The sequence below is a fragment of the Bradyrhizobium tropiciagri genome (assembly GCF_018130505.1).
GTDB classification, from domain to species: domain Bacteria; phylum Pseudomonadota; class Alphaproteobacteria; order Rhizobiales; family Xanthobacteraceae; genus Bradyrhizobium; species Bradyrhizobium tropiciagri_B.
In genome coordinates this window covers 222,847-310,475 of sequence record NZ_JAFCKH010000011.1, presented here as the reverse complement: position 1 = coordinate 310,475, position 87,629 = coordinate 222,847, and the positions used below count along the sequence as shown (strand labels likewise).

Here is an 87,629-nt window from a genome sequence, read left to right as displayed (position 1 = left end):
GGCAGGTCGCGGCGATCAATTTCGTCGAGACCGAACGCGGCGACTATGCGCTGAAGACGACGCAGGCCTTCGGCGAGGTCGGCTACACCTACGCGTTCGGCGTCAGCGCGATCGAGCCGTTCCTCAACATCGCCTATGTGCGGGTCGATGGCGGCGTCAGCGAGCTCGGCGGCCTTGCGGCGATGGCCGGATCGGTGTCGCTCGATACGACCTACACGACGCTCGGCGTTCGCGGAGCGACGGCGCTGACGCAGACTCTCACCGCACGCGGCACGCTGGGCTGGCGGCATGCGTTGGGCGACGTCACGCCGATCGCGGCGCTGGCGTTCCAGTCCGGTTCGGCGTTTGCGCTGGCCGGCTCGCCGATCGCGCGCGACGCGCTGGTCGCCGAGGCCGGGCTCGACCTCGCGGTCGCGCCGAACGCCTCGGTCGGCGTCTCCTGGGCCGGCCAGTTCGCCGACCAGAGCCACAACAACATGGTCAAGGGCAATTTCAGCTGGAGATTCTGATTCACCGGCAGCGCGGATAGATTGCTGCGAGGTCGCGGCCGCGCAGCAGCAGCAGGCGCGAGCTCAATCCGCCGCGGCGAACGATCCAGCCGCGGACCGGTCCGGGATACGCCTCCAGCACGGCCGCGGTGGCTTCCGGCTCGGCGTAGGTGCGGCCGCGCCGGTCGATCGAGCGCGCGGCGTGGAAGCCGAGCACCGCGCGCCGTGTCACGCAGATGCGGTCATCCGGCACCATCGAGAGCACCAGCGTGCATGCCGAAAAACACGGACCGTCGATCACCACGCGCTCGCCGGAGGCGCGCACCCGCTCGAACAGTTCGAGGAACGGGCCGACCTGCCCGCCGGGGCTCGCGAGGATGCGCACCTCAGCCTGGGCAGAACACACGGCAGCGCAGAGCGCAGCCGCCACCAAGATCGTCCTGATTGCCACCATGTGCATCGGCGGTTCCCCCGGGCTGGCGTCGCCCCAGCTTACGCTATCCCATGCGGCGACAGTTTGTCAGCCCGCGCCGGAGACGCCGGCTTCGGCAAAGGTCGCCATGCCGCCGTGGCAGGCCAGCGCCGCCCGCAACAGCAGGATCGCGATGCCGGCGCCGGAGGCTTCGCCGAGCCGCATCTCCAGATCGAGCAGCGGGGCGAGCGCGAGTTCGCGCAGCAATTCGCGATGGCCGAGCTCGGCCGACACATGCCCGGCGCGGCAGTGCGCGAGGATGTCGGGCGCGAGCTTTGCCAGCGGCAGCACCGCCGCGGTCGCCACGAAGCCGTCGAGCAGCACCGGAATGCACCTGGCGCGTGCCGCCAGCACCGCACCCGCGATCGCCGCAAGCTCGCGCCCGCCGAGCGCAATCGCCGTGGCCAGCGGATCGTCGAGCACCCCGCGATGCAGCTTGAGCGCCGCGTCGATCGCGACGCGCTTGCGCAGGATGCCGGCATCGTCGACGCCGGTGCCGCGGCCGGCCCAGCGCGCGCCGCGGCCGCCCATCAGCGCCGCGCACAGCGTCGCCGCCACCGTGGTGTTGGCGATGCCCATCTCGCCGACCACGAGCAGGTCGCATTGCTCCGGCACCGTGCGCCAGCCGGTGTCGAGCGCGACGAGGAAATCCGCCGGGTCCATCGCCGGCGCCATCGTGAAGTCGCGCGTCGGCCGCGCCAGCTCGAGCGGCTCGACGCGCAGCTCGGCGCCGGCCAATTTCGCGATCTGGTTGATCGCAGCGCCGCCCGCGGCGAAATTCGCCACCATCTGCGCGGTGACCTCGGACGGATAGGCGGAGACGCCGCGCTCCGCGACGCCGTGATTGCCGGCGAACACCGCGATGGTGACCTTGTCGAGCTGCGGCAGCTCGCGACCCTGCCAGCGCGCCAGCCAGATCGCGACATCCTCCAGCCGCCCGAGGCTGCCCGGCGGTTTTGTCAGGTTCTGTTGCCGTTGCGCGGCGGCCTCCGCGGTGGCGTCGTCCCCTCCGGGGAGGTCGCGACAAAAGCCGCGGATGTCGTCTAGAGTACTGAACTGCATGCGATTCCCTCGTCGAGCGGGGCGCAAGCTAAAGCATGATCCGGAAAAGTGTGAAGCGGTTTTCCGCCTGGATCCATGCGCAAGAGTTGAGTTTGAAGGCTGCGACTATGCATGAATGGCTCGACGATCTCAGGACCGCGACCGCCTTCCTGACCCGCCTGCCGATGCCGCATCCGGACGGCGCACGGCCGGAGAATTTTGTGCGGGCGCAGCGGCTGTTCCCGCTGGTCGGAGCGCTGATCGGGGCGGCGATCGGGCTGTTCTGCCTGCTGCTGCGCGCGATCGGCGTGCCGGATCTCGCCGCGGCGGCGCTTGCGCTCGGCGGCGGTGCGCTGCTCACCGGGGCACTGCACGAGGACGGGTTGGCCGATGTCGCCGACGGCTTCGGCGGCGGCCGCGATGTCGCGGCCAAGCTGGAGATCATGCGCGACAGCCGGCTCGGCACCTACGGCGCGCTGGCGCTGCTCGTCGGCTTTGCCGCGAAGCTTTCCGCGCTGGCGGCACTTCCGGATGGTGTCGTGGTGCAGAGCCTGGTCGCGACGCATGCGCTCGGCCGCGGTGTACTGCCGTGGCTGTCGATCAGCCTGCCCAATGCACGCGCCGACGGGCTCGCGGCCAATGCCGGCCGGCCCGACGGCACCATTGCCGCGGTCGCGGCCGGCGTGGCGCTGATCATTGCGTTGCTGGTGCTGCCGTTCGCCAGCGCGCTGCTGGCGGCGATCGCGGCCGGCGCGGCGGCGTTGGTCATGGGGCTGCTGGCCAAGCGGCAGATCGGCGGCCTGACCGGCGACGTGCTCGGCGGTGCCGAGCAGGTCGCCGAGGTCGCGATCCTCGTGCTGCTCGCGGCGCGGCTTGGGTGAGTGACTTGGGTGAGTGCGATGAATGGTGAAACGCATCTCTGGCTGATCCGCCACGCGCCCGTCGACGGGCCGCGCGGTGTGATTCACGCGCCCGATGCGCCCGCCGATCTCGGCGATGTCGCCGCGTTCGCTGCGCTCGAGGCGCGGCTCCCGGCCGCCGCGTTCGCGGTCTGCAGCCCGGCGCGACGCACGCGCGAAACCGCGGCGCGGCTCGGCCTTCGCGCCACCGAGGACGATGCCTTTCGCGAGCAGGATTTCGGCGACTGGACCGGACGGCGTCACAGCGAGATCGAGGCCGAGCTGGGCGCGGCAGCCTATCGCGCGTTCTGGCAATCGCCGGCGACCAACCAGCCGCCCGGCGGCGAGAGCTTTCTCGATCAAATCGCGCGCGCAAGGAGAGGGCTGGCGCGCCTGCCCGCCGGCGATGCCATACTGGTGGTGCATTCCGGCACCATCCGCGCGGTGCTTGCGATTGCACTCGATCTGGCGCCAGAGTTGGCGCTGCGCTTCGTCATCGATCCGCTCTCGCTCACGAGAATTGATCGGTTGGCGGATGCTTGGCGTGTGGTTGCGGTGAATGGGCGATGACCAAGGACGCGAACGCGTGCGTTCGACAAGCGGGAGACTCACGGTGAAATTGGTTGGAGCATTGATGCTGGCGCTGGGCGTTCTTGCGATGGCGAAGCCGGCATCTGCGCAAATGTATGATCCTCGCTACCCGGTCTGCATGCATGTTTACGGTTCGCTGATCGGCGAGCGGATGGACTGCATCTTCACCTCGTGGGGGCAGTGCCAGTTCGCCGCGCAAGGGCTCCCGGCCACTTGCCTGGTCAACCCGTTTTACGCGCCGGGATCGACGCGCCCGCGCGGGTTCGAACGGTGATCGTTGCGCTCGAGCTCGCGAACGAGGGTCGCTGCGAGACCTTGCCTTACCCGTTCCGCCGCTGGCCGCGCAGGGTCGGCAGGCCGATGCCGGCGGCATCAAAACCGCCGTCGACGGCGAGGATCTGGCCGGTGATGTAGCTGGCGCGCTCCGAGCACAGGAAGAAGATGGCGTCCGCCAGTTCCTCCTCGAGCCCGTAGCGGTTGAGCGGAATCGCGTCGTGATAGTCGGCGCGGATCTCCGCCGTGTGCACGGACTTCGCCATCGCGGTCTCGACCGGTCCGGGCGCGACGGCGTTGACGCGGATGCCGAGCGAGGCGAGCTCGACCGCGAGCTGCTTGGTCAGGTGCGCCAGCCCTGCCTTGCTGGTGCCATAGGCCGAACGCAGCGTTGAGGCCCGCACCGCCGAGATCGAGGTGATGTTGACGATCGCGCCGCCGCCATGCTCGCGCATCACAGGCGCCGCGGCCTTCGTGCACAAGAACGGGCCGGTGAGGTTGACCGCCATGATCCGGCTCCAGTCGGCGTCTGAGGTCTCCAGCACCGGCGTGAACACCGCGACGCCGGCGTTGTTGACCAGCGCATCGAGCCGGCCGAAGCGGCGGCTGACGGAGGCGACCGCCGCCGCGACGGCGCCGGCGTCGGCGACGTCGCAGGTCAGCGCCAGCGTGTCGTCCGGCCGGTTCAGCGCCGCCACCGCGCGCGCCTGCAATTCGCCCTCGATATCGAGCAGCGCGACGCGCCAGCCCTCGGCGAGAAAGCGCTTCGCGGCCGCCAGCCCGATCCCGCGCGCGGCGCCGGTGACGAGTGCGACTTTCGGTGCGGAGGAATTCATCTGACGGTCCGAGGTTGGGGCGAGGGGAGCCCGACCGTCTGCGACCTTTGTCAGGCGATGTCAACCTGACGGGAAAGCCTCGAAGGACGGCGGCCCAGCCACGCCGTTCATCCTTCGAGGTACGCGCAGCGGCGCGCGTGCGCCGCCGTGCTTTTATGCCGCGAGCTCAGCGGACGCGCGCTGCATGTTGGTCGACATGTCCTGCGTCACGATGCTCTGCTCCTCGACTGCGGCGGCGGTGGAGGTGATGTACTCGTTGACGCCGGCGATCGCGGCCTTGATCTCGGTGAGCGAGCTCACCACTTCGGCGGCGATCGAGTTCAGCGCCTCGATCTCCGACGAGATCGTGTCGGTCGCCTGCTTGGCCTGGTTGGCGAGGCTCTTCACCTCGGAGGCGACCACCGCGAAGCCGCGGCCGGCTTCGCCCGCACGCGCGGATTCGATCGTGGCGTTGAGCGCCAGCAGGTTGATCTGGCCGGTGATGCTCGAGATCATCTCGACGATGCCGCTCATCGCCTGCGCGGCGGCGTTGAGCTTCTGCGCCTGGGCGTCGGCAGCCTCGACGCGGCCGGTGGCGACCGCGGCGTTCTGCTTCGACTTGGTCATGGTCTCGGAGATCTCGCGGATCGAGGCGCTCATTTCCTCGCTGCCGGCGGCGACCGCCTCGATCAGGCCGCGGGCGCTGTCGGCCTTCTTGCGGCCGATCGCCTGCGCGGTGATGTCGGTGGCGTATTTCACCACCTTGTAGGGCTTGCCGTTGAGATCGAGGATCGGGTTGTAGGAGGCCTGGATCCAGATCTCGCGGCCGCCCTTGGCGATGCGCTTGTACTCGGCGGCCTGGAACTGGCCGCGGTTGAGCGCCTCCCAGAACTCGCGATAGCCGGCCGAGTTGGCCTCGGCCTGTTCGACGAACATGCTGTGATGCTTGCCCTGGATCTCGGCCAGCGAATAGCCCATCGCGCCGAGGAAGTTCGGATTGGCGTTGCGGATGGTGCCGTCCATGTTGAATTCGATCACCGCCTGCGACTTGCCGATCGCGTCGATCTGACCGTCATTGTTGGCCGCCTTCAGCTTCTGCTCCGTCACATCGGTCGCGAACTTGACGACCTTGAACGGCTTGCCCCGATCGTCGAGGATCGGGTTGTAGGAGGCGAGGATCCAGATCTCCTTGGCGCCCTTGCCGAGACGCTTGAATTCGCCGGCCTCGAGCTCGCCGCGGTTCAGCCGCGCCCAGAACTCGCGATAGGCCGCGCTGTCGCGGTCGGCCGGGGTCACGAACATGCTGTGGTGCTTGCCCTGGATCTCGGCCAGCGAGTAGCCCATCGCGCCGAGGAAGTTCTCGTTGGCGTTGACGATGGTGCCGTCCATGTTGAACTCGATGATCGCCTGCGCGCGGCCGATCGCGGCGATCTTGCCGGCGTCCTCCATGCTGTGGATCTTCTGCGTGGTGATGTCGGTGGCGAACTTGATCACGCCGGCCGGCTTGCCGCTTTTGTCCATGATCGGGTTGTAGGAGGCCTGGATCCAGATCTCGCGGCCACCCTTGGCGATGCGCTTGTACTGTGCGGACTGGAACTCGCCGCGGTTCAGGCTGGCCCAGAACTCGCGATAGGCCTGGCTGTCGCGCGTCGCGGGTTCGACGAACATGCTGTGGTGCTTGCCCCTGATCTCGTCGAGGGAGTAGCCCATCGCCTTCAGGAAGTTCTCGTTGGCTTGGACGATGGTGCCGTCGAGCTTGAACTCGATCACGGCCTGCGACTTGCCGATCGCGTCAGCCTGCGCCAGCGCGTTCTGCACCTTTGCGTTGTTGAAAGTGAACATCGGGGCTCCGTGAAGCTTCAATAGGGAAGGGGATGGGAAATGCAGACGAGGCAACTCACGGAAAAATTGCAGGACCCGGTTTAGCTTCGGTAAAGCCTGGTCGACGCGGACTATCGCGGCTGCGCGGCATACCGGCCCGGTCACTGGGGTATGTGGCTCAATTTGCGAGGTATTTTTCTACTGTGCACGTTATCATCCACAGCCGGTCCGCGATGCTTACCGTAATCTTACGGACGCAAATTCGCAGGAAAGTTTCGTCTGCCGGAACTTCGCGATAGTGGTTGTTTTTCCGGGACTTATGGGTCCATCGAGCGCGCTTATGGCGCGGCGTGGTTTGGCGCAGCGTGAGTCGCGCCGGCCCGAGCGCCACGATTGCGCGATCCGGCCGGTCCGGATGGGAACTATTTCCGCGGGCGGGATGTCGGGGCGCGTGCCTTCGGTTCGTCCTCGGCGTACTCGACCATCCATGGAGTTCCGATGTCGCTCACCCTGCATTACCACCCGCTGTCCTCGTTCTGCTGGAAGGCGCTGATCGCGCTGCACGAGAACGGCGTGCCGTTCACCCCGCATCTGGTCAATCTCGGCGACCCCGCCGAGCGCGCCGCGTTGCTCGCACTGTCGCCGATCGGCAAGTTTCCGGTGCTGCGCGACGAAGCGCGCGGCGAGACGGTGCCGGAATCCAGCATCATCATCGAACATCTCGACCGGCACTATCCGTCCGTCACGCGGCTGATCCCCGAGGATGCCGACCTTGCGCTGAAGACCCGGCTGCGCGACCGCTTCCTCGATCTTTACGTCCATCTGCCGATGCAGAAGATCGTCGGCGACCGGCTCCGCCCGGCGGCGGATCGCAAGGACCCGCATGGTGTCGCCGAAGCGCGGGCGCAGCTCCGCACATCCTATGCCGCGCTGGAGCGCGAGATCGCGGCGACCGGGTGGATGATGGGAGAGCACTTCACGCTGGCCGACTGCGCGGCGGCGCCTGCGCTGTACTACGGCAATCTGAACGAGCCGTTCGGCGACGGTCACCCGCGCCTGCACGCCTATCTGGAGCGGCTGATGGCGCGGCCGTCCTTCGCGCGCGTGCTCAAGCAGGCGGAGCCTTATTTCGGCATGCTGCCGAGGGACGGCTAGCGCGTTGGCGGACCGGCGGCAGCGCTAATATTTTCGCCCCGCCTGTCGCATTCGCCGGTTCCCGTTCGTCATCCATCCAAGGTCCGGGATCCGGAGCGATCACCGCTCCGGATCCCGGCAATGCATTGTGGAGACGACATGGCTGCAACTGGCAACAGGGATTCGGAGAAGTGGGACGCGATTTTCCCGCCGGATCATACCCAAACAAGAGCGGAGACCATCCGCGCGCTCTTCGCCGCCTATCTCGCCAATGACCGCGCGGCGGTCGAGCAGGCGTTTTCCGACGATTTCCGCTTCGGCACGCCCTACGGCGAGAACATCGACAAGCCGACCTATTTCGCCGAATGCTGGCGCGAGAGTGACTGGATCGGCCGTCACGAGATCGAGCGTATCATGGTCGACGGCGATGAAGCCTTCGTCACCTATCGCTGCGTCGCCAGGGACGGCAAGAGCTTTCGCAACACCGAGTTCTTCGTGTTCGACGGCGACAAGGTGAAGCGCGTCGACGTCTATTTCGGTCCGTCCTACCGTGACGGCGCACTCGTCAAGCAGGAACGTTGAAACCGAGGCGCGACATCGCGCCGCAATGACTTGCCAGATAATTTTCTCAAGGCGTGTCGGCGCGGCAAGGTGCGCATCGTCTTAAAGGCGAACACCGGGCACAGGACAACGGAGCAGACGATGAAGTTCATGGTGATCGTGAAGGCGAGCAAGGACTCCGAGGCCGGCGTGATGCCGAGCACGGAGCTGCTCACCGCGATGGGCAAGTTCAACGAGGAGATGGTCAAGGCGGGCGTGATGCAGGCCGGCGAAGGCCTGCATCCGACCGACAAGGGCGCACGCGTCCAATATGCCGGCGGGCAGGGCACGGTGACGCGCGGGCCGTTCAGCTTCTCGAACGGTCTGGTCTGCGGCTTCTGGCTGATCGAGACCAAATCGCTCGACGAGGCGATCGACTGGATGAAGCGCGCGCCGTTCGACGGCGGCTCCGAGATCGAGATCCGCCAAGTCTTCGCCGCCGAGGATTTCGGCGAGGCGCTCACCCCCGAGCTGCGCGAGCAGGAGGAGCGCCTGCGCGCCCAGGCCGGCAGGTGATCCACTCACGTCACTCCGCATCGTCCCGGAATGACTTCAAACCAGAGGATACGATTCCATGCGTTTCATGATGCTGATGATCCCGCTCGGCTACGAGAGCGCCCCGGCGGAGCTCGACCTCGACCCCGAACGCGTCGCCGCGATGATGCGGTACAATCAGGCGCTGAAGGACGCCGGCGTGCTGATCACGCTGGAGGGCCTGCATCCGCCGGCGACCGGCGCGCGGGTCTCGTTCGCCACCGGCGAGCCCATCGTCACCGACGGTCCGTTCACCGAGGCCAAGGACGTGATCGGCGGCTTCTGGATGATCGACGTCGCATCGCGCGCCGAAGCGATCGCATGGGCGAAGAAGTGCCCGGCCAGCAACAACGAGACCATCGAGATTCGCCAGGTCCAGGAGATGGGCGACTTCTCCGAGGAGGTGCAGCGGGCCGCTGCCACCTTCGAACATCCGCAGGGCGGCTGGGGCAAGGCGCTGCGCTGATCCACCGACTGATCGTCAATCCACAACCACAAGCACAACGGAGTACACGATGAGCACCACCAAAACTTTCGTCGCGGTCTATCTCGGCAGCGGCGCCACCGGTGGCGGCATGGCAGCCTGGAACGCGATGCCCGAGGCCGAGCGCCGCGCCAAGGAGCAGCAGGGCATGGCGGCCTGGGGCGCCTGGGTCGAGAAGCACAAGGACGTGCTGGTCGAGATGGGCGGACCGCTCGGCAAGACCAAGCGGGTCGGCCCGAACGGCATTTCCGACATCTCCAACCAGATGACCGGCTTCACCATCGTGCGTGCGGACTCGCACGAGGCCGCTGCAAAACTGTTCGAGGACCACCCGCACTTCACGATCTTCCCCGGCGATGCCGTCGAGATCATGCCGGTGCTGCCGATCCCGGGGCAGTAGGGCAGGAGCCTGCACCTTCAGTAGCCCGGATGCAGCGAAGCGAAATCCGGGGCAGCGTTACCGCGGATCGTCTGTCCCGGATTGCGCTGCGCTCCATCCGGGCTACGGGCCACGACAGCCGTCCGTTAATCTTGATCGGCGCCGCGGTCCGCCGCTAGTGACCTTTACCGCCGCCTCATGTAAAAGCCGTTCACATGAGCTGGCGGAAGGACCAAGGCCGCAGTGAGCGCGGCTATCATCACGGCAATCTCAAAGAGGCGTTGCTGCAGGCCGCGCTCGACCTGATCTCGAAGAAGGGGCCGGCCGGCTTCACCTTCGCGGATGCCGCGCGCATGGCCGGCGTCAGCCCGGCGGCGCCGTACCGGCATTTCCGCGACCGCGATGAGCTGATCGCCAGCATCGCGCAGCGCGGCTTCGAGCAGTTCGAATCTGCGTTGACGCAGGCCTGGGACGACGGCCGGCCCGACACTGTCACCGCCTTCGAGCGGGTCGGGCGGGCCTATCTCGCCTTTGCGCGCGAGGAGCCGGCGTTCTATTCGGCAATGTTCGAATCCGGGCTGCCGCCCGATGCCAATCCGGCGCTGATGGCCGCAGGCGAGCGCGCTTTTGCGATCATCCGCGCCGCGGCTGAGCGGCTCGCGGCGCTGGCGCCGCCCGGCATGCCACGCCCGCCGGCGATGATGATGGCGCTGCACATCTGGTCGATGTCGCACGGCGTGGCCTCGCTGTTCGGCCGCGGCGACGCCGCGCGCAGGAAGCTGCCGATGTCGCCGGAGGATCTGCTCGAGGCTGAGGTGCTGATCTATCTGCGCGGCCTCGGCTTCCCGACCGACCGCAAGCCGGGTGCAACGCCGCCGCCACTGAACGAAACGCCGGCGGGCGACAAGCCAGGCCCCTGGGGCAAACCGAAATAAAATTACAAAAATAATTGGCCGGGTGCGTCGTCCGCTCCGCTTGACTTTCCCAAGGGCTCGGCTATCTATGTAAATGTTATTTACATTCACAACGGCGTGATGCCGTGATGGAGAAGGGAAATGGCCTACACCGCTGATGTCAATCGCTGGCGCGGCCCCGCTGAAGAGCAGTATCCGCCGCAGATGCACATGCACTGGGCGCCGTGGCATCCCCTGAAGATCGCCCTCATCATCCTCGGCTTCATGATCTGGTGGCCGATCGGTCTCGCTATTCTCTTTTTCACACTCGGGAGCAGAAAGATGGCCTGTTGGAGTCACAACGACATGGATCGCTGGCAGAACAAGATGGAGCGGATGCAGTACCGGATGGACCGCATGCGCGACCGCATGGAGCGCCGCGGCTTCGGCTTTGGCTTCGGCCCGCCCTCGAGCGGCAACCGCGCCTTCGACGAATACCGCACCGAGACGCTGCGCCGGCTCGAAGAGGAGCAGAAGGAGTTCAAGGATTTCCTGAACCGCCTGCGCCACGCCAAGGACAAGGAAGAGTTCGACGCCTTCATGGCCCAGCAGAAGACTCGTCCGACCCCGCCGAACGACCAGCCGCCGCAGGGTTGATCACGCGAGGCAAGCACTAAGCCTTCAGGCGATGTGCCCCCATAGCGCCCGATGGCCACGAGCCGCCCGTTTGCGAACAGCAAGCGGGCGGTTTGCGTTTTGGGATGTATTTGCTTCGCTTGCGTTTCGGCACAGCCATGCGCACTTCTACAGTCTCCGGGCGATGAGGGCGCGTCATGGCATCCGCAGAGTTTCTATCGACCGACGACCTCTGGCAGCGAATCCGCCGCGAAGCGGAGGCCGCTGCTGCTGCCGATCCATTTCTCGGCGCGCAAGCTAACGCCATCCTCGAACATCACGACATCGCCGGCGCACTCGCATCCCTTATCGGCCAGCGCATTGGCAGCGTAACGGCTCACCGCATCCGGTTCACGCGCGCGGCGAGCGAGGCGTTCGCCGCCGAGCCGGCGCTGATCGACGCCGCGAGCCGCGACCTGCAGGCGATCGTGCATCGCGATCCCGCGATGACGGGCCTGCTGCCGCCGCTGCTGAACTTCAAGGGCTATGTCGCGTTGCAGGCCTGGCGCGTGTCGAACTGGCTGTGGCGCATTGACCGCGCCGAGCTCGCGCGGCTGATGCAGAGTGCAGCCTCGGACCAGTTGCAGGTCAGCATCCACCCGTCGGCTGAAATCGGAACGCAGGTGCTGCTCGATCACGGCACCGGCCTCATCGTCGGCGCGCTGGTGAGGATCGGCGACGAGGCGACGATCTTGCAGAACGTCACGATCTCGCGCGATCAGGACGATCCGCGCCGTGCCCCGAAGATCGGCCGCGGCGTCTTCATCAGCGCCGGCGCGACCATCATCGGCGACATCAGCATCGGCGACTTCGCCAAGATCGGCGCCAATGCACTGGTGACAACAGACGTGCCGCCCGGCTGCACCGCCGTCGGCGTCCCGGCCCGGCTGACCAATTGCGCCGAAGCCGCGGTGCCGGTCGCCTGACGGCAACGCTGCAACCCCACCCACCGCCGTCATCGCCCGGCTCGACCGGGCGATCCAGTACGCCGCGGCCCATCGGCTCAAGCACTGCTGCCTCTGGAATACTGGATCACCCGGTCAAGCCGGGTGACGACGCCGCGTTGTGGGGCACCAGCCGCCCTGCAATGCTGGTCGGCAAGCCGGGAAGGGGAACCCCGATGGACTCGCGTTATGTTATAATATAACACTCATCTCATGGCCCACACGCACTCCCACGCCCACGATCATGCCCACCACCACGGCCACGGCCACAGCCACGGCCCGGCCTCGCCGCATCCGGCCCAGATCGCGCCGTGGTCGATCCTGCGCATGACCGTGCCGGCACGGCTGGCGGCAGCGGCCGCTGTCAGTGCCTGCCTGTGGGGCATCGTCTGGCTGGCGATGAGGTGAGCCATGGCTGCGCTCGTTAGCTTCCGCGATGTCACGCTCGGCTATGACCGCCACCCGGCGGTGCATCATCTCAATGGCGCGGTCGAGGCCGGCGCGCTGCTCGCCGTGATCGGTCCGAACGGGGCCGGCAAGTCGACGCTCCTGCGCGGCATTGCCGGTGTGCTGAAGCCACTGTCGGGCGTGATCGATCTCGACGGGCTCGACCACCGCGACATCGCCTATTTGCCGCAGTCGGCCGACATCGACCGCACCTTCCCGATCTCGGTGTTCGACTTCGTCGGCACCGGGCTGTGGCGCGCCACCGGCTTCTTCGGCGGCATCAGCAAGGCCGCGCGCGACAAGATTTTGGCGGCGATCGCCGCGGTCGGGCTCAACGGTTTCGAGAACCGGCCGATCGGCACGCTGTCCGGCGGCCAGATGCAGCGCATGCTGTTCGCGCGCGTGCTGCTGCAGGACGCCCGCCTGATCGTGCTCGACGAACCCTTCAACGCCATCGACACCAAGACCACCGCCGACCTCCTGGCGCTGGTGAGGCGCTGGAACGGCGAGGGCCGCACGGTGCTGGCGGCGCTGCACGATCTCGACATGGTGCGCAACAATTTCCCGGAGACGCTGCTGCTGGCGCGCGGTCCGGTGGAATGGGGCCCGACCGCGCAGGCGCTGACACCTGAGAACCTGACGGTCGCGATGCGGATGTGCGAGGCGTTCGACGATTCGGCGGCCGCCTGCGCCGTCGACCCGCGCTCGAGGGCCGCCTGACGCCGATGCTGATGGACGCGCTGATCACGCCCTTCACCGAATTCGAGTTCATGCGCCGCGCACTCGCGGCCGTGATCGCGCTGTCGCTCGGTGGCGCGCCGATCGGCGTGTTCCTGATGCTGCGACGGATGAGCCTGGTCGGCGACGCCATGGCGCACGCGATCCTGCCCGGCGCCGCGATCGGCTTCCTGATCTCCGGCCTCAATCTGTTTGCGATGACGACCGGCGGCCTGATCGCAGGCTTCACCGTGGCGCTGCTCGCCGGCCTCGTCGCCCGCACCACCGAGCTCAAGGAGGACGCCTCGCTCGCGACCTTCTATTTGGTCTCGCTGGCGCTCGGCGTCACCATCGTCTCGATCAAGGGCACCAATATCGATCTGCTGCACGTCCTGTTCGGCAACATCCTTGCGATGGACGATCAGACGCTGCTGGTGATCGCCTTCAACGCCACCATCACGCTGCTGGTGCTCGCGGTGATCTACCGCCCGCTGGTGATCGAATGCGTCGATCCGGTGTTCCTCCGCACCGTCAGCCGGGCTGGCGCGCCGGCGCATCTCGCCTTCCTTGCGCTGGTCGTGGTCAACCTCGTCAACGGCTTTCATGCGCTCGGCACGCTGCTCGGCGTCGGGCTGATGATCCTGCCCGCCGGCATCGCCCGATTCTGGTCGCGCGACATCACCACCATGATCTGCATCGCAGTCGCCAGCGCGATGCTGTCGGGCTATGCCGGGCTGGTGCTGTCGTTCCAGACGCGGATTCCGTCCGGCCCTGCGATCATCCTGGTCGCGGCCGGGCTGTACATCGTGTCGCTATTGTTCGGCAATGTCAGCGGGCTGGTGCGGCAGCTATTCCCCGGCCGGCATCTCGAGGCGTGATGCGATGAGGCGGCTCGTCGGGCTGATCTGTCTGGTTCTCGCAATGGCGAGCGGTGCAGCGCGGGCAGCCGAACGCGTCAATGTCGTCGCGAGCTTCTCGATCCTCGCCGACCTCATCCGCAATGTCGGCGGCAGCAGCGTCGAGGTAGCAGCGCTGGTCGGTCCCGACGGTGATGCGCATGTCTATGCGCCGACGCCGGCGGACGCCAAGAAGGTCGCGGCCGCGCGTCTGCTCGTGGTCAATGGCCTCGGCTTCGAGGGCTGGATGCCGCGGCTGCTGCAGGCCTCCGGCAGCAAGGCGCCGATCGCGGTGGCGAGCAAGGGGATCACGCCGCTGAAGGTCGGCGGCGAGGCCGATCCGCATGCCTGGCAGTCGGTGGCCAACGCGAAGATCTATGTCGGCAATATCCGCGACGCGTTGATCGCCGCGGCGCCCGATCAGGCCGACGGCTTCAAGGCCGGCGCCGAGGCCTATCTGGTCAAGCTCGACGCCCTCGACCGCGAGGTGCGGGAGGCGATGGCGAAAATACCGGAAGCTCGCCGCAAGGTGATCTCGACCCATGGCGCCTTCGGCTATTTCGCGGCCGCCTACGGCGTCCAGTTCATCGCGCCGATCGGCGTCTCCACCGATTCCGAGCCCAGCGCGCGGGATATCGCCGCCATCATCTCGCAGATCAGGGCCGCGAAAATTCCAGCAGTTTTTCTCGAAAACATCAGCGATCCGCGCCTGATCGAGCGGATCGCGGCCGAGACCGGCGCAAAGGTCGGCGGCACCCTGTATTCGGACAGTTTGACGGGCGAAAAGGGCCAGGCACCCACTTACATTGATATGGTCAGGCACAATATAAAGGCCCTGACCGGCGCGCTCGCCGAGTAGGGCAGGGGCCTCCCTGTCTGGTTGAGCGTTTCCAGGCATGATCCGGAAAAGTGGGTACCGGTTTTCCGATCAGATCATGCTCAAACAAAGAGTTCCTTTGGAGTTGTTATGGTGGAAGCTTCCCAGAAAATTCCTGTGACCGTGCTGACGGGTTATCTCGGCGCCGGCAAGACCACGCTGCTCAACCGCATCCTGTCGGAGAACCACGGCAAGAAATACGCCGTCATCGTCAACGAATTCGGCGAGATCGGCATCGACAACGACCTCATCATCGGCGCCGATGAGGAAGTGTTCGAGATGAACAATGGCTGCGTCTGCTGCACGGTGCGCGGCGACCTCGTCCGCATCATGGACGGCCTGATGAAGCGCAAGGGCAAGTTCGACGCCATCATCGTCGAGACCACCGGCCTCGCCGATCCGGCGCCGGTCGCGCAGACCTTCTTCGTCGACGAGGACGTGCAGAAGAACGCAAGGCTCGATGCCGTCGTCACCGTCGCCGATGCGAAGTGGCTGAGTGACCGCCTCAAGGACGCGCCGGAAGCCAAGAACCAGATCGCGTTCGCCGACGTCATCGTGCTGAACAAGACCGACCTGGTGTCGAAGCCCGAGCTCGCCGAGGTCGAGGCCCGCATCCGCGGCATCAACCCGTATGCAAAACTGCACCGCACCGAGCGCTGCCAGGTCGGCCTGACCGACGTGCTGGAGCGCGGCGCGTTCGATCTCGACCGCATCCTGGAGATCGAGCCTGATTTCCTCGAGGCCGGCGACGACCATGATCATCACCATCATGATCACGGTCATGACCACGATCATCATCACCACCACCACGATCACGGCCATGGCGGGCTCAAGCACTATCACGACGAGGACATGCAATCGCTGTCGCTGCGCTCGGACAAGCCGCTCGACCCGACCAAGTTCATGCCGTGGCTGCAGAACCTGGTCGCCACCGAGGGCCAGAAGATCCTGCGCTCGAAGGGCATCCTCGCCTTCACCGGCGATGACGACCGCTACGTGTTCCAGGGCGTCCACATGATGCTGGAGGGCGACCACCAGCGGAAATGGAAGGACGGCGAGAAGCGCGAGAGCCGGGTCGTGTTCATCGGTCGCGAATTGCCGGAACAGGCGATCCGCGACGGCTTCGAGCAGTGCATCACCACGTGATGAGCGACTTCGACGCCCCCGACGGGCCTTCCATCGTATCGATCACCGATCGCGTCAGGCTGACGCCGCTTGGCGCGGCGGTCGGCTCGGTGCATTTCCTCGGCGACCGCGCCTTCTTCGTCGGCGCCGAGGAGAGCGTCGCGATCGTCACCAGGGATGGCGAGATCAACCGCGTCTCGACGCATTTCGGCGCCATCCTGTGCGCGGCGTCGGACGGCAAGCGGCTCGTCACCGGCGGTGACGACGGCAAGCTGATCGCGATCGACGACAAGGGCGAGAGCTCTGTCGTCGCGACCGACGTCAAGCGGCGCTGGATCGACAACGTCGCGCTGCATGGCGACGGCACGCTGGCGTGGTCGGCGGGCAAGACCGCCTTCGTCCGCAATCCCAAGGGTGAGGAGAAGACGTTCGAGGTGCCGTCGACCGTCGGCGGGCTCGCCTTCGCGCCGAAGGGCCTCCGGCTCGCGATCGCACATTACAACGGTGTGACGCTTTGGTTTCCCAACATGGCGGCCAATCCGGAATTCCTGGAATGGGCCGGCTCGCATCTCGCCGTCACCTTCAGCCCGGACAACAAGTTCCTGGTTACCGCGATGCACGAGCCGGCGATGCACGGCTGGCGGCTGGCCGACAGCAGGCACATGCGGATGAGCGGCTATCCCGGCCGCGTCCGCTCGATGTCGTGGAGCGCCGGCGGCAAGGGCCTTGCGACGTCAGGCGCCGACAGCGTGATCGTCTGGCCGTTTACCTCCAAGGACGGCCCGATGGGCAAGGAGCCGGCGATGCTGGCGCCGATGCCGGCGCGGGTCTCGATGGTGGCCTGCCATCCGAAGAATGACATCATGGCGGTCGGCTACAGCGACGGCACGGTGCTGATGGTCCGCCTCGATGACGGCGCCGAGATCCTGGTGCGGCGGACCGGCGGCTCGCCGGTATCGGGGCTGGCGTGGAATGCCAAGGGCACGCTGCTCGCCTTCGGCGCGGAAGATGGTGACGCGGGCATTCTGGAAATGTAAGAGATCGCGGCGGCATCCCGGGGCACGCCATGCGATTCATCACGACCTTCCAGCTCGCTGATTTCATCGACACGCTGGTCAGCCTGTTTTCCGCCTTCGTGCTCGGCACCCTGATCGGGGCCGAGCGGCAGTATCGGCAGCGCACCGCGGGCCTGCGCACCAACGTGCTGGTTGCGGTCGGTGCCGCCGCCTTCGTCGATCTGGCGATGCATCTGGACGGCGCCGGCGGCGCGGTGCGGGTGATCTCCTACGTGGTGTCGGGCATCGGCTTCCTCGGCGCCGGCGTCATCATGAAACAGGGCATGGATGTCCGCGGCCTCAACACCGCGGCGACGCTGTGGGCTTCGGCCGCGGTCGGCTCCTGCGCCGGCGCGGACATGGTGGCGCAGGCCGCGGTGCTGACCGTGTTCGTGATCGCCGGCAACACGCTGCTGCGTCCGCTCGTCAATGCCATCAACCGCATCCCGCTGAACGAGAAAGCCTCGGAGGCGACCTATTACGTCAAGCTCGCGGTCACCACCGAGGCGCTCGCCGACATGCGCGACCGCCTGGTGGAGAAGCTCGAGGCTGCCAACTACCCGGTCGCCGACGTCGATGTGGTCGAGATCGGCGATGGTCATCTGGAGATCGTGGCCAAGCTGGTCGCCACCGCGGTCGATCCCGCCGAGCTGAATGCGGTGACCACCGAGCTGGAACGACAGCCGGGCGTGCGCCACGCGACCTGGGAGAGCAACACCGCGGATTGAGAGCGTGTTGCTCCGAAGGGAGCTCGGAGTGTGCGAGAACCACCCACGGTGTCGTCCCGGCCTTCGCCGGGACGACGCGTGGAGAGATGCTGCCGCCTCTGAGTTCCCAGCCGGCGAGGCTTCGGAACCATGCCCTCGCCGGATCGTTGACCTCGCGAACAAATCGCGGGTGCACGAGATGGCAGCGGACAACATCAAGCGTATCAGGGGCGACATCCTGATCGCCTCCGTTCTGGTGATGACGGGCGTCGTGTTGATAAGTCTCTCCCTGCGCGAGATCGGCTCGGCGGGGCGGGAGCCGCAGCTGGCGCAGGCGACGCAGCCGATGCAGCCCTCGTCCGAGCCGCAGAAAACGGCGCCGCCGGCCGAGTCGAAGCCCGGCGGCGACCGACCGACTACGCCGGCGCCGGAGCCCGCGCGGCCCGATGCCGATGCGCAGAAGGCCGGCGCCAAGCCGGTGCTGCCTCCGGCCCCGGCCGAGAAGACCGCGCCGCCGATCAAGCAGAAGTAGCCGCATTGTGACGCGCATTTGACGGCGGCTGCCTGTTCTACGCTCTCGCCTCCGTCGCCCGTCCGCTCCATAATCTGCCATCACGCCAACGGCAGATGGGGCTCACATGAAGATCGAGGACGTCAGGCGCAACGCCTATTCGATGCCGCTCACCAACCCGTCGTTCCCGCCGGGGCCATACCGGTTCTACGACCGCGAATATTTCATCGTCACCTACAAGACCGACCGCGAAGCCCTCGAAGCCGTGGTGCCCGAGCCGCTCGAGGTCGCCGAGCCTGTCGTGAAGTACGAGTTCATCCGGATGCCCGACTCCACCGGCTTCGGCGACTACACCGAGACCGGGCAGGTGATCCCGGTTCGCTTCAAGGGCGAGGAGGGCGCCTATACCCATGCGATGTATCTCGACGACGAGGGCCCGATCGCCGGCGGCCGCGAGCTGTGGGGATTTCCGAAGAAGCTGGCGAAACCCAAGATCGCCGTCGAGAGCGACGTGCTGGTCGGCTCGCTGCATTACGGCTCGGTGCTCTGCGCCTCCGCCACCATGGGCTACAAGCACCGCAAGGTCGACCACGACGCGGTGCTGAAGTCGATGAAGGCGCCGAACTTCATCTTGAAGATCATCCCTCATGTCGACGGCAGCCCGCGGATCTGCGAGCTGGTGCGTTTCCATCTCGAGGAAATCACGCTGAAGGAAGCCTGGACCGGCCCCGCCGCGCTCGGACTGTTTCCCCACGCACTCTGCGACGTCGCCCGCCTGCCGGTCCGCGAGGTGGTTTCGGCGCTGCACTACAAGGCGGACCTGACGCTCGGCCTCGGCTCGGTGGCGTTCGATTACATGGCGAAGTGAGAGATTTCGGAATATTGGAAGAATATCCCTGAGTTGCCCGACGTGTCAAGTTGCCTTGTCGGACGCCGGCAGTTGCCGGCTACTTTGCATGGGGTTGTTCTTCGGTATTTGGCCGCTTGCGTGTGAGTGAGCGGCGGCGGACGTGAAAATGCCCGGCGCGAGGCCGGGCATTTCGTTGGCAAGGGTCGGTGCGCCGATCAGCGCACCAGGATGTTCTTGAACTGCCAGGGATCGCTGGTGTCGATGTCCTCCGGGAACAGTCCCGGACGATCCGTCAGCGGGGTCCAGTCGGTGTAGAAGCCCTTCACCGGGCCGAGATACGGCAGCTGGATCTCCAGCAGGCGATCGAAGTCCATCTCGTCGGCTTCGACGATGCCTTCGTTCGGGTTCTCCAGCGCCCACACCATGCCGCCGAGCACGGCGGAGGTCACCTGCAGGCCGGTGGCGTTCTGGTAGGGCGCGAGTGCGCGGGTCTCTTCGATCGAGAGCTGCGAGCCGTACCAGTAGGCATTGTTGTCATGGCCGAACAGCAGCACGCCGAGCTCGTCGATGCCGTCGACGATCTCGTTCTCGTCGAGGATGTGGTGCTTCTCCTGCATCTTCGCGGCGCGGCCGAACATCTCATGCAGCGACAGCACGGCATCGTCGGCCGGATGATAGGCATAGTGGCAGGTCGGCCGGTAGATCGCCGTGCCCGATGCGTCACGCACCGTGAAGTAATCGGAGATCGAGATCGACTCGTTGTGGGTGACGAGGAAGCCGTACTGCGCGCCGCGGGTCGGGCACCAGGTGCGCACGCGCGTGTTGGCGCCGGGCTGCATCAGATAGATGGCAGCGCCGCAGCCGGCTTCGTGGGTGTGCGCATTCTCGGGCATCCATTTCTCATGGGTGCCCCAGCCGAGCTCGGACGGCTGCACGCCTTCCGACAGGAAGCCTTCCACCGACCAGGTGTTGACGAAGACATCCGGCTCCTTCGGCGACTTGGAGCGCTGGGTGTCGCGTTCGGCGATGTGGATGCCCTTGACGCCGGCCTGCCGCATCAGGTCGGCCCATTCGGCCCTGGTCTTCGGCTTCGGCGCGTTGAGCTTCAGGTCGGCGGCGACATTGAGCAGCGCCTGCTTGACGAAGAACGAGACCATGCCGGGATTGGCGCCGCAGCAGGAGACGGCCGTGGTCGAGCCGGCGGGGCGCGCCCGCTTGGCGGCCAGCGTCACTTCGCGCAGCGCGTAGTTGGAGCGCGCTTCCGGGCCCTTCGAGGCATCGAAATAGAAGCCGAGCCAGGGCTCGTTGACGGTGTCGATGTAGAGCGCGCCGACCTCGTTGCAGAGCTCCATGATGTCGGTGGAGCCGGTATCGACCGACAGATTGACGCAAAAGCCCTGGCCGCCGCCTTCGGTGAGCAGCGGGGTCAGCAGTTCGCGATAATTGTCCTTGGTCACCGCCTTCTGGATGAACCTGACATTGTGCTTCTCGCAATGCGCCTTGCGGCCTTCGTCCTTCGGGTCGATCACGGTGACGCGCGACTTGTCGTAGTCGAGATGCCGCTCGATCATCGGCAAGGTGCCTTTGCCGATCGAGCCGAAGCCGACCATGACGATCGGACCGGTGATTTTCGCGAGGATCTGCGAGGAGGGGCTCATCAATTATCTCCAGGAGAGCGCGCCGGGCGGCGGGTCGTTAGAGTGGATCAGGGAGTGCGACGTTTCGCGGTGACTTCGATCTCGACCTTCATCTCGGGCTTGGCGAGGGCGGTGACGACCAGCAACGTCGCAGCCGGCCTGATGTCACCGAGCACCTCACCGCAGACGGCGAAATGGTCATCCACGTAACTGGCGTCGGTGACGTAGTAGGTCGCGCGGACGATGTCGGCCATCGCGAAGCCGCCCTCTTTGAGGGCAGCCTCGATGGTCTTGAAGCAGTTCCGTGACTGGCTCGTGACATCCGGGGGCATCGTCATCGTCGCGTAGTCGTAGCCGGTGGTTCCGGCGACGAAAGCGAAATCGCCATCGATCACCGCGCGGCTGTAGCCAACGGCTTTCTCGAGCGGCGAACCGGTAGAGATCAGGCGACGGGGCATGGTCTGGACCTCGACTGAAACGGGCGTTGCGCGGGGTTTACGGGCATTTTCGACGCCCGTGCAACCCCTTGGATTATGCTCTTGCCGAGCGTTGATGTCAGCGGGAGTGCTGGGTAGTGTCCGGCGGCGACGGCGGCGTGCCGGTCCAGCGCCGGATCAGGATGTCGCGGACGATCATCACCGAGATCAGCACCAGCATCACCGTGGTGACGAGGCCACGCCAACGCGGGCGCGCGCCGTCGATTGCGGGAAGGTTCTCCGACATGGCGGCCGCCTCTACGCCGCGTGCGGCACGGCGAGCGGTGCCTTCCGGGTGCGGGGGCGCGCCGCCTTCGCCTTCAGCGGCGCGCCGGTCGGCACGATTATGCCCCAGGCGCCGTCGAGCGCGCCTTCGACGAGCTCGAGCCCGAGCAGCCGCTCGCGCTCGAACGCGCCCGGCAGCGACAGCTCGCCGGTCTTGGCGGCCGTGAAGCCGTACCTGACGTAATAGGGCCCATCGCCGAGCAGGATCACCGCGCCGTGGCCGCGCGCTTTCGCGACCGCCAGCGCGCGTGCCATGAGCGCGGCGCCGACGCCGAGGCCGCGGCAGTCGTCATCGACAGCCAGCGGCCCCAGCATCAGCGCGCTGCGGCCCCCCGCGCTGACGTGCCACAACCGCACGGTTCCAACCAGCCGGCCGTCCTGGCGCGCGGCCGCAAGGCTCAGGCCTTCGGCGGGCGCGCGTCCGTCGCGCAGGCGCTGGCAGGTGCGCGTATGGCGGTTCGCGCCAAAGCAGGCATCCAGCAGCGCTTCGCGTGCGACGACGTCCGAGGCACGCTCCGCACGGATCGCGAACGCAGCGGCATCTCGGATGAGGGCAACGGGGGTGTTCCGTTTTGCAGTCATGGCACGTCAGTCCCCGCTTGCAACGGCATGGCGTACGCCGCGGCAAGCGTCGTTCAGAAAGTCAAAAATGACAGGGGAGGAGCCGGCGGGGCCGGCTCCCGGTTCAGTTCAGGCCTCGAAAACGAGGCTGGTTAGATGTGGTAGGTCCGCAGCGGCGGAATGCCGTTGAACGCCACCGACGAGTAGGTCGACGTATAGGCGCCGGTGCCTTCGATCAGCAGCTTGTCGCCGATCTCGAGCGTCACCGGGAGCGGATACGGCAGCTTCTCGTACAGCACGTCGGCGCTGTCGCAGGTCGGGCCCGCGAGCACGCACGGCGTCATGTCCGCCCCGTCATGCGGGGTGCGGATAGCGTAGCGGATCGACTCGTCCATCGTCTCGGCGAGACCGCCGAACTTGCCGATGTCGAGATACACCCAGCGCACCTCGTCCTCGTCGCTCTTCTTCGAGATCAGAACGACTTCGGTCTCGATGATGCCGGCATTGCCGACCATGCCGCGGCCCGGCTCGATGATCGTCTCCGGGATCTGGTTGCCGAAATGCTTGCGCAGCGCACGGAAGATCGAGCGGCCGTACTGCAGCACGGGCGGCACGTCCTTCAGGTACTTGGTCGGGAAGCCACCGCCCATGTTGACCATGGTGAGGTTGATCCCGCGCTCGGCGCAGTCACGGAACACGGTCGACGCCATGGCGAGCGCGCGGTCCCACGCCTTCACCTTGCGCTGCTGCGAGCCGACATGGAACGAGATGCCGCACGGCTCCAGCCCGAGGCGCTTGGCGAGGTCGAGCACCTCCACCGCCATCTCCGGGTCGCAGCCGAACTTGCGCGACAGCGGCCACTCGGCGCCGGCGCAGTCATAGAGGATGCGGCAGAACACCTTGGCGCCGGGAGCGGCGCGGGCGATCTTCTCGACCTCGGCGGCGCAGTCGACCGCGAACAGGCGAATGCCGAGCGCGAAGGCGCGCGCGATGTCGCGCTCCTTCTTGATCGTGTTGCCGAAGGAGATGCGATCAGGCGTCGCGCCGGCGGCCAGCGCCATCTCGATCTCCGCGACGGTCGCGGTGTCGAAGCAGGAGCCGAGCGACGCGAGCAGCGACAGCACTTCGGGCGCCGGGTTGGCCTTGACCGCGTAGAACACGCGGCTGTCCGGCAGCGCCTTCGCGAATGTCTGGTAGTTGTCGCGCACGACCTCGAGGTCGACGACGAGGCACGGCTCGATGTCGAGACCTTCGCTGCGGCGGTGACGCAGGAATTCCTGGATACGTTCGGTCATGGCACTCTCCAACGGCCCCAGCGACGGGATCCGCATCAACGTGACGTCGGATATGAGCGCTCTGGCCACACCGCGCGATGGAGGCGCAATGGAGCCATAGACTCAGACCAGACTGTGCTGCCGTGGATTGGTTGGGAGAGTTTCCCGCCCGCTCACCTGGCAATGAAGGACAAGCCTTTTCAGTAGCCCGCGCCGGCGTTGGAATGCCGGTAGAGACCAAAAAAGCCCGCTCCGTCGTTGCTTTAAGTCGCGTCCCCCGTTGAGAGCGGGGTGCGCCGGTTCGCCTCCGGCTGCCAGTCACGGTTGCAAGAAGTGGCGAGACCTTCAACGGCATCCCTGGAGAGAGATGCTGGCCGCTTGGTCCGTCTCAACTGACGGGAGCGACCCTCGGTTCTTCCACCCCTTGGCGGCTGTCCGGCCTCTTGTCCGGATACCTACCGACTGACACACGACCACAGGCACGTGCGAAATTGGGCAAGCGAGGAAATAAGTCTTTTGACTTCGCGGCGCAAGAATTTTTTTGCGATCGCGACAAATTTCCCTAACGCGTGCTTGCGATCTCGCGAGCAGCACGCGTCTTGCGATGCTGAAGATGAACGGCTGTTAAGATTGGCTAACGAAGCGTGTGCGTTTTAGCCCTGTGCCGCAGCGCTTTCTTGAATCGCTGAGCTCACGCGCGACGGGTGAACGGCTCGATGCGCTGCGCGGCGCGGATGAAGGCGATCATGATCAGCACGCCGACGCCGAACAGCACCGCCTGCAGGATGTGGGCGCCGACATCGTCGAGCCCGAACAGGATCGCGAGCGCCCAGCCGCCGGCGAACGCCGCGCCGAACACTTCCGCGCCGATCAGGATCGCCGCCGAGATGACGGTGACGACGCTCGGCCAGACGATGACGCGGTTGCTGGAGGCGGTGGGCTGCGTGCTCATAAAATAGGTCCTGTTCAGGGGGCGCAATCTCTCCGAAAAGCGCCCATCTATCAAGCGCAAAAGGCCCAAAAATGCCGCATGGCGTGATATAGTTCGGGCCGCATTTTCAAGGCGAAAAACGGGATATTCGATGTCGGAAACCAGCGCGCAGGCCGAGATGAACCCCCTTCTGAAGGCGTGGCAGACGCCGTTCGAGACGCCGCCTTTTGCCGAGATCCAGCCGGAGCATTTCCTGCCCGCCTTCGAGCAGGCCTTTGCCGACCATTCCGCTGAAGTGGCTGCGATCACGCACGATCCGTCGCTGCCCGACTTCGACAACACCATCACGGCGCTGGAGCGCTCCGGCAAGCTGCTGTCGAAGGTCGCGGCCGTGTTCTACGACCTCGTCTCGGCGCATTCCAACCCTCAGATCCTGGAGATCGACAAGGAGGTGTCGCTGCGGATGGCGCGGCACTGGAATCCGATCATGATGAACGCTGTGCTGTTTGGCCGCATCGCCATGCTGCACGAGAAGCGCGCCTCGCTCGGCCTGACCGGCGAGCAGCTGCGGCTGCTGGAGCGCAGCTACACCCGCTTCCACCGCGCCGGCGCCGGGCTCGACGACGGCGCCAAGAAGCGGATGGCCGAGATCAACGAGCGCCTCGCCCATCTCGGCACCTCCTTCAGCCATCATTTGCTCGGGGACGAGCAAGACTGGTCGATGGAGCTCGGCGAGGACGACCGCGCCGGCCTGTCCGACACCTTCGTGGCGGCGGCCAAGGCCGCGGCCGCCGAGCGCGGCATGCCCGGCAAGGCGATCGTGACGCTGTCGCGCTCCTCGGTCGAGCCGTTCCTGCAGAGCTCGGAGAACCGCGAGCTGCGCGAGAAGGTCTACAAGGCGTTCACCGCCCGCGGCGACAATGGCAACGGCAACGACAACAACGAGACCATCGTGGAGATCCTCAAGCTCCGCGAGGAGAGCGCCAAGATCCTGGGCTTCCCGACCTACGCCGCCTACCGCCTGGAGGACTCCATGGCCAAGACGCCCGAGGCGGTGCGCGACCTGCTGGAGCGGGTCTGGAAGCCAGCGCGGGCCCGGGCGCTCGCCGACCGCGACGCGCTGCAGGCGCTGATCGCCGAGGAGGGCAGCAATTTCACCCTGGCGCCGTGGGACTGGCGCTTCTACGCCGAGAAGCTCCGCCAGCGGCGGGCCAATTTCGACGACTCCGCGATCAAGCCCTATCTGGTGCTCGACCACATGATCGAGGCCGCCTTCGACTGCGCCACCCGCCTGTTCGGCGTCACCTTCGAGGAGCGCAAGGACGTTCCGGTCTGGCACCCGGACGTGCGGGTCTGGGAGGTCAGGGGCCGCGACGGCAAGCACAAGGCGCTGTTCTACGGCGACTACTTCGCCCGGCCCTCGAAGCGCTCCGGCGCCTGGATGACCTCGCTGCGCGACCAGCAGAAGCTCGACCAGGACGTCGCGCCGCTGGTCATCAACGTCTGCAACTTCGCCAAGGGCGCCGACGGTGCGCCGTCGCTGCTGTCGCCGGACGATGCGCGGACCTTGTTCCACGAGTTCGGCCACGGCCTGCACGGCATGCTCTCCGACGTGACCTATCCCTCGCTGTCGGGCACCAGCGTGTTCACCGACTTCGTCGAGCTGCCCTCGCAGCTCTATGAACACTGGCAGGAGCGGCCGGAGGTGCTGCAGCGCTTCGCCCGACACTACCAGACCGGCGAGCCGTTGCCGGACGACCTGCTCAAGCGCTTCCTCGCCGCCCGCAAGTTCAACCAGGGTTTTGCCACGGTCGAGTTCGTCTCCTCGGCGCTGGTCGACCTCGAGTTCCACACCCAGCCCGCGGCGGCCAGCCGCGACGTCCGGGCGTTCGAGAAGCAGGAGCTGGAGAAGATCGGCATGCCCGCCGAGATCTCGCTGCGGCATCGGCCGACCCAGTTCGGCCACATCTTCTCCGGCGACCACTATGCCTCAGGCTATTACAGCTACATGTGGTCGGAGGTGATGGACGCCGACGCCTTCGGCGCCTTCGAGGAGGCCGGCGACATCTTCGATCCGGCAACCGCCAAGCGGCTGCACGACGACATCTACTCCTCGGGCGGCTCGCGCGATCCGGAGGAGGCCTATGTCGCCTTCCGCGGCCGCGAGCCGGAGCCGGACGCGCTGCTGCGCCGCCGCGGCCTGCTCGAAGCGTCCGAGGCGGCTTGACGGTGCGGTCCGCCTTCAACCGCCTGATCGGTTCGCTGGTGCTGGCGGCCGCCGTCGTGTTCGGCACGGCGGCCGCCCAGGCCCATCCGCATGTCTGGATCACGGCGAAGAGCGAATTGATCTACGCCGCCGACGGCACCATCACCGGCGTCCGCCACGCCTGGACCTTCGACGACATGTTCTCGACCTATGCGCTGCAGGGCATCGAGACCAAGGTGAAGGGCGCCTACAGCCGCGAGGAGCTGGCGCCGCTGGCGCAGACCAATGTCGAATCGCTCAAGGAATACGCCTACTTCACCTTCGCCAAGGCCGACGGCAAGAAGCAGAAGTTCACCGAGCCGGTCGACTATTTCCTCGAATACAAGGATACGACGCTGACGCTGCACTTCACCTTGCCGGCGAAGACGCCGTTCAAGGCGAAGGAGCTCTCGCTCGAAGTGTTCGACCCGAGCTACTTCATCGACTTCCAGTACGCCGACAAGGAGCCGGTCAAGCTGGTCGGCGCCTCGGCCGACTGCAAGATGCAGTTCCAGCGGCCGAATGACGGTTCCACGGCTGCACAGAAGCTCGGCGAGCAGAACTTTCTCGACGGCAGCAACGCCAATTTCGGGATGATGTTCGCCAACAAGATCACGGTGGAGTGCCCATGACGCCGACCGTCTGCCGCGTGATGCGCGGTCTTGCCATGTCCGCCGCCGTGTGGGCGGCGTGCGCGCTGCTCGATGGCGCCGTGCACGGGCTGCTGGCGCAAAATCCGTTCGGCGCGCCGCGCTCCGCGCCCGAGCCGCAGGGCGGCATCGTCGGCTGGCTGCTGGCCAAGCAGTCGGAGTTTTATCGGGAGATGTCGGCGACCATCCGGGCCGCCAAATCCGACGGCTCGGCGGTCTGGACGCTGCTGGCGATCTCCTTTGCCTACGGCATATTCCACGCCGCCGGGCCCGGCCACGGCAAGGCGGTGATCTCGTCCTACATGGTCGCCAACCGCGAGACCGCGCGGCGCGGCATCGTGCTGTCGTTCGCCTCGGCCCTGATGCAGTCGTTGGTCGCCGTGCTGATCGTCGGGATCTGCGCCTGGCTGCTCAACGCCACCGCGAAGACGATGTGCGGGGCGGAGAAGGCGATCGAGATCGCGAGCTATGCCCTGATCGCGCTGTTCGGCGCCCGGCTGGTCTGGCTCAAGGGCGGCGGCTTCTTCCGCGCGCTGCAGGTGCCGCGCCCGGCGCTGGCGATGGCCGGCGCGCATCACCACGACCACAATCACAGCGGTCATGACCATGGCCATGATCACCACCATCGTCACGCCCATGACGATCACGGCCACGACCATGATCATGGGCACGATCATGCTCACGGCCTGGATCATGGTCATGTCCATGACGAGCATTGCGGCCATTCGCACGGGCCGACGCCGGCCGAGCTCGCCGGTCCCGGCGGCTGGCGGCGCGGTCTCAGCGCGATCCTCACCGTCGGCATCCGGCCGTGCTCGGGCGCGATCCTGGTGCTGGTGTTCGCGCTGGCGCAGGGCCTGTTCTGGGCCGGCATCGCCGCGACCTTCGTGATGGGGCTGGGCACCGCGATCACGGTGGCGGCGATCGCCCTCGTCGCGGTGTCGGCGCGCGGCATGGCCGAGCGGCTAAGCGGCGCGCGCGACGGCGGCGGCATGCTGATCATGCGCGGCCTGGAATTCGCCGCCGCGGGGCTCGTGCTGCTGTTCGGGATCGGGCTCTTGTTCGGCTACGTGGCCGCCGAGCGGGCGACGTGTCTTTGAGGTCTTAAGTGATCCTGAACTGCGGCGTTACTCGCGTCTCTCCCCATGCGTCGTCCCGGCGAAGGCCGGGACCCATAACCACAGGGTCAGGTTGTTGAACCGAGCCGTGGCCCCAGCGTTGCGCAAATAATAACCCTCGGTGGTTATGGGTCCCGGCCTTCGCCGGGACGACACCGTGGGTGGTTCTCGCACGTCCCGTTCACCCCGTGACATATCCCCGGAGCGCCGGCAGCAGGAAGATTGCGACGTTGATCGCAAAGCCGATGCTCCAGAGGATCGAGCGCAGGGTCGGGCGGTTGCCGACATAGGTGAAGACGTAGGCGATCCGCACGATCAGGAACAGCACGGACAATTCGTCGATCAGCCGCAGCGGGCCGACGCGGAATTCGGCGAGCAGCACCGCGAAGGCGAAGAACGGAAAGGCTTCCAGCCCGTTCTGGTGGGCGCCGAGCGCGCGCGAGCGGATCGGGTCGTCGTAGAAATCGGGATCGCGCGGCCGGGAATTGTCGAAACGGCCGAAGCCGGCCCATTTCGCCGATCCGATCGTCAGGAGCGACAGCATCAGCGTCCCGAAGACGCACCATTCGGCGACCGTCATGGTTTTCCCTCTTTTCGGCCGGAACGTACCCAACCAGCACTCGGCTTGACAAGGTTGGAGCAACGCGCGAATCCCAAGGTCATCGTGAGAACACCAGCATGAGCACGGTCATTCCCTTCGAGAGTCCGACGCCGGCTGCGGCCATCAAGCCGGAGCGGGTCGGCGTGCTGCTGGTCAACCTCGGCACGCCGGATACCGCCGACGCCGCGGGCGTGCGGGTGTATCTCAAGGAATTCTTGTCCGATCCGCGGGTGATCGAGGATCAGGGCCTGGTCTGGAAGCTGATCCTCAACGGCATCATCCTGCGCCGGCGTCCGCGCAGCAAGGCGCTCGACTACCTGAAGATCTGGAACACCGAGAAGAACGAGTCGCCGCTGAAGACGATCACGCGCTCGCAGGCCGACAAGCTTGCCGAGGCGATCTCAGCGCACGACCATGTCGTGGTCGACTGGGCGATGCGCTACGGCAACCCGTCGATCAAGGCGCGGATCGAGGCGCTCGCCGCGCAGGGCTGTAGTCGCCTGCTGGTGGTGCCGCTCTATCCGCAATATTCCGCCGCGACCTCGGCGACTGTCTGCGACGAGGCGTTTCGCGTGCTGGCCGGCATGCGCGCGCAGCCGACCCTGCGGGTGACGCCGCCTTACTATGATGAGCCGGAGTATATCGAGGCGCTGGCGGTCTCGATCGATGCGCATCTGGCGAGCCTGCCGTTCCAGCCGGAGATGATCCTGGCGTCCTTCCACGGCATGCCGAAGGAGTATGTCGACAAGGGCGATCCGTACCAGGCGCAGTGCATCGCGACCACCGACGCCCTGCGCAGGCGGCTCGGCCTCGCGCCGTCGAAGCTGGTCCTCACCTTCCAGTCGCGCTTCGGAAATGCCGAGTGGCTGCAGCCCTATACCGACAAGACGGTCGAGCGGCTGGCGAAGGAGGGTGTCAAACGGATCGCCGTGGTCACCCCCGGCTTCTCCGCCGACTGCCTGGAGACGCTGGAGGAGATCGCGCAGGAGAACGCCGAGATCTTCCGGCACAATGGCGGCGAGAAGTTCGCCGCGATCCCCTGCCTCAACGACACCGACGGCGGGATGGACGTGATCCGCCAGCTGGTGCTGCGCGAACTGCAAGGCTGGATCTAAGGGGTCTAGTCCGCAAGGAGGCCGGTCCGGATCGTTAACGATCCGTGACACTGGACAGGTAAGGTCGGTTCAGCCTTCATACCATCTGGCAGTCCGCACAACCGCTTCCTACGTCATGGTGAGAAACAACAGCCGGCTGAACCGGCGCCGCGGTCCTGCCGACCAACGTACCGACCGCGCCCGGCGACGGTCTCGCCGGCCCTGGAGGACTTTATGACTGGTTTCGACATTTTCGCGATTGCCTTCGTTCTTCTCGTCATCGTCACGCTGTTCGCCGGGGTCAAGACCGTCCCGCAGGGGTATGACTGGACCATCGAGCGGTTCGGCAAATACACCCGCACGCTGTCGCCCGGCCTTAATTTCATCGTGCCGTACTTCGATCGCATCGGGCGCAAGATCAACATGATGGAGCAGGTCAACAACATCCCCGAGCAGGAGGTGATCACCAAGGACAACGCCACTGTCACGGCAGACGGCGTCGCCTTCTTCCAGGTGTTTGACGCGGCGAAGGCGAGCTACGAGGTCGCCAACCTGACGCAGGCGATCACCGTTCTGACAATGACCAACATCCGCTCGGTGATGGGCTCGATGGATCTCGACCAGGTGCTGTCGCATCGCGACGAGATCAACGAGCGGCTGCTGCGCGTCGTGGACGCCGCGGTGTCGCCCTGGGGCGTCAAGGTCAACCGCATCGAGATCAAGGACATCGTGCCGCCGGCCGACCTCGTCGAGGCGATGGGCCGGCAGATGAAGGCCGAGCGCGTCAAGCGCGCCGACATCCTGCAGGCGGAGGGCCAGCGGCAGTCGGAGATCCTGCGCGCCGAGGGCGCCAAGCAGGCGCAGGTGCTGCAGGCCGAGGGCCGCCGCGAGGCCGCCTTCCGCGACGCCGAGGCACGCGAGCGTCTCGCCGAGGCCGAGGCCAAGGCGACGCAGATGGTGTCGGAATCGATCGCCAAGGGCGACGTCGCCGCGCTGAACTATTTCATCGCCGACAAATACATCAAGGCGTTCGGCCAGTTCGCGGAGTCGCCGAACCAGAAGGTCCTGATGCTGCCGATCGAAACCTCGAGCGTGCTCGGCTCGCTCGCCGGCATCGGCGAGATCGCCCGCGCCACCTTTGGCGAGAGCGCGGCATCCGCGACGGCCGCCGCGCGGCGCGGCGGCTCGGTGCCACCGGCCGGCCCGACGCCGCCGCCGGTGCCGCAGCGGTGAGGGCGTGACCGCATCACGCCCGCAATGAAAGAGGTCATGTCATGACCGAGATGTTTTCGACATTGGGCACCTGGAACTGGCTGATCTTCGGCTTCATCCTGATGGCGCTGGAGCTGGCGGCGCCCGGCGTGTTCCTGTTCTGGCTCGGGCTCGCGGCGCTGCTGGTCGGCCTGCTGTCGTTCGTGTTCACGCCGTCCTGGCAGACGCAGCTGTTGATGTTCGCGGTGTTCGCGGTGGCCGCCGTGCCTGCCTGGCGGCATTTCGCCAAGAGCACGCGGGAGGCGAGCAAGAGCAACCCGTTCCTCAATCGCCGCAACGAAGCCCTGATCGGCCGCGAGTTCACGCTCGAGAAGCCGATCATCGACGGGACAGGCACGGTGCGGATCGACGACACGATCTGGCGCATCGCCGGCCCCGATATGCCGGCCGGCAGCCGGATCAAGGTCGTCGGCGCCGACGGCGCCAACCTGACGGTGGCAACGGCTTAGCTTTTTTACGTCTCCCCGCTTGCGGGGAGAGGTCGCCGCGCACTTGCGCGGCGGGTGAGGGGGGTACAGGTCCCTCGACAAATCACACTCGCGGATAGAGCCCCTCACCCCGACCCTCTCCTCGTAAGAACGGGGAGAGGGAGAAGATCAGCTCCCGCGCCTGCTCCAGCGCTCTGCAAAGCGATGCAGCGGCGCAAAGGTCTGGAACAACTCCTTGCCGAGCCCGGTGAGCCGATAACCGTCATCCGTCAGTTCGACGAACCCTGCCTCGCGCAATTCGGTCAGCCGCGTCTGCAGGATCGTCGGCGAGGCCTCGTCGCAGGCGGTGCGTAGCGCGCGCGAGGTCAACGCGGTCTCGCGCAATTCCCAGAGAATGCGCAAGGTCCAGCGCCGCCCGAGCAGATCGAGCAGCGCCATGATCGGGCGGCCGGCGCGCGAGCCGCGGACGCTGTGCTTGGTGGCCGGCTTCGGCATCGCGAATCCCTCTTGCGGATCGCTACATATATTGTAGCGTATCGCTACAGTAAATGTAGCGAAGGGATCAGGCCATGTCACGCATTGCCCCGCTCGATCCGCCTTATGCCGCGGACGTTCAACAGCAGTTCGACCGCATCATGCGCGGCGCGCCGCCGCTGGTGCTGTTCCGCGTGATGGCCGGCCATCCGCGCGCCTGGGAGAAGTTTCGCGGCGGCAGTCTCCTGGACCGCGGGCCGCTCTCGCTGCGCGAACGGGAGATCGTCATCGACCGTACCTGCGCGCTGAACGCCTGCGAGTATGAATGGGGCGTGCATGTCTCAGCCTTCGGCGCGGCCGCCGGGCTCTCCGCGGAGCAGGTGGAGGCGACCGTGCGCGGCAAGGCCGATGCGACCTGCTGGTCGCCGGCCGAGCAGGCGGTGCTGGCGGCGGTGGACGCGCTGCACACCCGCGCGACGCTTGATGATGCCGAGTTCGCGGCGCTGACGGCGCACTACGACGAGGACCAGATCCTGGAGATCATCCTGCTGTGCGGCTTCTACCGCACGGTGTCGTATCTCGCCAACGCGCTGGCCCTGCCGCTGGAGGTGAATGCGGCGCGCTTTCCGAGATGAGCATTGTAGGGTGGGCAAAGCGAAGCGTGCCCACCTTCACGAGCAGTGCCAGAGTGGTGGGCACGCTGCGCTTTGCCCACCATACCAACTGCCGCCGTCAGGCCACGCCCGCGCGCAGCAGGTCGTGCAAATGGATGATGCCGACCGGCTTCCTGGCGTCGGTCACGATCAGGGTCGTGATCTTCGACGCGTTGAGCAGTTCCAGCACTTCGCCGGCGAGCGTATCGCGGCCGATCGTCTTCGGCGACTTGGTCATGACCTCGTCGACCGTCAGCGTCAGCAGGTCGGGGCGCATCTGGCGGCGCAGGTCGCCGTCGGTGACGATGCCGACCAGATGGCCGGAGCGGTCGACGATGCCGACGCAGCCAAAGCCCTTCGACGTCATCTCGACCAGCGCGTCCGACATGCTGGTGCCGAGCGGCTTCAGCGGCACCGTGTCGCCGGTGTGCATCAGATCGCGGGCATATTTCAGCAGCGCGCCGAGCTTGCCGCCCGGATGCAGCACGCTGAAATCGGTCGAGGTGAAGCCGCGGCCTTCCAGCAGCGCGATCGCCAGCGCGTCGCCGAGCGCCAGCATCATCAGCGAGGACGTGGTCGGCGCCAGATTGTGCGGACAGGCCTCGCGCGCCTTCGGCAGCGTCAGCTGCACGTCGGCGGCCTTGCTGAGCGTGGAGTCCTTGTCCGCGGTCATGGCGATCAGCGGAATGCCGAACCGCGCTGCATAGGCGATCAGGTTGCGCATCTCCGCCTGCTCGCCGGACCATGACAGCGCGAGGATGACGTCGTCGGCGGTGATCATGCCGAGATCGCCGTGGCTCGCTTCGGCGGCGTGCACGAAGAACGCCGGCGTGCCGGTCGAGGCGAAGGTCGCGGCGACCTTGCGGCCGATATGGCCGGACTTGCCGAGGCCGGTGACGATCAGCCGTCCCTTGGCCTTGCGGACCAACTCGGCGGCCGCGGTAAAGGGCGCGGCGAGGTCGGATTTCAGCGCGGCGGTGAGCGCGGCGACGCCGCTGGCTTCGGCATCGAGGGTACGCAGCGCCGACTGAATGGCGCCGTCATCGGGACCGGATGATTTGGTCATCAGCGGTTTCGGTTTGGCCATATGGGATTCCAGGGGGAGGGTTTTGCACCCGGGCGTCTCCCTTAGCACGGTCTATTCCGCGATGCGACGCGCGGTTCGCCGGCCTCAACGGCTCATTAACCATAATTGTTTTAACTCCATTAACGACGTTTTCCACCGCCCGGTGGCGTGCGTTCGTGAAGTGCATGAATTCGTTGGAGTATTTCCATCGTGGTGCGGAGGCCAGCAAGGGGCCGAAACGGGCGCGAATGCCTCGTTCGCGTTGCTTTGCCATGCCTTGTGCTGACCGCATCCTCAGGGCTCGCCGCGGCGCAGACCGTAACGCCCGATCTGTTCAGCCCGACCCGCCAGAGCCAGCTGGTGACCCCGGATTCGCCGCTGCGCCGGACCGCGGCCGAGGCGCTGGATCCCCTCAATGCTCTGAAGCTGCCCGATCCCGGTCGCGACCGGAGCTCGTCGACGTCAACCTCGACGTCGGGCTCGACCACTCGCGTCGGCCAGATCCCGACCTACGGGCTGCCCGCCGCCAACGGTGCCGCGACGTCGGGCTACGACTCGCTCAACCGCAAGCGCGTGAAGCCGAAATACTACCCGGGCCAGGCCAAGCCGAAGCCGCCGCCGGGGCCCGGTTCGCCGGTGCCCACGGCGCCGCCGCGCACCGTCACCGGAGACCTGCGGCTGTCGATCCCGCCGTCGTCGACCGCCAATAAGCCGCCGGTGCCGGCGGCGATGGCCGGCACGATCGTCGGCCAGCCGGTGCGCCGGCGGCTGAAGCTCGATGACGATCCGTTCGGCGCGGTCGGCGATTACGCCGGCTCGTTCCTGATCAAGACCGCGGTCGAAGTGATGGCCGGCTACGACAGCAATCCGGGTCGGCTCTATACGCCGCAGGGCAGGGGGCTCTACGTCGTCGCGCCGGAATTCCTCGCGGTGTCGGACTGGGAGCGCCATGCCCTCGTTGCCGATCTGCGCGGCTCGTTCAGCGGCTACGGCGGCAGCCTGACGCCGAATGCCGACGGCACGCCGCTGTCGGCGCCGCTCGACGTCGACCGCCCGAACTTCACCGGCCATATCGACGGCCGCCTCGACGTCACCAGGGACACGCGCCTGTTGATGCAGGCGCGCGCGCTGATCTCGACCGACAATCCCGGCAGCCCGAACGTGCAGGCCGGCCTCGCCAGGTATCCGCTGTACAGCACGGTGGGCGGCACCTTCGGCATCGACCAGAATTTCAACCGCCTGCAGCTCTCCGCCGGCGCCACCGTCGACCGCACCGACTATCAATGGTCGAAGCTCACCGACGGCACCAGTTCGTCGAACGACGACCGCAACTTCACGCAATATGGCGGCGTCGGCCGCGTCAGCTATGAACTGAACCCCGCGGTCAAGCCGTTCGTCGAAGTGCAGGGTGACAGCCGCGTGCATGACCTCCCGCTCGACCGCAACGGTTACGCGCGCGATTCATCGGGCGGCTACATCAAGGGCGGCACTTCGTTCGAGTTCACGCGGATGCTGTTCGGCGAGATCTCGGTCGGCTACGCCATGCGCAACTATGCCGACAGCAGGCTGAACCGTCTCGAGGGACTGCTCACCACGGCCTCGCTGACCTGGACCGCGACGCCTTTGACCACGGCGAAGTTCTACTCCGACACCCAGATCGGCGAGACCACGCTGCCCGGCACCTCGGGCGTGCTGTCACGCACCTACACCTTCGAGGTCGACCACGACTTCCGCCGCTGGCTGACCGCGATCGGCAAGTTCACCTACGGCACGCTCGAGTACCAGGGCGACAACCGCAACGACACGATCTACTCGGTGTCGACGGATTTGATCTACAAGATGACCCGCAGCCTCTGGATCAAGGGCACCATCCGCCGCGACTGGCTGGACTCGAACCAGCAGGGCAACAACTCGGCATCGACGGTGGTGATGCTGGGCGTGCGGGTGCAGAACTGACGTAGGCAGTGGGTAGACGTCGCGCCGCACTCACGGTGTCATGCCCCGCGAAGGCGGGGCATCCGGTACGCCGCGGCTTCTAGGCTCAAGCGCTGATGTCTCTGGAATACTGGATCGCCCGCTTTCGCGGGCGATGACAGTTGTGTGTGGATGTGGCTCGGCCCAACCGCCGCGGCTTACCGCGGCAGGTCCGTCTTCCCCATCAGGAAAGTGTCGATCGAGCGGGCGCAGAGGCGGCCTTCGCGGATCGCCCAGACGACCAGCGACTGGCCGCGACGCATGTCGCCGGCGGTGAACACCTTGGCCTGCGAGGTCTGGTAGTCCTGCAGATTGGCGCGGACGTTGCCGCGCTGGTCGAGCTCGACGCCGAGCGTCTTGAGCAGGCCCTCGTGCACCGGGTGGACGAAGCCCATCGCCAGCAGCACGAGTTCGGCGTCGAGCGTGAACTCGGTGCCGGGCAACGGCTTGAACTTGTCGTCGACCTTGATGCAGTGGAGCTTGGCGACCTTGCCGCCTGTGCCCTCGAACTTCTGGGTCAGCACGGCGAATTCGCGGGTCGCGCCTTCGGCCTGGCTCGACGACGTGCGCATCTTCAGCGGCCAGTTCGGCCACGTCACGCCCTTGTTCTCGCGCTCGGGCGGTGCCGCCATGATCTCGAGCTGGGTCACCGACTTGGCGCCCTGACGCAGCGAGGTCCCGATGCAGTCCGAACCAGTGTCGCCGCCGCCGATCACGACGACATGCTTGCCCTCGGCGAGGATGTCGGCAGAGCCGGTCGAGGGCTCGCCGGAGACGCGGCGGTTCTGCTGCGGCAGGAAATCCATCGCGAAATGGATGCCGGCGAGGTCGCGGCCGGGGATCGGCAGGTCGCGCGGGGCTTCTGCGCCGCCGGTCAACGCCACGGCGTCGTACTGCTTGACCAGCTCCTGCGGATCGATCGCGTCAGCGGCGCTGCCGCCGACCGGACGGCCGTAATGGAAGGTGACGCCCTCGGCTTCCATCTGCGCCACGCGGCGGTCGATGATGCCCTTCTCCATCTTGAAGTCCGGGATGCCATAGCGGAGCAGGCCGCCGGCCTTGGCGTACTTTTCGTAGAGATGCACGTCGTGGCCGGCGCGCGCCAGCTGCTGCGCGCAGGCCATGCCGGCGGGGCCGGAGCCGATCACGGCGACCTTCTTGCCGGTCTTCTGCTGGGCGATCTCCGGCTTCAGCCAGCCTTCATCCCAGGCGCGGTCGACGATCGCGCATTCGATGGTCTTGATGGTGACCGGGTTGTCGTCGATGTTGAGCGTACAGGACGCCTCGCACGGCGCCGGGCAGATCCGCCCGGTGAACTCCGGGAAATTGTTGGTCGAGTGCAGGTTGCGCGCGGCCTCTTCCCAATTGTCCTGGTAGACGAGGTCGTTGAAGTCGGGGATCTGGTTGTTGACCGGGCAGCCCGGCGTGCCCGGCTCAGCCGAGCCGGTGCCGTGGCAATAGGGGATGCCGCAGTTCATGCAGCGCGCCGCCTGGTCGCGGGCGTCCTTCTCGCTCAGCGGAATCACGAACTCGTTGAAGTTCTTCAGACGCTCTGCGACCGGCTCGTACTTGCGCTCGTTGCGGTCGATCTCGAGGAAACCTGTGATCTTGCCCATTTAAACCCGATGCCCCTGCATCATGTGTTCGTCGTGTTCGTCATTCCGGGATGCGCCGAAAGGCGCAGACCCGGAATCTGGAGGTGTGTCGCGAGATTCCGGGTTCGATGCTGGCGCATCGCCCCCGGAATGACGCGCGGTGATAGTTACGCGCCGATCGCGATCTTCGGCTCGGCGTCGGCGTTTTTGGCCTTCATTTCCTTCAGTGCGCGGCGGTACTCGACCGGCATCACCTTGCGGAATTTCGGCAGCCAGGTCTTCCAGTTGGCGAGGATCTCGGTCGCCTTCTTCGAGCCGGTCAGCTTGGCGTGGCGCGTGATCAAGACGTGCAGCCGCTCGACGTCGGAGTCGAGCAGGTTCTGGAACACGTCGACCCGGCCATGCGCCTCGAGATCGCCGGAGTGGTGATAGGTGTCGGCGTTGATCATCTCCTCCGACAGCACCGGCTCAAGATCGACCATCGAGAGGTTGCACAGCTTGTCGAAGTCGCCAGCCTCGTCCAGCACATAGGCGATGCCGCCGGACATGCCGGCCGCGAAGTTGCGTCCGGTCTTGCCGAGCACGACGACGATGCCGCCGGTCATGTATTCGCAGCAGTGGTCGCCGGCGCCTTCGACGACCGCGACCGCGCCGGAGTTGCGTACCGCGAAGCGCTCGCCGGCGATGCCGCGGAAGTAGCATTCGCCCTCGATCGCGCCGTACATCACGGTGTTGCCGACGATGATCGACTCTTCCGGCACGATGCCGGAGATCTTCGGCGGCTTGACGATGATGCGGCCGCCCGAGAGGCCCTTGCCGACATAGTCGTTGCCTTCACCCTCGAGATCGAAGGTGACGCCCTTGGCGAGCCAGGCGCCGAACGCCTGTCCGGCGGTGCCCTTCAGGCTGACATGGATGGAGTCGAGCGGCAGGCCCTCATGGCCGTAGATCTTGGCCACCGCGCCCGACAGCATCGCGCCGGCGGAACGGTCGGTGTTGTTGATCTCCTCCTCGATCTTCACAGGCGCGCCGCGATCGAGCGCGGCCTGCGCCTTCTCGATCAGCCGGCGGTCGAGCACGGCTTCCAGATGATGGTTCTGGCTCTCGGAGTGGTAGATCGTCTGGCCCTTCTCCTCCTTCTGCCGCACGAACAGCTTGGAGAAGTCGAGGCCCTTGGCCTTCCAGTGCGAGACCAGCGCGGTCTGGTCCAGCATCTGGACCTGGCCGACCATCTCGTCGAACGTCTTGTAGCCGAGCTGCGCCATGATCTCGCGGACTTCCTCGGCGACGAAGAAGAAGTAGTTGATGACGTGTTCGGGCTGACCGGTGAAGCGCTTGCGCAGCACTGGATCCTGGGTGGCGACGCCGACCGGGCAGGTGTTGAGATGGCACTTGCGCATCATGATGCAGCCCGCCGCGATCAGCGGCGCGGTGGCGAAACCGAACTCGTCGGCCCCGAGCAGCGCGCCGATCACGACGTCACGGCCGGTGCGGAAGCCGCCGTCGACCTGAACGGCGATGCGGCTGCGCAGCTGCTGGCGCACCAGCGTCTGGTGGGTTTCGGCAAGCCCGATCTCCCACGGCGAGCCGGCGTGCTTGATCGAGGTCAGCGGCGAAGCACCGGTGCCGCCCTCGAAGCCCGCGATGGTGACATGGTCGGCGCGCGCCTTGGCGACGCCGGCGGCAACGGTGCCGACGCCGACCTCGGAGACCAGCTTGACCGAGACCTGGCCGTCAGGATTGACGTTCTTGAGGTCGTAGATCAGCTGCGCGAGGTCTTCGATCGAGTAGATGTCGTGATGCGGCGGCGGCGAGATCAGGCCGACGCCCGGCGTCGAATGCCGCACGCGCGCGATGGTCGCGTCGACCTTGTGGCCGGGCAGCTGGCCGCCTTCGCCGGGCTTGGCACCCTGCGCCATCTTGATCTGCATCATGTCGGAGTTGACGAGATACTCCGTCGTCACGCCGAAGCGGCCCGAGGCGACCTGCTTGATCGCCGAGCGCATCGAGTCGCCGTTCGGCATCGGCTTGAAGCGGTCGGATTCCTCGCCGCCTTCGCCGGTGTTCGACTTGCCGCCGATCCGGTTCATCGCAATCGCGAGCGTGGTGTGCGCCTCGCGCGAGATCGAGCCGAACGACATCGCTCCGGTGGAGAAGCGCTTGACGATCTCCTTGGCCGGCTCGACCTGGTCGAGCTTGATCGGCTTGCGCTTGTCGTCCTCGGCGCTCTTGATCCGGAATAGGCCGCGCAGCGTCAGCAGACGCTCGGACTGCTCGTTGAGGATTTTTGCAAACGCACGGTAGCGCTCCAGCGAGTTGCCGCGCGCGGCATGCTGCAGCATCGAGACCGACTCGGCAGTCCAGGCGTGGTCCTCGCCGCGGGTCCGGAAGGCGTATTCGCCACCGACGTCGAGTGCACTCTTGTAGACCTGCGCATCGCCGAACGCGTCGTTGTGACGACGTACCGTCTCCTCGGCGATCTCGCCGAGCCCGACGCCCTCGATGCGGGTGTGGGTGCCGGCAAAGTACTTGGCGACGAAGTCCGCCTTGAGGCCGACCGCGTCGAAGATCTGCGCGCCGCAATAGGACTGGTAGGTCGAGATGCCCATCTTGGACATCACCTTGAGCAGGCCCTTGCCGATCGACTTGATGTAGCGCTTGACGATCTCGTAGTCGTCGAGTGCGCCCGGCAGGCGGTCCTTCATCGCGAGGATGGTCTCGAACGCGAGATAGGGATTGATCGCTTCCGCGCCGTAGCCGGCAAGGCAGGCGAAGTGATGCACTTCGCGCGGCTCGCCGGATTCAACGACGAGGCCGACCGAGGTGCGCAGGCCGGTGCGGATCAGATGATGATGCACGGCGGCGCAGGCCAGCAGCGACGGGATCGGGATCCGGTCGGTGCCGGTCATGCGGTCCGACAGGATGATGATGTTAATGCCTTCGCGCACCGCGCCTTCGGCACGCGCGCAGAGCTCGTCGAGCACCTGCTCCATGCCCGCCGCGCCGAAGCCGGCGTGGAAGGTGGTGTCGAGCGTGCGCGACTTGAAATGGGTCTCGGCGACGTCGGAGATCGAGCGGATCTTCTCGAGGTCCGCATCGGTCAGGATCGGCTGCCGCACTTCGAGGCGCTTGGTCGAGGCGACGCCCTGCAGGTCGAACAGGTTCGGCCGCGGCCCGATGATCGAGACGAGGCTCATGACGATTTCCTCGCGGATCGGATCGATCGGCGGGTTCGTCACCTGCGCAAAGTTCTGCTTGAAGTAGGTGAACAGCTGCTTCGGCTTGTCCGACAGCGCCGAGATCGGCGTGTCGTTGCCCATCGAGCCGGCGGCTTCCTCGCCGATCGCCGCCATCGGCGTCATCAGGATGCTGATGTCTTCCTGGCTGTAGCCGAACGCCTGCTGACGATCGAGCAGCGGCAGGTTGGAGCGCACGCCCTTGGCCGGCGCGTCCGGCAGCTCCTCGAGCTGGATCTGGGTGCGATGCAGCCAGTCGCTGTAGGGATGGCTCTTGGCGAGGTCGGCCTTGATCTCGTCGTCCGGAATCAGGCGGCCCTGCTCGAGGTCGACGAGCAGCATCTTGCCGGGCTGCAGCCGCCACTTGGTGACGATCTGCTCCTCCGGAATCTTCAGCACACCCATTTCGGACGCCATCACGATGCGGTCGTCCTTGGTGACGAGATAGCGCGCCGGACGCAGGCCGTTGCGGTCGAGCGTGGCGCCGATCTTGCGGCCGTCGGTGAAGGCGATCGCGGCCGGGCCGTCCCACGGCTCCATCAGCGCGGCATGATATTCGTAGAACGCGCGGCGCTGCTCATCCATCAGCGGATTGCCGGCCCACGCCTCCGGAATCATCATCATCACCGCGTGCGGCAGCGAGTAGCCGCCCTGCACCAGGAATTCGAGCGCGTTGTCGAAACAGGCGGTGTCGCTCTGGCCTTCATAGGAGATCGGCCAGAGGCGGCTGATGTCCTTGCCGTAGAGCTCCGAATGCACCGAGGCCTGCCGCGCCGCCATCCAGTTGACGTTGCCGCGCAGCGTGTTGATCTCGCCGTTGTGGGCAATCATCCGGTACGGATGCGCCAGCGACCAGGTCGGGAAGGTGTTGGTCGAGAAGCGTTGATGCACCAGCGCCAGCGCGCTGTCGAAGTCTGCCTCGTGCAGGTCGGGATAGTACTTGCCGAGCTGGTCGGCGAGGAACATGCCCTTGTAGATCACGGTGCGGCACGACATCGAGACCGGGTAATAGCCGGCCATGCCGCGGTCGCGGCGCTGGTAGATCGCCTGCGAGATCGACTTGCGCAGAATGTAGAGCCGGCGCTCGAAATCGTCCTCGGTCTTGGCGGCGCCGTTGCGGCCGATGAAGACCTGCATGTGGTAGGGCTCGGTCGGCTTCACGGTGACGCCGAGCGAGGAGTTGTCGCTGGGCACGTCGCGCCAGCCGAGCAGCTTGAAGCCCTCGTTCTTGATCTCGTCGGCGATGATGCTCTTGATCACGCCCCGCCAGGCGGCATCGCGCGGCATGAACAGCGCGCCGATGGCGTATTCGCCGGGCTGCGGCAGCTTGAAACCGAGTTCGCCGGCCTTGCGCGCGAAGAAGGCGTGCGGGATCTGCACCAGGATGCCGGCGCCGTCACCAGCGCGCGGGTCGGCGCCGACGGCGCCGCGATGCTCGAGGTTGCACAGGATGCTCAGCGCGTCGGAGACGATCTGATGGGACTTCTTGCCCTTGATGTTGGCGATGAAGCCGACGCCGCAGGAATCCTTTTCCAGGCTGAGGTCGTACAGGCCCTCGGCCTGCGGGCGCCAGGTATGGAGTTCGGGAGTGTGCGGCCCATAGGCGGTATCGGCGGGTTTCGAGTCCGCGGTCGCCGACAGCGTACCTGCCACGATGTTTTCGCGCTCGAATTCCGACCCGCTCATGTGTCCTCTCCCTTCGGTAAGGGGCCTCACTGTGTTGGCGCACCTTGGGCGTTGCGGCACCCACCGGGGCCACCGCTCGTCCGCCGCGAGCCGCATTTTCCTTAATTCAGACGACGGGCGTTCAACGTCCCTGTGGAACAGCCCTGCCTGCAGCATTCTCGGAGCCCGGGGCGCCGAGTTTCGTTGCAATCCCTATGCCGGGATGGCCCCGAAATTGAGACAGCGTTGCTGTCCTAACTCCGACCTTGCCAAATTTTTGTCTAACACACAAGCACGCGAAAGTCCCCGCTCGCATGCTCGAAACGAGCGACTTCGGCGGGCCGCGCCGCCCCTGATTTGAAGCAAACGCGCCCCGATCTGGCCCAAGGACCGGCCAAGGACTGCCGGATTTCAAAATGAAATTTTGCCTCAAGGCAAGCCGGCAAGAGAGCGGAAACGCTCCCGGACGGGGCAGACAGGAGTACGGCGATGAAGTTGTTCACAGGTTGGGTTGCGGCTGCGGCCCTCGGGCTCAGCGCGGCCGCGGCGCAGGCGCAGCTGATCGCGCCTGCCCGGATCGGCAGCCCGTTGCTGGTCAGGGTCTCCGACATCGACGGGCCCTATGCGGCGATGCCCGAGGTTCCGCCGCCGCCGCGCTATGGCCGCCTGCCGAGCCTGCTGCCGCCGGTCGAGGTCTACACCGTGCTGCGCGAGAACGGCTATCTGCCGCTCGGCGCGCCCCGTCAGCACGGCTTCGTCTACACGATCTCGGTGATCGACCGCGGCGGCGACGACGGCCGGCTGGTGATCGACGCCAGGGACGGCCGCGTCCTCCGCTTCGTCCCGGCCTATGCGATGGGCGACAATTTCGACGACGAGCCGACCGCGGCCTATGGGCCGGCCGGGGCCATACCGCCGGCGATCCAGGCCCGGGTGCCGCGGCCGCCGGCCCCGATCCCGCACGTCGCCAAGCGCACCGTGCCGGTGCCCAAGCGCAACCCGATCTCGGCAGCCAGGCCCGCCGAGGCTCCGGCTTCCGCCCAAGCCGCGGCGCCGGCAGCCGCTGCGGCGGCTCAGGCGACAGCGCCCGCGCCGGCCCAGCAAGCGGTCGCCGGCGCGCCGAAGTCGGCCGAGGCCGCCCAGGCGACAGCGCAAGCCGCTCCGGTGGCCGAGGCGCCCACCGTCGGCAAGGCGGCCCCGCCGGCGCCGGCAGCGCCCGCGATCCTGCCGACGCAGGAGATGCCGAAGGTGCAGGGGCTGGAGTAACCCGGAAACAGCTGCGTAGCCCGGATGGAGCGCAGCGCAATCCGGGAAGGCTTTTCCGCCGATACAGCGGCCCCGGATTGCGCTTCGCTTCATCCGGGCTACGAGCCGCCACCAACAAAAAACGCCCCGGTTTCCCGGGGCGTTTTCGCGTGCAGCCAATATCTGCTGACGCTGGCCTTGCTTAGGCCGCGACCTTGGCCGAGCCGTCGACGACCTGCGGGGCCTTCTCGCCGCCGCTAATCGGAATGCTGCGGGGCTTCTTGGCCTCGGGGATCTCGCGGACGAGATCGACGTGGAGCAGGCCGTTCTCGAGCGAGGCGTTCTTCACCTGTACGAAGTCGGCAAGCTGGAAGACGCGTTCGAAGGCGCGCGAGGCGATGCCGCGATAGAGCACCTCGGACTGGCCGCCGGAGTTCTCGTTGGCACCTTTCTCGCCCTTGATCGTCAGCGTGTTCTCCTTCGCGACGATCGAAAGCTCGGGCTGCGAGAAGCCGGAGACCGCAACGCTGATCCGGTAAGCATTCTCGCCGGTGCGCTCGATGTTGTAGGGGGGATAGCCGGGGCTGCCGTCCGAGGTCACCTGGTCGAGCAGGCTGAAGAGGCGGTCGAAGCCGACGGTGGAACGGTAGAAGGGCGTGAGATCGTAGCTACGCATAGGATAGTCCTCCAGTGAGCGACTGTTTCAGTTACCCGCCCGCCATCGGGCCGGGCTTAGATGTGTGCAGCCTGATGTTCCGGTTCCGAAACACTGGTAGCGGCCTGCACCGAGGTGATATGGGAGGGACGATGTCGCGTTCAAGAGGCGGAAATCGCGCAGCTTTTGCCAACCACCCTCTTGATTATCGTCCCGTCCCACCCAGCCGGTTCCCCGCATGACGCTCGTCTCGATTCCCGCCAATCCGGTTCCGGAGGACGTCGTCAGCGGCACCATCAAGACGCCCGACGGCGTCGAGCTGCGCTTTGCGCGCTGGGCGCCGCCGCCAGGCCGCAAGGGCACCGTCTGCGTGTTCGCCGGGCGCGGCGAGATGATCGAGAAATACTTCGAGACCGTTCGCGATCTGCGCGACCGCGGCTTTGCGGTGGCGATGATCGACTGGCGCGGGCAGGGCCACTCGTCGCGGCGGCTGCGCGATCCGCGCAAGGGCTATGTGCGCGACTTCGCCGACTACGAGATCGACGTCGAGACCTTCGTGCAGCAGGTGGTGCTGCCGGATTGTCCGCCGCCCTATTTCGCGCTGGCGCATTCGATGGGCGGCGCGGTGCTGCTGCGGATCGCGCATGCCGGCAAGCGCTGGTTCGATCGCATGGTGCTGTCGGCGCCGATGATCGACCTGCCGCGCGGCCGCGTGTCGCTGTTGCCGACCACGCTGCTGCGGATCATGCGCTTCGCCGGATGGGGCGGCCGCTATATTCCCGGCGGCACTGACGTGTTGGTCGGGACCGCGCCCTTCATTGGCAATCCTGTGACCAGCGATCCGGTGCGCCACGCCCGCAACGCCGCGATCTTGGAGGAAGATCCGACGCTCGGCATCGCGGCGCCGACAATCGCCTGGGCCGACACCGCGTTCACCGCGATGCGTACCTTCCGCGGCATGTCCTATCCGTCAGACATCCGCCAGCCGATCCTGATGCTAGCGGCGAGCAACGACGAGGTGGTGTCGACGGCGGCGATCGAGGAGTTCGCTTATCATTTGCGCGCCGGTTCGCATCTCGTGATCGCCGGCGCCAAGCACGAGATCCTGCAGGAGCAGGACCGCTACCGCTCGCAGTTCTGGGCGGCGTTCGATGCCTTCGTGCCGGGCACGCCGCTGTTCAAGTAAGCTTAGCCGTTGAGCAGCGCGACGATCCGGTCCGGAAAGCGCCGCTCGACGAACAGGGTCCGCACCTCGGCGACGCTGAGATAGCGGTCTTTGCCTTCGCCCTTGCCCATGATGTCGAGCAGCACCGGCCACTCCCCGAGCATCAGCAGGCGATAGTAGTAGTGCAGGATCGTCCACGAGGTCGAATGCTCGCCGGCGGCGCGCTGGAAATTCTCCGCCATGAAGGTCTTGATCTCCGAGGCCGACAGCCCGCGCTCGACGCCGCCGTCGGGGCTCTTGTAGTCGCGGCCGTAGCTGGCGAGGCGCGCGATCTCGTCCTCGTGCACGGTCGCGTGCTGGTCGAGGATGCGCGAGCCGGCGCCGTGCTTGTCGAGCGGACCGTTGCGCAACTCGTCGAGGATGGCGCCGTTGAACAGGCTGCGCAACTGACTGATCGGACCGAAGCCGTTGGCGCCCTGCGCGACCATGAAGATCTTTGCCCGCGCGATGAAGCCCTCCATTCCCGTCTTGCCGGTGGCGCGACCGATCGTCTCGGTCAGTTCAGGCAGCGGCACGATATGGCCGCCGACATAGTTTCCGGCGACCAGTGCGCGCAGGAACGGACAGGGATTGTTGGGGGAGACCTGCGGGGCGGGCGCCTCGCTTGCAGCAATATCGGCCATGAAATCTCGTCCTGAAAAGCTTCAGCCTAGGGAGCATCCATTACCGGGCGATGAACTCGCTCAGGAGTCCGTGGCGAATTTCGGTGTCGATGCAACCAGAGCGAGTTTGCCGAACGGGACGCCGGCTTTCAAGAGGCCGTCGCGGTAGTGGGCGATATCGGCCGGGTTCTTCCAGTAGAAATTGCGCAAGTGCCGCTCGACCGTCAGCCCCGGATGGTCGCCGAGCAGCGCCTCGGCGGCCTGCGCGGCCTCGTCCTTGCGGCCGAGCTGGGCCAGCGCCGCGGCGCGGACCGCGAGGCATTGCAGATGGTTCGGGTTGAGGTAGAGCCCCTCGCGCGACCATGACAGCGATGCGTCATACTGTCCGAGCAAATAATGGCTGAACGCGTTCAGCGCCGCCCACTGGTAGCGCGGATCGCTGTTGCCGCGCTGGACCGCGGTCGAGAACAGCTCGACCGCCCTGCGGTGGTCGCCGATCACCATGTGGCAGATGCCGAGCACGCCGCGCGCACCCATGTCGTAGGGGTTGAGCTCGATCGCCCGCTTGATGGCATCCATCGCGGCTTCGTAATGGCCCTGCATCGCGTGCAGATAGGCAAGCAGCTGGAACGCGAACGAAGAGCGCGGGTCGAGCCGGACGCTGCTCTCGGCCAGCGCCACCGATGATGACCACAGATCACGCGTGCTCGGGATCCAGCCGAACTGCGCGGCCTGAATCTGGATCAGCGCGAGATAGGCGCGCGCGATCGACAGTGCGGGATCGAGCTCGATCGCCTCCTTGAACAGCGCGATCGCGGCTTCGCAATCGGCCTTGGTCTGCTGGTAGTAATGCGACAGGCCCTTCAGGAAGCGATCCCACGCGGTCAGTTCGGAGTTCGGCGAGCGGGCCGGCGCGGAGGCTTCGGCGCGGTAGATCTCCTGGGCGACGGCGGCGGACAGATTGGATGTGATCTCGTCCTGCATCGCGAACAGGTCGCCCATGTCGCGGTCGTAGCGGCCGGTCCACAGCTGCTCGCCCTTTTCGGGGGCGATCAGCTCGGCGGTGACGCGGATCTTGTTGCCGGCGCGCCGCACCGAGCCCTGGATCAGGTAGGTCGCGTCGATCTCGCGCGCGATCAGGCGGGTCGAGACATTCTTGCCCTTGTAGGCGAAGGTCGAGTTGCGGCTCAGCACGCGATAGAAGGATTGCAGCGATAGCGCGTGGATCAGATCCTCGGTCAGGCCGTCGGCGAAATACTCATCGTCACTTCCCGAGAGGTTGTCGAACGGCAGCACGCCGACGATCGCGGTCCGGTATTGGCCGGGCAGATGCGGCCCGTCCTGCGGCGCCGTCTCCTGGACGTCGGAGCCGGCCGGCGCCCAGGTCCACACATGGATCGGCTCGGCGATGTTCTTGAAGCGGTGCGGGCCGGCATCGACCAGGCTGACAGCCAGCCGCCGGCCGGCCTCGGTGCGGGCCTTGTCCGACACCGCGATGCCGCCGGGCGCCGCCACGGTCTCGAGACGGACGGCGATGTTGACGTCGTCGCCGAACACCTCGTCCTCGTCGGCCATGACGTCGCCCATGTGGACGCCCATGCGGAAATGCATGGCCCGGTCGGCCGGCAGATGTTCATTGCGTTCAGCCATCAGCGTCTGCATCGCGACCGCGGCCTCGATGGCGCCGATGATGCTGGGAAACTCCAGCAGGAAGCCGTCGCCGGTATTTTTGACGATTCGGCCGCCGTGATTGAGGATAATCGGGTAAATCGCGCTGCGATGGGCCTTGAACGAGGCATGCGTGCCCGCCTCGTCGACACCCATCATGCGGGAGTAGCCGGCGATGTCAGCGCAAAGAATGGCAGCGAGCCGTCGTTCCATATCTTCTGAGCCCCGAATGGTCACTCAGCGGACGTGACCGAATCGCATACTTACAGGACAGGCCGGGTCTGGCGAAAGCGCGGTTTGCAGGCAGCTATAATGCATTGTAGCAGGAATAGGCATGCGACGATCGGGCCGCGTATCGCTGTCCTCTACTCATTTCATGTGTCCAATTCATGTGTCTGGGGATGGCGCTATTCCGCGCACCCTTTCCACCTCGTTACTCACATAGGTTAATGTCGCTGGCCATGCTCGGAATTCACGAACTCTGGCTCTTTGTCCTGTCCGGCCTGCTGCTCAATATCACGCCAGGGCCTGATACCGCCTACATCATCGGCCGCAGCATCCAGCTCGGCTGGCGCGGCGGGGCGGCCGCTGCACTCGGAATCAGCTGCGGCTGCCTGGTCCATGTGCTGGGGGCCTCGATCGGGCTGTCGGCGCTGCTGATGGCGTCGTCGGCTGCCTTCCTGGCCGTCAAGCTGATCGGCGCGGCCTATCTGGTCCTGACCGGGCTGCAGATGCTGCTGTCCCGCGCCAAGCCGGTCGCCGAGATCGCAACGCAGGGCAGCGAGACCTCGATATCCCGGGTGTTCTGGCAGGGCGCGCTGACCAATATCCTCAACCCCAAAGTGGCGCTGTTCTTCCTGGCCTTCCTGCCGCAATTCGTCGCGGCCGATTCGGCGCACAAGACGGTGGCCTTCCTGGTGCTCGGGCTGATCTTCATCACGACGGGCACGCTGTGGTGCTTCGGCGTGGCGGCGTTCGCGGCCCGGGCCGCGGGCCGCATCCGGCAATCCACCGGGGTGATCACCTGGATCAACCGCTCGCTCGGCGGCCTGTTCGTCTATCTCGGCGTCCGCGTCGCGATGCTCGAGGCGCGTTAGGCGGGACAAGCGGCCCTTTGCCACATCGTCGTCCTGGCGAAAGCCAGGACCCATGGCCACCGAATTTGATTGTGAACGGGATCGCGGCCCCAGCATCGTGCAACGATTGACGCTTGGGGTAATGGGTCCTGGCTTTCGCCAGGACGACAGCGGAAATGTTGCGCGGTCTTCGAGTGATCTACCACCGATAGTAGCGATACGGTCGTTCGAACACGAAGGTCGAGCCGTAACGGTACGGCAGGGGATCGTAGCCGATCAGGTATGCCGTCCTCAGCCGGTAGTGCCGGATGCCGGCGGAGCGGTGCCATGAGCCGCAAGCGCAACGCTGGCGGGAGCTGACATCGGTCAGCTGGCTGCCCGGTTGCTCCGGCCCGGCCGCAGATGCCGCGTCGGGCAGGAGGCAGAATGCGCAAGATACGAGAACCGCCAGCAGCCGAGTCATTTGATCAACCCCTGTTCGCAAAATGGCGCGCATCGATAACTGCGTTGGAACCGGCAAGTTCCACAGGGCCCTGCGGGGAAGCCGCTCAGGGCTTCTTCAGCGCTATCGGCTCGGCCGCGCCGACCGGTTGGCGCGGTGCGGCCGGCAAACGGCCGGGCTTGACGACGGCGGCGAGACAGAGATCGGCGATGGAATCCGCAAACTCTTCCGGCCGCGCCGGAACGCCCGCGGCGCCGGGCGCGAGCACGCTGATCAGGCCTTCCATGAAGGCGCCCACCAGGCAGGTGGCCGCGACCTCGACGCCGAGTTCACGGAATTCGCCGGCGGCAACGCCCTCTCTAATGATGGTTTCGAACACCCGCGCGATGGCGCGGCGGTACTTCAAGCGCGTGCTTTCCACCTCGGGGTCGATCGGCTCGAAGATCAGCCCGTAGGCGAGACGTTTGCCGCGCATGGCCCGCAGCACGAAGGCCCGGACCGCGTCCCGAACCTTCTGCGACGGTTCGCCTTCGGCCACGGCGATGCCCGCCAGGACGTCGACCTCGCGCTGCGAGACCGTGCTGACGATGGCGGCGCAGAGCTCGGCGCGTGATGGAAAATATCGATAGATCGTGCCGACCGCGATGCCCGCCGCGGAAGCAACCGCGTTCATCTGCAGCTCCTGGAAACCTCCATCCATCACCACGCCACGGGCGGCCCGGAGGATCTGGGTCTTCTTGTCGAGCGCACGGACTGCTCTGGTTGCCATCGGATCCTCAAATATGAAATTGAATTCATTTTCATATTGAATCGGAAAAGGATTCATGTCAAGTATTGCCTAGAAATCAGGCAAAATTGGTTCGTAAACCCTCGACCTTGAAAGATGAATTACAGTTCGTTTTTCGTAGGTTAGGACGGAATAGTGAGTTGAAATTCGACGCTGCCGCAGCGCCATCGGCCCGTTTGGATGGCGGCGCTCACGCCCCCCAGAACCGATCAGGAGACGTCCTCATGAACCAAGCTCTCTCGTCGAACACGCTCGATTCTCCCGCCAGCCGCTATGGCACCCACAAAGTCCTCAACCAGGCCCAGCCCGCGACCGGCTTCAACGCCTTCACCGGCGACGCAGTGCTGCGCGCCGCGATCGATCGCGAGGCGCCCTGGGCCGCCGACCGCTGCGCGGCACTCGGCGCGATCGCGGGCGACGAGCATGTGCAGGAGCTTGCCCGGCTCGCCAACCGCCACCTGCCCGAACTCAAGACCCACGACCGCTTCGGCAACCGCGTCGACTGGGTCGATTTCCACCCGAGCTGGCACGAACTGATGGCGCTGGCGTGGAAGCACGAAGTGCCGAACCTCGCCTGGCGCACCAACCAGAAGAACGGCCACTACGCGCGGGCCGTGCTTTCCTATGTCTGGAACCAGGTCGAGCAGGGGACTGCCTGCCCGACCGGCATGGCCTACGCGTCCTACGCCGGCTTCGAGGCCGAGCCTGCGCTTGCGATCTGGGCCGAGAAGGCCAAGGGCACCGACTACGAAAACAGCCGCCGCGAAGTCGCCGACAAGTCGTCGGTCGTGATCGGCTACGCGATGACGGAGAAGCAGGGCGGCTCGGATCTCCGCGAGACGCAGACCACGGCCCGCTTCTCCCACGCGGAGAACTATCACGGCAACACCGCGCATTGGTACGAACTCACCGGTCACAAATGGTTCTGCTCGGTGCCGCAGTCGGACGGCTTCTTTACGCTCGCCAAGGTGAACGGCGGCGTGACCTGCTTCTTCCTGCCGCGCACGCTGCCCGACGGCAGCTTCAACAACTTCTTCGTCCAGCGCCTGAAGGACAAGGCCGGCAACAAGAGCAACGCATCCAGCGAAGTCGAATACGCGGGCACGATGGCGATCCGCGTCGGCGAGGAAGGTCACGGCATCCGCGAGATCCTTTCGCACGCCCATCTCACGCGCCTCGATTTCGCGATCGGCTCCGCCGGCCTGATGCGCCAGTCGTTGACGCTTGCCCTGCAGCACACCATCACCCGCAAGGCCTTCGGCACCTCGATCGCGGGCCGGCCGATGATGACGAACGTGCTCGCGGACATGGCCGTCGAGGTCGAAGCCGCGACGCTGATGGCGCTGCGGGTCGCCAAGGCCACCGATCAACTATCTGATGTCGAGCACGAACGGCTGCTGGCCCGCGTGGCCACGCCCGCGGCGAAGTTCTTCAACTGCTCGCGCGCGCCCTCGATTGCCTACGAAGCGCTGCAGTGCCACGGCGGCAACGGCTTCGTCGAGGAAGGCCCGATGGCCCGGCTCTATCGCGAGGCGCCGCTCAACAGCGTCTGGGAAGGCACTGCAAACATGATGTGCATGGACGTCCGCCGCGCGATGGCGAAGGATCCGCGCACGATCCAGGCGCTGTTCGACGAGACCCGCCCTCTGCTCGGCCAGGACAGCCGCTTCGACGCGCTGGTCCTGCATACCGAAACGCTGGTCCGCGAAGCCGTTGAGGACGAATTCGTCGCCCGCCCGATGACCGAAGCGGTCGCACGTCTGCTGCAGGGCGCGGAACTTCTGCGCCATAGCACCCAGGAGGTCGTCGACATCTTTCTGGGCACCCGCATGCCGACCGGAACGGGATCCTGGGGCTCGCACTACGGGACACTGGCGTTCAGCGTCGACAAGGCGAAAGCGCAGAAAGTCATGCGCCGCGCCGTGGTGGCCGGCTGAGGCGCCCCGATGGATGCGACCAGGTCGATCTTGTTCGCGGCAACGGTGCTGCCGCTCGTCTGCACGCCGGGGCCCGACCTCATCTACATCGCGGCCCAGGCCTTGTCGGGCGGGCGCAAGGCGGCTCTACGCGCCAATGCCGGCGTGATGCTCGGGTATGTGACGCACGCCGTGCTGGCCGCGCTCGGCGTCGCCGCGCTGCTCGCCGCCTCGCCGTTCTTGTTCGAGGCGTTGCGCTGGTGCGGGGTCACCTACCTGACCTATCTGGCGATCCGGATGATCTGGTCCGCGATCGCCGGGAAGGGCATTTCGATGAACCCCAACGCGTCGCCTGCCTCGCTTGCCAGGGGCTTCATGACAAGCTTCTTCAATCCAAAGGGGCTCTTGGTCTACCTGGCGATCCTGCCGAATTTCATGAACCCCGGTGAGCCGATCGCCCAACAAGCGATCCTGCTTTCGGGAGTGTTCGTCGGTCTTTGCGCGCTGGTCTACGGTGCTGTCGGCATTGCGGTGGCGGCCATCGGCCGTGTCGGCACGGTCAGAGCGTCGTATCAGCGCGTCGCCGACGGGATCGCCGGTGGCCTGTTGGCCTTCGCGGCTGTCAGCATGGCGCGCAGCTGAATTGTGACAGTTCGCGGTTCTGGAGGCTGGGAAAGTTGCGGTTCGTCTTGAAGGGCAATCGTGTCGAAGGCCGATGTTTTAAGATATGTCTGTTGGCGTCACGTTCAAGCCGCGCAACGGCGTCTCTGCCCTGCGGATCTGACTATTTCCCAAGGCTTGTGAAGTACTAAATCGGGACTCGTGCGATGGCGCCTCGCGTCATCGCCGCCCTCCTGAGGGCGTTTCCTCCCTAGACTTGGGCCGCTTGATCCGTTCAGGCGGCCCTTTTTCTTGATCAAGCGGAGGCGCGCGGGACGATCAGTCGACTTTCTTGTCGCGCCTCAAATCCATGCGCTCGACGCGTTCGTCGATCAATCGATTCAGTTCCTGGTCGCGCCGCGACTCTTTCTTGAACAGACCGCCGTGCAGGCGATAGGCAAGGAGCAGCAGGACGACGACGGCGCCCGTGAGAAAATAGGACCAGTCCATAGCCAGAACCGCGTGGCGGCCGCAATTGCCGCATCAAGCGATACTTAAGGCCGGCTTGCCCGCCTTGTCCAATCCTATTGTCGGCGGTCAGATATGCCGGACATATTGCGCGGTTACGGGCGGCACGGGGTTGGAACTCGCGTTTCGTGTAGCTGGCTCGGGAAAGGTGGGCAACCAAAGTGCGGTTGGTGCCAAACGCGCCTCGTCTAACTGGTCCCCTTATACTGCGGTAAATACGCCAGGAGAGCGGCGACCTCGGCGATCTCGTCATCGGTTCTGATGCCGAGCTTTTCGAACAGCCGAAATCGTTGCTCAGATACCTGCGCCAGGGTCCCCCTAACGCTGATTGAGATCTGCTTGTCCGTCTTTCCGGCCGCGATGCGACGGAGAAGACGCTTTTCACGAGTACTCAGATGAATGAACATGATTGCGGCCCGGATGGCGCTGGAACCCCGTTCTCCACCGGAGAACCACGAGGGACGCATTGATCCAGATCAATGAACGAGAAGACGAGAAACCATCAACGGACATGATCCACCCGCCATCGGCTGGCCGCACGGCGGCTCGGCGCGACAGCCCGATCAATTGATCTATCTCAAACTCCGTCCGAAATGCGGACCCAGCCTGCCTTCGTAAGCTCGCGATAAGTCCAGGCATTCAGGAGCTGGGCATGTATCGGCATATTCTCATTCCGACCGATGGCTCGGAGCTGGCGGAGCATGGGGTTGCGCACGGGTTGGCGTTGGCCAAATCGCATGGCGCCAAGGTATCCTTCATCTACGTCGTCGAGCCCCTGCTTGCGATTACCGGCGATTTCGCCAGCGTGCTGGACCGCGCCGAAGATGCGGCCAGGGAGGCCGGTATCTCGTGCGAGACGATTCAGGTGGAAAGCGGCCAACCCCATCAAGCCATCATCGCCGCCGCCGAGGACAAAGGCTGCGATCTCATCGTGATGTCGTGGCATGGGCGAAGCGGGTTTTCCACGCTTCTCATCGGCAGTGTGACGAACAAGGTGCTGACCTGCACCAAGATCCCCGTGCTGGTCTGTCGGTGAATGTGCAGGCCGCTCGATCGTCGAACACCAGATCATGAGGTGTGTGACTGAGATGTCGGAAGCTTCGGATTCTCTGCTCGGTAGCGTGCTCGATCCGATTGAGCGGATCTCCGAGACCATGTTCGGCCTGATCATGGCTCTCACCTTTATCTGCTCGCTCGGCATCGCGACGGGGGCCAATATCAACGTTCAGACCATGCTGATCGGTGCGCTCGGCTGCAACCTTGCGTGGGGCGTCGTCGATGGCGGTCTTTATCTGCTGGGGCGGATCAACAGCCGCGGCAGCAAGATAAGAATGCTCCACGCAGTGCGGCAGGCGCCGGATTCCGAGACGGCGCGCAGCGTCATCGCCGACGCACTGCCACCGGAATTGGCGGCGCTGTTGCCGGCGCAGCAATTGGAGGCGATGCGGCAGAGGTTGTTGCAGCGGCCCCCGACGTACGACACTCCAAGACTGACACGGCGTGACTGGGCCGGAGCGTTGGGCCTTTGCCTGCTGAGCTTCCTCGCGACCTTCCCGGTGGTCATCCCGTTTTTGTTCCTGAGCGACGCCAAAGTGGCGCTGCGCGTCTCCTACGTCGTCGCTATCCTGATGCTGTTTGGCTGCGGTCACGTATTTGGAATTCGAAGTGGGCTGCAGCCCTGGGCCGCCGGCCTTGCGATGGTGGCTGTCGGTGGCGTGCTGGTTGGCATAGCGGTGGCTCTTGGAGGATAGCGCCAATGAGGCGACCTGGTGTTGCACCGGTTCGATGGTTCCACGGTGCCTCATGCGCGGCGTTGGTCGGGATTTGCCTTGCACCAACGACCGGCGCCCTGGCACAAGCCGATCCTCCGACTCCAGGCGGTGCAATCGGTCTTGGCAACCGCGGATGGTCAGCGGCCGATACCAACCGTGATACCCCGGCAAACCAGTTCGAATTCAGCGCCCGTGCAGGCGTTGCATCCGACTACATCTATCGCGGGACCACGCTTTCCGATCATGGGCCCGCGGCCGGTGCGGCCTTCGAAACAAGATTTGGCGCGGTGTACGCCGGGACTACGGTGGCCACCGTCAATTTGCCGACCCAGCCGGCCGCCGAGTTGACGTTTACCGGCGGGGTTCGCCCGAAGATTGCGAGCATCGATTTCGATGTCGCCGTCACCTACTTCGCCTATCCGGGTGAAAGGCTTCCCGGCGAGACCAATGGCATCAACTATTGGGAAGCGGTCATTCGCGGCGATCGCCGCATCGGTGAAGACATCCATGTCGCGGCCGGCTACGCCTATTCTCCCAACGTCTCGAACACCGGCGCGCGGAGCCAGTATGCTGCCGCCGGCATCGGCTATGATGTGCCCGGCCGGCTGCTGCCGCAGAACCTGGCCATCTCGTTCACCGCTGCTGCCGGCTATTCCTGGTTTGGCAATCAGGCCGCGCAACTCGGCGGCTTCCCGTTACCTGCCTATCTCAACTGGCAGGCGGGCGTGACCTTCACCCACAAGGCCTTCAATCTCGATCTGCGCTACTACGACACCAATCTGTCGAAGGAGAACTGCTTCGTCTTTACCGGCGATCCAAATGCGCGCACGGGAGGCCGCGTCGATCCCGTCACCAATCCCGACGGCCTGATCTCGAATTGGTGCGGCGCGACGTTCGTCGCGAAGGCTTGGTTCGCCTTCAACTAGTTCCCGGTGGCGGCTCGCATATCCGCCTCGGGTCATGGGCTCCGGGTGCTAGCCGTGCAGCTTGAGCAGCGCGCCGCCGGCGAGGTAGATGCCGAGCAGGATCATCGCGATCAGGAACCAGCGGCGGAATACGTCCGGCTGCATCCGCGTGCGGACCGCCTGGCCGATGAACATGCCGACAAACGCCGCCACCATCGCGACCGCGCCGGGCAGCGCAGTGGCGGCTGTCAACAGGCCCGAGGCCGTGAGGTTGAAGGCGAGCGCGACCGTTGCGGTGGTGAAGAAGACGCCGAGCGCCTGCACCAGTTCGTCCCGCTCCATGCCGATCGCCTGCATGAACGGCATCGAGGGGATGACCTGGACGCCGGTCGCGGCGGAGATCAGCCCGGTGATCACGCCGACGATGCCGCCGACCCATTTCTCGTCGCGCCGCGCCACCTTGAAGCTGAACCTGCTGAGGCCGACGATCGCGTAGATCACCAGCAGGATGCCGAGCACGACGGTGCCGTAGGCCGCGTAGGGCCCGGTCAACAGCCCGGCATTGAGCCAGATGCCGGCCACGGTGCCGAGCATCAGCGGCCACAGCCGCTTGAGGATGTCGCGCAGATAGGGACCGACGAAGGTCTGCCAGATGTTGGTGACGATCGCCGGCACGATCACGATCGCGATCGCGCGGCCCGGCGACATCGTGGTGGCGAGCAGGCCCATCGCCACGGTCGGCAGGCCGAGGCCGAGCGTACCCTTGACGAAACCGGCGAGCAGGAAGGCGAAGGCGATGAAGATCAGGAGATGGTCGACCATGGCTGCACATTGACCGATCGGCGCATTCGGCACAATCTGGAGGTTACGGAGTTAGCCTTCGTTTGATCCGAAGGGGCAGGGGAGACATCATGCGGTTTGACCTGGTCGACCTGCAACTGTTCATCGCGGTGGCCGATGCGCGCAGTATCACGCACGGTGCAACGCGCGCAAATCTGGCGCTGGCCTCCGCCAGCGAGCGGATCAAGGGTCTCGAGGACGCGCTCGGCGTCGCGCTGCTCAAGCGCGGCCGCCGCGGCGTCGAACTGACCGCGGCGGGCGAGAGCCTGCTCGGCCACGCCCGCATCGTGATGCATAATGTCGAGGCGTTGCAGGGCGATCTCGCCGCCTATGCTTCCGGCGTGCGCGCCAACGTGCTGCTGCTCGCCAACACGTCGGGCCTGTCGGAACATCTGCCACGCGCGCTGGCGAATTTCCTGCACGAGCATCCCGACATCAGCGTCGACGTCGAGGAACGCGAGAGCACCGACATCGCCGATGCGATCGCCAGCGGCGCCGCCGATCTCGGCTTCGCGGCGGAGCACGTACTGCCCGACAGCGTCGAGCGCTTCCTGTTCAGCGAGGACCGCTTGATGCTGGTGGCGTCCCGGCGCAGCGATCTCGGGGGCCGCCGCCAGATCGATTTCCAGGAGGTGGTCGGCCGCGACTTCGTCGGCCTCACGGCGACGTCGGCGCTGCAGGTGCATGTTTCCCGGCACGCGGCCAAGCTCGGCGCGCGGCTGCGGTTTCGCGCCCGGCTGCGCGGCTTCGACGCGATCTGCCAGATGGTCGCCGCCGATGTCGGCATCGCCGTGGTGCCGGAAACCGCGGCGCGCCGTTGTGCCGCGGCGATGCCGATCGTCACGATCCGGATCCGCGACGCCTGGGCCAACCGCCGCCTGACGATCTGCGCCCGCAGCTTCAAGGCGCTGCCGCGCCCGGCCAAGCAATTGGTGGAGCATCTGCGCGCCGAAGCGCAGCGCTGAGCCGAGCAATCGCCTGGCGACACCGGTGGTGGAACGGTGAGAGCTTATCTTAGGTGAATGCGGGGGGGGGGGGACGGTGGCATCATGCTGCCATGCAATCTCATCTGACGATCCATCGTGCCCAACTTGCCGTGATCGAGAACCGCATTCTGCGGTCAGAACTCCGTCATCTCCGGGAACAACGGTGGCGCGAAAGCGAGTTGCTGCGGGCGCTGATGTTCGAGCACGCATCGCTCCGTGCCGAAGCCCGCGCCGTGCGTGAGGAAACGATCCGCAGGCGACTGGAACGCTCGGATCGATCACAAGATCGGACCTCTCGTCTGTGGACCAGCTGATGGCTTCGCTTGCCGCCTCGGCGGCGGCATGGAAGCGGGTCGCAATGCGGCGTCGGCCTTGGGCCATCAGGAGACATTGAGTCGCTCCCCGCAATCGAAGCTATTGCTATAAGCTCGGGCGGCCGGAAGGTCCCGGCGAGTGTGGGGTGGTCAATGCAGCCGGACACCCGGTACGCCAAGAGCGGCGACGTGCACATCGCCTATCAAGTGTTCGGCGAGGGAGCGCTGAACGTTGTCTTCGCGCCGCCGGGCTTCACGAATGTCGAGCACTGGTGGGACGAACCTGAGGTCAGTCGCTGGCTGCTGCGCCTGGCACGCTACGCCCGGGTGGTGATGTTCGATAAACGTGGCACAGGTCTGTCGGATCGCGTCGCCGACTTTCCGGGCCTGGACCAGCGAATGGACGACCTGCGGGCGGTCATGGACGCCTGCGGCATGGAACAGGCGGCGCTTCTGGGTTTTTCCGAAGGCGGCACGATGGCTGCGCTGTTCGCCGCGACCCATCCCGGTCGCTGCCGCGCGCTGGTGCTCTGCAACGCCTATCCGTCAACGACATTCGTTCTGACGACGCTGGAACAAAGTCTCGGGTATATCCAGCTTGGCTGGGGCAGTGGCGGCAGCGTGGTGAAATTTGCGCCTTCCCGCGTGAACGATTCCGCGTTCAAGCGCTGGTGGAGCAAGAACGAGCGAGTGTCCCAGAGCCCTGCCGGCGCCGCCGCGTACGCGCAGATGAACGGTCTGATCGACATCAGCGACATCGTTGCGGCCATCCAGGCACCGACCCTCGTCATCCATCGCACGGACGACAAGAACGTCAGCGTGGAGGGCGGCCGGTTTTTCGCCGCACATATTCCGGGTGCCCGCTATCTCGAGTTGCCCGGGATCGACCACCTTCCATTCATCGGCGACAATGCCGGCGAGATCGCCGATGCAATCGAGGAGTTTCTGACCGGCTCACGAACGCCGGTCGCGGTCGACCGCGTGCTAGCCACGGTGCTCTTCACCGACATCGTCGCCTCGACCGAGAAGGCCGCCGCGCTCGGCGATCACCGCTGGCGCGACCTGCTTGACACTCATCACACCACGATACGGCGCATTCTCACACGCTTCCGCGGCCGCGAAATCAAGACGACCGGCGACGGCGTTCTGGCAACCTTTGACGGTCCGGCGCGTGGTGTGCGTTGCGCGTGCGCCATCGCCGACGAAATCAGGTCGCTAGGCATCGAAGTCCGCGCCGGCCTTCACACCGGCGAGTGCGAAATGATCGGCGATGATATCGGCGGCATTGCCGTTCACATCGGAGCGCGCGTGGCGGCACTCGCCGGCGCGGGCGAGGTGCTGGTGTCGGGCACGGTCAAGGATCTGGTGGCGGGGTCGGGTTTGCGCTTTGGTGACCGCGGCAATCAATCGCTCAAGGGTGTCCCTGGAGACTGGCGCATCTTTGCAGTCGAACGGTGATGCGCCGTATCGTCTGATCTCACGTTGCACGCGTCACGAAAATTCGCCACCACAAGCCGGCTTGCCCAAGCAAGTAGGCCGGCCCCCAGACGAGGACAAAATCCGGTATTTCCTTTGCGATGCCTCTCAGCGTGAGGCCGCTCGCCGCAACGAGCCCCAGCGCCGACGCATCGTGCATCAGGAGCAGGACCGCGGCCAGCTTGATCCGGCGGCCGGGCAGCGCGACCAAAAATCCGAGCAGCACCCATAGAACTGGCCCAGCGAACAGCATGCTGAAGAACGCCGTCCCACGCGCGGCGTCTGAACCGGCACCGAGATATGCAACGCCGAGCGGCGCCGATGAGACGACGAGGGGAATGAGGGTGCCGTGTCCGTCGCCGGCCGCACCCAACGACAGAATTGCGAGAAGAATTCCGTACACCAAGCCGGCGGCCGCTCCGGCAACCGCTCGCTTCCAGTCCGCACCAGCCGTCATGGCTTGAACGTCGTCATCTCGCCAATCGGTACATTGTTGCTGGAGTTTTCGTTATGCACGCTGAGTTGCATTGGCACAAACTGCACTTGTCGCGCGCGCGTTTCGGGCGTTAACATATGTTAGGTCCTTTGGACGGAGTTGCGCCATGGCCGAAATTGTTTTCCGCGCCTGCATTATACTCCTGGGACTCTTCCCCATCGCGATTGCAGCACTTGCACTGTTTGTATGAGGACCTGGCACGTCGCTCCAATGGACCTGCAGACGGTCCCGGCAACTGCCCTCTCGCACACAGGCACCCCCAAAGTTGCTGGAACCGATTAACAGAGGCCGCCTCAGTTGGCGGCCTCTTCATGTATGAGACTGCACCAAGCGCGCGACATTCGCAGTGTCGTCCCGGCCTTCGCCGGGACGACACGTGAGAGTTGCCAAAATCGCTGACGTGCCGAGGTCCATCCCGGCTACTTCGCCGTCACCACGCCGGCGTCCTCGATCACCTTGGCCCATCGCTTGATGTCGGCGGCGATGAAGCCGCGGAAATGCTCGGGCGTGTCGCCGGCCAGCGTCAGGCCCTGCTCGGCGAGCTTGTCCTTCACCGTCGGATCGGCCATCGCCTCGTTGGCGAGCTTGTTCAGCCTCGCGACGATCGGCGGCGGCGTTTGGGCAGGCGCCACCATGCCGTACCAATTCTCGATGATCAGGTCGGGCATGCCGGCCTCCGCCGTGGTCGGCACGTCCGGCGCTGTCGGCGCGCGCTCGCGGGCACCGAGCGCGATCGGGCGCAGCGTTCCCGCCTTCACCTGCGGCAGGATCACCGGCAGGTCGAGGAACGTCATCTGCACCTGCTGGCCGAGCAGATCATTCACCGCCGGCGCCGCGCCGCGATAGGGCACGTGCACGATGTCGATCTTCGCCGTCAGCTTGAACAATTCGCAGGCGAGATGCGGCAGGCTGCCGGGACCCGATGAGGCGAAGTTGAGCTTGCCCGGCTGCGCCTTGGCCAGTGCGACGAGCTCGCTCATGTTGTTCGCCGGCACGTTACTGGCGACGACCAGCATCTCCGGCACGGTGGCGACCAGCGTCACCGGCGCGAGATCCTTCAGGGTGTCGTAGGCGACCTTCTCCATGCTCGGGCTGATCGCGAGCGCGCCCGCGCTGGCGATCGCGATGGTGTAGCCATCGGGCGCAGCCTTCGCGACCGCGTCGGTGCCGAGCACGCCACCCTGGCCGCCGCGGTTGTCGACGATGATCGGCTGCTTGACCAGCTCCGACATCTTCTGCCCGATCACGCGCGCGATGATGTCGTTCGGCCCCCCGGGCGGGAACGGCACGATCAGCCGGATCGGCTTGGTCGGAAAATCTTGCGCTGCGGCAGCTACAGGAACGAGAAGCAGGAGAAGCCCTGCCAGCAGTCTGCCGCAAATCGTCATGTGCGCCGTCCCTGACTTTTCTGGTTGCCGCCAGAGCTTTCCGTTCCGATTGAATCGGAACGGAAAGCTCTTGATTCCCGTTTGGCGCGTTTTCTTCACGCGAACCGGTATCCACTTCGCTCGAAAACGCTCCAGAATGGGCGCAGATCAGTTGTGCGGCAACCGTGAAGTCAGGCGTTGAGCAGCTTCATCGCCGCTTCGTGCACCCGCGGATCGCCGGCGGCGATGATGCGGCCGCCGCCTTGCGCCGGCTTGCCGTCCCAGGTGGTGACGATACCGCCGGCACCGGTGACGATCGGGATCAGGGCGGCAATATCGTAGGGCTTGAGCTCGGTCTCGACCACGAGGTCGAGATGGCCGGCGGCCAGCATGCAATAGGAGTAGCAATCGCCGCCATAGCGCGTGAGCTTTGCGACATGCTCGATGCGGGTAAAGCAGGCGCGGTCGTCCGCGTTCATCAGCAGCGGGCTCGTGGTGAAGGCGGTCGCTTCCTTCAGGGAAGAGCAGCGCCGCACCTGTAGCTTCCGCTCGCCGGACGGACCGGAATACTGCGCCGACCCGCTGTCGCCGGAGAAGCGCTCGCCGATAAAGGGCTGGTGCATCATGCCGAACACCGGCGTACCTTTGTGCAGCAGCGCGATCAGCGTGCCCCAGATCGGGAAGCCGGCGATGAAGGATTTGGTGCCGTCGATCGGGTCGAGCACCCAGACATAGTCGGCGTCCTCGCGCTCGTTGCCGAATTCCTCGCCGACGATGCCGTGTTGGGGGAAGTTCGACTTGATCAGCCGCCGCATCACCGCTTCCGCGGCGCGGTCGGCCTCGGTGACGGGATCGAAATCGCTCGAACTCTTGTTGTCGATCGAGAGCGAGGTCCGGAAGAACGGCAGGATGGTTTCGCCGGATGCGGTCGCGAGGCGGCCGATGAAGGCGGTAAAGTCGATGACCGTCACGGCAGGTCCTTCGGAAGGCGCAACGCGCACATGGAAATCGCAGCTATTCTTGCCTAGCTCAATCCGGCGCCGTGCGCACGATTAACGGAGCGTTATCCCATCCTGATGACGGTTCCGGACTTTCGGTTCGGCTCGGATTCGAAAGTCGAGGCGGGTCCGGGCCGGGATCACGAAGTTGCGAGTTCTGGTATACGGGCTATGCGCCTAGCGCTGGCCGCTCCGGATTTTTGCCAGAAGATACTGACAAATAACAGGAAAATTGAATCTAACCGGCCTGTTGCACATCCGCCAGCGTGATCCACATCCGGCAAGAAATGTTTCGAAAGTTCTTGCGTTTTGTGCAGCGCGGTCGCATATTGTTGCGGTGCGGTAGCGCCTCGCGCTATCGCTGCCCTCCTTGGGCGTTTCCTCCCTAGACTTGGGCCGCTTGTTCATTCAAGCGGCCCTTTTTTCTTTCGGAGGCCTGTTCAGCCGTACGCAGTGTCCCGGCTCGATTCATTTTCACCGCGCACTGCGCAGTAAAATGGATTCATGTTCACGGCTTCATCACGCGCTCCCGGCAGAGGCCGGGCGACTCTTACTCCGCGGCCGCCTGGAACGGGCCGAGATCACCGAACGGAATCCTCGCCAGCGCATCCGCCAGCGTCGCGAAGTCGGCCGCCACCTGCACGAAGCGCGGGCCGCGCTCGCGGCGGCGCTCATCCATATAGACCGCGCGGTTGAGCTCGATCTGCACGGTGTGCAGTCCGCTCGCCGGGTTGCCGTAATGCTCGGTGATGAAGCCGCCGGCATAGGGCTTGTTGCGGCCGATCGAATAGCCGAGCCCGCTCATGGTCTCCTCGACCAGATCGGGCAGCAGCGCCGCGCAGCTCGTGCCGTAGCGATCGCCGATCACGATATCGGGCCGCCGCGGCTCGTCGCGCGACACGCCGATCGACGGCATCGAATGGCAGTCGATCACCACCACGGTACCGAACGCCTGATGCGCCTTGTTGATCAGCCGGCGCAGCGCGCGGTGATAGGGCTTGTAGAGAACTTCGATGCGCCGCAACGCCTCGTCGACGTCGAGCCGCTCGCGATAGATCTCCTGGCCGTCGCCGACCACGCGCGGGATGGTGCCGAGGCCGCCGGCCACCCGCATCGAGCGCGTGTTGGCGAAGCTCGGCAGCCGCCCGGTGAACATCCGCGGATCGAGCTCGTAGGGTTCGCGGTTTACGTCGACATAGGAGCGCGGGAAGTTGACGCGCACGGTGGGGAAGCCGCGCTCGCTCAGTCCGCCGATCAATTCGTCCATGAAGGAGTCTTCGGAGCGGCGCAGCGCGGCGACATCGATTCGCGAGGCGTCGAGGAATTCGGCCGGATAGACCGAACCCGAATGCGGGGAGTTGAAGATGATCGGCGCGCGCCAGGCCTGCGGCTCGACGATCTCGAACGGGGGCGACACATCGCCAGCAAACTCGGTCATTCCCTTGGCGCCGTCCCTTGTGTCCGCCTGTCCGGATGAAAATCGATTCTGCCGGAAAAGCGGAGATTTATGGGCACACATTGTCGGTAATCGCGGCCATTCTGCCAAGTGAAAAGAGCGTGGTTGGCGGCTGGAACGCATCTTAAGAGCGGAAAATTCCCACCCGTGTTGATTCGACGGGCCCTTCGGTCCACAAATAGCTTCAGCTCTCCGGCACCGGCCGGGCGCAAATTTCACCCGAAATTTACCGACTGTCGGGCTTAGTGTTCGTACAGGTCCTCAAGCCGGATTCGACGATCCCTGCCATGCCGAAAATTCTCCTCGCGGAAGACGACAACGATATGCGCCGCTTCCTGGTCAAGGCGTTGGAAAACGCCGGTTTCAAGGTCTCGCCACACGACAACGGCATGTCAGCCTACCAGCGGCTCCGCGAGGAGCCGTTCGAGATGCTGCTCACCGACATCGTGATGCCGGAGATGGACGGTATCGAGCTGGCGCGCCGCGCCTCGGAACTCGATCCCGACATCAAGATCATGTTCATCACCGGCTTCGCCGCGGTCGCCCTCAATTCCGATTCGGAGGCGCCGAAGAACGCCAAGGTGCTGGCCAAGCCGGTGCACCTGCGGGAATTGGTCAGCGAAGTGAACAAGCTGCTGGCCGCCTGATTCGGGCCCGAATTAACGACTTTGCGTCCTTGCCTGCCCCGTCCGGGTCCGTTATAGGGACCCGACCCAATGCGATTTGGGGTGCGTAGCTCAGCGGGAGAGCACTACCTTGACATGGTAGGGGTCACAGGTTCGATCCCTGTCGCACCCACCACGCTTCGCCCTGACGGGCTTCGCGTGGCGCAGCCACGGTGGAGCCCGTCAGGGCGAAGCGTGTCCGGCGTAGCTTGAACGAAGTGAAGACGGACTGCGGCCCCGAGCTGCGGTGTCGGTCCGCTTCGCATTTCAAACAGCTTGTTCGTCAAACAGCTTGTTCGTCAAACAGCTTGTTCGTCAAACAGCTTGTTCGGTGCCGTCACCGCGCATGCAGGTGATCCAGCATTCCAGAGACAGCAGTGCTTGACCCGATGGGCCGCGGCGTACTGGATCGCCCGGTCGAGCCGGGCGATGACAGCGGTGGGTAAGACTCACCAGTGACGATGGTGACGATGCCATCCCGGATAGCCGCCCCTGTAGTAGGCATAGGAGCTGAAGGCCGGGCGGACGCGGACCGCGTGACGATAGCGATAGGCCGGTCGGTATCCGGAATAGTAGGTCGTCGTGTATCCGCCGCCCCAACGATACGGCCCGACATAGTCGTCGTCATAGGCGTAGCCGCCGCCGTAGTAGCCCGGCGCATAATAGGCAGGTGCGTAGCCGCCATAGTATCCGTAGCCGGGACCGTAGCCATATCCGTAACCGGGACCCCAGCCGTAAGCCGATGAGGCAAGCCCGCCGACGACGGCGCCGGCGATCAATCCGCCTGCGAGTGCAGGGCCCCATCCGTTGCGTGCTTCTGCGGGCGCCGGCGCGACGATCGTGCTCAAACCGAGCGCGCCGACCGTCGAAAGAATGAGTGCTGTTTTCCTCATAAGAGTTCCTCCTTGGTTGGTGATTGCAACAGCCGATCAACGGGAGAGAACGACGTTGGTTGCGAGTATCGCGCTGACGGCAGGCGCCAGCGCGATACGCGCTTGATGCGGGAACAACTGTTCACAGTTGAACGGAACAGGCCGGCGCCGCACACCGGGACAAACATGCGAGTGTTCCGAGGGCGCCAAATGTCGCGTCGCGCACTCCTCTAGGAACGGCTGCCGCATCACCGCTTTTGTAGACGAGGCAGGTTCGTTGGTGAGCCCCGTGCACGCCAGTGCACCCGAGGCTCATCGTACTAGTTGGAGTGCGGCTCCGGCGAGTCGATCGCCAATTCTGGCGTCAGCTCTCGCGAACGGAATCACCGCAGATATGGAGGAGGGAATCGGAAATGCAGAACAAGATCATGAAGAGCAAGTTGCTGCTGACGACAGCCGTGCTGCTGGTCGGCGTCAGTGTCGCCTCGGCGCAAGGCATGCGAGAAGGCGGCGGCGCGGGTGCTGGCGGCGGCGCGGGCGGTGGTGCGAGCATCGGCGCTGGAGCCGGCGGTGGCGAAGGCGGATCGGCCGCGGGGCATGCCGGCGGTGAAGTGCGCGGAGGCGCTTCGGGCGCAGCGCGCAGCGGCGGCATGACCGAAGGTCGTGGACATGGCGGCGGAGCTGCCGGCATGAGCGAGAGCGGGCGGGCCCGAGGCCAGGCCGAGCAGCAGATGGGCCGCGGCAGCGCAGCCGAGCGCGGCCAGACCACCGGACAGGCCCGCGAAAGCGGCCGTGCCGAGCAGAGCGGCCGGGCGGAGCAGCGCGGTCGCGCCGAGCAACAAAGCCGGCGTGAGCAGTCGAGGAGCGATCAGACCGTTGGCCAGAGTGGCCGTGAGCGCGAACGCACCGGCCGCGATGAATCCCGCGATCGCAGCAGCGCTGCGACACGGGAAAGCCAGCAGCAGAATCGCAGCGGCGCCGCGAACCAGCGTGAAGGCACCACGACGGGCCAGAGCAAGGGCTCGAGCACGACGACGACCGGCCAGAACTCGCGAGCCGGCCAGACCACGGGGGCGGCGCAGCAGTCGGGTACGGCACAGGGCCGCACGGATTCCAACCAGACCACTGGTCAGACGACCGGCCAGGCGCAGACCGGCGCAACCGCCCAGACGCAGTCGAACGCGTCAGTGCAGACCCAGGCCGGCCGCACCGTGACGGCGCAGCAGCAGACCTCGATCCAGCAATCGGTGGTCTCAGCGCGCAACGCGCCGCGCGTCAACGCGAGCTCGATCCGTTTCTCGGTGAACCGCGGCACGGTGGTGCCGAGAAACTTCAACGTCGTGTCGGTCTCGACCTACCCGGCGCTGATCGATGCGTTCCCGTATTATCGTGACGACAGCTTCTTCATCGTCGAGGACGAGGTCGTGTTCCTCGATCGAAGCCGCCGGGTTGTCGACGTGGTCCCGGTCGGACCGCGCACGCATTACAGCCATCGCGGCCGGGTTAGCGGCAGCTACGCGATGATGGATCTGAGTCCGCAGCAGATCCGCGAGGTGCAGCAGGTGCTGATCGATCGCGGCGTGCTGGTCGGCGAGGCTGACGGTGTGCTTGGGACGCGGACCCGCGAGGCACTGATCACGTTCCAGCGTCGCGAGGGCATCTCGACCAGCGGCAGCATCGACACGCGCACGGTGACCGCGCTGGGTCTGTCTGACCGCATCGGGCAGGGCGCGGGCAGCCAGTCGACGGTTGGCCGCAGTAATACGCTGCAGAATACGACGGGTCAGGCCAACGCGCCGCAGAACCAGTCGACCGGCGGTCAGGCCGGCACGCAGCCCAGCCAGCAGAACACGACTGGACAAACCACGGGTCAGGCGCCGCAGAACCGGTCAACGACCGGCCAGAGCGCAAATCAGCCCTCGGCCAATCAGCAGAACACGACGGGGCAGGCTACGCCGCAAAACCAGTCCACCGTCGGACAGAGCGGCAACCAGCCGAGTGCAAACCAGAACACGCAGTCCGGCCAGCCGAGCCAGAACAGCGGTTCGTCATCGTCGGGTTCAGGCACACAGACGCCTGCGCAAAACTCCGGTCACGGTTCGACTGGCAGATAATGCATAGTCCACTGAATCGAGAGCCCCGCCGCAAGGCGGGGCTTTTTGCGTCGGTGAAGATCGCGCAGTCTCTTCCGCGCGAACGTCAGCTGATGTATCCTGCCGGAGAGCCGTCACCGGGATGTGCCGAGATTCCGGCAGTCATTGGCGGCCTTGGTGCCCACGGCGGGCAATTCACTTGTGACATTTCAGACGCGGTGCCTCGTGACGATTGGCTCGGAACGGGGCCGGAAAATTATTGCCAACCTCAAAAGGAGGCGTGCATGCATTTTTGTATGACTGGACAATATACGCCGCGTGCGCTCAACGCGATTCTGGAAAATCCCGAGACCAACCGCCAGGAGGCGGCAAGAAAACTGATCGAGGCGGCGGGCGGCAAGCTCGTCTCGATGTACAGCACCGCGACCGACGGTCCCGGTGTGCTGGTGATCTTCGATGTGCCTGATCCGATGACGGCTCCGGCCGTGTCCGGTCTCACCGTCACGACCGGCGCCATGCAGAACGTCAAGCTGACGCGGCTGTTCACGCAGGACGAGATCAAGCAGGTGCGCAAGAACGCGGTCAAGCTGCGCTCATCCTATAGCCCGCCCGGCAGCTGATCAGATTTTGAATCTACTCCAACGCGACGGCCGCCGCTCGATGGTTCGAGCGGCGGCCTTTTGTCGTGAGGGACGCGCTAACGGATGGGCTCCCTCCCCCCTTGCTCCGCCATATGCGATTCCCCTGCCCGCAAGGGGGAGGGAGCCTGACCGGCGTGCTCACCTGACGTGAATCGACTGCAACATCCGAACGGAATGGATGCTGCACCAGGCTGCGTGCAAATCGGTGCTGCGTTCGGCGATCAGTCGGCGCGCCGAGCGTCGCGCGCGCGGAGATCGCATGTCGGCGCCAGGCCGTAGCGGCCGTGCAGTCCGCGCCAGAGCCCGCCGAACAGGGCACTCAGGAGCTTGCGCATCGAACCTCCCCTCGACATCGACGCTCCTGCAATCCTGCGAGCCGAGGCGGTAAAAGGACAGAGCCAATTCTGGGCAGGGCTGCGTAGTTTTTAAGCAGATCGCTCGTGCCTGAACGGCCGGCGTCGAAAAATCCTATGAGATTCAAATAATCATGTCGTGGCACGGCTCGTGCATCTCAGGCATTGAGTTGGCCGCTAGGGTTCCGGCCTTGCAAACAGGCAAGGTGCTGGTCCGAGAGCAGCCGCTTGCGGGGGAGACATCCCCGCAGGTGCACGGCGGGACAAAAGCCCGGGAGACCTCGTTAGCCAAGGGATTGGCGGAGCGATGGTCTTTTCGCCAATCCCTTTTGTGAATTTGCAAGAGGGATCGGCAATGAACAAACTCGCTTTCTTCCTTCGCTCTGTCGTCATCGGCTGTGTGGTCGTCCTCGCAGCGGCTTCGGCCGCCGACGCCGCGCCGAAGAAGAACTTCAAGGTCGCCTGGTCGATCTATGTCGGATGGATGCCGTGGGGCTATGCGGCCGACACCGGCATCGTCAAGAAGTGGGCGGACAAATACGGCATCACGATCGAGGTCAAGCAGTTCAACGACTATGTCGAGTCGATCAACCAGTACACCGCCGGCGGCTTCGATGCCGTGACCATCACCAACATGGACGCGCTGTCGATCCCCGCGGCCGGCGGCGTCGACACCACCGCGATCGTGATGGGCGACTTCTCCAACGGCAACGATGCGGTGATCCTCAAGAACAAGGCCGATCTCGCCGCGATCAAGGGCCAGAGCGTCAACCTCGTCGAATTCTCGGTGTCGCATTATCTGCTGGCGCGCGCGCTTGAGAGCAGCAAGCTGAGCGAGAAGGACGTCAAGGTCGTCAACACCTCGGATGCCGACATGGCCGCCGCCTACAAGACGGCCGACGTCGGCGCTGTCGTGACCTGGAATCCGATCGTGACGGAAATCCTCGGCTCGCCCGACGCCAAGAAGGTGTTCGACTCCTCGCAGATCCCCGGCGAGATCATGGACCTGATGGTCGTGAACACGCAGGTGGCGAAGGACAATCCTGCGTTTGCCAAGGCGCTGGCCGGCATCTGGTACGAGACCATCTCCAAAATGACCGCGAACGATCCCGCGGCGAAGGCCGCCAAGGAGGCGATGGCCAAGGCGTCGGGCACCGATCTCGCCGGCTTCGACGGCCAACTCGCCTCGACCAAGCTGTTCGACAAGGCGGCGGATGCGGAAGCCTTCACGCGCAGCAAGACGGTCGGCACGACGATGGATCGCGTGCGCAAGTTCCTGTTCGACAAGGATCTGCTCGGCAAGGGCGCGAAATCGGCCGACGCCGTCGGCATCGAACTCGCCGACAAGTCGGTGCTCGGCGACAAGTCGAACGTCAAGCTGCGCTTCGACCCGACCTACATGGACGACGCCGCCAAGGGCAAGCTCTGACAAGGCTCGCCCTGACGCATCGCCTCACGCGGGAGCTCTCCATGCGACTTGTGAACATACGGCCAGGCCGGCAGATGCGATTCTATCTTCTCGCGCTGCCGTTCCTGCTGGTCGCAATCGCCTATTTCACCGGCTCCAGCGCGAGGCTCGCGGAAAATCCCAACGACAAGCTGCTGCCGGCGCTGCCCAGCATGGTGCAGGCCGTCAAGCAGATGGCGTTCGTGGTCGACCCGCGCTCCGGCAACTACCTGATGTTGACTGACACGGTCGCCAGCCTGGGGCGGCTGGGCTCGGCGCTGGCGATCTCGACGGTGGCGGCACTGATCCTCGGCATTGTGATCGGCCTGCTGCCGGGCGCCAATGCCCTGCTCGGGCCGTTCGTGTCGGTCACCTCGATGGTGCCGCCGCTGGCGCTGTTGCCGATCCTGTTCATCGTGATGGGGCTCGGCGAGAACTCGAAGATCGCGCTGATCGTGATCGGCACGCTGCCCTGCATGATCCGCGACCTCGCGATGAAGGTGCAGGAGCTGCCGCGCGAGCAAATCGTCAAGGCGCAGACGCTCGGCGCCTCGACCTGGCAGATCGCGCTGCGCGTCGCAGTGCCGCAGACGCTGCCGCGGCTGATCGACGTGCTGCGGCTGCAACTGGGCCCGGCTTGGCTGTTCCTGATCGCGGCCGAGGCGATCGCCTCCGATTCCGGGCTCGGCTACCGGATCTTCCTGGTGCGGCGCTATCTCGCGATGGACGTCATCATTCCCTACGTCGCCTGGATCACGCTGCTGGCGTTCCTGATCGATATCGGCCTGCGCGTCCTGCAACGAAAACTGTTTCCGTGGTTCGCGTCGGTGAGGGCGGAATGAGCGCGATCCGCTTCAACGACGTCTGGAAGGAATACGGCGATCACATCGTGCTCGAGCGCATCACGATGGAGGTCGAGCCGCGCGCGTTCATCGCGCTGGTCGGCCCGTCCGGCTGCGGCAAGACCACGCTGCTGCGCATGCTGCTCGGCGAGGAGCAGCCGACGCGCGGACAAATCCTGGTCGACGGCAAGCCGCTGCGCGCCGAGCCCGATGCCGATCGCGGCGTCGTGTTCCAGCGCTACTCGGTGTTTCCGCATCTGACGGTGCTGCAGAACGTCATGCTCGGCCGCGAATTGCGCGACGCCAAGCTGCTTGGCCGGTTGTTCGGCGCGGCGCGCCGCGCCGCCGCCGACGATGCGATGAAGCTGCTTGCCGAAGTCGGGCTCGCCGGGCAGGAGAACAAATATCCGTCCGCGCTGTCGGGCGGCATGCAGCAGCGCCTCGCGCTGGCGCAGGCGATCATGCGCGGCCCAAAAATCCTGCTGCTCGACGAGCCCTTTGGTGCGCTCGATCCCGGCATCCGCGCCGACATCCATGTGTTGATGAAGCGGCTGTGGAACGAGACCAACTTGACCGTCGTGATGGTTACGCACGATCTCAGCGAGGCGTTCGGGCTGGCGACGCGCGTGATCGCGCTGGAACGGCAGCGCAACCGCCCGGAGGAGCGCGAACGCTACGGTGCCACCGTGTCGCGCGATCTCGAAATCTTTCCGCGCCGCACTGCCGAGGTGCGGACCATCATCGATCCAGCTCCGGCCGGGACGACCCGGTCAAGCAAGGAGCATCAGCCGGGACGGCCCGGCGCTCTCGTCTTGAAGGAGCACTCATGATCCTCACAGAGGAACAGAAGGCCGAGATCGCGGCGCATACCAAGCGATACAACGAGCTGAAAGCCGCGGGGCACGCGCCGCGCGCGCTGCCGGCGCCGACCGCGCGCGATGCCGCGCCGATCGACGCCGCGGCGGTCATTCATCGCGAGACCATCCCGTCCGGCTGGTACTGGGCAACGCGGCTGAACCGCGGCGAGACGCTGCGCATCGTCAATGCGTCGGGGCAGTCCACCGTCAGCATGCTGGCATGGAATGCCGCCGACACCACCGAGCGGCTCAACCACGCCGATACGATCAAGGTGCAGTGGGCGGCGCGGCTGCAGAAGGGCCGCGTCCTGCTCTCGGACATGGGCCGCGCGCTGCTCGGCATCACCGAGGACACCAGCGCCGCGCATGACACGCTGGTCGGCGGCTCGACCGCGGCGACCAACCAGGCGAGATACGGCGACGGGCATGTCCGCAATACACGCGAGAATTTCATCCTGGCCGCGGCCAAGCTGGGGCTCGACCGCCGCGACGTTCATCCTTGCGTCAGCTTCTTCGCGCCGGTCGCGGTCGATGCCGAGGGAAAATTCCTCTGGGGCGAGGGGCGGCGGCACGAGGGTGATTTTGTCGACCTGCGCGCGGAGATGGATCTGCTGATCGCGCTGTCGAACTGTCCGCATCCGCTCGATCCCGCGACGTCCTATCCGCAGGCAAGCGTGGAAATCGTGCGCTATCGCGCGGCCGCGCCTTCTGCCGACGATCTCTGCCGCACTGCGACCGCGGAGGCGGCCCGCGCTTTCGAGAACAACGCGCTGTATTTCGGCCGCACCCTGGAAGGAGCCGCGCAATGACCATGCAAATCCTTCGCTCCGGCGCCCGCATCGTGCTCGACACCGAAATTCCCGCGCGCAAGTCCTGGTCGGCCATCATCCGCAAGGGACAGACGCTGCGCATCGTCGACAGCCATGGCCAGCAGGCGGTCGACACGCTGTTCTACTGCGCCGACGATTTCGGCGAGCGCTACAGCGGCCAGGATACGCTGCGCGCACAGGGCTCGGCCTATGTCGGGCTCGGCACGAAGATCATGTCGAGCGAGGGCCGCGTGATGCTGCGCGTCACCGCCGACAGTTGCGGCCTGCATGACACTTCTGCGGGCGCCTGCTCCTGCGAGAGCAACACGGTGCGGTTCGGCCACCAGACCCGCTACCAGCACGCCTGCCGCGAGAATTTCGTGCTGGAGGGGGCGAAGCACGGCCTGTCGAAGCGCGACATCGTGCCGAACCTCAACTTCTTCATGAACGTGCCGTTCGACACGGCCGGCAATTTCACCGTGGTCGACGGCGTCTCCAAGCCGGGCGACGCCATCGAGATGGTCGCCGAGATGGACGTGCTGTGCCTGATCTCGAACTGCCCGCAGATCAACAACCCCTGCAACGGCTTCTTCCCGACGCCGGTGCAGGTCACGATCTTCGAGCCGGAGGCGTGAGGCATGTTCAGCAAGGTTCTGATTGCCAACCGCGGCGAGATCGCCGGGCGGATCGGCAAGACGTTGCGGCGCATGGGCATCGCTTCGGTCGCGGTCTATTCCGACGCCGACCGCTTCACGCGGCCGGTGCTCGATGCCGATGAGGCGCTGCGGATCGGCCCGGCGCCGGCCGCCGAGAGCTATCTCAACGTCGATGCGATCATGGAAGCCTGTCTTGCGACGGGCGCCGAGGCGGTGCATCCCGGCTACGGCTTCCTGTCGGAGAACCGCCGCTTCGCCGAGCGGCTCGCCGAGCATGGCATCAAGTTCATCGGCCCGCGGCCGGAGCATCTCGATGCCTTCGGGCTGAAGCACAAGGCGCGCGCGATCGCCGAAGCCAGCGGCGTGCCGCTGCTGCCGGGCTCTGGTCTTCTGGAGACGATCGATCAGGCGATCGAGCAGGCGGAGGCGATCGGCTTTCCGGTGATGCTGAAGAGCACGGCGGGCGGCGGTGGCATCGGCATGCAGCTCTGCCACGATGCGGCGACGCTGCGCGAGCGCTTCGCCTCGGTGCAGCGCACGGCGCGGGCGAGCTTCGGCGATGCGCGGGTCTATCTCGAGCGGTTCGTCGCCCGTGCCCGCCACATCGAGGTTCAGATCTTCGGCGATGGCAAGGGCGGCGTTGTGGCGCTCGGCGAGCGCGACTGCTCGCTGCAGCGGCGCAACCAGAAGGTCTTCGAGGAGACGCCGGCGCCGGGGCTCTCAGCCGATATCAGGCGGCGGCTGCACGCGGCCGCGGTGTCGCTCGGCAAGGCGGTGTCTTACGAATCCGCCGGCACGGTGGAGTTCATCTACGATGTCGCGCGCGAGGATTTCTACTTCCTCGAGGTCAACACCCGTTTGCAGGTCGAGCATCCGGTCACCGAGCAGGTCTACGGCGTCGATCTCGTCGAATGGATGATCCGGCAGGCGGCGGGCGAGGATGTGCTGGGCCGGGCGGGCGAGCTCTCGCCGAAGGGCGCGGCGATCGAGGTGCGGCTCTACGCCGAAAATCCCGGCGCCGGTTTTCGCCCGAGCGCCGGCCGCCTGACGTCGGTCGTGTTTTCGCCGGAGGCGCGGATCGACGGCTGGATCGAGACCGGCACCGAGGTGACGCCGTTCTACGATCCGATGCTGGCCAAGATCATCGTCTCTGCCGAGACCCGCGAGGCCGCGATCACGCGGTTGAGCAAGGCGCTGGACGACACGGTCGTTGCGGGCATCGAGACCAATCTCGGCTATCTCAGCGCCATCGCTGCATCCGACGTATTCCGCAGCGGCGAGGTGGCGACCAGCGTGCTTGGCGATTTCGCCTATCGTCCGCGCAGCATCGACGTCGTCGCGCCGGGCGCGCAGAGCGGCATCCAGGAATTGCCGGGCCGGCTGCATCTCTGGCACGTCGGCGTGCCGCCGAGCGGGCCGATGGACGAGCGCTCGTTCCGCCTCGCCAACCGCGTGGTCGGCAATGCGGAGACGACCACCGCGCTGGAGCTGACGGTCAACGGCCCGACCTTGCGCTTCAACACCGATGCGACGGTGGCGCTGTCGGGCGCGCAGATGAAGGCATCGCTCGACGGCGCTGAGGTCGCGTATCACGAACCGGTCGCGGTGCGCGCGGGGCAGACGCTTGCCATCGGCAGCATCAAGGGCCCGGGCCAACGCACTTATCTTGCCGTGCGCGGCGGCTTCGACGTGCCGGAGATGCTCGGCTCGCGCGCCGTGTTTGCGCTCGGCGCGTTCGGCGGCCACGCGACCGGATCGCTGAAGGCGGGGGATGTGCTGCATATCGGCGCGGAGCAGCCGGGCCTTGCGGCACCGCGTGGCGCGATGGAAAGCGAGCGGCCCGAGCTGACATCGGCGTGGCAGATCGGCGTGATCTACGGCCCGCATGGCGCGCCGGATTTCTTCACGGACGAGGACATCGAGACGCTGTTCGCGGCGAGCTATGAGGTGCATTTCAACAGCGCCCGCACCGGCGTGCGGCTGATCGGCCCGAAACCGCGCTGGGCCCGCACCGACGGCGGCGAGGCCGGGCTGCATCCGTCGAACATCCACGACAACGCCTATGCGGTCGGCTCGATCGACTTCACCGGCGACATGCCGATCATCCTCGGCCCCGACGGGCCGAGCCTCGGCGGCTTCGTCTGTCCGGCGGTGGTCGCGCGCGACGAGCTCTGGAAGATCGGGCAGCTCAAGCCCGGCGACACCGTGCGCTTCGTGGCTGTCAGGCGCGACGATCCGGTCGCCGGTCCGATAATCCTGAAGGCGCCCGAGCTCGGCGCGGCCATCGTCGGCCGCAACGATGACGGCCCGATCCCGGTGGTCTACCGCCGCGCCGGCGACGACAATCTGCTGGTCGAATACGGGCCGATGGAGCTCGACATCGCGCTCCGCCTGCGCGTGCATGTGCTGGCGCAGGCGCTGGAGGAGGCGAAGCTCGCCGGTCTGGTCGATCTCACACCCGGCATCCGCTCGCTGCAGATCCACTATGACGGCACCGCGCTGTCGCGGCAGAAGCTGCTCGACGTGTTGCGGCGGGTCGAGCGCGAATTGCCGCCGGTCGATGCGATGCGGGTGCCGAGTCGCACCGTGCATCTGCCGCTGTCATGGCGCGATCCGCAGGCCGAGCTTGCGATGCAGAAATATCAGGAGCTGGTGCGGCCGGATGCGCCGTGGTGTCCGTCGAATGTCGAGTTCATCCGGCGCATCAACGGGCTCAATGGCGAGGACGATGTCCGCCGCATCGTGTTCGACGCAAGCTACCTCGTGCTCGGCCTTGGCGACGTCTATCTCGGCGCGCCGGTGGCGACGCCGCTCGACCCGCGCCATCGGCTGGTGACGACCAAGTACAATCCGGCGCGCACCTGGACGCCGGAGAACGCAGTCGGCATCGGCGGCGCCTATATGTGCATCTACGGCATGGAAGGGCCGGGCGGCTACCAGCTGTTCGGCCGCACGATTCAAGTGTGGAACAGCTGGCGCACCACGGGCGTGTTCAAGCCCGGGCATCCCTGGCTGCTGCGCTTCTTCGACAAGATCCGCTTCTTTCCGGTCGATGCCGACGAGTTGCTCGATGCACGCGCCGCATTTCCGCACGGCCAATACGACATCAGGATCGAGGAGGACACGTTCTCCTACGCCGACTATGCGAAGTCGTTGGCCGACGAGCGGCCGTCGATCGCCTCGTTCAAGGCGACGCAGCAGGCCGCGTTCGATGCCGAGCGCAAGCGCTGGCGCGAGATGAAGCTCGACGAGGCGCCCGCCGAGACCGCCGATGTGAGTGCCGTGGCGACCGGCATTCCCGACGGTCAGGTCGGTGCGTTCTCGGAGGTGCCGGGCAACATCTGGAAGATCCTGGTCGAGGATGGCGCCGAGGTCGCATCGGGCGATGTCATCGCCATCATCGAATCCATGAAGATGGAGATCAGCGTGTACGCGCCCGCCGCGGGTCGCGTGTCGTCGGTGCCGGCCCGCCCGGGCCAAACGCTCCGCGCGGGCGATCTGGTTGCGTTGATCGAGCCGGCTTAGCATTCCAAACAGGTCGCAACCCGGCCCCCGGATCGCGCGGCCGGGCCGGGTTGTGCACCTTGTGGATCTGCGATAGAGGCTGGTATACCAGACACCAGAGGCGTTTCCCGGTTGGAGGGCCTGTCCGCATCGTGGCGCGGAACCGGGACGGGCCATGTCGGCTTGGCTTGGGACATCATCTTCGAGCGTTGAAAGAGAGAGCATGGCGCGCAACATCCTGATCCTTGGAGCCTCCTACGGCTCGCTGCTGGGCACGAAGCTGCTGATGGCGGGGCACAATGTCAGCCTGGTCTGCCGCAAGAACACGGCGGAGCTGATCAACCGCGACGGCACCGAGGTGCGCATCAAGCTGCGCGACGAAAAGAACCACCGCTCGATCTTCTCGCGCGACCTGCCGGGCAAGCTCGACGCGGTGACGCCGGGCGATGTCGACGTGTCGCGCTACGACATGGTCGGCCTTGCGATGCAGGAGCCGCAATACACCAACCACACGGTGCGCGTGCTGATGATCAAGATCGCGGCGGCGAAGCTGCCGTGCCTGTCGATCATGAACATGCCGCCGCTGCCCTATCTGAAGCGGATTCCGGCGCTGTCCGGCATGGACCTCGAGGAGGCCTATACCAACGCGCAGGTGTGGGAACGCTTCGAGCCGGGCCTGGTGACGCTGTGCTCGCCCGATCCGCAGGCGTTCCGTCCGCCGGAGGAGAAGGCCAACGTGCTGCATGTCGGCCTGCCGACCAATTTCAAGGCTGCGGTCTTCTCCGACGACAAGCACAACAAGGTGCTGCGCGAGCTCGAAGCCGACATCGACGCGGTGACGCTCGACGGCCAGGACGTGCCGGTGAAGCTCAAGGTGTTCGACTCGCTGTTCGTGCCGTTGGCGAAGTGGTCGATGCTGCTGACCGGCAACTACCGCTGCATCACGCCGTCGGAGCCGCAATCGATCCGCGACGCCGTGCACGGCGACCTGACGCGCTCGCAGGCGATCTACGACCATGTCGACGGCATCGCGCGGCAGCTCGGCGCCGATCCCGCCGACCAGGTGCCGTTCGCGAAATACGCCAAGGCGGCGGAGAGCCTGCTCAAGCCGTCATCGGCGGCCCGCGCGGTCGCCGCCGGCGCGCCGTTCATCGAGCGCGTCGACCTCCTGGTGAAGCTGATCTCGCATCAGCTCGGCACGCCCAGCGCCGAGATCGATCGCACCGTCGAGACCGTCGATCTGAAGCTGAACGAGAAGATCGTGCAGGGCGGCTCCGGCGCGGAGTAAGGACGTCGTACGCCATGCCGCGGGCCGGGCGCCCGCGGCATGCGTCGCCGGGGCGCAAGGCGCCCCGATCGGGCCGGCGAACGCATGGCTCGGCCGCGCTGGCTGAGGTAGGCTCGCGCAGTTTGCGGTCGGGAGCCACGACAATGCCGATCAAGCCGCTTTCTCCGTTTGCGATCTACGGCGACATGGACCGCGCGCGCGACATCATGCGCGCCTGGCAGCCGCTCGACCAACTCTCCCCGGATCAAGCCGAGATCGTCGCGAAAGCGATCGCCGAAGGCATCGCCCGCGGCCGCCGCCACGGTTTTGAGATGGGCCAAGGCCATCTGGCGGCGTAGCGATGCGCAGTGCTTCTGCTAGTGCGGGCTACTTACGTAAGGTGAGCGCGCTAGTCAGGCTCCCTCCCCCCTTTCTCCGCCATATGCGATTCCCCTGCCCCGCAAGGGGGGAGGGAGCCCGTCCGCCGGTGCCTCCCTCACATTGAGCGGAGAGCCCAGTCACTTCACGTCGCCGCTGACGAGGCTCATCTCGACGGTGATGTCGCCGAAGGCGGGTTGCGGATCGAGGTTGTGGACTTCGATGCGATAGGCGCCGCGGCGGAGGTCGAAGCGGCCGATGTCGCGGTACTTTTCGTTTCTGGCATGGGTGGCGTGGCACAGCGAGTTGAAGGTCCGCTCCAGCACGGCGGCGCCGTCGGGCTCGGTGCGCACGGTGACCTTGAACGGGATCGGCAGGCCGAGGCCGGGCCGCTCCGGTTCCGGGATGGCGTGATAGGCGACGTCGCTGTTGCAGTGATCCTCAGCGTAGCGGTCGCCGACCAGCCTGTCCTTGAGCCGGACTTCCGTGGATGGAAACACGAACCTGAGCTGCAGCAGGTAAGACTTGTCGACCGGCGCGTTGAACTCCTTGCTGAGCACCACGCCCGATTGCTGCAACGAGATCTCGGTCGGCGGCACCAGCGGCGGAAAGGCGCACAGCCCGGTGATCCACATCGCGAGCCCGATGAACTCCTTGTTGCAGAGGCTGTACGTGGTTGGTCCCATCAGGTCTCTTCGGTCGACGACGAAAACCGATCTGTCGATCCGCCGTCGCCACGGCTTGCGGACATGACGACTGCGTTCTCGTTGTCAGTGTAGGGACTTGCTCCGAAATCTTCGACGGCAGGTCTGGGGCAAATGGCCACATGCGGCGATACGACGATGAGCGTCGCCGGCGATGCTTGCGCGCCGTCAGGCAGCCGCGATCCGCGAGATCGGAGCGGCGTTCGAAGCAGACGGGAACGCGTCTCTCGCTTGCCGCGTCACGAGCCCGCATTGGCAAAGTTGCATTGCTACCAGGTGCAACCGTGTTGTTCCCGCATGCCGTGATGAATTGCACATGATCGCGCTGTGCTGTCGACCGTGCTTAGCCATCGATTCTTCCGAAGGCCTCATCAACATGAACGATCCTGGCGCGGCGCGAACACACTGGTGATTTATTCGCGGGCGCGTCGATCCCCTCTGGTTCTCGCTTCGATTGTTCTCTACATCAGGCGAATGGTCCGATCGCGAATTTGTCGGACCGCAAACGAGCACGACAATCGCAACGGGCGCGATAATGATAATGAAGAATGCCATGCAGCGCGATGACCGCGGGAACTTGCGACGGCCGTACCGCGAGCTGCCTGCATAGGCGCGCGATGGCTGCAACCTGCATGCAGCCCTGTTCGTTCTCCTGAAATCCGCCGGCCGCGAGAGCGGACGGCGAAGCAATCCTGGGAATACCCTTCCGCTGAGCAAGCCTTGTTCGGACGCGACAGCGGGGGTCCGAAATGACATGCAAGACGACGACGATACTGCGGCGCGCGCGGCGAAACCCCCGGAACATGTCCCCCTGCCGCGCGAGCCTCGCGACATCAGGGATATCAGCGCGTCGCCGCCGCGGCTGTTCTCGACCCGGCCCTATCAGGCGCGCGAGCAGTTCGAAATCTGGAAGACGCGCATGGCCTCGCTGCTCGAGGTCGCACCGCCGCCGGGACACGATTCCACACAAGGGTTCCAAGTCGAGTACCTGACCTGCAACATGGCCAACGTGGTGTTCACGTCGGGACGCTTTGCGGCTCAAACATTCGCGCGTGCGCCCAAACCATCGCAACGCCCGCGCGTCGATTTCTGGTGGCTGTTTCGCGTCCGCTCCGGCGAAGCCTGGTTCGAAACCGGCGAGCGGCGGCTGCACGCCCGGCCGGGTGCGATGTTCCTGATCTCGCTCGATGACGATTTTCAGGGCCGCATCACCGACTATGACGGCCTGGTGCTCGGCCTGCCGCGCGGCGCGTTCGCCGCCGCGGCCGGGCAGCTCGACAGCGTCTGCAACCTCATCCTGTCGGGCAATCTGATCGAGCTGCTGATCGATTACCTGGACCGGCTCGAAATGCGACTATCCGTGATGTCGCCCGACGAACTGCGGCAGGCCGGACGCGCGACCGCGAACATGATCGCCGCATGTGTGCAACTGTCGGCCGAGGCCCAGGCGCAGGGCGCGATGGAATCGCTGCTGTTCGAGCGGGCACGTCATTATATCGAAGCGCATCTCGGCGATTACGCTCTGACGCCGGATCGCGTCGCGCAGCAACTGCGGATCTCGCGCTCCAATCTCTATCGGGCCTTCGAGAATGTCGGCGGCGTCGCCGGTTATATCCTGCGCAAGCGGCTGCGTGCCGCGCATGACGAACTCGTCGGCGGCACCGACCGTCAGGTGCAGGAGATCGCCTATCGCCACGGCTTCAAGCTGGCGTCCGACTTCGCACGCGCATTCCGTCGCGAGTTCGGCATCAGCCCGCGCGAAGCCCGCGCCGGTCGACGTCGCGGATCGGTCGGCAGCTGAGGGCTGTAGATTTTTCGCGACGACGATGGACCCGTCATCCCGGGGTGCGAGCGCAGCGAGCCTCGAAGGATCGACGGCCGCCAGCCGGGCCGATTCATCCTTCGAGGCTCGCTGCGCTCGCGCCTCAGGATGACGGGTCCTTCAAGTTCGCGAATCATTCGCGCGGCGGCAGCGCACGCAGACACCCGTCCTGTGCACGGTCGAATGCATTGTGCGTTCTCCGCGCGCCGTGTGCCGCGCGGATCGTTCAACTTGTGAGACGATCTGCCATCTATTTGGACGGCGTGCTGAGTGACGCTGACGAAATTGTGTCTATCCTTTTTCTTCATGACGACTCGGGGGCATTGTGATGGCAGCCGGGCGAACGCTGGGTGGCAAAGATGCGTTCGCTAAGCTCGCCACGTCATCAGCCAGGATCGGACGATGATCGCGCCGTGCGCCATCATCCTCATATGTCCGCATATGTGTCCGGCAGGCCTGCGCTGCGGCGCTGCAATACCCGCGTCTTGACAAGCTGTCACGAAGGGGAAGCACAATGGCCGTCGCACGCAACTCGACCGAATCGCTGAAGCGTCACAGCCGCACCGGCTTCGTGCGGAGCTGGGTCGCGTCAGGCGATGCCGACAGCCGTTCGCTCCGGCGGCAGCTGTTGGCGGTGTTGCGTCAGGCGCACCGAATCCTTGGCGTGAAACGGGACCGCTTGGGTCTCGGGACACTGGGAACGAGCGGATCAGCCGTCGCGACGACGCTTGGCGCGATTGCCGTCGTGATGGTCACCGCCTCGGCCGCCAGCGCGGGAAGCGTGCAGCTTGGCGGCGGAAGTGCGACCGGCGTTGATTCCGTGGCGATCGACACCGGATCGGTGGCAAGCGGGCTGCGCGCTATCGCGATTGGAAGTGGAGCATCGGCGCCCGGATTAGATGCCGTTGCCCAAGGCACCAGCACCAGCGCAGCCGCCCAGAATGCCGTGGCGATTGGCTTCCAGTCGATCGCTTCACAGCTCAACTCCGTCTATCTCGGCTCGCGCACGGCTGCGGGAACCGGTGCCCTTGCCGTGAGCGCCATCGGCATTGGCACAGACGTGACCGCATCTCAGGTCGACGCCATTGCAGTTGGGCGTCAATCCGTTTCGTCGGCACAATATTCGGTGGCGCTCGGCCTGAACGCGCAGGCCACGGGCGGCGGCGGCGCGATGGCGCTGGGCCAGGGCACGATTTCAAGTGGCGTCAATTCGGTCGCGCTCGGCGTTCAAGCCAATGCCACCGGAGCCGGCGCGAGCGCCCTGGGCACGTTCGCCCACGCCACGGGAGGAAACGCCACCGCGGTCGGCGTGAGTTCCTTGGCTAGCGCCAACTATTCATGGGCGGGAGGCTGGGCGTCGGTTGCCTCGGCAGACAGCGCGACTGCCCTTGGCAAGCAGGCCACCGCGTCGGGGATCAACACGTTCGCTGGAGGTAGCTCCTCGATTGCGTCCGGGGATTTTGCCGTTGCCGTGGGTAACCAGGCGCAGGCGCTGAGCACCGGAGGCTCGGTCGCGCTCGGATCGGGCGCGATCGTCAATGCCGCGGCGACAGGCGGCATCGCGATCGGCAACAATGCGGCATCCAACGGCATTAGTTCGCTTGCGAACGGCGTTGGGGCCAGTGCCGCCGGCACGAGCTCGCTGGCGATCGGCACCACCTCAAATGCGAGCGCCGCCGCCAGCACGGCGGTTGGTAACACGGCCGTTGCCAGCGGCATAAACGCCTCCTCGTTCGGGTCTGGCGCGAATGCGACAGGAAACAATTCTCTCGCGGCCGGCGTCAGCGCCAACGCCGGCGGGGTCGGCAGCACCGCGCTCGGCATCGGCGCCAATGCGTCGGCGACAAGCGCCATCGCTATCGGTAACAATGCCGCGGCCAGTTCCGCCAATGCGGTCGCCCTGGGCACCAACGCGGTGGCGACCGGCGGCCAGGCGGTCGCGGTCGGCGCAGGCAACGTCGCTTTCGGCAACGGCGCCGTCGCGATCGGTGACCCCAGTTTCGCCAGCGGCACCGGCGCGTTCACCGGCGGCGCAAACAACATCGCCAACAGCGACGGCACCGCGACTGCGACCGCTGGCAACCAGGCCGCAGGCGCCGTCGCGATCGGCAACAACAACAAGGCGATCGGTCAGGGCTCAGTTGCACTCGGCAACGGCTCGACCGCGGGCGCCGCAGGTCTCGCGGGCAATGTCGCGCTGGGTAATGCCGCCATTGCGGCCGCAAGCGCCGGCGACGTCGCGCTCGGCTCGGGCAGCGTGACCGCGGCCGTCGTCAACACGCCGAATACGGTGATCAACGGCACCACCTACGGCTTCGCGGGCACGACGGCGACCTCGACGGTTAGCGTCGGCGCGCCCGGTGCCGAGCGCACCGTCACCAATGTCGCGGCTGGCCGGCTCGGCAACGCTTCGACCGATGCGGTCAACGGCTCGCAGCTGTTTGCCACCAACCAGGCCGTCGACGGCCTCGCCACCACCGTCAACAACATCAACAGCGGCGCCGGCATCAAGTATTTCCACGCCAATTCGACGCTGGCCGATTCCAATGCCGTCGGGACCGACGCGGTTGCGATCGGACCGGTGTCGACCGCCACCGGCAGCGGCTCGGTGTCGATCGGCAGCGGCGCGACCGCGACCAATGCCAACGATATCGCGCTCGGCTCGGGCAGCCAGACCAGCGCCGCGGTCCAGACCGCCAGCATGGTCATCGGCGGCACCACCTACGCATTCGCTGGCACGACCCCGACCTCCACTGTCAGTGTCGGCACGGTCGGCAACGAGCGCACCATCACCAACGTCGCGGCGGGGCGGGTCAGCAACGCCTCGACCGACGCGATCAACGGCTCGCAGCTGTTTGCAGCGACCTCGGCGATCGACAGCCTCACGACCGTCGTCAGCAACGGCCTGACGCACTATTACAGCGTCAACGACGGCGGCACCCAGCAGGCCAACTACACCAACAACGGCGCGACCGGAGCCAATTCGATGGCGGCCGGCGTCGCCGCATCGGCGACCGCGGCGAACGCCACGGCGGTCGGCTTCAACACCCAGGCCACGATCGCCGACAGCGTCGCGATCGGCTCGGGCTCGGTGGCCGACCGCACGCTCGCGCCGGCTTCCGGCATCATCGGCGGCACGGTCATCCCCTACAACACCACCGACAAGACGTTGCTCGGCGCGGTCTCGGTCGGCACCTCGACGAGCTATCGCCAGATCACCAACGTGGCCGACGGCACCGAATCGAGCGACGCCGTCACGCTGCGGCAATTGACCGGCGCGTTGGCCTCGTTCTCGGTCACGCCGACGAAATACTTCCACGCCAACTCGACGCTCGCGGACTCGCTCGCCGTCGGCAACAACTCCGTCGCGGTCGGCGCGGAAACCGTGGTCAACGGCGACAACGGCATCGGCATGGGTTTTGGCGCATTGGTGCAGCAGACCGCGCCCGGCGGCATCGCCATCGGGCAGAATTCGCTGGTCAGCTTTGCCGACGGCATTGCGCTCGGCACCAACGCGCAGGCCAACGGCATCCAGTCGCTGTCGTTCGGCGCGGGATCGTCGACCACCAATCCGACCAGTGTCGCGCTCGGCGCCAACGCCAAGGCGACCGCGCAGGCCGGCGACGTTGCGCTCGGCGCCAACTCGACCACCTCGGCCGTGGTGCAGACCACCAGCGCAGCGATCGGCGGCACCAGCTACAATTTCGCCGGCACTACGCCGACCTCGACGGTGAGCGTCGGCAGCGCGGGTTCGGAACGCACCATCACCAATCTGGCTGCGGGCCAGATCAACTCGACCTCGACCGATGCGATCAACGGCTCGCAGCTCTGGGCCACCAACACCGCGCTCGACGGCCTCTACACCACGGTCAACAACATCACCAACGGCAGCGGCGGCATCAAGTATTTCCACGCCAATTCGACCGCGGCGGATTCCTCGGCGACCGGCACGGAAAGCATCGCGGTCGGCGGCCAGGCGGTGGCCAGCGCCACCAACGCGGTTGCGATGGGCAACGGCGCTGCCGCGTCGGCCGACAATTCGGTCGCGCTCGGCGCCGGCGCGAGGGCGACGCAGGCCAACTCGCTGGCGCTCGGTGCCAACTCCACCACCACGGCCAGCCTGAGCGATGCGGCCTATACGCCTGTTGTCGGCAAGGCGGTGGCGGGCGTTGCGACCGGCGAAGTCTCGGTCGGCTCAACCGGCAACGAGCGCCGCGTCACCAATGTCGCGGCGGGCTCGGCCGCGACCGATGCGGTCAATGTCAGCCAGCTGCAGGCGCTGGCCTCGAGCACGATCCATTACGACGGCGACGGATCCGGCGGCACCACCAACAAGCTGACGCTGAACAGCGGCAACGGCGCGCCGGTGACCATCAGCAATGTGGCGGCGGGCGTCGCCGGCACCGACGCGGTCAACGTCAACCAGCTCAACAGCGCGTTCCAGCAGCTCAATGGCCAGATCGGCGAGGTGCGGCAGGATGCCTGGCGCGCCGCGGCGATCGGCATGGCCGCCGCCTCGCTGCGCTATGATGATCGGCCCGGCAAGGTCAGCGCCTCGGCCGGCGGCGGCGTCTGGCGCAGCCAGGGCGCGCTCGCCTTCGGTCTCGGCTATACCAGCGAGAACGGCCGGCTGCGCTCCAACGCGGCGGCGACCACCGCCGGCGGCGACTGGGGCGTCAGCGCCGGCGTCAGCTTGACGCTGAATTGATCCTGGTGTCGACGAGGCGGCTGGCATGTCTGGCGTCGGCGATCTGGCTGTGCGGAGCTGCGGGCGCCGGCGCGCAGCCCGCGCCGCCCGCCGGCTATCTCGTGAAGCCGTCGGACGTCGCGATCCCGCAGGGCGAGACGCTCGGCGAATTCAGGCGGATGATCCAGCCGTTCAAGAACTGGACGCTGATCTGCGACGAGAGCCTGAAGTCGAAACGCCGCGTCTGCAACGTCACCCAGTCGATCGTCAACGCGCAGGGCGCGGTCGCATTCAACTGGTCACTGGTCGCGACCGCCGACGGCAAGCCGCTGATGATGATGCGTATCCCGGCGAGCGCCGGCGTCGGCGCGCGGATCGAACTCGCCATGGGTGACACGCCGGATCGCATCGTCGCGCAGACCGATCAATGCGACGCCGCCTTCTGCTTCGCCACCATTGCGATCGGCAACGTGCTGAAGCGGCACATTCGCGCGGCGACGCCGTGCCTCGTGTCCTACCAGCTCCCGCAGATCGGACCGGTGGCGCTGGAGGCGCCGCTCGACGGGCTCTCCGTCGTGCTGACGAAGCTGAAATGACGAGGGCGCGGCATGCCGATCTGGAGACCGCACATCCGCATCGAAAGGCCGAGACATGAATCAAGACATGAGGACAAGCAGCTGATGCGACCGAGGACCCTGGTCTTGATCTTCGCGGCGGTGGTCGTGGCGGCGCTCGGTGCGGCCGGTGTCGTCGTCTATGCCCAGCAGCTGCAGCAACCGATGCCGCTGCAGCCGCAGCCCGCGCCGGCGCCGGCCAGGAAGGCCGCCAAGCAGCCGCACAAGCCGCGTCCGCAGGAGACGCAATCGCCGGCCGCCGCGGCGCCGGTGTTGCCGCAGCAGGCCGCGCAACAGCAGCCGACGGTGTTCGACGACCACGCGAGGCAGGGTAACATCGTGACCTGCGCCAACGTGTTCGGCACGCTCGGCCGCGGGCTCGCGGTGAACTCGACCTATACCGCGCAGTCGCAGTGGGACCAGAAGGCCGGCAACGCCCATTCGGTGCAGTCGCTGGTCGCGCTGACGCCGAGCCAGAACCCGCAAAACGCGCAGCGCGCCGCCGGCATCGTGTTCGCGGCGCCGGTCGGATCGTCCTGCGAGGGCAATCTGGTGCGGGTGACGCCGAGCGCCGAGAGCTGCCCCGCCGTCGCGGCCGAACTCGCCAAGCTGCACGGCCAGAGCGGCACGCTCGGTGATCTCGCCACGCTGGCGCTTCCGAACGGCGCGCAGGTGATGCTGATCCCGTTCGGCAATTCCTGCGTCGCGGTGACGGCGTTGCGGGTGGCGGGGTGAGCTAATCCACCGCCAGGATCTTCACCGCACGGGTGTGATGGCTCGGCGTCTGAAATTCGATGGTCTGGCCGACCGATAGTCCGATCAGCGCGGCGCCGACCGGCGTCAGGACCGAGACCCGCCGCTGGGCGATGTCGGCTTCGTGCGGATACACCAGCACGACCTCGCGGACGTCGCCGGTCTCGTCGTCGCAATAGCGCACCCGCGATCCCATCCGGACCACGCCGCGCAGCTCGGCGTCATCGGCCACGATCTGTGCCCGCTCGGTCTCGCGCGCGAGGAACTGGGCGACGCGCGGAAACACCGCCATGCTGGTGTCGGCCAGCGCGCCGAGACGCAGCGCTTCGCTCGCCGCGATCACGATCGGAGGCAGTGGAGGATTGGTCGTACTGTGATGATTGCGATGGCGCATGTCTGCTCCCTGTGGATTGAAAATGGTCGATTGCGGTCACGCGGTGTCCATTGAGGCAGGCGTAGTTCCTGCTGCTCGAGGCCGCGAACCGATTGATGTGCGATGATGCTGATGAACCGGACGGCGCGCGCGACGGCCGCCCGGCTAGGTGCCTGCGTGCAGACGTCCGGCGCGCAAGCCGAGCCGCGCAATATGGGTGTCGATGCAGAGGATGTAGATCATGGCAAAATCAACATAGCCCTTGCCACTGCCGTAGCTATTGCGGCGAAACCGCGCAGCGCGGAGGTCGCTGATCAAGCCGCAGCCCGCTAGTTCCCCGGCTCGAAGCTGCAGCTGGCGCCGCCACCGGACTTGTCCTTGATCACGGCAAGATCGAGCGTGCAGGACAGTTTTGACAGCGCCTCGAAGATCGTGCCGGCGGCGCCGTCTCCGGGCACGCCGGCTAGTGCTTCGG

86 protein-coding genes, 1 tRNA gene and 1 riboswitch (1 of these 88 running past the window's edge) are annotated in these 87,629 nt (G+C 65.9%); of the genes, 55 read left to right on the top strand and 32 right to left on the bottom strand.

The window, feature by feature from the left end:
* The coding region (locus tag JQ633_RS27510; protein WP_211988227.1) for an autotransporter outer membrane beta-barrel domain-containing protein at window positions 1-509 on the top strand (509 nt) is incomplete at its 5' end.
* 1 nt (window position 510) lies between these two features.
* Here JQ633_RS27510 and JQ633_RS27505 read toward each other — a convergent pair.
* Window positions 511-942 (bottom strand): hypothetical protein, encoded by a 432-nt coding sequence (locus tag JQ633_RS27505; RefSeq protein ID WP_249159695.1) that lies wholly within the window; start codon window positions 940-942, stop codon window positions 511-513.
* A 66-nt stretch (window positions 943-1,008) separates the two neighbouring features.
* The gene (gene cobT, locus JQ633_RS27500) at window positions 1,009-2,022 is read right to left on the bottom strand and encodes a nicotinate-nucleotide--dimethylbenzimidazole phosphoribosyltransferase (protein WP_211988225.1); all 1,014 of its coding nucleotides are present in this window, start codon (window positions 2,020-2,022) and stop codon (window positions 1,009-1,011) included.
* A 92-nt stretch (window positions 2,023-2,114) separates the two neighbouring features.
* On the opposite strand from cobT, the gene cobS reads away from it, so the two are divergent.
* From cobS to JQ633_RS27485, 3 genes are all read left to right on the top strand, one after another.
* On the top strand, window positions 2,115-2,882 hold the full coding sequence (gene cobS, locus JQ633_RS27495; RefSeq protein WP_249159677.1) for an adenosylcobinamide-GDP ribazoletransferase: 768 nt from the start codon (window positions 2,115-2,117) through the stop codon (window positions 2,880-2,882).
* A gap of 18 nt (window positions 2,883-2,900) precedes the next feature.
* Window positions 2,901-3,470: a histidine phosphatase family protein gene (locus tag JQ633_RS27490; RefSeq protein ID WP_211988224.1), complete on the top strand. Its 570-nt coding sequence runs from the start codon at window positions 2,901-2,903 to the stop codon at window positions 3,468-3,470.
* 64 nt (window positions 3,471-3,534) lie between these two features.
* Window positions 3,535-3,765 (top strand): DUF3551 domain-containing protein, encoded by a 231-nt coding sequence (locus JQ633_RS27485; RefSeq protein WP_211988223.1) that lies wholly within the window; start codon window positions 3,535-3,537, stop codon window positions 3,763-3,765.
* A gap of 46 nt (window positions 3,766-3,811) precedes the next feature.
* Here the strand turns inward: JQ633_RS27485 and JQ633_RS27480 are convergent, their stop codons facing one another.
* A complete protein-coding gene (locus tag JQ633_RS27480; RefSeq protein WP_211988222.1) occupies window positions 3,812-4,600 on the bottom strand; it encodes an SDR family NAD(P)-dependent oxidoreductase in 789 nt (262 codons plus the stop codon).
* A gap of 153 nt (window positions 4,601-4,753) precedes the next feature.
* On the bottom strand, window positions 4,754-6,421 hold the full coding sequence (locus tag JQ633_RS27475) for a methyl-accepting chemotaxis protein (protein WP_211988221.1): 1,668 nt from the start codon (window positions 6,419-6,421) through the stop codon (window positions 4,754-4,756).
* A gap of 477 nt (window positions 6,422-6,898) precedes the next feature.
* On the opposite strand from JQ633_RS27475, the gene JQ633_RS27470 reads away from it, so the two are divergent.
* The 17 genes from JQ633_RS27470 to JQ633_RS27390 all read left to right on the top strand — a co-directional run bounded on the left by JQ633_RS27470 (window position 6,899) and on the right by JQ633_RS27390 (window position 19,246).
* Window positions 6,899-7,555, top strand: a complete 657-nt coding sequence (locus JQ633_RS27470; protein ID WP_211988220.1) for a glutathione S-transferase family protein — start codon at window positions 6,899-6,901, stop codon at window positions 7,553-7,555.
* A gap of 138 nt (window positions 7,556-7,693) precedes the next feature.
* On the top strand, window positions 7,694-8,116 hold the full coding sequence (locus tag JQ633_RS27465) for a nuclear transport factor 2 family protein (RefSeq protein ID WP_211988219.1): 423 nt from the start codon (window positions 7,694-7,696) through the stop codon (window positions 8,114-8,116).
* 120 nt (window positions 8,117-8,236) lie between these two features.
* A complete protein-coding gene (locus JQ633_RS27460; protein WP_211988218.1) occupies window positions 8,237-8,650 on the top strand; it encodes a YciI family protein in 414 nt (137 codons plus the stop codon).
* A 58-nt stretch (window positions 8,651-8,708) separates the two neighbouring features.
* Window positions 8,709-9,134 (top strand): YciI family protein, encoded by a 426-nt coding sequence (locus tag JQ633_RS27455; protein ID WP_211988217.1) that lies wholly within the window; start codon window positions 8,709-8,711, stop codon window positions 9,132-9,134.
* 49 nt (window positions 9,135-9,183) lie between these two features.
* Window positions 9,184-9,552 (top strand): YciI family protein, encoded by a 369-nt coding sequence (locus tag JQ633_RS27450; protein WP_211988216.1) that lies wholly within the window; start codon window positions 9,184-9,186, stop codon window positions 9,550-9,552.
* A gap of 194 nt (window positions 9,553-9,746) precedes the next feature.
* A complete protein-coding gene (locus JQ633_RS27445; protein ID WP_211988215.1) occupies window positions 9,747-10,466 on the top strand; it encodes a TetR/AcrR family transcriptional regulator in 720 nt (239 codons plus the stop codon).
* A gap of 120 nt (window positions 10,467-10,586) precedes the next feature.
* On the top strand, window positions 10,587-11,081 hold the full coding sequence (locus JQ633_RS27440) for a DUF2852 domain-containing protein (protein ID WP_211988214.1): 495 nt from the start codon (window positions 10,587-10,589) through the stop codon (window positions 11,079-11,081).
* A 176-nt stretch (window positions 11,082-11,257) separates the two neighbouring features.
* Complete coding sequence (locus JQ633_RS27435) at window positions 11,258-12,025, top strand: serine O-acetyltransferase (RefSeq protein ID WP_211988213.1); 768 nt, start codon at window positions 11,258-11,260, stop codon at window positions 12,023-12,025.
* A 231-nt stretch (window positions 12,026-12,256) separates the two neighbouring features.
* Window positions 12,257-12,451 (top strand): hypothetical protein, encoded by a 195-nt coding sequence (locus JQ633_RS27430; RefSeq protein ID WP_211988212.1) that lies wholly within the window; start codon window positions 12,257-12,259, stop codon window positions 12,449-12,451.
* 3 nt (window positions 12,452-12,454) lie between these two features.
* Window positions 12,455-13,210 (top strand): metal ABC transporter ATP-binding protein, encoded by a 756-nt coding sequence (locus tag JQ633_RS27425; RefSeq protein WP_211988211.1) that lies wholly within the window; start codon window positions 12,455-12,457, stop codon window positions 13,208-13,210.
* A gap of 5 nt (window positions 13,211-13,215) precedes the next feature.
* Window positions 13,216-14,085 (top strand): metal ABC transporter permease, encoded by an 870-nt coding sequence (locus tag JQ633_RS27420; protein ID WP_211988247.1) that lies wholly within the window; start codon window positions 13,216-13,218, stop codon window positions 14,083-14,085.
* A gap of 4 nt (window positions 14,086-14,089) precedes the next feature.
* A complete protein-coding gene (locus tag JQ633_RS27415; RefSeq protein ID WP_211988210.1) occupies window positions 14,090-14,962 on the top strand; it encodes a metal ABC transporter substrate-binding protein in 873 nt (290 codons plus the stop codon).
* Between the two features lie 108 nt (window positions 14,963-15,070).
* Window positions 15,071-16,126 carry a CobW family GTP-binding protein gene (locus tag JQ633_RS27410; RefSeq protein ID WP_211988209.1) on the top strand — a complete coding sequence of 352 codons (1,056 nt, stop codon included), beginning with the start codon at window positions 15,071-15,073 and terminating at the stop codon, window positions 16,124-16,126.
* On the top strand, window positions 16,126-17,142 hold the full coding sequence (locus JQ633_RS27405) for a WD40 repeat domain-containing protein (RefSeq protein ID WP_211988208.1): 1,017 nt from the start codon (window positions 16,126-16,128) through the stop codon (window positions 17,140-17,142). The genes JQ633_RS27410 and JQ633_RS27405 overlap by 1 nt, the downstream gene beginning before the upstream one ends.
* Window positions 17,143-17,171: 29 nt before the next feature.
* Window positions 17,172-17,888: an MgtC/SapB family protein gene (locus JQ633_RS27400; RefSeq protein ID WP_211988207.1), complete on the top strand. Its 717-nt coding sequence runs from the start codon at window positions 17,172-17,174 to the stop codon at window positions 17,886-17,888.
* A 178-nt stretch (window positions 17,889-18,066) separates the two neighbouring features.
* Window positions 18,067-18,399, top strand: a complete 333-nt coding sequence (locus JQ633_RS27395; RefSeq protein WP_211988206.1) for a hypothetical protein — start codon at window positions 18,067-18,069, stop codon at window positions 18,397-18,399.
* 106 nt (window positions 18,400-18,505) lie between these two features.
* On the top strand, window positions 18,506-19,246 hold the full coding sequence (locus tag JQ633_RS27390) for an acetoacetate decarboxylase (RefSeq protein WP_211988205.1): 741 nt from the start codon (window positions 18,506-18,508) through the stop codon (window positions 19,244-19,246).
* 197 nt (window positions 19,247-19,443) lie between these two features.
* Here the strand turns inward: JQ633_RS27390 and JQ633_RS27385 are convergent, their stop codons facing one another.
* From JQ633_RS27385 to JQ633_RS27360, 6 genes are all read right to left on the bottom strand, one after another.
* The gene (locus tag JQ633_RS27385) at window positions 19,444-20,886 is read right to left on the bottom strand and encodes a homospermidine synthase (protein WP_211988204.1); all 1,443 of its coding nucleotides are present in this window, start codon (window positions 20,884-20,886) and stop codon (window positions 19,444-19,446) included.
* Window positions 20,887-20,933: 47 nt separating this feature from the next.
* Window positions 20,934-21,323 carry a RidA family protein gene (locus JQ633_RS27380; RefSeq protein ID WP_211988203.1) on the bottom strand — a complete coding sequence of 130 codons (390 nt, stop codon included), beginning with the start codon at window positions 21,321-21,323 and terminating at the stop codon, window positions 20,934-20,936.
* Window positions 21,324-21,420: 97 nt separating this feature from the next.
* Window positions 21,421-21,588, bottom strand: a complete 168-nt coding sequence (locus JQ633_RS27375) for a hypothetical protein (protein ID WP_211988202.1) — start codon at window positions 21,586-21,588, stop codon at window positions 21,421-21,423.
* 11 nt (window positions 21,589-21,599) lie between these two features.
* Window positions 21,600-22,208: a GNAT family N-acetyltransferase gene (locus JQ633_RS27370; protein ID WP_211988201.1), complete on the bottom strand. Its 609-nt coding sequence runs from the start codon at window positions 22,206-22,208 to the stop codon at window positions 21,600-21,602.
* 131 nt (window positions 22,209-22,339) lie between these two features.
* Complete coding sequence (locus tag JQ633_RS27365) at window positions 22,340-23,482, bottom strand: type III PLP-dependent enzyme (protein ID WP_211988200.1); 1,143 nt, start codon at window positions 23,480-23,482, stop codon at window positions 22,340-22,342.
* A gap of 670 nt (window positions 23,483-24,152) precedes the next feature.
* Window positions 24,153-24,413 (bottom strand): hypothetical protein, encoded by a 261-nt coding sequence (locus JQ633_RS27360; RefSeq protein WP_211988199.1) that lies wholly within the window; start codon window positions 24,411-24,413, stop codon window positions 24,153-24,155.
* A gap of 130 nt (window positions 24,414-24,543) precedes the next feature.
* On the opposite strand from JQ633_RS27360, the gene JQ633_RS27355 reads away from it, so the two are divergent.
* From JQ633_RS27355 to JQ633_RS27345, 3 genes are read left to right on the top strand one after another with little or no spacing between them, the layout of a single operon-like run.
* Window positions 24,544-26,619, top strand: coding sequence for a M3 family metallopeptidase (locus JQ633_RS27355; protein ID WP_211988198.1), 2,076 nt, complete (start codon window positions 24,544-24,546; stop codon window positions 26,617-26,619).
* 2 nt (window positions 26,620-26,621) lie between these two features.
* Window positions 26,622-27,269 (top strand): DUF1007 family protein, encoded by a 648-nt coding sequence (locus JQ633_RS27350; RefSeq protein WP_433995698.1) that lies wholly within the window; start codon window positions 26,622-26,624, stop codon window positions 27,267-27,269.
* Window positions 27,266-28,387, top strand: coding sequence for a nickel/cobalt transporter (locus JQ633_RS27345; protein WP_211988197.1), 1,122 nt, complete (start codon window positions 27,266-27,268; stop codon window positions 28,385-28,387). Before JQ633_RS27350 ends, JQ633_RS27345 begins: the two co-directional genes overlap by 4 nt.
* 199 nt (window positions 28,388-28,586) lie before the next feature.
* Here the strand turns inward: JQ633_RS27345 and JQ633_RS27340 are convergent, their stop codons facing one another.
* On the bottom strand, window positions 28,587-28,985 hold the full coding sequence (locus tag JQ633_RS27340; protein ID WP_211988196.1) for an MAPEG family protein: 399 nt from the start codon (window positions 28,983-28,985) through the stop codon (window positions 28,587-28,589).
* A 98-nt stretch (window positions 28,986-29,083) separates the two neighbouring features.
* Here JQ633_RS27340 and hemH point away from each other — a divergent pair, with 98 nt between their 5' ends.
* From hemH to JQ633_RS27325, 3 genes are all read left to right on the top strand, one after another.
* Window positions 29,084-30,121 carry a ferrochelatase gene (gene hemH / locus JQ633_RS27335; protein ID WP_211988195.1) on the top strand — a complete coding sequence of 346 codons (1,038 nt, stop codon included), beginning with the start codon at window positions 29,084-29,086 and terminating at the stop codon, window positions 30,119-30,121.
* A 213-nt stretch (window positions 30,122-30,334) separates the two neighbouring features.
* Entirely contained in the window at window positions 30,335-31,333 is a 999-nt protein-coding gene (locus JQ633_RS27330; protein WP_211988194.1) for an SPFH domain-containing protein, read from the top strand.
* Between the two features lie 41 nt (window positions 31,334-31,374).
* Window positions 31,375-31,821 (top strand): NfeD family protein, encoded by a 447-nt coding sequence (locus tag JQ633_RS27325; protein WP_211988193.1) that lies wholly within the window; start codon window positions 31,375-31,377, stop codon window positions 31,819-31,821.
* A gap of 147 nt (window positions 31,822-31,968) precedes the next feature.
* Here JQ633_RS27325 and JQ633_RS27320 read toward each other — a convergent pair whose 3' ends face one another.
* Window positions 31,969-32,295 carry a winged helix-turn-helix transcriptional regulator gene (locus JQ633_RS27320; protein ID WP_211988192.1) on the bottom strand — a complete coding sequence of 109 codons (327 nt, stop codon included), beginning with the start codon at window positions 32,293-32,295 and terminating at the stop codon, window positions 31,969-31,971.
* 74 nt (window positions 32,296-32,369) lie between these two features.
* On the opposite strand from JQ633_RS27320, the gene JQ633_RS27315 reads away from it, so the two are divergent.
* Complete coding sequence (locus JQ633_RS27315; RefSeq protein WP_211988191.1) at window positions 32,370-32,909, top strand: carboxymuconolactone decarboxylase family protein; 540 nt, start codon at window positions 32,370-32,372, stop codon at window positions 32,907-32,909.
* Between the two features lie 97 nt (window positions 32,910-33,006).
* On the opposite strand, the gene JQ633_RS27310 is transcribed toward JQ633_RS27315, so the two are convergent.
* A complete protein-coding gene (locus JQ633_RS27310; RefSeq protein WP_211988190.1) occupies window positions 33,007-34,014 on the bottom strand; it encodes a KpsF/GutQ family sugar-phosphate isomerase in 1,008 nt (335 codons plus the stop codon).
* A 189-nt stretch (window positions 34,015-34,203) separates the two neighbouring features.
* On the opposite strand from JQ633_RS27310, the gene JQ633_RS27305 reads away from it, so the two are divergent.
* A complete protein-coding gene (locus JQ633_RS27305) occupies window positions 34,204-35,949 on the top strand; it encodes an outer membrane beta-barrel protein (RefSeq protein WP_433995697.1) in 1,746 nt (581 codons plus the stop codon).
* Window positions 35,950-36,125: 176 nt separating this feature from the next.
* Here JQ633_RS27305 and JQ633_RS27300 read toward each other — a convergent pair whose 3' ends face one another.
* Both JQ633_RS27300 and gltB read right to left on the bottom strand, forming a co-directional pair.
* Complete coding sequence (locus tag JQ633_RS27300; RefSeq protein ID WP_211988188.1) at window positions 36,126-37,583, bottom strand: glutamate synthase subunit beta; 1,458 nt, start codon at window positions 37,581-37,583, stop codon at window positions 36,126-36,128.
* 146 nt (window positions 37,584-37,729) lie between these two features.
* Window positions 37,730-42,484: a glutamate synthase large subunit gene (gene gltB, locus JQ633_RS27295; RefSeq protein ID WP_211988187.1), complete on the bottom strand. Its 4,755-nt coding sequence runs from the start codon at window positions 42,482-42,484 to the stop codon at window positions 37,730-37,732.
* 468 nt (window positions 42,485-42,952) lie between these two features.
* Between gltB and JQ633_RS27290 the strand changes: the two genes are divergently transcribed.
* The gene (locus tag JQ633_RS27290; protein ID WP_211988186.1) at window positions 42,953-43,729 is read left to right on the top strand and encodes a hypothetical protein; all 777 of its coding nucleotides are present in this window, start codon (window positions 42,953-42,955) and stop codon (window positions 43,727-43,729) included.
* A 181-nt stretch (window positions 43,730-43,910) separates the two neighbouring features.
* Here the strand turns inward: JQ633_RS27290 and JQ633_RS27285 are convergent, their stop codons facing one another.
* The gene (locus tag JQ633_RS27285) at window positions 43,911-44,384 is read right to left on the bottom strand and encodes an Hsp20 family protein (protein ID WP_211988185.1); all 474 of its coding nucleotides are present in this window, start codon (window positions 44,382-44,384) and stop codon (window positions 43,911-43,913) included.
* 217 nt (window positions 44,385-44,601) lie between these two features.
* Here JQ633_RS27285 and JQ633_RS27280 point away from each other — a divergent pair, with 217 nt between their 5' ends.
* Window positions 44,602-45,549: an alpha/beta fold hydrolase gene (locus JQ633_RS27280; RefSeq protein WP_211988184.1), complete on the top strand. Its 948-nt coding sequence runs from the start codon at window positions 44,602-44,604 to the stop codon at window positions 45,547-45,549.
* A gap of 2 nt (window positions 45,550-45,551) precedes the next feature.
* On the opposite strand, the gene JQ633_RS27275 is transcribed toward JQ633_RS27280, so the two are convergent.
* Complete coding sequence (locus JQ633_RS27275) at window positions 45,552-46,211, bottom strand: hypothetical protein (RefSeq protein WP_211988183.1); 660 nt, start codon at window positions 46,209-46,211, stop codon at window positions 45,552-45,554.
* A gap of 60 nt (window positions 46,212-46,271) precedes the next feature.
* On the bottom strand, window positions 46,272-48,071 hold the full coding sequence (locus JQ633_RS27270) for an adenylate/guanylate cyclase domain-containing protein (RefSeq protein WP_211988182.1): 1,800 nt from the start codon (window positions 48,069-48,071) through the stop codon (window positions 46,272-46,274).
* 248 nt (window positions 48,072-48,319) lie between these two features.
* Between JQ633_RS27270 and JQ633_RS27265 the strand changes: the two genes are divergently transcribed.
* Window positions 48,320-48,955 (top strand): LysE family translocator, encoded by a 636-nt coding sequence (locus JQ633_RS27265; protein WP_211988245.1) that lies wholly within the window; start codon window positions 48,320-48,322, stop codon window positions 48,953-48,955.
* A gap of 178 nt (window positions 48,956-49,133) precedes the next feature.
* Here the strand turns inward: JQ633_RS27265 and JQ633_RS27260 are convergent, their stop codons facing one another.
* Both JQ633_RS27260 and JQ633_RS27255 read right to left on the bottom strand, forming a co-directional pair.
* Window positions 49,134-49,397, bottom strand: a complete 264-nt coding sequence (locus tag JQ633_RS27260) for a hypothetical protein (protein WP_211988181.1) — start codon at window positions 49,395-49,397, stop codon at window positions 49,134-49,136.
* Between the two features lie 85 nt (window positions 49,398-49,482).
* Window positions 49,483-50,145: a TetR/AcrR family transcriptional regulator gene (locus tag JQ633_RS27255; RefSeq protein WP_211988180.1), complete on the bottom strand. Its 663-nt coding sequence runs from the start codon at window positions 50,143-50,145 to the stop codon at window positions 49,483-49,485.
* A gap of 242 nt (window positions 50,146-50,387) precedes the next feature.
* Between JQ633_RS27255 and JQ633_RS27250 the strand changes: the two genes are divergently transcribed.
* Complete coding sequence (locus tag JQ633_RS27250; RefSeq protein WP_211988179.1) at window positions 50,388-52,100, top strand: acyl-CoA dehydrogenase family protein; 1,713 nt, start codon at window positions 50,388-50,390, stop codon at window positions 52,098-52,100.
* A 30-nt stretch (window positions 52,101-52,130) separates the two neighbouring features.
* Complete coding sequence (locus tag JQ633_RS27245) at window positions 52,131-52,721, top strand: LysE family translocator (RefSeq protein ID WP_249159675.1); 591 nt, start codon at window positions 52,131-52,133, stop codon at window positions 52,719-52,721.
* Window positions 52,722-53,018: 297 nt separating this feature from the next.
* Here the strand turns inward: JQ633_RS27245 and JQ633_RS27240 are convergent, their stop codons facing one another.
* The gene (locus JQ633_RS27240) at window positions 53,019-53,189 is read right to left on the bottom strand and encodes a hypothetical protein (RefSeq protein WP_211988177.1); all 171 of its coding nucleotides are present in this window, start codon (window positions 53,187-53,189) and stop codon (window positions 53,019-53,021) included.
* A 206-nt stretch (window positions 53,190-53,395) separates the two neighbouring features.
* Window positions 53,396-53,614 carry a LuxR C-terminal-related transcriptional regulator gene (locus tag JQ633_RS27235; RefSeq protein WP_211988176.1) on the bottom strand — a complete coding sequence of 73 codons (219 nt, stop codon included), beginning with the start codon at window positions 53,612-53,614 and terminating at the stop codon, window positions 53,396-53,398.
* A gap of 245 nt (window positions 53,615-53,859) precedes the next feature.
* On the opposite strand from JQ633_RS27235, the gene JQ633_RS27230 reads away from it, so the two are divergent.
* Genes JQ633_RS27230 through JQ633_RS27220 form a run of 3 tightly spaced genes read left to right on the top strand, consistent with a single transcriptional unit; the run spans window position 53,860 to window position 55,905 of the window.
* Complete coding sequence (locus tag JQ633_RS27230; protein ID WP_211988175.1) at window positions 53,860-54,243, top strand: universal stress protein; 384 nt, start codon at window positions 53,860-53,862, stop codon at window positions 54,241-54,243.
* 52 nt (window positions 54,244-54,295) lie between these two features.
* On the top strand, window positions 54,296-54,958 hold the full coding sequence (locus tag JQ633_RS27225) for a VIT1/CCC1 transporter family protein (RefSeq protein WP_211988174.1): 663 nt from the start codon (window positions 54,296-54,298) through the stop codon (window positions 54,956-54,958).
* 5 nt (window positions 54,959-54,963) lie between these two features.
* Window positions 54,964-55,905 carry a TorF family putative porin gene (locus JQ633_RS27220; protein WP_211988173.1) on the top strand — a complete coding sequence of 314 codons (942 nt, stop codon included), beginning with the start codon at window positions 54,964-54,966 and terminating at the stop codon, window positions 55,903-55,905.
* A 48-nt stretch (window positions 55,906-55,953) separates the two neighbouring features.
* Here the strand turns inward: JQ633_RS27220 and JQ633_RS27215 are convergent, their stop codons facing one another.
* Window positions 55,954-56,706, bottom strand: a complete 753-nt coding sequence (locus JQ633_RS27215; protein WP_211988172.1) for a sulfite exporter TauE/SafE family protein — start codon at window positions 56,704-56,706, stop codon at window positions 55,954-55,956.
* 89 nt (window positions 56,707-56,795) lie between these two features.
* On the opposite strand from JQ633_RS27215, the gene JQ633_RS27210 reads away from it, so the two are divergent.
* Together JQ633_RS27210 and JQ633_RS27205 are read left to right on the top strand one after the other, a co-directional pair.
* Window positions 56,796-57,689: a LysR family transcriptional regulator gene (locus tag JQ633_RS27210; protein WP_211988171.1), complete on the top strand. Its 894-nt coding sequence runs from the start codon at window positions 56,796-56,798 to the stop codon at window positions 57,687-57,689.
* A 488-nt stretch (window positions 57,690-58,177) separates the two neighbouring features.
* Window positions 58,178-59,482, top strand: coding sequence for an adenylate/guanylate cyclase domain-containing protein (locus JQ633_RS27205; protein ID WP_211988170.1), 1,305 nt, complete (start codon window positions 58,178-58,180; stop codon window positions 59,480-59,482).
* A gap of 19 nt (window positions 59,483-59,501) precedes the next feature.
* Here the strand turns inward: JQ633_RS27205 and JQ633_RS27200 are convergent, their stop codons facing one another.
* The 4 genes from JQ633_RS27200 to JQ633_RS27185 form a co-directional block, all read right to left on the bottom strand.
* Window positions 59,502-59,957, bottom strand: a complete 456-nt coding sequence (locus JQ633_RS27200; RefSeq protein WP_211988169.1) for a hypothetical protein — start codon at window positions 59,955-59,957, stop codon at window positions 59,502-59,504.
* A 458-nt stretch (window positions 59,958-60,415) separates the two neighbouring features.
* Complete coding sequence (locus tag JQ633_RS27195) at window positions 60,416-61,384, bottom strand: Bug family tripartite tricarboxylate transporter substrate binding protein (RefSeq protein ID WP_211988168.1); 969 nt, start codon at window positions 61,382-61,384, stop codon at window positions 60,416-60,418.
* Between the two features lie 170 nt (window positions 61,385-61,554).
* Window positions 61,555-62,334 (bottom strand): histidinol-phosphatase, encoded by a 780-nt coding sequence (hisN, locus tag JQ633_RS27190; protein WP_211988167.1) that lies wholly within the window; start codon window positions 62,332-62,334, stop codon window positions 61,555-61,557.
* A gap of 577 nt (window positions 62,335-62,911) precedes the next feature.
* Window positions 62,912-63,799: an N-formylglutamate amidohydrolase gene (locus tag JQ633_RS27185; RefSeq protein WP_211988166.1), complete on the bottom strand. Its 888-nt coding sequence runs from the start codon at window positions 63,797-63,799 to the stop codon at window positions 62,912-62,914.
* Between the two features lie 305 nt (window positions 63,800-64,104).
* Here JQ633_RS27185 and cpdR point away from each other — a divergent pair, with 305 nt between their 5' ends.
* Complete coding sequence (gene cpdR / locus JQ633_RS27180; RefSeq protein ID WP_066502958.1) at window positions 64,105-64,464, top strand: cell cycle two-component system response regulator CpdR; 360 nt, start codon at window positions 64,105-64,107, stop codon at window positions 64,462-64,464.
* 79 nt (window positions 64,465-64,543) lie between these two features.
* Window positions 64,544-64,618: transfer RNA gene (locus JQ633_RS27175), tRNA-Val, on the top strand.
* A 313-nt stretch (window positions 64,619-64,931) separates the two neighbouring features.
* Here JQ633_RS27175 and JQ633_RS27170 read toward each other — a convergent pair.
* Window positions 64,932-65,375 carry a hypothetical protein gene (locus JQ633_RS27170; protein WP_249159674.1) on the bottom strand — a complete coding sequence of 148 codons (444 nt, stop codon included), beginning with the start codon at window positions 65,373-65,375 and terminating at the stop codon, window positions 64,932-64,934.
* Window positions 65,376-65,767: 392 nt separating this feature from the next.
* Between JQ633_RS27170 and JQ633_RS27165 the strand changes: the two genes are divergently transcribed.
* From JQ633_RS27165 to JQ633_RS27120, 10 genes are all read left to right on the top strand, one after another.
* Complete coding sequence (locus JQ633_RS27165; RefSeq protein ID WP_211988165.1) at window positions 65,768-67,468, top strand: peptidoglycan-binding protein; 1,701 nt, start codon at window positions 65,768-65,770, stop codon at window positions 67,466-67,468.
* Between the two features lie 263 nt (window positions 67,469-67,731).
* Window positions 67,732-68,067: a GYD domain-containing protein gene (locus JQ633_RS27160; RefSeq protein WP_211988164.1), complete on the top strand. Its 336-nt coding sequence runs from the start codon at window positions 67,732-67,734 to the stop codon at window positions 68,065-68,067.
* A 540-nt stretch (window positions 68,068-68,607) separates the two neighbouring features.
* Window positions 68,608-68,721: riboswitch (guanidine-I (ykkC/yxkD leader) on the top strand.
* A 75-nt stretch (window positions 68,722-68,796) separates the two neighbouring features.
* Window positions 68,797-69,870 (top strand): putative urea ABC transporter substrate-binding protein, encoded by a 1,074-nt coding sequence (locus tag JQ633_RS27155; protein WP_211988163.1) that lies wholly within the window; start codon window positions 68,797-68,799, stop codon window positions 69,868-69,870.
* Between the two features lie 41 nt (window positions 69,871-69,911).
* Window positions 69,912-70,730, top strand: coding sequence for an ABC transporter permease (locus JQ633_RS27150; protein ID WP_211988162.1), 819 nt, complete (start codon window positions 69,912-69,914; stop codon window positions 70,728-70,730).
* Window positions 70,727-71,560, top strand: coding sequence for an ABC transporter ATP-binding protein (locus JQ633_RS27145; protein ID WP_211988161.1), 834 nt, complete (start codon window positions 70,727-70,729; stop codon window positions 71,558-71,560). Before JQ633_RS27150 ends, JQ633_RS27145 begins: the two co-directional genes overlap by 4 nt.
* The gene (locus JQ633_RS27140) at window positions 71,557-72,396 is read left to right on the top strand and encodes an urea amidolyase associated protein UAAP1 (RefSeq protein WP_211988160.1); all 840 of its coding nucleotides are present in this window, start codon (window positions 71,557-71,559) and stop codon (window positions 72,394-72,396) included. The genes JQ633_RS27145 and JQ633_RS27140 overlap by 4 nt, the downstream gene beginning before the upstream one ends.
* Window positions 72,393-73,031, top strand: coding sequence for an urea amidolyase associated protein UAAP2 (locus tag JQ633_RS27135; RefSeq protein ID WP_211988159.1), 639 nt, complete (start codon window positions 72,393-72,395; stop codon window positions 73,029-73,031). The genes JQ633_RS27140 and JQ633_RS27135 overlap by 4 nt, the downstream gene beginning before the upstream one ends.
* A 3-nt stretch (window positions 73,032-73,034) precedes the next feature.
* The gene (uca, locus tag JQ633_RS27130) at window positions 73,035-76,577 is read left to right on the top strand and encodes an urea carboxylase (protein WP_211988158.1); all 3,543 of its coding nucleotides are present in this window, start codon (window positions 73,035-73,037) and stop codon (window positions 76,575-76,577) included.
* A 202-nt stretch (window positions 76,578-76,779) separates the two neighbouring features.
* Complete coding sequence (locus tag JQ633_RS27125; protein ID WP_211988157.1) at window positions 76,780-77,844, top strand: ketopantoate reductase family protein; 1,065 nt, start codon at window positions 76,780-76,782, stop codon at window positions 77,842-77,844.
* Window positions 77,845-77,987: 143 nt separating this feature from the next.
* The gene (locus JQ633_RS27120; protein ID WP_211988156.1) at window positions 77,988-78,182 is read left to right on the top strand and encodes a hypothetical protein; all 195 of its coding nucleotides are present in this window, start codon (window positions 77,988-77,990) and stop codon (window positions 78,180-78,182) included.
* Between the two features lie 159 nt (window positions 78,183-78,341).
* Here JQ633_RS27120 and JQ633_RS27115 read toward each other — a convergent pair whose 3' ends face one another.
* The gene (locus JQ633_RS27115; RefSeq protein ID WP_211988155.1) at window positions 78,342-78,887 is read right to left on the bottom strand and encodes a DUF5625 family protein; all 546 of its coding nucleotides are present in this window, start codon (window positions 78,885-78,887) and stop codon (window positions 78,342-78,344) included.
* 772 nt (window positions 78,888-79,659) lie between these two features.
* Here JQ633_RS27115 and JQ633_RS27110 point away from each other — a divergent pair.
* The 4 genes from JQ633_RS27110 (at window position 79,660) to JQ633_RS27095 (ending at window position 86,763) form a co-directional block, all read left to right on the top strand.
* Window positions 79,660-80,706: a helix-turn-helix domain-containing protein gene (locus JQ633_RS27110; protein WP_211988154.1), complete on the top strand. Its 1,047-nt coding sequence runs from the start codon at window positions 79,660-79,662 to the stop codon at window positions 80,704-80,706.
* Window positions 80,707-81,241: 535 nt separating this feature from the next.
* Window positions 81,242-85,435, top strand: a complete 4,194-nt coding sequence (locus JQ633_RS27105; RefSeq protein WP_211988153.1) for a beta strand repeat-containing protein — start codon at window positions 81,242-81,244, stop codon at window positions 85,433-85,435.
* Window positions 85,436-85,440: 5 nt separating this feature from the next.
* The gene (locus JQ633_RS27100; RefSeq protein WP_211988152.1) at window positions 85,441-86,010 is read left to right on the top strand and encodes an invasion associated locus B family protein; all 570 of its coding nucleotides are present in this window, start codon (window positions 85,441-85,443) and stop codon (window positions 86,008-86,010) included.
* 84 nt (window positions 86,011-86,094) lie between these two features.
* Window positions 86,095-86,763: a hypothetical protein gene (locus JQ633_RS27095; protein ID WP_211988151.1), complete on the top strand. Its 669-nt coding sequence runs from the start codon at window positions 86,095-86,097 to the stop codon at window positions 86,761-86,763.
* Between the two features lies 1 nt (window position 86,764).
* Here JQ633_RS27095 and rnk read toward each other — a convergent pair whose 3' ends face one another.
* From rnk to JQ633_RS27080, 3 genes are all read right to left on the bottom strand, one after another.
* Window positions 86,765-87,175 carry a nucleoside diphosphate kinase regulator gene (gene rnk / locus JQ633_RS27090; protein ID WP_249159673.1) on the bottom strand — a complete coding sequence of 137 codons (411 nt, stop codon included), beginning with the start codon at window positions 87,173-87,175 and terminating at the stop codon, window positions 86,765-86,767.
* Between the two features lie 144 nt (window positions 87,176-87,319).
* The gene (locus JQ633_RS27085) at window positions 87,320-87,472 is read right to left on the bottom strand and encodes a hypothetical protein (protein WP_211988150.1); all 153 of its coding nucleotides are present in this window, start codon (window positions 87,470-87,472) and stop codon (window positions 87,320-87,322) included.
* Between the two features lie 11 nt (window positions 87,473-87,483).
* Window positions 87,484-87,629: the final stretch of a hypothetical protein gene (locus JQ633_RS27080; protein ID WP_211988149.1), read on the bottom strand. Its footprint extends 346 nt past the window's final position; only the last 146 of its 492 coding nucleotides appear in the window; its start codon lies beyond the right edge, outside the window — the gene reads right to left on this strand; the stop codon is at window positions 87,484-87,486.

Bases quoted from the DNA above. Each gene is read 5' to 3' on its own strand.
- JQ633_RS27310 (WP_211988190.1), bottom strand. From the start codon at position 34,014: ATGGCCAAACCGAAACCGCTGATGACCAAATCATCCGGTCCCGATGAC.
- JQ633_RS27300 (WP_211988188.1), bottom strand. From the start codon at position 37,583: ATGGGCAAGATCACAGGTTTCCTCGAGATCGACCGCAACGAGCGCAAG.
- JQ633_RS27250 (WP_211988179.1), top strand. From the start codon at position 50,388: ATGAACCAAGCTCTCTCGTCGAACACGCTCGATTCTCCCGCCAGCCGC.
- JQ633_RS27195 (WP_211988168.1), bottom strand. From the start codon at position 61,384: ATGACGATTTGCGGCAGACTGCTGGCAGGGCTTCTCCTGCTTCTCGTT.
- rnk (WP_249159673.1), bottom strand. From the start codon at position 87,175: ATGCGCCATCGCAATCATCACAGTACGACCAATCCTCCACTGCCTCCG.
- JQ633_RS27150 (WP_211988162.1), top strand. From the start codon at position 69,912: ATGCGACTTGTGAACATACGGCCAGGCCGGCAGATGCGATTCTATCTT.
- JQ633_RS27445 (WP_211988215.1), top strand. From the start codon at position 9,747: ATGAGCTGGCGGAAGGACCAAGGCCGCAGTGAGCGCGGCTATCATCAC.
- JQ633_RS27380 (WP_211988203.1), bottom strand. From the start codon at position 21,323: ATGCCCCGTCGCCTGATCTCTACCGGTTCGCCGCTCGAGAAAGCCGTT.
- JQ633_RS27400 (WP_211988207.1), top strand. From the start codon at position 17,172: ATGCGATTCATCACGACCTTCCAGCTCGCTGATTTCATCGACACGCTG.
- JQ633_RS27215 (WP_211988172.1), bottom strand. From the start codon at position 56,706: ATGGTCGACCATCTCCTGATCTTCATCGCCTTCGCCTTCCTGCTCGCC.
- JQ633_RS27135 (WP_211988159.1), top strand. From the start codon at position 72,393: ATGACCATGCAAATCCTTCGCTCCGGCGCCCGCATCGTGCTCGACACC.
- JQ633_RS27455 (WP_211988217.1), top strand. From the start codon at position 8,709: ATGCGTTTCATGATGCTGATGATCCCGCTCGGCTACGAGAGCGCCCCG.
- JQ633_RS27430 (WP_211988212.1), top strand. From the start codon at position 12,257: ATGGCCCACACGCACTCCCACGCCCACGATCATGCCCACCACCACGGC.
- JQ633_RS27260 (WP_211988181.1), bottom strand. From the start codon at position 49,397: ATGACTCGGCTGCTGGCGGTTCTCGTATCTTGCGCATTCTGCCTCCTG.
- JQ633_RS27325 (WP_211988193.1), top strand. From the start codon at position 31,375: ATGACCGAGATGTTTTCGACATTGGGCACCTGGAACTGGCTGATCTTC.
- JQ633_RS27505 (WP_249159695.1), bottom strand. From the start codon at position 942: ATGGTGGCAATCAGGACGATCTTGGTGGCGGCTGCGCTCTGCGCTGCC.
- JQ633_RS27270 (WP_211988182.1), bottom strand. From the start codon at position 48,071: ATGGAACGACGGCTCGCTGCCATTCTTTGCGCTGACATCGCCGGCTAC.
- JQ633_RS27275 (WP_211988183.1), bottom strand. From the start codon at position 46,211: ATGGCCGATATTGCTGCAAGCGAGGCGCCCGCCCCGCAGGTCTCCCCC.
- JQ633_RS27235 (WP_211988176.1), bottom strand. From the start codon at position 53,614: ATGTTCATTCATCTGAGTACTCGTGAAAAGCGTCTTCTCCGTCGCATC.
- JQ633_RS27155 (WP_211988163.1), top strand. From the start codon at position 68,797: ATGAACAAACTCGCTTTCTTCCTTCGCTCTGTCGTCATCGGCTGTGTG.
- gltB (WP_211988187.1), bottom strand. From the start codon at position 42,484: ATGAGCGGGTCGGAATTCGAGCGCGAAAACATCGTGGCAGGTACGCTG.
- JQ633_RS27255 (WP_211988180.1), bottom strand. From the start codon at position 50,145: ATGGCAACCAGAGCAGTCCGTGCGCTCGACAAGAAGACCCAGATCCTC.
- JQ633_RS27395 (WP_211988206.1), top strand. From the start codon at position 18,067: ATGGCAGCGGACAACATCAAGCGTATCAGGGGCGACATCCTGATCGCC.
- hemH (WP_211988195.1), top strand. From the start codon at position 29,084: ATGAGCACGGTCATTCCCTTCGAGAGTCCGACGCCGGCTGCGGCCATC.
- JQ633_RS27480 (WP_211988222.1), bottom strand. From the start codon at position 4,600: ATGAATTCCTCCGCACCGAAAGTCGCACTCGTCACCGGCGCCGCGCGC.
- JQ633_RS27210 (WP_211988171.1), top strand. From the start codon at position 56,796: ATGCGGTTTGACCTGGTCGACCTGCAACTGTTCATCGCGGTGGCCGAT.
- JQ633_RS27115 (WP_211988155.1), bottom strand. From the start codon at position 78,887: ATGGGACCAACCACGTACAGCCTCTGCAACAAGGAGTTCATCGGGCTC.
- JQ633_RS27320 (WP_211988192.1), bottom strand. From the start codon at position 32,295: ATGCCGAAGCCGGCCACCAAGCACAGCGTCCGCGGCTCGCGCGCCGGC.
- JQ633_RS27460 (WP_211988218.1), top strand. From the start codon at position 8,237: ATGAAGTTCATGGTGATCGTGAAGGCGAGCAAGGACTCCGAGGCCGGC.
- JQ633_RS27345 (WP_211988197.1), top strand. From the start codon at position 27,266: ATGACGCCGACCGTCTGCCGCGTGATGCGCGGTCTTGCCATGTCCGCC.
- JQ633_RS27415 (WP_211988210.1), top strand. From the start codon at position 14,090: ATGAGGCGGCTCGTCGGGCTGATCTGTCTGGTTCTCGCAATGGCGAGC.
- JQ633_RS27365 (WP_211988200.1), bottom strand. From the start codon at position 23,482: ATGACCGAACGTATCCAGGAATTCCTGCGTCACCGCCGCAGCGAAGGT.
- JQ633_RS27425 (WP_211988211.1), top strand. From the start codon at position 12,455: ATGGCTGCGCTCGTTAGCTTCCGCGATGTCACGCTCGGCTATGACCGC.
- JQ633_RS27465 (WP_211988219.1), top strand. From the start codon at position 7,694: ATGGCTGCAACTGGCAACAGGGATTCGGAGAAGTGGGACGCGATTTTC.
- JQ633_RS27225 (WP_211988174.1), top strand. From the start codon at position 54,296: ATGTCGGAAGCTTCGGATTCTCTGCTCGGTAGCGTGCTCGATCCGATT.
- JQ633_RS27360 (WP_211988199.1), bottom strand. From the start codon at position 24,413: ATGAGCACGCAGCCCACCGCCTCCAGCAACCGCGTCATCGTCTGGCCG.
- JQ633_RS27390 (WP_211988205.1), top strand. From the start codon at position 18,506: ATGAAGATCGAGGACGTCAGGCGCAACGCCTATTCGATGCCGCTCACC.
- JQ633_RS27410 (WP_211988209.1), top strand. From the start codon at position 15,071: ATGGTGGAAGCTTCCCAGAAAATTCCTGTGACCGTGCTGACGGGTTAT.
- uca (WP_211988158.1), top strand. From the start codon at position 73,035: ATGTTCAGCAAGGTTCTGATTGCCAACCGCGGCGAGATCGCCGGGCGG.
- JQ633_RS27285 (WP_211988185.1), bottom strand. From the start codon at position 44,384: ATGCGTAGCTACGATCTCACGCCCTTCTACCGTTCCACCGTCGGCTTC.
- JQ633_RS27420 (WP_211988247.1), top strand. From the start codon at position 13,216: ATGCTGATGGACGCGCTGATCACGCCCTTCACCGAATTCGAGTTCATG.
- JQ633_RS27375 (WP_211988202.1), bottom strand. From the start codon at position 21,588: ATGTCGGAGAACCTTCCCGCAATCGACGGCGCGCGCCCGCGTTGGCGT.
- JQ633_RS27490 (WP_211988224.1), top strand. From the start codon at position 2,901: ATGAATGGTGAAACGCATCTCTGGCTGATCCGCCACGCGCCCGTCGAC.
- JQ633_RS27240 (WP_211988177.1), bottom strand. From the start codon at position 53,189: ATGGACTGGTCCTATTTTCTCACGGGCGCCGTCGTCGTCCTGCTGCTC.
- cobT (WP_211988225.1), bottom strand. From the start codon at position 2,022: ATGCAGTTCAGTACTCTAGACGACATCCGCGGCTTTTGTCGCGACCTC.
- JQ633_RS27140 (WP_211988160.1), top strand. From the start codon at position 71,557: ATGATCCTCACAGAGGAACAGAAGGCCGAGATCGCGGCGCATACCAAG.
- JQ633_RS27340 (WP_211988196.1), bottom strand. From the start codon at position 28,985: ATGACGGTCGCCGAATGGTGCGTCTTCGGGACGCTGATGCTGTCGCTC.
- JQ633_RS27290 (WP_211988186.1), top strand. From the start codon at position 42,953: ATGAAGTTGTTCACAGGTTGGGTTGCGGCTGCGGCCCTCGGGCTCAGC.
- JQ633_RS27435 (WP_211988213.1), top strand. From the start codon at position 11,258: ATGGCATCCGCAGAGTTTCTATCGACCGACGACCTCTGGCAGCGAATC.
- JQ633_RS27205 (WP_211988170.1), top strand. From the start codon at position 58,178: ATGCAGCCGGACACCCGGTACGCCAAGAGCGGCGACGTGCACATCGCC.
- JQ633_RS27165 (WP_211988165.1), top strand. From the start codon at position 65,768: ATGCAGAACAAGATCATGAAGAGCAAGTTGCTGCTGACGACAGCCGTG.
- JQ633_RS27095 (WP_211988151.1), top strand. From the start codon at position 86,095: ATGCGACCGAGGACCCTGGTCTTGATCTTCGCGGCGGTGGTCGTGGCG.
- JQ633_RS27230 (WP_211988175.1), top strand. From the start codon at position 53,860: ATGTATCGGCATATTCTCATTCCGACCGATGGCTCGGAGCTGGCGGAG.
- JQ633_RS27440 (WP_211988214.1), top strand. From the start codon at position 10,587: ATGGCCTACACCGCTGATGTCAATCGCTGGCGCGGCCCCGCTGAAGAG.
- JQ633_RS27145 (WP_211988161.1), top strand. From the start codon at position 70,727: ATGAGCGCGATCCGCTTCAACGACGTCTGGAAGGAATACGGCGATCAC.
- JQ633_RS27330 (WP_211988194.1), top strand. From the start codon at position 30,335: ATGACTGGTTTCGACATTTTCGCGATTGCCTTCGTTCTTCTCGTCATC.
- cpdR (WP_066502958.1), top strand. From the start codon at position 64,105: ATGCCGAAAATTCTCCTCGCGGAAGACGACAACGATATGCGCCGCTTC.
- JQ633_RS27170 (WP_249159674.1), bottom strand. From the start codon at position 65,375: ATGAGGAAAACAGCACTCATTCTTTCGACGGTCGGCGCGCTCGGTTTG.
- JQ633_RS27280 (WP_211988184.1), top strand. From the start codon at position 44,602: ATGACGCTCGTCTCGATTCCCGCCAATCCGGTTCCGGAGGACGTCGTC.
- JQ633_RS27405 (WP_211988208.1), top strand. From the start codon at position 16,126: ATGAGCGACTTCGACGCCCCCGACGGGCCTTCCATCGTATCGATCACC.
- JQ633_RS27475 (WP_211988221.1), bottom strand. From the start codon at position 6,421: ATGTTCACTTTCAACAACGCAAAGGTGCAGAACGCGCTGGCGCAGGCT.
- JQ633_RS27265 (WP_211988245.1), top strand. From the start codon at position 48,320: ATGCTCGGAATTCACGAACTCTGGCTCTTTGTCCTGTCCGGCCTGCTG.
- JQ633_RS27120 (WP_211988156.1), top strand. From the start codon at position 77,988: ATGCCGATCAAGCCGCTTTCTCCGTTTGCGATCTACGGCGACATGGAC.
- JQ633_RS27105 (WP_211988153.1), top strand. From the start codon at position 81,242: ATGGCCGTCGCACGCAACTCGACCGAATCGCTGAAGCGTCACAGCCGC.
- JQ633_RS27160 (WP_211988164.1), top strand. From the start codon at position 67,732: ATGCATTTTTGTATGACTGGACAATATACGCCGCGTGCGCTCAACGCG.
- JQ633_RS27385 (WP_211988204.1), bottom strand. From the start codon at position 20,886: ATGAGCCCCTCCTCGCAGATCCTCGCGAAAATCACCGGTCCGATCGTC.
- JQ633_RS27315 (WP_211988191.1), top strand. From the start codon at position 32,370: ATGTCACGCATTGCCCCGCTCGATCCGCCTTATGCCGCGGACGTTCAA.
- JQ633_RS27220 (WP_211988173.1), top strand. From the start codon at position 54,964: ATGAGGCGACCTGGTGTTGCACCGGTTCGATGGTTCCACGGTGCCTCA.
- JQ633_RS27450 (WP_211988216.1), top strand. From the start codon at position 9,184: ATGAGCACCACCAAAACTTTCGTCGCGGTCTATCTCGGCAGCGGCGCC.
- JQ633_RS27355 (WP_211988198.1), top strand. From the start codon at position 24,544: ATGTCGGAAACCAGCGCGCAGGCCGAGATGAACCCCCTTCTGAAGGCG.
- JQ633_RS27125 (WP_211988157.1), top strand. From the start codon at position 76,780: ATGGCGCGCAACATCCTGATCCTTGGAGCCTCCTACGGCTCGCTGCTG.
- JQ633_RS27470 (WP_211988220.1), top strand. From the start codon at position 6,899: ATGTCGCTCACCCTGCATTACCACCCGCTGTCCTCGTTCTGCTGGAAG.
- JQ633_RS27110 (WP_211988154.1), top strand. From the start codon at position 79,660: ATGCAAGACGACGACGATACTGCGGCGCGCGCGGCGAAACCCCCGGAA.
- JQ633_RS27370 (WP_211988201.1), bottom strand. From the start codon at position 22,208: ATGACTGCAAAACGGAACACCCCCGTTGCCCTCATCCGAGATGCCGCT.
- JQ633_RS27185 (WP_211988166.1), bottom strand. From the start codon at position 63,799: ATGACCGAGTTTGCTGGCGATGTGTCGCCCCCGTTCGAGATCGTCGAG.
- JQ633_RS27485 (WP_211988223.1), top strand. From the start codon at position 3,535: ATGCTGGCGCTGGGCGTTCTTGCGATGGCGAAGCCGGCATCTGCGCAA.
- JQ633_RS27200 (WP_211988169.1), bottom strand. From the start codon at position 59,957: ATGACGGCTGGTGCGGACTGGAAGCGAGCGGTTGCCGGAGCGGCCGCC.